Origin of the sequence: Kitasatospora sp. NPDC087314, from assembly GCF_044744365.1 — a bacterium.
Lineage (GTDB): Bacteria > Actinomycetota > Actinomycetes > Streptomycetales > Streptomycetaceae > Kitasatospora.
This window is the reverse complement of record NZ_JBIUYE010000001.1, coordinates 454,271-566,414: the sequence shown is the minus strand read 5'-3', so window position 1 is coordinate 566,414 and position 112,144 is coordinate 454,271. Positions and strand designations below refer to the sequence as shown.

At 72.9% G+C, this 112,144-nt stretch carries 106 protein-coding genes and 1 riboswitch (2 of these 107 cut by a window edge); of the genes, 33 read left to right on the top strand and 73 right to left on the bottom strand.

From position 1 onward, the window contains the following. The 5 genes in view from ACIO5E_RS02590 to ACIO5E_RS02570 are tightly spaced (at most 53 nt apart) and all read right to left on the bottom strand, a layout consistent with a single transcriptional unit that may run on beyond the window. Window positions 1-122: the beginning of a TIGR02234 family membrane protein gene (locus ACIO5E_RS02590; protein WP_400662696.1), read on the bottom strand. The gene continues 481 nt to the left of window position 1, outside the view; 122 of the gene's 603 nt are visible here — the first part of the coding sequence; the start codon lies at window positions 120-122; its stop codon lies beyond the left edge, outside the window. After that, window positions 119-643, bottom strand: coding sequence for a Uma2 family endonuclease (locus tag ACIO5E_RS02585; RefSeq protein WP_400662693.1), 525 nt, complete (start codon window positions 641-643; stop codon window positions 119-121). Before ACIO5E_RS02585 ends, ACIO5E_RS02590 begins: the two co-directional genes overlap by 4 nt. A 37-nt stretch (window positions 644-680) precedes the next feature. After that, window positions 681-2,204, bottom strand: a complete 1,524-nt coding sequence (locus ACIO5E_RS02580) for an anthranilate synthase component I (RefSeq protein ID WP_400662690.1) — start codon at window positions 2,202-2,204, stop codon at window positions 681-683. Between the two features lie 35 nt (window positions 2,205-2,239). Then, a complete protein-coding gene (gene hisI / locus ACIO5E_RS02575) occupies window positions 2,240-2,611 on the bottom strand; it encodes a phosphoribosyl-AMP cyclohydrolase (protein ID WP_063347172.1) in 372 nt (123 codons plus the stop codon). A 53-nt stretch (window positions 2,612-2,664) separates the two neighbouring features. Continuing rightward, on the bottom strand, window positions 2,665-3,120 hold the full coding sequence (locus ACIO5E_RS02570) for a hypothetical protein (RefSeq protein WP_400662687.1): 456 nt from the start codon (window positions 3,118-3,120) through the stop codon (window positions 2,665-2,667). 181 nt (window positions 3,121-3,301) lie between these two features. Here ACIO5E_RS02570 and ACIO5E_RS02565 point away from each other — a divergent pair, with 181 nt between their 5' ends. From ACIO5E_RS02565 to ACIO5E_RS02555, 3 genes are all read left to right on the top strand, one after another. Next, window positions 3,302-3,877, top strand: coding sequence for a hypothetical protein (locus ACIO5E_RS02565; protein ID WP_400662684.1), 576 nt, complete (start codon window positions 3,302-3,304; stop codon window positions 3,875-3,877). Between the two features lie 30 nt (window positions 3,878-3,907). Continuing rightward, window positions 3,908-4,555 (top strand): TIGR03085 family metal-binding protein, encoded by a 648-nt coding sequence (locus ACIO5E_RS02560; RefSeq protein ID WP_400662681.1) that lies wholly within the window; start codon window positions 3,908-3,910, stop codon window positions 4,553-4,555. A 146-nt stretch (window positions 4,556-4,701) separates the two neighbouring features. Beyond that, complete coding sequence (locus ACIO5E_RS02555) at window positions 4,702-5,484, top strand: VOC family protein (protein ID WP_400662678.1); 783 nt, start codon at window positions 4,702-4,704, stop codon at window positions 5,482-5,484. Between the two features lie 57 nt (window positions 5,485-5,541). Here the strand turns inward: ACIO5E_RS02555 and hisF are convergent, their stop codons facing one another. The 8 genes from hisF to hisD are packed head-to-tail and all read right to left on the bottom strand — an operon-like array spanning window position 5,542 to window position 11,330. After that, window positions 5,542-6,312, bottom strand: a complete 771-nt coding sequence (gene hisF / locus ACIO5E_RS02550; RefSeq protein WP_400662675.1) for an imidazole glycerol phosphate synthase subunit HisF — start codon at window positions 6,310-6,312, stop codon at window positions 5,542-5,544. Next, window positions 6,309-6,740 carry a RidA family protein gene (locus ACIO5E_RS02545; RefSeq protein ID WP_400662672.1) on the bottom strand — a complete coding sequence of 144 codons (432 nt, stop codon included), beginning with the start codon at window positions 6,738-6,740 and terminating at the stop codon, window positions 6,309-6,311. The genes hisF and ACIO5E_RS02545 overlap by 4 nt, the downstream gene beginning before the upstream one ends. After that, on the bottom strand, window positions 6,737-7,459 hold the full coding sequence (gene priA, locus ACIO5E_RS02540; RefSeq protein ID WP_400662669.1) for a bifunctional 1-(5-phosphoribosyl)-5-((5-phosphoribosylamino)methylideneamino)imidazole-4-carboxamide isomerase/phosphoribosylanthranilate isomerase PriA: 723 nt from the start codon (window positions 7,457-7,459) through the stop codon (window positions 6,737-6,739). The genes ACIO5E_RS02545 and priA overlap by 4 nt, the downstream gene beginning before the upstream one ends. Window positions 7,460-7,489: 30 nt before the next feature. Continuing rightward, window positions 7,490-8,125, bottom strand: a complete 636-nt coding sequence (hisH, locus tag ACIO5E_RS02535) for an imidazole glycerol phosphate synthase subunit HisH (protein WP_400662665.1) — start codon at window positions 8,123-8,125, stop codon at window positions 7,490-7,492. A gap of 42 nt (window positions 8,126-8,167) precedes the next feature. Further along, window positions 8,168-8,320, bottom strand: a complete 153-nt coding sequence (locus ACIO5E_RS02530; RefSeq protein WP_350885740.1) for a hypothetical protein — start codon at window positions 8,318-8,320, stop codon at window positions 8,168-8,170. Beyond that, window positions 8,317-8,910, bottom strand: coding sequence for an imidazoleglycerol-phosphate dehydratase HisB (hisB, locus tag ACIO5E_RS02525; RefSeq protein ID WP_218198172.1), 594 nt, complete (start codon window positions 8,908-8,910; stop codon window positions 8,317-8,319). Before hisB ends, ACIO5E_RS02530 begins: the two co-directional genes overlap by 4 nt. Before the next feature lie 6 nt (window positions 8,911-8,916). After that, window positions 8,917-10,017 (bottom strand): histidinol-phosphate transaminase, encoded by a 1,101-nt coding sequence (locus tag ACIO5E_RS02520; RefSeq protein WP_400663422.1) that lies wholly within the window; start codon window positions 10,015-10,017, stop codon window positions 8,917-8,919. Window positions 10,018-10,022: 5 nt separating this feature from the next. Beyond that, complete coding sequence (hisD, locus tag ACIO5E_RS02515; RefSeq protein WP_280674390.1) at window positions 10,023-11,330, bottom strand: histidinol dehydrogenase; 1,308 nt, start codon at window positions 11,328-11,330, stop codon at window positions 10,023-10,025. Window positions 11,331-11,420: 90 nt separating this feature from the next. Between hisD and ACIO5E_RS02510 the strand changes: the two genes are divergently transcribed. The 3 genes from ACIO5E_RS02510 (at window position 11,421) to ybaK (ending at window position 14,298) form a co-directional block, all read left to right on the top strand. Then, a complete protein-coding gene (locus ACIO5E_RS02510; protein ID WP_400662660.1) occupies window positions 11,421-12,998 on the top strand; it encodes an oxidoreductase in 1,578 nt (525 codons plus the stop codon). Window positions 12,999-13,060: 62 nt separating this feature from the next. Continuing rightward, window positions 13,061-13,789: an LON peptidase substrate-binding domain-containing protein gene (locus ACIO5E_RS02505; protein ID WP_400662657.1), complete on the top strand. Its 729-nt coding sequence runs from the start codon at window positions 13,061-13,063 to the stop codon at window positions 13,787-13,789. A gap of 14 nt (window positions 13,790-13,803) precedes the next feature. Further along, entirely contained in the window at window positions 13,804-14,298 is a 495-nt protein-coding gene (gene ybaK, locus ACIO5E_RS02500; protein ID WP_400662654.1) for a Cys-tRNA(Pro) deacylase, read from the top strand. Window positions 14,299-14,372: 74 nt separating this feature from the next. Here ybaK and ACIO5E_RS02495 read toward each other — a convergent pair whose 3' ends face one another. The 6 genes from ACIO5E_RS02495 to ACIO5E_RS02470 form a co-directional block, all read right to left on the bottom strand. Further along, entirely contained in the window at window positions 14,373-15,197 is an 825-nt protein-coding gene (locus tag ACIO5E_RS02495; RefSeq protein WP_400662651.1) for a hypothetical protein, read from the bottom strand. A gap of 81 nt (window positions 15,198-15,278) precedes the next feature. Next, window positions 15,279-16,094, bottom strand: a complete 816-nt coding sequence (locus ACIO5E_RS02490; RefSeq protein WP_280674395.1) for an ABC transporter permease — start codon at window positions 16,092-16,094, stop codon at window positions 15,279-15,281. Further along, the gene (locus ACIO5E_RS02485; protein ID WP_400662648.1) at window positions 16,091-17,089 is read right to left on the bottom strand and encodes an ABC transporter ATP-binding protein; all 999 of its coding nucleotides are present in this window, start codon (window positions 17,087-17,089) and stop codon (window positions 16,091-16,093) included. Before ACIO5E_RS02485 ends, ACIO5E_RS02490 begins: the two co-directional genes overlap by 4 nt. A 151-nt stretch (window positions 17,090-17,240) precedes the next feature. Then, window positions 17,241-18,533: an NYN domain-containing protein gene (locus ACIO5E_RS02480; RefSeq protein WP_400662646.1), complete on the bottom strand. Its 1,293-nt coding sequence runs from the start codon at window positions 18,531-18,533 to the stop codon at window positions 17,241-17,243. Window positions 18,534-18,781: 248 nt separating this feature from the next. Then, window positions 18,782-19,810 carry an aspartate-semialdehyde dehydrogenase gene (locus tag ACIO5E_RS02475; RefSeq protein ID WP_400662643.1) on the bottom strand — a complete coding sequence of 343 codons (1,029 nt, stop codon included), beginning with the start codon at window positions 19,808-19,810 and terminating at the stop codon, window positions 18,782-18,784. A gap of 102 nt (window positions 19,811-19,912) precedes the next feature. Continuing rightward, window positions 19,913-20,803, bottom strand: a complete 891-nt coding sequence (locus tag ACIO5E_RS02470; protein ID WP_400662640.1) for a dihydrodipicolinate synthase family protein — start codon at window positions 20,801-20,803, stop codon at window positions 19,913-19,915. A gap of 72 nt (window positions 20,804-20,875) precedes the next feature. Here ACIO5E_RS02470 and ACIO5E_RS02465 point away from each other — a divergent pair, with 72 nt between their 5' ends. Next, window positions 20,876-21,763 carry a LysR family transcriptional regulator gene (locus ACIO5E_RS02465; protein ID WP_400662638.1) on the top strand — a complete coding sequence of 296 codons (888 nt, stop codon included), beginning with the start codon at window positions 20,876-20,878 and terminating at the stop codon, window positions 21,761-21,763. Between the two features lie 45 nt (window positions 21,764-21,808). On the opposite strand, the gene dnaE is transcribed toward ACIO5E_RS02465, so the two are convergent. From dnaE to ACIO5E_RS02445, 4 genes are all read right to left on the bottom strand, one after another. Continuing rightward, window positions 21,809-25,342, bottom strand: coding sequence for a DNA polymerase III subunit alpha (dnaE, locus tag ACIO5E_RS02460; RefSeq protein ID WP_400662636.1), 3,534 nt, complete (start codon window positions 25,340-25,342; stop codon window positions 21,809-21,811). A gap of 122 nt (window positions 25,343-25,464) precedes the next feature. Beyond that, window positions 25,465-26,430: a hypothetical protein gene (locus ACIO5E_RS02455; RefSeq protein WP_400662634.1), complete on the bottom strand. Its 966-nt coding sequence runs from the start codon at window positions 26,428-26,430 to the stop codon at window positions 25,465-25,467. Window positions 26,431-26,581: 151 nt separating this feature from the next. After that, entirely contained in the window at window positions 26,582-26,848 is a 267-nt protein-coding gene (locus ACIO5E_RS02450) for a hypothetical protein (protein ID WP_400662631.1), read from the bottom strand. Then, window positions 26,848-27,207 (bottom strand): ATP-binding protein, encoded by a 360-nt coding sequence (locus ACIO5E_RS02445; protein ID WP_400662628.1) that lies wholly within the window; start codon window positions 27,205-27,207, stop codon window positions 26,848-26,850. Before ACIO5E_RS02445 ends, ACIO5E_RS02450 begins: the two co-directional genes overlap by 1 nt. 17 nt (window positions 27,208-27,224) lie before the next feature. On the opposite strand from ACIO5E_RS02445, the gene ACIO5E_RS02440 reads away from it, so the two are divergent. Further along, window positions 27,225-28,274 carry a helix-turn-helix domain-containing protein gene (locus ACIO5E_RS02440; protein WP_400662625.1) on the top strand — a complete coding sequence of 350 codons (1,050 nt, stop codon included), beginning with the start codon at window positions 27,225-27,227 and terminating at the stop codon, window positions 28,272-28,274. Window positions 28,275-28,284: 10 nt separating this feature from the next. Continuing rightward, on the top strand, window positions 28,285-28,476 hold the full coding sequence (locus tag ACIO5E_RS02435) for a DUF397 domain-containing protein (RefSeq protein ID WP_400662622.1): 192 nt from the start codon (window positions 28,285-28,287) through the stop codon (window positions 28,474-28,476). 35 nt (window positions 28,477-28,511) lie between these two features. Here ACIO5E_RS02435 and ACIO5E_RS02430 read toward each other — a convergent pair whose 3' ends face one another. Then, window positions 28,512-29,720, bottom strand: a complete 1,209-nt coding sequence (locus tag ACIO5E_RS02430) for a serine hydrolase domain-containing protein (protein WP_400662620.1) — start codon at window positions 29,718-29,720, stop codon at window positions 28,512-28,514. 223 nt (window positions 29,721-29,943) lie between these two features. On the opposite strand from ACIO5E_RS02430, the gene ACIO5E_RS02425 reads away from it, so the two are divergent. Beyond that, window positions 29,944-30,714, top strand: a complete 771-nt coding sequence (locus tag ACIO5E_RS02425; RefSeq protein ID WP_400662617.1) for a MarR family transcriptional regulator — start codon at window positions 29,944-29,946, stop codon at window positions 30,712-30,714. 31 nt (window positions 30,715-30,745) lie between these two features. Here the strand turns inward: ACIO5E_RS02425 and ACIO5E_RS02420 are convergent, their stop codons facing one another. After that, entirely contained in the window at window positions 30,746-30,946 is a 201-nt protein-coding gene (locus ACIO5E_RS02420) for a hypothetical protein (RefSeq protein ID WP_400662615.1), read from the bottom strand. 486 nt (window positions 30,947-31,432) lie between these two features. Beyond that, window positions 31,433-32,182: an SDR family oxidoreductase gene (locus ACIO5E_RS02415; protein WP_400662612.1), complete on the bottom strand. Its 750-nt coding sequence runs from the start codon at window positions 32,180-32,182 to the stop codon at window positions 31,433-31,435. A 93-nt stretch (window positions 32,183-32,275) separates the two neighbouring features. Between ACIO5E_RS02415 and ACIO5E_RS02410 the strand changes: the two genes are divergently transcribed. Together ACIO5E_RS02410 and ACIO5E_RS02405 are read left to right on the top strand one after the other, a co-directional pair. Next, the gene (locus ACIO5E_RS02410; protein WP_400663420.1) at window positions 32,276-32,683 is read left to right on the top strand and encodes a winged helix-turn-helix transcriptional regulator; all 408 of its coding nucleotides are present in this window, start codon (window positions 32,276-32,278) and stop codon (window positions 32,681-32,683) included. A 214-nt stretch (window positions 32,684-32,897) separates the two neighbouring features. Beyond that, window positions 32,898-34,892 (top strand): ricin-type beta-trefoil lectin domain protein, encoded by a 1,995-nt coding sequence (locus tag ACIO5E_RS02405; RefSeq protein ID WP_400662610.1) that lies wholly within the window; start codon window positions 32,898-32,900, stop codon window positions 34,890-34,892. A gap of 62 nt (window positions 34,893-34,954) precedes the next feature. Here ACIO5E_RS02405 and ACIO5E_RS02400 read toward each other — a convergent pair whose 3' ends face one another. Then, complete coding sequence (locus tag ACIO5E_RS02400; protein ID WP_400662607.1) at window positions 34,955-35,548, bottom strand: TetR/AcrR family transcriptional regulator; 594 nt, start codon at window positions 35,546-35,548, stop codon at window positions 34,955-34,957. A 138-nt stretch (window positions 35,549-35,686) separates the two neighbouring features. Between ACIO5E_RS02400 and ACIO5E_RS02395 the strand changes: the two genes are divergently transcribed. Next, window positions 35,687-36,643 carry an SDR family NAD(P)-dependent oxidoreductase gene (locus tag ACIO5E_RS02395; protein ID WP_400662604.1) on the top strand — a complete coding sequence of 319 codons (957 nt, stop codon included), beginning with the start codon at window positions 35,687-35,689 and terminating at the stop codon, window positions 36,641-36,643. A 109-nt stretch (window positions 36,644-36,752) separates the two neighbouring features. On the opposite strand, the gene ACIO5E_RS02390 is transcribed toward ACIO5E_RS02395, so the two are convergent. From ACIO5E_RS02390 to ACIO5E_RS02380, 3 genes are all read right to left on the bottom strand, one after another. Further along, window positions 36,753-37,211 (bottom strand): MarR family winged helix-turn-helix transcriptional regulator, encoded by a 459-nt coding sequence (locus tag ACIO5E_RS02390; RefSeq protein WP_400663418.1) that lies wholly within the window; start codon window positions 37,209-37,211, stop codon window positions 36,753-36,755. 102 nt (window positions 37,212-37,313) lie between these two features. Continuing rightward, window positions 37,314-38,084, bottom strand: coding sequence for an HAD hydrolase family protein (locus ACIO5E_RS02385; RefSeq protein WP_400662601.1), 771 nt, complete (start codon window positions 38,082-38,084; stop codon window positions 37,314-37,316). 121 nt (window positions 38,085-38,205) lie between these two features. Beyond that, on the bottom strand, window positions 38,206-38,835 hold the full coding sequence (locus ACIO5E_RS02380) for a dienelactone hydrolase family protein (protein WP_400662598.1): 630 nt from the start codon (window positions 38,833-38,835) through the stop codon (window positions 38,206-38,208). Between the two features lie 139 nt (window positions 38,836-38,974). On the opposite strand from ACIO5E_RS02380, the gene ACIO5E_RS02375 reads away from it, so the two are divergent. After that, the gene (locus ACIO5E_RS02375; protein ID WP_400663415.1) at window positions 38,975-40,633 is read left to right on the top strand and encodes an alkaline phosphatase D family protein; all 1,659 of its coding nucleotides are present in this window, start codon (window positions 38,975-38,977) and stop codon (window positions 40,631-40,633) included. Between the two features lie 14 nt (window positions 40,634-40,647). On the opposite strand, the gene ACIO5E_RS02370 is transcribed toward ACIO5E_RS02375, so the two are convergent. Both ACIO5E_RS02370 and ACIO5E_RS02365 read right to left on the bottom strand, forming a co-directional pair. Beyond that, window positions 40,648-41,514, bottom strand: coding sequence for an ABC transporter permease (locus tag ACIO5E_RS02370; RefSeq protein WP_400662596.1), 867 nt, complete (start codon window positions 41,512-41,514; stop codon window positions 40,648-40,650). Continuing rightward, on the bottom strand, window positions 41,511-44,300 hold the full coding sequence (locus ACIO5E_RS02365; protein ID WP_400662594.1) for an alpha/beta fold hydrolase: 2,790 nt from the start codon (window positions 44,298-44,300) through the stop codon (window positions 41,511-41,513). The genes ACIO5E_RS02370 and ACIO5E_RS02365 overlap by 4 nt, the downstream gene beginning before the upstream one ends. Before the next feature lie 130 nt (window positions 44,301-44,430). On the opposite strand from ACIO5E_RS02365, the gene ACIO5E_RS02360 reads away from it, so the two are divergent. Next, window positions 44,431-45,447: a mechanosensitive ion channel family protein gene (locus tag ACIO5E_RS02360; RefSeq protein ID WP_400662591.1), complete on the top strand. Its 1,017-nt coding sequence runs from the start codon at window positions 44,431-44,433 to the stop codon at window positions 45,445-45,447. 102 nt (window positions 45,448-45,549) lie between these two features. On the opposite strand, the gene ACIO5E_RS02355 is transcribed toward ACIO5E_RS02360, so the two are convergent. The 4 genes from ACIO5E_RS02355 to ACIO5E_RS02340 form a co-directional block, all read right to left on the bottom strand. Next, window positions 45,550-46,011, bottom strand: a complete 462-nt coding sequence (locus ACIO5E_RS02355) for a GNAT family N-acetyltransferase (protein ID WP_400662588.1) — start codon at window positions 46,009-46,011, stop codon at window positions 45,550-45,552. A gap of 1 nt (window position 46,012) precedes the next feature. Further along, a complete protein-coding gene (locus ACIO5E_RS02350) occupies window positions 46,013-46,951 on the bottom strand; it encodes an RluA family pseudouridine synthase (RefSeq protein ID WP_280674431.1) in 939 nt (312 codons plus the stop codon). Window positions 46,952-47,009: 58 nt separating this feature from the next. Then, window positions 47,010-47,654: a signal peptidase II gene (gene lspA, locus ACIO5E_RS02345; RefSeq protein ID WP_400663412.1), complete on the bottom strand. Its 645-nt coding sequence runs from the start codon at window positions 47,652-47,654 to the stop codon at window positions 47,010-47,012. 163 nt (window positions 47,655-47,817) lie between these two features. Continuing rightward, the gene (locus ACIO5E_RS02340; protein ID WP_400662585.1) at window positions 47,818-48,285 is read right to left on the bottom strand and encodes a TraR/DksA family transcriptional regulator; all 468 of its coding nucleotides are present in this window, start codon (window positions 48,283-48,285) and stop codon (window positions 47,818-47,820) included. Window positions 48,286-48,927: 642 nt separating this feature from the next. Between ACIO5E_RS02340 and ileS the strand changes: the two genes are divergently transcribed. Continuing rightward, window positions 48,928-52,056 (top strand): isoleucine--tRNA ligase, encoded by a 3,129-nt coding sequence (gene ileS, locus ACIO5E_RS02335; RefSeq protein ID WP_400662582.1) that lies wholly within the window; start codon window positions 48,928-48,930, stop codon window positions 52,054-52,056. Between the two features lie 145 nt (window positions 52,057-52,201). Here ileS and ACIO5E_RS02330 read toward each other — a convergent pair whose 3' ends face one another. The 16 genes from ACIO5E_RS02330 to rsmH all read right to left on the bottom strand — a co-directional run bounded on the left by ACIO5E_RS02330 (window position 52,202) and on the right by rsmH (window position 70,704). After that, entirely contained in the window at window positions 52,202-53,539 is a 1,338-nt protein-coding gene (locus tag ACIO5E_RS02330; RefSeq protein WP_400662580.1) for a DivIVA domain-containing protein, read from the bottom strand. Between the two features lie 59 nt (window positions 53,540-53,598). Then, window positions 53,599-53,880 carry a YggT family protein gene (locus ACIO5E_RS02325; RefSeq protein WP_063347232.1) on the bottom strand — a complete coding sequence of 94 codons (282 nt, stop codon included), beginning with the start codon at window positions 53,878-53,880 and terminating at the stop codon, window positions 53,599-53,601. A 99-nt stretch (window positions 53,881-53,979) separates the two neighbouring features. Further along, a complete protein-coding gene (locus tag ACIO5E_RS02320) occupies window positions 53,980-54,582 on the bottom strand; it encodes a cell division protein SepF (protein WP_280674448.1) in 603 nt (200 codons plus the stop codon). A 303-nt stretch (window positions 54,583-54,885) separates the two neighbouring features. Continuing rightward, window positions 54,886-55,689 (bottom strand): YggS family pyridoxal phosphate-dependent enzyme, encoded by an 804-nt coding sequence (locus ACIO5E_RS02315; protein ID WP_400662576.1) that lies wholly within the window; start codon window positions 55,687-55,689, stop codon window positions 54,886-54,888. After that, window positions 55,689-56,420: a peptidoglycan editing factor PgeF gene (pgeF, locus tag ACIO5E_RS02310; protein ID WP_400662573.1), complete on the bottom strand. Its 732-nt coding sequence runs from the start codon at window positions 56,418-56,420 to the stop codon at window positions 55,689-55,691. The genes ACIO5E_RS02315 and pgeF overlap by 1 nt, the downstream gene beginning before the upstream one ends. Continuing rightward, window positions 56,417-57,643, bottom strand: coding sequence for a cell division protein FtsZ (gene ftsZ / locus ACIO5E_RS02305; protein ID WP_400662571.1), 1,227 nt, complete (start codon window positions 57,641-57,643; stop codon window positions 56,417-56,419). Before ftsZ ends, pgeF begins: the two co-directional genes overlap by 4 nt. Before the next feature lie 363 nt (window positions 57,644-58,006). After that, a complete protein-coding gene (locus ACIO5E_RS02300) occupies window positions 58,007-58,783 on the bottom strand; it encodes a cell division protein FtsQ/DivIB (protein WP_400662568.1) in 777 nt (258 codons plus the stop codon). After that, window positions 58,776-59,882: an undecaprenyldiphospho-muramoylpentapeptide beta-N-acetylglucosaminyltransferase gene (gene murG, locus ACIO5E_RS02295; RefSeq protein ID WP_400662565.1), complete on the bottom strand. Its 1,107-nt coding sequence runs from the start codon at window positions 59,880-59,882 to the stop codon at window positions 58,776-58,778. Before murG ends, ACIO5E_RS02300 begins: the two co-directional genes overlap by 8 nt. A gap of 6 nt (window positions 59,883-59,888) precedes the next feature. After that, the gene (gene ftsW / locus ACIO5E_RS02290; protein ID WP_400662562.1) at window positions 59,889-61,196 is read right to left on the bottom strand and encodes a putative lipid II flippase FtsW; all 1,308 of its coding nucleotides are present in this window, start codon (window positions 61,194-61,196) and stop codon (window positions 59,889-59,891) included. Between the two features lie 106 nt (window positions 61,197-61,302). Continuing rightward, window positions 61,303-62,775, bottom strand: coding sequence for a UDP-N-acetylmuramoyl-L-alanine--D-glutamate ligase (gene murD, locus ACIO5E_RS02285; protein ID WP_400662559.1), 1,473 nt, complete (start codon window positions 62,773-62,775; stop codon window positions 61,303-61,305). After that, on the bottom strand, window positions 62,772-63,833 hold the full coding sequence (gene mraY / locus ACIO5E_RS02280; RefSeq protein ID WP_280674462.1) for a phospho-N-acetylmuramoyl-pentapeptide-transferase: 1,062 nt from the start codon (window positions 63,831-63,833) through the stop codon (window positions 62,772-62,774). The genes murD and mraY overlap by 4 nt, the downstream gene beginning before the upstream one ends. After that, on the bottom strand, window positions 63,833-65,236 hold the full coding sequence (gene murF / locus ACIO5E_RS02275; RefSeq protein WP_400662556.1) for a UDP-N-acetylmuramoyl-tripeptide--D-alanyl-D-alanine ligase: 1,404 nt from the start codon (window positions 65,234-65,236) through the stop codon (window positions 63,833-63,835). The genes mraY and murF overlap by 1 nt, the downstream gene beginning before the upstream one ends. After that, complete coding sequence (locus tag ACIO5E_RS02270) at window positions 65,233-66,798, bottom strand: UDP-N-acetylmuramoyl-L-alanyl-D-glutamate--2,6-diaminopimelate ligase (RefSeq protein ID WP_400662553.1); 1,566 nt, start codon at window positions 66,796-66,798, stop codon at window positions 65,233-65,235. The genes murF and ACIO5E_RS02270 overlap by 4 nt, the downstream gene beginning before the upstream one ends. Before the next feature lie 93 nt (window positions 66,799-66,891). Next, the gene (locus ACIO5E_RS02265; RefSeq protein WP_400662550.1) at window positions 66,892-69,078 is read right to left on the bottom strand and encodes a penicillin-binding transpeptidase domain-containing protein; all 2,187 of its coding nucleotides are present in this window, start codon (window positions 69,076-69,078) and stop codon (window positions 66,892-66,894) included. Then, window positions 69,075-69,596 (bottom strand): cell division protein FtsL, encoded by a 522-nt coding sequence (locus tag ACIO5E_RS02260; protein ID WP_400662547.1) that lies wholly within the window; start codon window positions 69,594-69,596, stop codon window positions 69,075-69,077. Before ACIO5E_RS02260 ends, ACIO5E_RS02265 begins: the two co-directional genes overlap by 4 nt. Before the next feature lie 133 nt (window positions 69,597-69,729). Next, the gene (gene rsmH / locus ACIO5E_RS02255; protein ID WP_400662544.1) at window positions 69,730-70,704 is read right to left on the bottom strand and encodes a 16S rRNA (cytosine(1402)-N(4))-methyltransferase RsmH; all 975 of its coding nucleotides are present in this window, start codon (window positions 70,702-70,704) and stop codon (window positions 69,730-69,732) included. Window positions 70,705-71,265: 561 nt separating this feature from the next. On the opposite strand from rsmH, the gene ACIO5E_RS02250 reads away from it, so the two are divergent. The 4 genes from ACIO5E_RS02250 (at window position 71,266) to ACIO5E_RS02235 (ending at window position 76,855) form a co-directional block, all read left to right on the top strand. Further along, window positions 71,266-71,808: a beta-class carbonic anhydrase gene (locus tag ACIO5E_RS02250; RefSeq protein ID WP_400662542.1), complete on the top strand. Its 543-nt coding sequence runs from the start codon at window positions 71,266-71,268 to the stop codon at window positions 71,806-71,808. A gap of 346 nt (window positions 71,809-72,154) precedes the next feature. After that, complete coding sequence (locus ACIO5E_RS02245) at window positions 72,155-73,099, top strand: MoxR family ATPase (RefSeq protein WP_280674820.1); 945 nt, start codon at window positions 72,155-72,157, stop codon at window positions 73,097-73,099. 1 nt (window position 73,100) lies between these two features. Beyond that, window positions 73,101-74,420, top strand: coding sequence for a DUF58 domain-containing protein (locus tag ACIO5E_RS02240; RefSeq protein ID WP_400662539.1), 1,320 nt, complete (start codon window positions 73,101-73,103; stop codon window positions 74,418-74,420). Then, window positions 74,417-76,855 (top strand): transglutaminaseTgpA domain-containing protein, encoded by a 2,439-nt coding sequence (locus tag ACIO5E_RS02235; protein ID WP_400662536.1) that lies wholly within the window; start codon window positions 74,417-74,419, stop codon window positions 76,853-76,855. Before ACIO5E_RS02240 ends, ACIO5E_RS02235 begins: the two co-directional genes overlap by 4 nt. A 138-nt stretch (window positions 76,856-76,993) precedes the next feature. On the opposite strand, the gene ACIO5E_RS02230 is transcribed toward ACIO5E_RS02235, so the two are convergent. The 3 genes from ACIO5E_RS02230 to ACIO5E_RS02220 all read right to left on the bottom strand — a co-directional run bounded on the left by ACIO5E_RS02230 (window position 76,994) and on the right by ACIO5E_RS02220 (window position 79,159). Further along, window positions 76,994-77,383, bottom strand: coding sequence for a DUF3040 domain-containing protein (locus ACIO5E_RS02230; protein WP_280674480.1), 390 nt, complete (start codon window positions 77,381-77,383; stop codon window positions 76,994-76,996). 411 nt (window positions 77,384-77,794) lie between these two features. Further along, a complete protein-coding gene (locus ACIO5E_RS02225; RefSeq protein ID WP_400663408.1) occupies window positions 77,795-78,550 on the bottom strand; it encodes a methyltransferase domain-containing protein in 756 nt (251 codons plus the stop codon). 42 nt (window positions 78,551-78,592) lie between these two features. Then, complete coding sequence (locus ACIO5E_RS02220; RefSeq protein WP_400663405.1) at window positions 78,593-79,159, bottom strand: SAV_6107 family HEPN domain-containing protein; 567 nt, start codon at window positions 79,157-79,159, stop codon at window positions 78,593-78,595. 578 nt (window positions 79,160-79,737) lie between these two features. On the opposite strand from ACIO5E_RS02220, the gene ACIO5E_RS02215 reads away from it, so the two are divergent. Both ACIO5E_RS02215 and ACIO5E_RS02210 read left to right on the top strand, forming a co-directional pair. Next, entirely contained in the window at window positions 79,738-80,367 is a 630-nt protein-coding gene (locus ACIO5E_RS02215) for a DUF4126 domain-containing protein (protein WP_400662533.1), read from the top strand. 23 nt (window positions 80,368-80,390) lie between these two features. After that, on the top strand, window positions 80,391-81,887 hold the full coding sequence (locus tag ACIO5E_RS02210) for a phytoene desaturase family protein (protein ID WP_400662530.1): 1,497 nt from the start codon (window positions 80,391-80,393) through the stop codon (window positions 81,885-81,887). 34 nt (window positions 81,888-81,921) lie between these two features. Here the strand turns inward: ACIO5E_RS02210 and ACIO5E_RS02205 are convergent, their stop codons facing one another. Further along, the gene (locus tag ACIO5E_RS02205; protein ID WP_400662527.1) at window positions 81,922-82,773 is read right to left on the bottom strand and encodes a hypothetical protein; all 852 of its coding nucleotides are present in this window, start codon (window positions 82,771-82,773) and stop codon (window positions 81,922-81,924) included. A gap of 178 nt (window positions 82,774-82,951) precedes the next feature. Then, window positions 82,952-83,872: a methylenetetrahydrofolate reductase [NAD(P)H] gene (metF, locus tag ACIO5E_RS02200; protein ID WP_400662524.1), complete on the bottom strand. Its 921-nt coding sequence runs from the start codon at window positions 83,870-83,872 to the stop codon at window positions 82,952-82,954. Between the two features lie 240 nt (window positions 83,873-84,112). On the opposite strand from metF, the gene ACIO5E_RS02195 reads away from it, so the two are divergent. Beyond that, window positions 84,113-85,219, top strand: a complete 1,107-nt coding sequence (locus tag ACIO5E_RS02195; protein ID WP_400662522.1) for a polyprenyl synthetase family protein — start codon at window positions 84,113-84,115, stop codon at window positions 85,217-85,219. A gap of 43 nt (window positions 85,220-85,262) precedes the next feature. On the opposite strand, the gene thiE is transcribed toward ACIO5E_RS02195, so the two are convergent. From thiE to ACIO5E_RS02180, 3 genes are all read right to left on the bottom strand, one after another. After that, entirely contained in the window at window positions 85,263-85,913 is a 651-nt protein-coding gene (gene thiE / locus ACIO5E_RS02190) for a thiamine phosphate synthase (RefSeq protein WP_400662519.1), read from the bottom strand. Next, window positions 85,913-86,278 (bottom strand): Rv2175c family DNA-binding protein, encoded by a 366-nt coding sequence (locus tag ACIO5E_RS02185; protein ID WP_030239967.1) that lies wholly within the window; start codon window positions 86,276-86,278, stop codon window positions 85,913-85,915. The genes thiE and ACIO5E_RS02185 overlap by 1 nt, the downstream gene beginning before the upstream one ends. Window positions 86,279-86,347: 69 nt before the next feature. After that, complete coding sequence (locus ACIO5E_RS02180) at window positions 86,348-87,553, bottom strand: NAD(P)/FAD-dependent oxidoreductase (RefSeq protein WP_400662515.1); 1,206 nt, start codon at window positions 87,551-87,553, stop codon at window positions 86,348-86,350. Window positions 87,554-87,637: 84 nt separating this feature from the next. Beyond that, a riboswitch (TPP riboswitch) is annotated at window positions 87,638-87,750 on the top strand. A gap of 3 nt (window positions 87,751-87,753) precedes the next feature. On the opposite strand from ACIO5E_RS02180, the gene thiO reads away from it, so the two are divergent. The 4 genes from thiO to pknB all read left to right on the top strand — a co-directional run bounded on the left by thiO (window position 87,754) and on the right by pknB (window position 91,823). Next, on the top strand, window positions 87,754-88,929 hold the full coding sequence (gene thiO, locus ACIO5E_RS02175; protein ID WP_400662512.1) for a glycine oxidase ThiO: 1,176 nt from the start codon (window positions 87,754-87,756) through the stop codon (window positions 88,927-88,929). Continuing rightward, complete coding sequence (gene thiS / locus ACIO5E_RS02170; RefSeq protein WP_400662509.1) at window positions 88,926-89,135, top strand: sulfur carrier protein ThiS; 210 nt, start codon at window positions 88,926-88,928, stop codon at window positions 89,133-89,135. The genes thiO and thiS overlap by 4 nt, the downstream gene beginning before the upstream one ends. Window positions 89,136-89,137: 2 nt before the next feature. Continuing rightward, the gene (locus ACIO5E_RS02165) at window positions 89,138-89,935 is read left to right on the top strand and encodes a thiazole synthase (protein ID WP_400662506.1); all 798 of its coding nucleotides are present in this window, start codon (window positions 89,138-89,140) and stop codon (window positions 89,933-89,935) included. Window positions 89,936-90,044: 109 nt separating this feature from the next. Next, complete coding sequence (gene pknB / locus ACIO5E_RS02160; protein ID WP_400663403.1) at window positions 90,045-91,823, top strand: Stk1 family PASTA domain-containing Ser/Thr kinase; 1,779 nt, start codon at window positions 90,045-90,047, stop codon at window positions 91,821-91,823. Window positions 91,824-91,871: 48 nt separating this feature from the next. Here pknB and ACIO5E_RS02155 read toward each other — a convergent pair whose 3' ends face one another. Continuing rightward, the gene (locus ACIO5E_RS02155; protein ID WP_400662503.1) at window positions 91,872-92,501 is read right to left on the bottom strand and encodes a sulfite oxidase-like oxidoreductase; all 630 of its coding nucleotides are present in this window, start codon (window positions 92,499-92,501) and stop codon (window positions 91,872-91,874) included. Window positions 92,502-92,721: 220 nt separating this feature from the next. Here ACIO5E_RS02155 and bfr point away from each other — a divergent pair, with 220 nt between their 5' ends. Then, on the top strand, window positions 92,722-93,201 hold the full coding sequence (bfr, locus tag ACIO5E_RS02150; RefSeq protein ID WP_280674520.1) for a bacterioferritin: 480 nt from the start codon (window positions 92,722-92,724) through the stop codon (window positions 93,199-93,201). A 4-nt stretch (window positions 93,202-93,205) separates the two neighbouring features. Here the strand turns inward: bfr and ACIO5E_RS02145 are convergent, their stop codons facing one another. Further along, the gene (locus tag ACIO5E_RS02145; protein WP_400662501.1) at window positions 93,206-93,499 is read right to left on the bottom strand and encodes a bacterioferritin-associated ferredoxin; all 294 of its coding nucleotides are present in this window, start codon (window positions 93,497-93,499) and stop codon (window positions 93,206-93,208) included. Window positions 93,500-93,681: 182 nt separating this feature from the next. After that, entirely contained in the window at window positions 93,682-95,016 is a 1,335-nt protein-coding gene (locus ACIO5E_RS02140) for a class II 3-deoxy-7-phosphoheptulonate synthase (protein WP_400662499.1), read from the bottom strand. 303 nt (window positions 95,017-95,319) lie between these two features. On the opposite strand from ACIO5E_RS02140, the gene ACIO5E_RS02135 reads away from it, so the two are divergent. Further along, window positions 95,320-97,254: an anthranilate synthase family protein gene (locus tag ACIO5E_RS02135; protein WP_400662497.1), complete on the top strand. Its 1,935-nt coding sequence runs from the start codon at window positions 95,320-95,322 to the stop codon at window positions 97,252-97,254. A 72-nt stretch (window positions 97,255-97,326) separates the two neighbouring features. On the opposite strand, the gene ACIO5E_RS02130 is transcribed toward ACIO5E_RS02135, so the two are convergent. From ACIO5E_RS02130 to ACIO5E_RS02120, 3 genes are read right to left on the bottom strand one after another with little or no spacing between them, the layout of a single operon-like run. Beyond that, window positions 97,327-98,007: a response regulator gene (locus ACIO5E_RS02130; protein WP_400662494.1), complete on the bottom strand. Its 681-nt coding sequence runs from the start codon at window positions 98,005-98,007 to the stop codon at window positions 97,327-97,329. Beyond that, window positions 97,985-99,190, bottom strand: coding sequence for a MacS family sensor histidine kinase (gene macS / locus ACIO5E_RS02125; protein ID WP_400662491.1), 1,206 nt, complete (start codon window positions 99,188-99,190; stop codon window positions 97,985-97,987). Before macS ends, ACIO5E_RS02130 begins: the two co-directional genes overlap by 23 nt. A 35-nt stretch (window positions 99,191-99,225) precedes the next feature. Continuing rightward, window positions 99,226-100,029, bottom strand: a complete 804-nt coding sequence (locus tag ACIO5E_RS02120; RefSeq protein WP_400663401.1) for a lysophospholipid acyltransferase family protein — start codon at window positions 100,027-100,029, stop codon at window positions 99,226-99,228. Between the two features lie 222 nt (window positions 100,030-100,251). Here ACIO5E_RS02120 and ACIO5E_RS02115 point away from each other — a divergent pair, with 222 nt between their 5' ends. Together ACIO5E_RS02115 and ACIO5E_RS02110 are read left to right on the top strand one after the other, a co-directional pair. After that, window positions 100,252-101,046, top strand: a complete 795-nt coding sequence (locus ACIO5E_RS02115) for an alpha/beta hydrolase (RefSeq protein WP_400662488.1) — start codon at window positions 100,252-100,254, stop codon at window positions 101,044-101,046. 10 nt (window positions 101,047-101,056) lie between these two features. Continuing rightward, complete coding sequence (locus ACIO5E_RS02110) at window positions 101,057-101,800, top strand: hypothetical protein (protein WP_400662485.1); 744 nt, start codon at window positions 101,057-101,059, stop codon at window positions 101,798-101,800. Here ACIO5E_RS02110 and ACIO5E_RS02105 read toward each other — a convergent pair. From ACIO5E_RS02105 to ACIO5E_RS02085, 5 genes are all read right to left on the bottom strand, one after another. Further along, the gene (locus ACIO5E_RS02105; RefSeq protein ID WP_400662482.1) at window positions 101,797-102,543 is read right to left on the bottom strand and encodes an endonuclease/exonuclease/phosphatase family protein; all 747 of its coding nucleotides are present in this window, start codon (window positions 102,541-102,543) and stop codon (window positions 101,797-101,799) included. The genes ACIO5E_RS02110 and ACIO5E_RS02105 overlap by 4 nt on opposite strands. Before the next feature lie 132 nt (window positions 102,544-102,675). Continuing rightward, complete coding sequence (locus tag ACIO5E_RS02100) at window positions 102,676-103,620, bottom strand: ROK family glucokinase (RefSeq protein ID WP_280674538.1); 945 nt, start codon at window positions 103,618-103,620, stop codon at window positions 102,676-102,678. 192 nt (window positions 103,621-103,812) lie between these two features. Further along, complete coding sequence (locus ACIO5E_RS02095) at window positions 103,813-104,190, bottom strand: DUF5304 family protein (protein ID WP_400662478.1); 378 nt, start codon at window positions 104,188-104,190, stop codon at window positions 103,813-103,815. A 99-nt stretch (window positions 104,191-104,289) separates the two neighbouring features. Beyond that, window positions 104,290-105,462, bottom strand: a complete 1,173-nt coding sequence (locus tag ACIO5E_RS02090; protein WP_400662475.1) for an ArsA family ATPase — start codon at window positions 105,460-105,462, stop codon at window positions 104,290-104,292. A gap of 248 nt (window positions 105,463-105,710) precedes the next feature. Next, entirely contained in the window at window positions 105,711-106,175 is a 465-nt protein-coding gene (locus ACIO5E_RS02085; RefSeq protein WP_280674544.1) for an SRPBCC family protein, read from the bottom strand. Window positions 106,176-106,508: 333 nt separating this feature from the next. Between ACIO5E_RS02085 and ACIO5E_RS02080 the strand changes: the two genes are divergently transcribed. Further along, window positions 106,509-108,302 (top strand): AMP-dependent synthetase/ligase, encoded by a 1,794-nt coding sequence (locus tag ACIO5E_RS02080; RefSeq protein ID WP_400662473.1) that lies wholly within the window; start codon window positions 106,509-106,511, stop codon window positions 108,300-108,302. A gap of 48 nt (window positions 108,303-108,350) precedes the next feature. Here the strand turns inward: ACIO5E_RS02080 and ACIO5E_RS02075 are convergent, their stop codons facing one another. After that, on the bottom strand, window positions 108,351-109,487 hold the full coding sequence (locus ACIO5E_RS02075; RefSeq protein ID WP_400662470.1) for a glycosyltransferase family 4 protein: 1,137 nt from the start codon (window positions 109,485-109,487) through the stop codon (window positions 108,351-108,353). Between the two features lie 209 nt (window positions 109,488-109,696). Between ACIO5E_RS02075 and ACIO5E_RS02070 the strand changes: the two genes are divergently transcribed. Beyond that, window positions 109,697-111,061 (top strand): glycosyltransferase 87 family protein, encoded by a 1,365-nt coding sequence (locus ACIO5E_RS02070; protein WP_400662467.1) that lies wholly within the window; start codon window positions 109,697-109,699, stop codon window positions 111,059-111,061. A gap of 45 nt (window positions 111,062-111,106) precedes the next feature. On the opposite strand, the gene ACIO5E_RS02065 is transcribed toward ACIO5E_RS02070, so the two are convergent. Continuing rightward, window positions 111,107-112,144: the 3' portion of a hypothetical protein gene (locus ACIO5E_RS02065; RefSeq protein WP_400662465.1), read on the bottom strand. It continues 108 nt past the right edge of the window; 1,038 of the gene's 1,146 nt are visible here — the last part of the coding sequence; its start codon lies beyond the right edge, outside the window; the stop codon is at window positions 111,107-111,109.

The following is a 112,144-nucleotide window of genomic DNA, read 5'->3' as shown; positions in this document are numbered from 1 at the left end:
CCCACGGCGGTCAGCACCAGGACGGCGCTCAGCACGGTCAGCAGGAGCATCACGCCGAGCGTCCGGCGGCCCGCCGCGGGGGCCGACGGGGCGGGTACGGGGGTCTGGTCAGGTGCGCTCACCCGTCCACTATCCCCCGACCGGCGTCCGGCCCCGCACCCGGGGTGGGCGGCCCGGCCGGGAACTCGTCCGTCCGCAGCACCAGCGTCCGCTCGCCGAGCGGCAGGAACAGGTCGTTGCCGAACGGCACCCGTTCCGCCTCCCGGTACGCCCCGTCGGCGGACGGCGCGGTGTGCACGAGGCAGACCGCCGCCGCCGGGTCGACCACCACGTACAGCGGGATCCCGCTGAGCGCGTACGCCCGCGCCGTCTCGGCGAGGTGCGGCCGGGCCACCTCCAGGACCGCCTCGACACCACTCCCCGCGTACCGGCCCCGGCCGTCGGGCTCCACCCCCGGCGCGGTCACCGCCAGGTCGGGGGCGAGGCCGCCGGGCGCGGCCGGGGTGACGACCACGACGCCGGACAGCACCCGGCCGTGGCCCGCCAGTTGGTCCCTGATCTGGGCGGCGGCGTCCAGCACGGTCTCCCGCCGCGGCCCGTCCTGCGGCATCCCCGGCATCCCGGCCGCCTTCCGTTCCGACACGTACCGGCATGTACCGGCACGTTCCGGCATGTTCCGGTTACGACAGTTCCGGCGTCCGCAGCGTATTGGCGGTGGCGACGGCGCGCAGCACGGCGGCCGCCTTGTTACGGCACTCGGTGTCCTCCCCGTGCGGGTCGGAGTCGGCGACCACGCCCGCGCCGGCCTGTACGTAGGCGGTGCCGTCGCGCAGCACGGCGGTGCGGATCGCGATCGCGGTGTCGGAGTCCCCGGCGAAGTCCAGGTAGCCCACGCAGCCGCCGTACAGGCCGCGGCGGGTGGGCTCCAGCTCCTCGATGATCCGCATCGCGCGGGGCTTGGGCGCGCCGGACAGCGTGCCGGCCGGGAAGCAGGCGGTCAGCACGTCGAAGGCGGTCCGCCCGGGCGCCACCCGGCCGGTGACGGTGGAGACGATGTGCATCACGTGGCTGTAGCGCTCGATGTGCATGAAGTCGACCACCTCCACGCTGCCCGGCTCGCAGACCCGGCCGAGGTCGTTGCGGCCGAGGTCGACCAGCATCAGGTGCTCGGCCCGCTCCTTGGGGTCGGCGAGCAGCTCGGCCGCCAGCGCCGCGTCCTCGTGCGGGGTGGCGCCGCGGTGCCGGGTGCCGGCGATCGGGTGCAGCATCGCCTCGCCGCCGGTGACCTTGACCAGCGCCTCCGGGCTGGAACCGACCACGTCGAAGCCGCCCTCGGCGGTGCCGTCCGGCCCGGGGAAGCGGAACAGGTACATGTACGGGCTGGGGTTGGTGGTGCGCAGGACGCGGTAGACGTCCAGCGCGGAGGCCGGGCAGGGGGCCTCGAAGCGCTGCGAGGGAACGACCTGGAAGGCCTCGCCGGCCCGGATCCGCTCCTTGATGTCCTCCACCGCGGCCCGGTACGGCGCGCCGCCGAACGGGGAGCGGACCTCGCCCGGGCCGGCCGGGGTGAAGGTGGCCAGGCCCGGGTCGACCGGCTTGAGCAGGCCGGCCTCCATGGCGTCCAGCCGGGCCACCGCGTCCGCGTAGGCCTCGTCCGCGCCGCTGGCCAGGTCGTTGTGGTTGACGGCGTTGGCGATCAGCAGCACGGTGCCGTCGACGTGGTCGAGCACGGCGAGGTCGGTGGCGAGCAGCATGGTGAGCTCGGGGAGCCGGAGGTCGTCCGGGTTGAGGTCGGGCAGCTTCTCCAGTCGGCGGACGACGTCGTAGCCCAGGTAGCCGACCAGACCGCCGGTCAGCGGCGGCAGTCCGTCGTCGGTGCGGCGCGGGGTGTGCAGCGCCTCCAGCGCGGCGCGCAGCACCTGCAGCGGGTCCCCGGTGGTGGGGATGCCGACCGGCGGGGTGCCGAGCCAGCGGGCGGCGCCGTCCGGGCCGGCGGTGAGGACGGCGGCGCTGCGGACGCCGACGAAGGAGTAGCGCGACCAGCTGCGGCCCTGCTCGGCGGACTCCAGCAGGAAGGTGCCGGGCCGCTCCTCGGCGAGGCTGCGGTAGAGGCCGATCGGGGTGAGACCGTCCGCGAGGAGCCTGCGGGTGACCGGGATGACCCGGGTGTCGACGGCGAGCTTGCGGAAGGTTTCGAGATCCATGGCGAGCGGCACCTTCTGGAGTTCGGGTGGGAGGGTCAGGCGAGCGGGAGCACGTCGGCGTCGAAGCAGGTGCGGTCGCCGGTGTGGCAGGCGGCACCGGTCTGGTCGACCTTCACCAGCAGGGTGTCGCCGTCGCAGTCCAGCGCCACCGACTTGACCGCCTGGGCGTGGCCGGAGGTGTCGCCCTTCACCCAGTACTCGCGGCGGCTGCGGCTCCAGTAGGTGCAGCGGCCGGTGGTGAGCGTGCGGTGCAGCGCCTCGTCGTCCATCCAGCCGAGCATCAGCACCTCGCCGGTGTCGTACTGCTGCGCGATGGCCGGGAGCAGGCCGTCCTCGGTGCGCTTGAGGCGGGCGGCGATCTCGGGGGCCAGGGCGGTGGTGCCGGGGGTGGCGGGTGTGGTGGACATGGGGCCATTGTTGCAGTCCGGTCCGCAGCCCCTCGCGACCTGGCCGGGGGTGGTCAGTCGGTGCGCGCGCAGCCGGGCGGCCAGATCCGGTGGACGAACAGCCCGGCCGCCAGGGCCAGTGCGGCGACCCGGGCGGGCTCGCTGCCCGGCTCGCCGTCCCAGACCGCGATCAGCTCGTCGACCATGCCGACCAGGGCCCGTCCGGTGTCGTCGCCGAGGCCGCCGCGCTCGACGGCGGCCAGCCGGTGGACGGCGCGGGCCTCGCCCAGCAACCGCAGCCGGGCCGCGCTCACGCTCCCGATGCCGCTCGCGGGGACGACGATCTCCAGTTTGCCGCCGTGCTCCAGGACGGACCGGGCGAACCAGCTCTCCGGCCCCTCCCCGGCGCAGCCGACGCCGACCAGCTCGTACGGTCCGAAGGTGGTGACCAGCCGCCAGATCTCCCCGCGGACCAGCATCTCGGTGATGCCGCCCGACAGGCCCTGGTGACCGGTGATTCCGACGCGCATTCCCAACTCCCGGGATTCGTGCCGTGCCGCCGGGGAGCCTAGCGCTTGTCCGACAATTCCCGTCGCGCGCGGCGCGAATTGTCGGACAAGCGCTGGCCGACCCGTCCCGGACAGCGCGGCAACGGGACGATTTCGGCCAACCGCCTGCCGGGCGGGCCCCGCGTGGGCCATCCTCGTGGCCATGACCTCCGCGCAGCAGCCGCCCGCAGCCGCCGACTCCCGCCCGTCCCGGGGCCTGGTCCTCACCGTCGCGGCGGTACTCGCCGTGCTGCTCGCCGTGGTGGCCACGGTCCTGCTCTGGCCGGAGGACCGGAAGCCCACGGCCGCACCGCCCCCGCCCACCCCCACGGCCACCCCGACCCCGACGCCCACCCCCACACCGACGCCCACCCCGACCAAGGCCCCGCCGTACGCCTTCTTCCCGGTCGGCGCCTGCTTCGACCACCCGCAGCTCAGCCCGACGATCACCAAGGCCGAGGAGCGCCCCTGCACCGGCGGGCACGACGGCCAGGTGATCGCCGACCTGAAACTGGCCGACGGCCTGACCGGCGAGATCCCCATCTCGCTCGCGATGCGTGAGGGCTGCAAGGAGGCCGAGGCCACCGCCAAGGCCCGCCAGAACGACGGGAAGACGTACTACGGACGCCAGTTCGGCCCCGCGCTGGCCAACTACCAGCAGGGCTGGCGGGACTACACCTGCACCCTGACGGCGAGCAACAAGCAGGGCGGCCCCAAGCTCACGGGCGACCTGCGCTGACCGAGGTTCGCCACGTCCTAAGGTGGCGTCATGTCGAACCACGCCCTCGCCGAGCGCCACCGTCTCGCCGAACTCCTGGCCGCCGCCGGGCCGGACGCCCCCACTCTCTGCGCCGGGTGGACCACCCGGGACCTCGCCGCCCACCTGGTGATCCGCGAGCGCCGCGCCGACGCGGCGGCCGGCATCCGGGTCGGTGCCCTCGCCGACTGGACCCACCGGGTGCAGTCGGCGTACGCCGAGCGCCCGTACGAGGAACTGCTGAAGCTCTTCCGGTCCGGCCCGCCGCTGTTCTCGCTGTTCGCCCTGCCCGGCGCGGACGAGGCCGCGAACACCGTCGAGTACTACGTGCACGCCGAGGACGTCCTGCGGGCCGCCGACGGCTGGACGCCCTCCCCGGTGCCCGCCGGCCGCGCCGAAGCCCTGTGGCGCCGACTGCCGCTGCTGGCCCGCCTGGAAGCCGGCCGCCGCTCCCCCGTCCGCCTGGTCCTGCGCCGCCCCGACGGCCAGTCCCTGACCATCGGCCCCGCCGGCTCCCCCACCGTCCAGCTCACCGGCGAACCAGGCGAGCTGCTCCTCTTCACCTACGGCCGCGGCACCCGCACCACCCTCACCGTCGACGGCCCCCCGGACGCCCTCGAGGCCCTGCGCCACGTCCTGCCCCTGCCACCGCAGCAGTAGGGCGGCCGGCCCCCACGCGTCTCCCCACCCCTGCCCCGGCTGCGGATGTCAGTGGTCGGGTGCAGACTCGCAGAGGGTCGGGGAGGGTGCGCGTGCGCGCCCGACGGAACCGTCCCGGTCACTCTCCGTCGAAGGGGCACCACCTCATGCTCACCACCGACTTTCCCGCCGGCGCGCCCTGCTGGATCGACCTCGGCAGCCCGGACATCCCCGCCACCGCCGACTTCTACGGCAAGGTGTTCGGCTGGACGTTCCAGTCCGCCGGCCCGGAGGCGGGCGGCTACGGCTTCTTCCAGCTGAACGGCAGGACGGTCGGCGCCGTCGGCCCCCTCGACGAGGGCGACCAGCCCACCTGGACGACGTACTTCCGCACGGCCGACGTGACCGCCACCGCGGAGGCCGCCGAGCAGGCCGGCGGCTCGGTCCTGGTCCCGCCGATGGACGTCATGGGCGAGGGGTGGTTCGCCCAGTTCGCCGACCCGCAGGGCGCCCGGTTCGCGGTCTGGCAGGCCGGTAGGACCACCGGCCTGGACGTGGTGTCGGAGGACGGTGCCCTGGTCTGGGCCGAGCTGCACACCGCGGACCCGGCCGCCGGGTTCGGCTTCTACCAGGCGCTGTTCGGCTGGCGGGTGGAGAACTTCGAGCCGGCCCCGGGCATGGCCTACCGGGTGGTCTCGACCTCCGAGGGCGACCAGCAGGCCACCAGCTTCGGCGGCATCGCCCCGACGATGCAGGCGGGCCAGCCCTCCGCCTGGACGCCGTACTTCGCCGCCGACGACGTGGACGCGGTGATCGCGAAGGCGACGGCGGCCGGCGGCTCGGTGCTGATGCCCGCCGAGAGCGTGCCCAACGTCGGCCGGCTGGCCTGGCTGGCGGACCCGCACGGCACGCCGTTCGCGCTGATCAAGGGCGAGCCGCGCGAGGCCTGAGGATGCGGAAGGGCCCGCCGCGCACCGGCGCAGCGGGCCCTCAAGCCGTACGGACGGTCACCGCACCGGGTGCCCGGCCTCCCGCAGCGCGTTCTTGACCTCGCCGATCCGCAGGTCCCCGAAGTGGAAGACGCTCGCGGCGAGCACCGCGTCCGCGCCCGCCTCGACGGCCGGAGCGAAGTCGGCGAGCTTGCCGGCGCCACCGGAGGCGATCACCGGCACGGAGACGGCCTTGCGCACGGCCCGGATCATCTCCAGGTCGTAGCCGTCCTTGGTGCCGTCTGCGTCCATCGAGTTGAGCAGGATCTCGCCCGCGCCCAACTCGGCCGCGCGGCCCGCCCATTCGACGGCGTCGAGGCCGGTGCCGCGGCGCCCGCCGTGGGTGGTGACCTCGTAGCCCGACTCGGTCTCCGTACCGGGAGGGCAGCGCCGGGCGTCGACCGAGAGCACCAGCACCTGCCGGCCGAAGCGCTGGGCGATCTCGCGGACCAGCTCGGGGCGGGCGATGGCCGCGGTGTTGACGCCGACCTTGTCGGCGCCGGCCCGCAGCAGCTTGTCGACGTCCTCGACGGCACGGATGCCGCCGCCGACGGTGAGCGGGATGAAGACCTGCTCGGCGGTGCGGCGGACCACGTCGTAGGTGGTCTCCCGATCCCCGGAGGAGGCGGTGATGTCGAGGAAGGTCAACTCGTCGGCGCCCTCGGCGTCGTAGAGCTTGGCCATCTCGACCGGGTCGCCGGCGTCGCGCAGGTTCTGGAAGTTGACGCCCTTCACCACCCGCCCGGCGTCGACGTCCAGGCAGGGGATGACACGTACTGCGAGGGTCACGGCTGTTTGCCTTCCAGGGTCTTTGCCAGCCCGGCACGATAGGCGTCGAGCTCGACCTCGACCATCATCCGGGAGTCGATCAGCCCCTCGACCACCACCATGGTGGTCACCGGGCGGGCGGCGTCGAAGAGTTGGCGGTGGGCGCGGCCCACCTCGTCGGCGTCGCGGACGTGGGTGATGTACATCCGGGTGCGGATCACGTCCTCCGCCGTCAGACCGTACGCGGCGAGGGCGCTGAGCCCGACGCCGAACGCGGCGAGGGTCTGCCGGTAGGGGTCGCCCTCGTGCTCGATCCGGCCGTCCACCCATGCGGTGGAGCCGCCCACGTGCACGTGGTCGCCCACGGCGACCGCCCGCGAGAAGCCGAACTGGTCCTCCCAGGGGGAGAATCCGCCGACCCTGCCGCGTACGATCCGACGTTCCGTCATCCTGAAACCGCCTCCAGGGCCTCTTCGAGGGTGAACTTCTGCTCGTAGAGTGCCTTGCCCACGATGGCGCCCTCGACACCCTCGCCGACCAGACCGGCGATGGCGCGCAGGTCGTCGAGCGAGGAGACGCCGCCGGAGGCGACGACCGGGCGGTCGGTGGCGGCGCAGACGTCGCGCAGCAGCTGGAGGTTGGGGCCGGTCAGGGTGCCGTCCCGGTTGACGTCGGTGACGACGTAGCGGGCGCAGCCCTCCCGGTTGAGCCGCTCCAGCACGTCGAAGAGCTGGCCCCCGTCGCGGGTCCAGCCGCGGCCGCGCAGGGTGGTGCCGACGACGTCCAGGCCGACGGCGATCTTGTCGCCGTGCTCGGCGATGGCCTTGGCGACCCACTCGGGGGCCTCCAGCGCGGCGGTGCCGAGGTTGACCCGGGTGCAGCCGGTGGCGAGCGCGTTGGCGAGCGACTCGTCGTCGCGGATGCCGCCGGACAGCTCGACCTTGATGTCGAGGCGGCCGGTGACCTCGCGCAGCAGCTCGTAGTTGGTGCCGGTGCCGAAGGCGGCGTCGAGGTCCACCAGGTGCAGCCACTCGGCGCCGGCGTTCTGCCAGGCGAGGGCGGCGGCCAGCGGCTCGCCGAAGGAGGTCTCGGTGCCGGAGGCGCCCTTGACCAGGCGGACGGCCTGGCCGTCCCGGACGTCGACGGCGGGAAGCAGTTCGAGGCTCATAGTCTTAACTCTTCTGTCGTCAGAGGGTCGTCAGAGGGTGTCGACCCAGTTGGTCAGGAGGGCGGCGCCGGCGTCGCCGGACTTCTCGGGGTGGAACTGGGTGGCCCAGAGCGGGCCGTTCTCGACGGCCGCGACGAACGGCTGCCCGTGCGTGGCCCAGGTGACGAGCGGGGGGTGGATCCGCGCACTGTGGGTCTCCAGCTCCCAGCGCCGCACGCCGTAGGAGTGCACGAAGTAGAAGCGGCTCTGCGGGTCGAGGCCGGCGAACATCCGGCTGCCCTCGGGCACGTCCACGGTGTTCCAGCCCATGTGCGGGATGACCGGGGCCTCCAGCGGTTCGACGGTGCCCGGCCACTCGTCGCAGCCGGCCGTCTCCACGCCGTGCTCGACCCCCTTCTCGAAGAGGATCTGCATGCCGACGCAGATGCCCATGACGGGGCGGCCCCCGGCGAGCCGGCGGTCGATGATCCAGTCGCCGCGGACGGCCTTCAGGCCGCGCATGCAGGCCTCGAAGGCACCGACGCCGGGGACGAGCAGGCCGTCCGCGTTCATCGCGGTGTCGTAGTCGGAGGTGACGGTGACGTCCGCCCCGGTCCGTTCGAGCGCGCGCTGCGCCGAGCGGAGGTTGCCCGACCCGTAGTCGAGGACGACGACGTTCTTGCCCATGTTCAGGTGTCCAGTCTCTCTACGTGTCCAGAGCCCACGTGGCTAGAGGCGCATGATGCCGGAGGCCAGGCACATCACCGAGCCGAACGCGAGCACCAGGATGACGCCCTTGGGCAGCTTCTGCTTCCAGAACGAGATCACGCCGCCGGCCAGGAAGAGGCCGACGAAGATGAGGGCGAGGGCAGCCTTGCTCACAGTGCACCCTTGGTCGAGGGGAGGATGCCGGCCGCGCGCGGGTCGCGCTCGGAGGCGTAGCGCAGGGCCCGGGCCAGCGCCTTGAACTGGCATTCCACGATGTGGTGGGCGTTGCGCCCGTACGGCACGTGGACGTGCAGCGCGATCTGCGCCTGGGCCACGAAGGACTCCAGGATGTGCCGGGTCATCGTGGTGTCGTAGCTGCCGATCATCGGCGCCATGTTCTCGGGCTCGGTGTGCACCAGGTAGGGCCGGCCGGAGAGGTCCACGGTGACCTGGGCGAGCGACTCGTCCAGCGGCACCGTGCAGTTGCCGAAGCGGTAGATGCCGACCTTGTCGCCGAGCGCCTGCTTGAAGGCGGCGCCCAGCGCGAGGGCGGTGTCCTCGATGGTGTGGTGGGTGTCGATGTGCAGGTCGCCGTCGGTCTTGACGGTGAGGTCGAACAGACCGTGGCGGCCGAGCTGGTCGAGCATGTGGTCGTAGAACCCGACGCCCGTGGAGATGTCGGTCCTTCCGGTGCCGTCGAGATCGATCTCGACCAGGACCGAGGTCTCCTTGGTGGTGCGCTCAACGCGTCCGATGCGGGACATGCGGGGTTACAGCTCCTTGATCACGGTGCGAACGGCGTCCAGGAAGGCGTCGTTCTCGGCGGGCGTGCCGGCGGTGACGCGCAGCCACCCGGGGACGCCGTTGTCACGGACCAGGACGCCCTGGTCGAGGATGGCCTGCCAGACGGCGTGGGTGTCGGTGAAGCGGCCGAACTGGACGAAGTTGGCGTCCGAGTCGGTGACCTCCAGGCCGAGCCCGCGCAGCGCGTCCACCAGCCGGTCGCGCTCCGCCTTGAGCCGGCCGACGTAGCCGAGCAGGGTGTCGGTGTGCTCCAGGCAGGCCAGCGCGGTGGCCTGGGTGACGGCCGACAGGTGGTAGGGCAGGCGGACCAGCTGCACCGCGTCCACCACCGCCGGGTCGCCGGCCAGGTAGCCCAGCCGCAGCCCGGCCGCGCCGAAGGCCTTGGACATGGTGCGGCTGACCACCAGGTTGGGGCGGCCCTCGATGAGCGGCAGCAGCGAGGCGCGGTGCGAGAACTCGACGTACGCCTCGTCGACGACCACCAGGCTGGGCCCGGCGGCCTGCGCGGCCTCGTACAGCCGGAGCACGGTGTCGGCGGCGACGGCGGTGCCGGTCGGGTTGTTCGGCGAGCAGACGAAGACCACGTTCGGCCGGTGCTCGGCGATCGCGGTGACGGCGGCGTCCAGGTCGATGGTGAAGTCGTCGCTCCGCGGGCCGGAGATCCATTCGGTGCCGGTGCCCCGGGAGATCAGCGCGTGCATCGAGTAGGAGGGCTCGAAGCCGAGCGCGCTGCGGCCGGGGCCGCCGAAGGTCTGCAGCAGCTGCTGGAGTACCTCGTTGGAGCCGTTGGCGGCCCAGACCTGCGCGCGCGCGACCGGGAAGCCGGTGGTGCGGGTCAGGTACGCCGCGAGGCCCTCGCGCAGCTCGACCGCGTCCCGGTCGGGGTAGCGGTTGAGGTGCCGGGCCGCCTCGGCGACGCGCTCGGCGATCCGGGCCACCAGCTCCTCGGGGAGCGGGTACGGGTTCTCGTTGGTGTTCAGTTGGACGGGCACGTCCAACTGCGGCGCGCCGTACGGGGACTGGCCGCGCAGCTCGTCACGGATGGGGAGGTCGTCGATGCGGGTCACAGCGGTCACGAGCCGGGCACCGTCCAATCGAATCGGGCCTTGATCGCGTCGCCGTGCCCCGGCAGGTCCTCCGCGTTGGCCAGGTTGACGACGTGCGCGGCGACGTCCGCGAGCGCGTCCCGGTCGTACTCGACGACCTGGACGCCGCGCAGGAAGGTCTGCACGGACAGGCCCGCGGAGTGGCAGGCGCAGCCGCCGGTGGGCAGCACGTGGTTGGAGCCGGCCGCGTAGTCGCCGAGCGAGACCGGGGTCCAGCGGCCGATGAAGATCGCGCCCGCGTTGACGACCCTGGCGGCGACCGCGTGCGGGTCGCGGGTCTGGATCTCCAGGTGCTCGGCCGCGTAGGCGTTGACCACGGCGAGGCCCTGGTCCAGGTCGTCGACCAGGATGATCCCGGACTGCCGGCCGCCCAGCGCCTCGGCCACCCGCTCGCTGTGCTTGGTCCGCGCGACCTGCACGGCCAGCTCGGCCTCGACCGCCTCGGCCAGCTCCGGCGAGTCGGTGACCAGCACCGAGCCGGACGTCGGGCCGTGCTCGGCCTGGCTGATCAGGTCGGCGGCCACGTCGGACGCCAGCGCGCTGTCGTCGGCGAGGACGGCGATCTCGGTCGGGCCGGCCTCCGAGTCGATGCCGATCCGGCCGGCGAACAGGCGCTTGGCGGCGGCCACGTAGATGTTGCCGGGGCCGGTGACCATGGTGACCGGCGCGCACTCCTCGGTGCCCAGCGCGAACATCGCCACCGCCTGGGCGCCGCCGACGGAGTAGACCTCGTCCACGCCGAGCAGCGCGCAGGCCGCCAGGATGGTCGGGTGCACGCGGCCCCCGAACTCCTTCTGCGGCGGGGAGGTCACCGCGATGCCCCGCACGCCCGCCTCCTGGGCCGGCACCACGTTCATCACTACGGAGGACGGGTAGACCGCCAGCCCGCCCGGCACGTACAGGCCGACCCGCTCCACCGGCACCCAGCGCTGGGTGACCGTGCCGCCCGGCACCACCCGGGTGGTGTGCCCGGTGCGGCGCTGGTCGGCGTGCACGGCGCGGGCCCGGCGGATCGACTCCTCCAGGGCGGCCCGCACCTTCGGGTCCAGCGTCTCCAGGGCCTCGGTCAGCTGCTCGGCCGGGACGCGGGTCGACTCCAGCCGGACGCCGTCGAAGCGCTCGGTGATCTCGATCACGGCCGCGACCCCGCGATGGCGTACGTCCTCGGCGATCGGCCGCACCTTCTCCAGGGCGGCCGCCACGTCGAACTCGGCACGGGGCAGCAGGTCACGCGGGTCGTCCAGCGAGCCGCGGAGGTCGATTCGAGAGATCACGCCACCCAGTGTAAGGAGTGGCCGGAACCACTGGTCCCGTATTTCACTCCGTGATACGAAAGGCGAGACGACCGGGGGACGGGGGAAACCATGGTGGAGCACGCTCCGGAGGACTGGACCGACACCGAGCGTGAGCTCTGGGAGGCCTTCCGTCGCGGCAACGTGTTCGACCGGCGCAGCGGCGACGCCGACACCGACGACCCCTTCGGTGACGCCGTCTGGGGCCCCGGGCGCACCGTCCGGGCCAGGGTCCTCGCCCACCTGCTGCTGGCCGGCCCGGCCGCCGCCACCGGACGGGTCGCCTCGCTGCGGCTCAACGGCGTGTCGGTCACCGGCGCGCTCAACCTGGCCGGCGGCGACATCGGCCACTACGTCGAACTCCGCGACTGCCGGTTCGAGCAGAAGATCCTGATCTCCGAGGCCGGGGCCAGCACCCTGCGCTTCGTCCGCTGTCTGATCCCCCGCATGGAGGCCTCCCGGCTCGCCACCACCGGCGACCTCCACCTGGCCCGCTGCCGGATACCCGAGGGCATACGGCTCACCGACGCCAAGATCGGCACCGACCTGCTGCTCAACCAGACCGTCCTCGGCTGCGACCGCTTCGGCCGCGCGGTCTCCGCCGACGGGATGGCGGTCCACCAGGACTTCGAGGCCGACCGGATCGAGGTCCACGGCGAGCTGAGCCTGCGCACCACCCGGATCGGCGGCCGGTTCTCGCTGCGCGGGGCCCAGCTGCACGCCGTCCCGCAGAACCGCATCTGCCTCAACGCCGTCCGCATCACCGTCGGCCACACCTGCTACCTGACCAGCTCGGCCGACGCCGGGTGGAGCGGCTCCCGCAGCTACTACGGCTCCGGCTACGGCCAGGTGGCCCCGCCCGGCGCGCCCAGCACCCCGTTCCGCGCCTACGGCCAGGTGCGGCTCTCCGACGCCCGGTTCGACGGGGCCTGCCTGATCTCCGGCGAATTCCACCTGGAGGGTGACGACGAGCTCTCGCTGCGCCGCATCCACACCCCCGAACTGCGCTTCGCCTGCCGGGTGCGCCCCACCGGCCCGGTCTCGCTCACCCGCGCCCGGGTCGGCAACCTGGTCGACACCCCGGAGGCCTGGCCGCGCGGCAAGCACCTCGGACTGACCGGCTTCGTCTACGAGAACCTGCGCCCCGCCGCGCCGTTCACCGTCCAGCAGCGGATCGCCTGGCTGGAGGGCGCCTCCGCCGACTTCCAGCCCGAGTCCTACGAGCAGCTCGCCGCCGCCCTGCGCCGCGACGGCGCCGACGACGACGCCCGCGAGGTGCTGTACGCCAAGCAGCGCCGCCGCCGCCAGACCCTCCCGCTGCCCGCCCGGATCTGGGGCCGGGTCCAGGACGCCACCGTCGGCTACGGCTACCGCCCCGGCCGGGCCGGCCTGTGGCTGCTGCTCGCCTGGGCCCTGGGCAGCGCCTGGTTCGCCACCCACCGGCCGGAGCCGCTGAAGCTCGACGAGCGCCCGCACTGGAACCCGGTGCTGTACACGCTCAGCCAGCTGATCCCGGTCGTCGACCTCGGCCAGCAGGGCTGGAACCCCGGCGGCCTCAGCCAGTACGTCTCCGCCGGGCTGGTGATCGTCGGCTGGCTGCTCGCGACCACCGTCGTCGCGGGCGCCTCCCGGATGCTCCAGCGGGGATGACCGCCTCCCCGCGGGGATAACCGCGACGCACCACTCCCGCCCGGGGAACTACGCTGTCCGCCGTGACAGAACGGCTGCCGCTCTTCCCGCTGAACAACGTGCTCTACCCGGGCCTCGTGCTGCCCCTGAACGTCTTCGAGGAGCGCTACCGCCGTCTCGTCGCCGACCTGCTCGCACTCCCGGCCGACACCCCCCGCCGCTTCGGCGTGCTCGCCATCAAGGACGGCCGCGAGGTCGCCCCGGTCCGCCCGGAGGAGGGTCCGGCCGGGCCGCTCGACGGCCTCGGCACCGCCACCGGGGACCCGCTGGAGGCGATCTTCCACATCGGCTGCGTCGCCGACGTCGCGTCCGTCCAGGAGCAGCCCGACGGCCGCTACGAGCTCCTGGTCACCGGCACCACCCGGTTCCTGCTCCGCTCGGTGGACGTCTCCGGCCCGTACCTGACCGGCGAGGCCGAACTCGTCGAGGAGCGCCCCGGGGAGGGCTCCGGCGCCCTCGCCTCCGAGGTCGAGCGGGCCTTCCGGGTCTACCAGAAGCGCCTGGCCGGCGCCCGCGAGGCCAGCACCGTCGGACGCCAGGAACTCCCCGACGACCCGCAGGTGCTCTCCTACCTGGTCGCCGCCGCGTCCGTGTTCGAGACCCCGGTCAAGCAGCAGCTGCTGGCCTGCCCGGACACCGCCCAGCGGCTGCGCACCGAACTCGACCTGCTGCGCCGCGAGAGCGCCGTGCTCAGCTGGCTGCCGTCGCTGCCCGCGGTCGACCTCACCCGCCAGTCGTTCAGCCCCAACTAGCCCAGGACCCGCGCATGGCGAAGAAAGCGAAGAAGGGCGGGCAGGGCACCCCTGCCACCGTCGCCCTGGAGACCGCCGCCGTCCCGTTCAGCGTGCACGCCTACGAGCACGACCCGGCCGCCGCCTCCTACGGCGGCGAGGCCACCGAGGCCCTGGGCGTCGCCGCCGAGCGGGTCTTCAAGACGCTGGTCGCGGACGTGGACGGCGTCCTCGTCGTCGGCGTGGTCCCGGTCGCCGGCCAGCTCGACCTCAAGGCCCTCGCGGCGGCCGTGGGCGGCAAGCGCGCCGCGATGGCCGACCCGGCCGCCGCCGAGCGCAGCAGCGGCTACGTCCGCGGCGGGATCTCCCCGCTGGGCCAGCGCCGGGCGCTGCGCACCGTCGTCGACGCCAGCGCCCTCACGCACTCCACCGTCTACGTCTCCGCCGGCCGCCGCGGCCTGGAGGTCGAACTCGCCCCCGGCGACCTGGTGGCCCTCACCGGGGCCCACACCGCGCCCATCGCGCGCTGAGCCGACCGGGCCCGCCCGGTCGGCTCTCGCGCCCCCTCGCGCAGGCCGGGGGCGCCCCGCTCAGTCCTGCCCGCTCAGCCCGGTCCCCGGTCCCCCGGCCGCGCGGCGCCGTCCGAAACCGGCTGCTCCCCGCCCACCGCGGGAGCGGTCGGAGCCTCGGGAACGGCTGGCGACTCAGGGGCGGCCGGAGCCTCGGGGGTCTGTGGCAGCTGTCCGTACGGCCCCGCCCAGTACGGCGGCGGGTCCTGCTCCCGCTTCCCGAACGCCGCCGACAGCGCCAGCAGCACCACCATCGCCACCATCGGCCACACCACCAGTGCGCCCATCGCGCCCAGGTCGATGCTCGCGTCGAAGTGCCCGCCGTTGCCGACCCGCCGGGCCTCGGCGATCAGGTTGTCGCTGGGCCCGAGCCACCGCCCGAGGCGCCAGGCGCCGACCGACCCGAGCAGTCCGCCGACCACCAGCCCGAGCGCGACCGCGATGCCGCCGCCACGTCGCCGGGTGATCAGGAAGGCCCCGAGCGCGGTCAGGATGCCCGCGCCGAGCCCGATCAGGACGAAGACCGCGTCGGCCCCGGCCCGCTGCTCGCCTTCCGGGTCGGCGTAGAGGATCCGGTCGCCGTCCACGACCAGCGGCACCTTGGGCGCCAGCCAGACCCACAGCCCCGCCATCACCAGCCCGACCACGATGCAGGCCAGTACCGTGCCCGCGCCGATCCGCAGCTCCGGCAGCAGCCGCTCCAGGAGCTTGGGCCCCGGCGACGGTGCCACCGCGAGGCCGGTCGGCGGCGTCCCGGCGTCCGGGGCCGGCGGCGGCGGCGCGAACGGGTTGGGGGTGGCGTCCGGCACCGCGTCCGCGTCGGCGCGGGTGGGATCCGGAGGTGTGTTCGGTACGGTCACAGGCCCCATCGTTTCACGATCGCGGCCCGGACGAGCCTTCGCCCGTGCCTCTCGGCGGCGGACTCAGGTGTCAGACACGCCCTACCGCGAGACGGCCCGCCGGTACGCCCAGGTGGCGATCGCCAGCGACACCACGCCGACGCCCGCGCAGACCGCCAGGTCCCCCGCGACCAGCACCCAGTCCGGGTCGGGCGTGAAGGTCTCGGCGAAGGCCTCCACGCCGTACGTGGACGGCAGCAGGTCCCGCAGCCACAGCACCGGCTGCGGCAGGTGGTCGACCGGCAGCACGCCGAGCAGCAGCGCCGCCGACATGCCGAGCTGCCCGAGCATGGTGGCGATCTCCTGGCGGGGTGCGAGCAGCCCGCAGGCGGCGCCGAGCCCGGACAGGGCGGCCCCGGCGAGCGGGACGACCGCCAGCAGCACCCACAGCTGCCCGAGCGGCAGCCCGAACATCACCGCGCCGAAGGCCGCCGTGGCGACCGTGCCCGGCAGCGTGAACGAGGCGTACGCGGCGGCCGCGCCGAGCACCACCGAGGCGGCGGGCACGGGCAGCGTGGCGTAGTGGTCGAGCCCGCCGGTGGCCCGCAGCCGGCCGAAGTACTGGGCGAGCAGGTTGAGCGCGACGAACGCCACCACCAGCACGCTGGAGCCCGCCACCACCGACCGCGCGGCCGAGGTCTGCCCGGCGTCCACCACCCCCCGCATCATCACCAGGATGCCGACGGACTGGAAGGTGGCGACGAACAGCAGCGGGATCCGCGCGACCTTGGCCCGGGCCAGCTGGGCCCGGTAGACGGCGGCGAGCGCGGGCAGCAGCCGGGCCGCCGGGGCGAGCGGGGCGGGTGCGCCGCCGGTCGCGGGGGCGGTGGCCTGCGGCGGCACCGAGAGCAGCGTCACTTGGCCAGTCCTCCGTGGCGGCCCCCGAGCTTGAGGTAGGCGTCCTCAAGGCTCGGGGTGGCGAGGGTGAAGTCGTCGAGGGCGGCGAAGGCCGGGCCGGTGGTGACGGCGGCGACCAGTTCGCGGGCCTGTTCGGGGGTGGTGCGGACGGTCCAGCGACGGCCGGTGCGCTCGGCCCGTTCGGCGAGTGCGGCGACGGCCGGGACGGCGAGCGGCGCCTCGTCCCGCCAGACCAGGTCGAGCCGGACGTTGCCGTCGACGAGGGCCTTGAGCCCGCCGGGGGTGTCGCAGGCGATCACCCGCCCGTCGTCGACCACGGCGACCCGGTCGAGCACGGTCTCCGCCTCGATGACGTTGTGGGTGACCAGCAGCACGGTCGCGCCGCGCTCGGTGCGCCGCCGGTCGACGGCGCTCCAGACGGCCCGCCGGGCGACCGGGTCCATGCCGGTGGTGGGCTCGTCCAGGACGAGCAGCGGCCGCTCCCCGACCAGGGCGGCGGCGACGCACGCGAGCCGGCGCTGGCCGCCGGAGAGCTTGGCGAGCGGCCGCTGGGCGATGGGCTCCAGCCCGAGTTCGGCGAGGACGTCGGCGGCCTCGGCGCGGGCCTGGGCCCGGGTGAGCCCGCGCAACCGTCCGGTGGTCTCGGCGGCGAGCGCGACGGTCAGCTCGTCGAGGGCGCTGGACTCCTGGCCGAGGTAGCCGAGCAGCCGGGCGGCCCGTTCGGGGTGGCGGACGACGTCGTGGCCGAGGAGCTCGATCGAGCCGGCGTCGGGGCGCAGCAGGCCGGTGAGTTGGCGGACCAGGGTGGACTTGCCGGCCCCGTTGGGTCCGAGCAGCCCGAAGATCTCGCCCTGACGGACGGTGAGGCTGATCCCGTCGTTGGCCCGGATCACGGTGGCGGCGGCTCCGCGCCCGGTGCGGTAGGTCCGTACGAGGTCGCGTACGGCGACGCACGGCGGGGTGTCCTGGGATGCTCGCCCTGCCGTCTCGCTCACGACCGAAGACTTTACGCGCTCGCGCGGGCGAACCGGACAAGGGGGCCTGATCGCCGAAAACCGGCTCCGGGCCGACCCCGAGCCGGCCGGCTTCCGCCAGGCCGAGCCGGGCCCGTCGGACCGAGCCCGGCTGGCCGGGCCCGGCCGGCCGTCAGTCGTCCACGACCATCGATCCGCCGGGCACCCGGGCGGCGAGTTCCTTCCAGAATCCGGCCCGGATGGCGTAGCGGTCGTGCTCGTCGATCTGGTCGTCCTTGTGCGCGAGCAGCCCGAAGCGGGCGGCGTAGCGGAGCAGTTCGCCGTCGACCCGGTGCGGGATGCGCGGGTAGTCGGGCCAGAGCACGGTGAGCCGTTCGACGTCGCCGAGGCGTTCGCTCCAGCGGCGGGCGAAGACCTGGCCGACCTCGTGGGCGTCACCGCCGATGGAGGTGATGTCCTCCTCGCGGTCGACCCAGCGCTGTTCGGCGGTGGTGAGCTGGGCGAGGGTTGGCAGGCTGTCGCCGGCGGTGACGGCTGGTTCGGGGGTGGGTCGGTCGACCCAGCCGCGGTCGGAGGACCAGCGCAGCACCGGGCCGGCCTGCCCGGCGGCGCCCGTCCCGCCGATGGCGTGCCCGTTGGAGCCGGTCCCGCCCGCACCGTGTCCGTTGACGTGCCCGTTGGAGCCGTGCCCGTTGACGGCCGGGGTGACGGCGGAGGCGCGCCCGGCCAGGTCCTTGGGGGTGGGGACGACCTTGAGCGCGGCGGCCGGCTGGGGCCGCCCGTGGACGGCCGGGGCCCCGGCGGCCGCGGGGACGACGGCGGCCGGCTGGACGACCGGCGGCGCCACGGCGGGCGGGGCGGCGAGGATCTTGGCGATCTCCTGGCGGGGGCCGGGCGCCGGGAAGACGCTGGCGTTCTCGCGGAGGCTGAAGGAGCCCTCGATCCACTCGCGGTCGAGCACCCGCCGCTCGTCCGCCTCGCCGACCAGGTCCTCGGACTGGTTGAAGTCGCCGTCGGCGGCCTGCAGCGCCCACAGGTGGACGGCCACGCCGTGCTCCTTGGCGGTCATCATGCCGGGCAGCAGGTCGCCGTCGCCGGTGATCAGCACGACGTCGGCGCAGGCCCGGTTGCGGGCGAGTTCGGAGAGTTCGGCGTGCATGGCGGCGTCCACGCCCTTCTGCACCCAGCGCCCCTCGGCGCGGGTGAGGGCGCCGAGCCGCACGGTGACCCGGGGCAGCACGCGCAGCCGGCGGTGTTCGGGCATCGGGCGCCGGTCGGGCGCGGCGTCGAACCAGTAGATGCGCAGCAGCGGCAGCCCGGTCTCGGCCTCGGCGCGTTCGCGCAGCGCGGCGATCAGCGCGGTGTGGTCGACGGTGACCCGGGAACGGGAAGGGTCCCCGGCGAGCAGGCTGGCGGCGGCGCCCAGCAGGTATCCGGCGTCCACCAGGACGACACAGCGGTCCATCGCGCACCTCTTTCCACTCGCCCTCGGGGGTCGGGCCGGGTGGGCGCGGATCCGCCCGCCGTCCGGGCGTGGTGGGGTGAGGGGCCCCCGTGGCCGCCCGATCGTTGGGTCACCTTTTACCCCTGGTTCGCGTGCCGAACCTCGGCGGATGTCCCGGTACCGCAACAGCCGCCCCAACGGAACGCAAAGGCGGGCCCCGTTCAACGACGGGGCCCGCCCGAGGTCACGCCGGGGGGTGGCGGGCGGGTTCAGCCCTTGAGTTCGGCGGCGACCAACTCGGCCAGCTGCACGGCGTTGAGCGCGGCCCCCTTGCGCAGGTTGTCGTTGGACACGAACAGCGACAGGCCGTTCTCGACCGTCTCGTCCGCCCGGATGCGGCCGACGTAGCTCGGGTCCCGGCCGGCGGCCTGGAGCGGGGTGGGGATGTCGGACAGCTCGACGCCGGGGGCGCCGGCGAGCAGCTCGGCGGCGCGCTCGGGGCTGATCGGACGCTCGAAGCGGGCGTTGATCTGCAGCGAGTGGCCGGAGAAGACCGGGACGCGCACGCAGGTGCCGGCGACCTTGAGGTCCGGGATGCCGAGGATCTTGCGGCTCTCGTGGCGGAGCTTCTGCTCCTCGTCGGTCTCGTTGGAGCCGTCCTCGACGATGGAGCCGGCCAGCGGCACCACGTTGAAGGCGATCGGGCGCTGGTAGACCTTGGGCTCGGGGAACTCGACGGCGGAACCGTCGTGGGCGAGCGCGGCGGCGCCGTCGACGACCTTGGCGGCCTGGTCCTGCAGCTCGGCCACGCCGGCCACGCCGCTGCCGGAGACGGCCTGGTAGGTGGAGACGACGAGCGCGGCGAGGCCGGCCTCCTCGTGCAGCGGGCGCAGCACGGGCATGGCGGCCATGGTGGTGCAGTTCGGGTTGGCGATGATGCCCTTGGGCCGGTCGGCGACGGCGCCGGGGTTGACCTCGGAGACGACCAGCGGGACCTCGGGGTCGCGGCGCCAGGCGGAGGAGTTGTCGATGACGACGGCGCCGGCCGCGGCGGCCTTGGGGGCGAGGGCCTTGGAGGTGGAACCGCCGGCCGAGAAGATCACGATGTCGAGGCCGGCGTAGTCGGCCGTGGCCGCGTCCTCGACGGTGACCTCGGTGCCCTGCCAGGGCAGGGTGCGTCCGGCCGAGCGGGCCGAGGCGAACAGCCGCAGCTGCTCAACCGGGAAGCCACGCTCCGCCAGGATCTCGCGGACCACGCCGCCGACCTGGCCGGTGGCGCCGACAATGCCGATCTTCATTCCGACTACTCCTCTGAATGGTGCTGTTCACAGCCGCACTCTGCCCATCATGCCTTGTCACGCGGGCGGGACGACCTGCTGTTCCACGGTGTGAGAGGCCTCTTAGTGGTCCAGACCACTCGCCAGCTTCAGAGCGGCTTCGACCTCCGCCGCCCCGGCCGGCAGCAGCGGCAGCCGGACGTCCGGGGTGGGGATCCGGCCCTGGGCGTGCAGCACGCCCTTGACCACCGTCGGGTTCGGCGCGGCGAAGGCGGCCAGCGCCAGCCCGGTGAGCCGGTGCCCGAGCGCCCGGGCCCGGTCGGCGTCCCCGGCCTGCCAGGCGGCCGCCAGCTCGACGAACCGGGCGGTGGCCAGATGGGCGGAGGCGAGGATGCCGCCGGCCGCGCCGAGCGCCAGCATCGGGGCGAGGAAGGCGTCCTCGCCGGCCAGCACCGCGAAGTCGGCGGGGGCGGCGGCGAGCAGTTCCACCGCCGCCTGGTCCAGCCCGCCGGTCGCGTACTTGACGCCCACCACGCCCGGGACGGCGGCGAGTTCGGCCAGCGCGGCGGCGGACAGCTGCTGCCCGGTGCGGTACGGGATGTGGTAGACGAGCAGCGGCAGCGGGCTGCGCTCGGCCAGCGCCCGGAAGTGCGCGACCGTCCCGGCCTCGCCCGGCCGCAGGAAGGCCGGGACGGTGACCAGCGCGGCCGCGGCCTGCGGCACCCGCGCACCGAGCGCGGCCAGCAACTCGGCGGTGGAGCGGGTGTCGCCGCCGTGCGCGCCGACGGTCAGCCGGGCCCCGCGCGCGGCACAGGCGGCCGCGGCCACCTCGATCACCGCCCACCGCTCGTCCTCGCTCAGCGCGGCGGGCTCGCCGGTGGTGCCGAGGGCGACCAGTCCGGCCGCGCCGGCCGCCAGCAGTTCGTCGGCCAGGACGGCCAGCGCGTCCAGCGCGACCGAGCCGTCCGTGGCGAAGGGCGTGATCAGGGGCACGTGGATACCGGTGAGTTCCATGACCACGATCCTGCGGCCCGCCGATCACCCAGGTCCAGTTCACTTTTCCGACGCTTCTCGTAAGCTGAGCCGATGCTCGACGTCCGACGCCTGCGCCTGCTGCGCGAACTCGCCCACCTCGGCACCATCGCCGCCGTCGCCGAGGCGCTCTCCTTCAGCCCTTCGGCGGTGTCCCAGCAGCTGTCCGTCCTGGAGAAGGAGGCCGGCGTCCCGCTCCTGGAGCGCACCGGGCGCCGGGTCGCGCTCACCCCGGCCGGGCGGAACCTGGTCCGGCACGCCGAGGCGGTGCTCGCCCTGCTGGAACAGGCCGGCGCCGAACTCGCCCACGCCCGAAGGGGGTTGGCCGGCCCACTGCGGATCGGCACCTACCCGTCGGCGGCCCGCGCGATCATCCCCGCGGTGCTGGCCGAGCTGGCCGGCTGGCACCCGGGCCTGGAGCCGATGGTCACCGAGGTGGATCCGGCGGGCGTCGGGGCGGCGCTGCGCGCGGGCGAGCTGGACGTCGCCCTGGTCCACGAGTACGACCTGGTCCCGGCCGATCCGGAACCGGGCCTGGCGATGACCCGCCCGGTGTTCACCGAGCCGATGTACCTGGCGGCCCGCGCCCCCGGCACGGTCGCCGAGCAGCGCGGCGCGCCCTGGATCATGGCCCCGCCCGGCACGCTCTGCCACAGCATGGCCGTCCGGGCCTGCGAGTCGGCCGGGTTCGCGCCCCGGATCCGGCACCAGATCGACGACTTCGCGACCGTTCTGGCCCTGGTGGCGGCCGGCCAGGGCGTCGCGCTCGTCCCGCACCTGGGCACCGCGCAGCCCCCGCCCGGCGTGGTCCTCACCCGGCTGCCGATGTACCGCCGCACCCGGGCCGCCTTCCGCGCGGGCGCCGGCTCCCACCCGGCCATCTCGGCCTTCGTCTCGGCCCTGCACACGGCCGTCCCGCCGGGCCTGGGCGGACACGGCTGATCCCCCTGAGCCCGTCGACCGGGCACAGGGGGATCGGTCACCGGCTCAGCCCGCCAGGCAGCTCGGCCCCAGCAGCTGCTTCAGGTCCCCGAACAGCGCCGGGTCCGACTTCACCCGGTGCCGGTCCAGCCGCAGCACGGTCGTCTTGTTCCGGCCCTCCAGCCGCACCCGCACCTCCGTGGTGCCCTTGTGGCTGACCAGCACCTCGCCGAGCCGGGCGATCAGCGGCGGGGTGACCTTCACGCTCGGGATGTTGATGACGATCGGCGCCTCGGCGTGCGCGTTCGACAGGTCCGGGACGGACAGCTCCATCCCCATCAGCCGCGGCACGTCCTCCCGCTTGTCCAGCTTGCCGCGCACGAACACCACGGCGTCCTCGACGAGCTGGGACGACACCAGCTGGTAGCTGGCCGGGAAGAACATGCAGTCGATCGAGCCCGCCAGGTCCTCGACCGTCGCGATCGCCCAGGCGTTGCCCTGCTTGGTCATCTTGCGCTGCAGGCCCGAGATGATGCCGCCGATGGTGACGATGGTGCCGTCCGGCCGCTCGGCGAGGTCGGCCACCGCGCAGTCCGCCTTGTCGGCGAGCACGTGCTCGATGCCGTGCAGCGGGTGCGAGGAGACGTACAGGCCCAGCATCTCCCGCTCCTGGGTGAGCAGGAAGGCCTTCTCCCACTCCTCCTCGGAGAAGACCACGTCCAGCCCGAAGCTCGGCTCGTCGCTCACCGCGTCGCCGCCGAAGAGGTCGAACTGCCCCTCGGCCTCCTTGCGCTTGACGCCGACGACGTTGTCGATCATCGGCTCGAACTGCGCGGTCAGCCCCTTGCGGGTGTGCCCGAGCGAGTCGAAGGAGCCCGCCTTGATCAGCGATTCGACGGTCCGCTTGTTGCAGACCACCGACTCGACCTTGTCCAGGAAGTCCGGGAAGGAGCTGAACCTCCCCTTCGACTTCCGGGTGCGGATCATCGACTCGACCACCGGCCCACCGACGTTGCGGATGGCCGTCAGGCCGAACCGCACGAGGGTGTCACCGTGCGGGGTGAAGTCCGAGTCCGACTCGTTGACGTCCGGCGGCAGCACCTGGATGCCCATCTTCCGGCACTCGTTGAGGTAGATCGCCGACTTGTCCTTGTCGTCCTTGACGGACGTCAGCAGGCCGGACATGTACTCGGCCGGGTAGTTCGCCTTGAGGTAGGCCGTCCAGTACGAGACCAGCCCGTACCCGGCGGTGTGCGCCTTGTTGAACGCGTAGCCGGAGAAGGGGACCAGGACGTCCCACACCGCCTGGATGGCCGCGTCGGAGTAGCCGTGCTCGCGGCAGCCCTTCTGGAAGGGCACGAACTCGGCCTCCAGGATCTCCTTCTTCTTCTTGCCCATCGCACGGCGCAGCAGGTCGGCCTGGCCGAGCGAGTACCCGGCGAGGATCTGCGCGGCCTTCTGCACCTGCTCCTGGTAGACGATCAGGCCGTAGGTCGGCTTGAGGATCTCCTCCAGGGGCTTCTCCAGCTCCGGGTGGATCGGGGTGATCTCCTGCTGCCCGTTCTTGCGCAGCGCGTAGTTGGTGTGCGAGTTGACGCCCATCGGGCCCGGTCGGTACAGCGCCAGCACGGCGGAGATGTCTTCGAAGTTGTCGGGCTTCATCAGCCGCAGCAGCGAGCGCATGGGGCCGCCGTCGAGCTGGAAGACGCCGAGCGTGTCGCCGCGCGCGAGCAGTTCGTAGGTCGGCTTGTCGTCCAGGGGCAGATCAAGCAGGTTGATCTTGATGCCCTTGTTCTTCTCGATCGCCTTGACGGCGTCGTCCATGATCGTCAGGTTGCGCAGGCCGAGGAAGTCCATCTTGAGAAGGCCGAGGCCCTCACAGGTGGGGTAGTCGAACTGCGTGATGGTGACGCCGTCGGTGTGCCGGGTCCAGACCGGGATGTGGTCGGTCAGCGGCTCGGCGGACATGATGACGCCGGCGGCGTGCACACCGGGCTGGCGGATCAGGCCCTCGATGCCGCGGGCGGTGTCGATGACCTTCTTCACGTCCGGGTCGGTCTCGTACAGCCCGCGGATCTCGCCGGCCTCGCTGTAGCGCGGGTGCGAGGAGTCGGTGATGCCGGACAGCGGGATGCCCTTGCCCATCACGTCCGGCGGCATCGCCTTGGTGATCCGGTCGCCCATCGCGTACGGGTAGCCGAGGACCCGCGAGGAGTCCTTGATGGCGGCCTTCGCCTTGATGGTGCCGTACGTGACGATCATGGCGACCTTGTCGGATCCCCACTTCTCGGTCACGTACCGGATCACGTCACCGCGCCGGCGCTCGTCGAAGTCGATGTCGACATCGGGCATGGAGATGCGCTCGGGGTTGAGGAAGCGCTCGAAGATCAGGCCGTGCGGGATGGGGTCGAGGTCGGTGATGCCCATCGCGTAGGCGACCAGCGAACCGGCTGCGGAGCCACGGCCCGGGCCCACCGCGATGCCCTGGCTCTTGGCCCACATGATGAAGTCCGCGACCACGAGGAAGTACGCCGGGAACCCCATCTGGATGATGGTGTCCATCTCGTACTCGGCGAGCTTCTTGTGCTCCTCGTCGTACCCGTTCGGGAAGCGCCAGTCCATGCCCTCCCAGACCTTGGCCTTGAAGAAGTCCGCCTCGGACTCGAAGCCCTCCGGGATCGGGAAGCGCGGCATCAGGTTGCGGAACTCGAACATGCCGGCGGTGTCGACCCGCTGGGCGACCAGCAGCTGGCTGTTGCGGCAGCCCTCCTGCCAGGCGTCCGAGGAGTCCAGCGCGTACATCTCGGCGGCGGACTTGATGTAGTAGCCGGTGCCGTCGAAGCGGAAGCGGTCCGGGTCCGAGAGGTTCTTGCCGGTCTGCACGCAGAGCAGCAGGTCGTGCGCCCCGGCGTCGGCCTCGGTGGTGTAGTGCGAGTCGTTGGTGACCACCGGGGGGATGTTCAGCTTCTTGCTGATCTCCAGCAGCCCGTCGCGGACCCGCTTCTCGATGTCGAGGCCGTGGTCCATCAGCTCCAGGAAGTAGTTCTCCTTGCCGAAGATCTCCTGGTAGTCGGCGGCGGACTTCAGCGCCTCGTCGAACTGACCCAGCCGCAGCCGGGTCTGCACCTCGCCGGAGGGGCAGCCGGTGGTGGCCATCAGGCCGCCGGACAGGTCGGAGATCAGCTCCTTGTCCATCCGGGGCCACTTCACCAGCCAGCCCTCGGAGTAGGAGCGCGAGGTCAGCTTGAAGAGGTTGTGCAGGCCCTCCTTGTTCCGGGCCCAGATGGTCTTGTGGGTGTAGGCACCGGACGCGGAGACGTCGTCCCGCTTCTGGTGCGGCTGGCCCCACAGGATGCGCTTGGTGTTGGACCGGGACTCCGGCGCGACGTACGCCTCGATGCCGATCACCGGGGTGATCCCGGCGGCGGTGGCCTGCTTGTGGAACTCGGCGGCGCCGTACATGTTCCCGTGGTCGGTCATCGCGACATGGGTCTGCCCCAGCCGCTCGACCTCCTTGAACATCTGCTTCAGCCGGGCGGCACCGTCCAGCATCGAGTACTCGGTGTGGACATGCAGATGCGCGAACGGCTGGTCGCTCAAGGCGGGGCCTCCGGAGGCTCGTGCGGGTCTGGTGGGCCGGCGAACGCGCAGGTCACAGGGGGGATCCCTGGAAACAGATGTGGCCCGGACCACTCCTGGGGTCCGGACCATCGCTCACACGTTCACCCTTCTACTCTAGCCCCCGCGATTCCCTCCAGCCGCACCCGCGCGGCCTGCCGGACCTCCGGTTCCTCCATCGGATCGTCGCGCAGACAGGCGAGGCGCTCGCGCACGTGGGGGCGGTCGGGGGCGTGCGTGACGGCCAGCAGGCGGGCGTCCGCCTCGCAGTCCCAGAGGCACTCGGTGTACGCCTCGCCCATCCCCGCCGACCCGATCGCCGCCAGCGCCTCCAGGTACGCGGGGCGCTCGTACGAGTGCGGCGTCCAGAGCCAGAAGCGGCGCAGCAGCGAGGCGGCCCCGGCGGCTCGGGGGCCGAACCGGGCCAGGCCCCGGGCGGTGTGCATCGGGCCGCACCAGGTGCGGGCCGCCCACTGCCGCTCCAGTTCGGCGAACAGCGCCGGGACGTCCTGCTCCTCGCCGTGCCGGGCCAGCGCCTCGTGGCCGAGCTGGGCCGGGCGCTCTGCCGCCGGCTTGGTCAGGCTCCGAGCGGCCCACGGAATTGTCCACGGGCGTGGGTCCCCCGCCCCTTCCTGTAGCCGCGGCCGGGCGGCGTCCGCCAGGTCGTCCCACCATGCGGCAGGCCAGGCGTCGGCCAGCGACTCCAGGACGGCCACCCGGTGCTCGCCCTCGCGGACGTGGGTACGGAGTGCCTCCCGGGCCTCGGCGGAGCCGCCGAGCGCCAGCCGCTCCAGGACACCGGTGGCCCGCAGGCAGGTGTCCTCGTCCCCGGCCAGCAGTTCCGTCACCGGGCCGAGCGGCAGTTCCAGGCCCCGGAGCAGTCGGGCCAGGTAGAGCGCCCGGCCGTCCACCTGCCGGTCCCAGCGCCAGTCCCAGCGGATGCACCCGTAGACCAGCTCGGCGCACGCCGTCGGGTCCTCCGCCGCCATCAGCGCGCCCAGGCCCCGGCCGCGCTGCAACAGCCCGGGCAAGGTGTTCGCCGGGGCGTACTCGTATCTCCGCTCTGCCACATCCCACATCGTCCCTTAGCCCCCGACGGCTGAGCGGCGGGGGCTGGGGGTCAGGAGTCCTCGTCGGGCGGGGTCGCCTTGAGAGCCGTGATGACACCGAGGACGACCGTGGCGATCGCCAGGGCGAGGAGGACCGCGAAGGCGGCTCCGATCAGGAATCGCACCGGTCGGCGTCCCGTTCGGCGACGAGGAGGAGGGAGAGGAGGTTGAGGAGAGTGGACGCGGGGGCCGTGTTGAAGCGGACGAGGACGCGGCCGTCGATGGTGCGGCCGGTGGTGGCCGAGGGCCAGATGAGGCCGAACTTGCGGCCGCGCTCGTCGACTTCGGCGAGGAGGGTGTGGATGTGGTCGTCGGTGTAGTACCGGATCCGGGGGTCGGTCGGCAGCATGGGGCGGCGGCGCGGAAGGGGGAAGGACATCAGGCGGCGTCCAGCTCGAACCAGACCATCTTGCCGCGCTCCTGGGGGTCCACGCCCCAGCGGTGGGTGAGGCCTTCGATGAGTTGGAGACCCCGACCGGACTGGGCGAGGGGCGCCGGATCCCGCTTCTCGGGGAGGTCCGGACTCTCGTCGCTGACGGCCACCCGGAGAGTGGGACCGACGACGAGGATGAGGACGACCGGCGCAGGGGTGTCGCCGTGCCGCCAGGCATTCACGAGGAGTTCCGCGAGCGCGAGTTCGGCGTCGGCAGTGACCGAGGGCGGGTACCCGCAACGACCCATCGCGTCCCGGAGGGACTGGCGGGCGATGGCGAGGGAGGGCGTGTTGAGGTGACGCATGGGAGCTCTCCCGAGGCGTGGTTGTGAAGGAAGAACCGGCGGGCATGCCGCCGAACGCCCAGCAAGAGGGCGTTATTGACGAGCCGTCGGATCGCCATGACACCGAACATACAGCAGCGGAATCACATGTGATCCCAAATCCGGATAGGTTCATCCTCAAGTGGACCCCGCGCCCAGCAGCGCGGCAGACTTGGGACACATCGGCAAGGAAGGAACCAATGCCGCCACGACTCAACCCGACGCTCCGCCAACGCCGCATCGGCACCGAGCTTCGGAAGATGCGCGAGGCCGCCGGACTGTCGACCGCCACCTTGAGCAGAGACCTCGGCATCGACAGAACACAGGTCAGCCAGATCGAGTCGGCCAAGGTGGGCGTGAGCCCGGAACGACTCCGTTCCTTCGCCGCCGCCTGCAAGTGCATGAACCTGCCCTTGATCGAAGCCCTGGAGTCCGTGATCCAGGACCGTTCCAAGGGCTGGTGGGAGGAATATCGCGGCACCATCCCGGACGGCTTCCTTGAGGTCGCCGAGTTGGAGAAGAGCGCGGACAGCCTCATGCTGTGGGTTGTCACCCACATGCCAGGCCCCTGCCAGACCATCAGCTATGCCTCGTCAGTATTCGGACGCCTGATCCCTCCGATTCCTCGGCACGAGTTGGAGGCACGCACCACGTTCAGGATGCAGCGCAAGGCCGACCTGCGCCGCGACCAGAAGCCAATCACCTGCTTCATCTACGAATCCGTGCTGTGGACTCGGTTTGGCGGCACCTCGATCCTGCAAGAACAGCTCGCTTCCCTACTCGAAGACTCCGAGCAGCCCTGGGTGACCCTCCGAGTCGTGCCGTTCGACATCGACACCTTCCCCGGGGCGGTTGAGAACCTCACCTACGCGTTCGGCGCAGTGCCGGAGCTTGACACCGTTGAGGTTGAATCGTCCCGAGGTCCCATATACCTGGATGCCGCCAGCGAGCTGTCCAGCTATCGATCCATCTTCAATCGCACCGAATCGACAGCGCTGAGCGAGAACGCTTCCCGCGACCTGATTCGCAAGATCGCACGAAACCTATGAGAGGCCCAGCATGACCAACACCGAGTGGCAGAAGTCGTCCTTCAGCGGATCCGGTGGCGACTGCGTCGAGGTCCGAACGGTCAACGGGACGGTCGAACTCCGCGAGTCCGACGAGGGCCACGTCATCATCCACACCACCCCCACCAACTTCGCGGCCTTCGTCCAAGGCATCAAGGCCGGCGAATTCGACCACCACGCCTAGACACCCCACAGCGCAGGAAGTCGGCCGGCCCGACTTTACGAGTCCGCCGATGCTCGGGCAGTGGTGGGGACGGCCTGACAGAACTCCGCCTCCAGCTCGGCGGTGAAGACCCCGATCGGCGAGCCCCAGCTGCCCTTGGCCCAGTCGCCGTTCACCTCGGTGGAGAGCAGGTGGCGGCCGTCGCGCGTCCCGAAGGTGTAGGACCAGGATCCGTTGATCGCGCCGCCCATGCCCCACACCGTGCCGCAGGACAGCTTCAGCGAGGCGACGCCCAGGCCGTACCGGGTGTCCGGGATCCAGTGGCCCTGCGGGTCCAGCACGGTGAACATCTCGCGCTGCTGGGCGGGCGGCAGCATCCGCCCTTCGAGCAGCGCGCGGAAGAAGGTGTTGAGGTCGCCGGTGGTGGAGATCATGTCGCCGGAGCCGTACCCCCAGGAGGGGTTGAGTTCGGTCACGTCGTAGACGGGAGCGTCGTCGCCGCTCAGCATCAACGTGGAGTAGTGGCGACCGTGCGGGCCGTGGATGCGCATGTCACCGGCGGCCGGTTCGTAGGTGCTCTTGAGGTGGAGCGGCTTGGCGATCCGCTCGGCGATCTCCTGTGCCAGGCTGCGGCCGGCGGCCTTCTCGACGATCATCCCGGCGAGCGCGTAGTTGGTGTCGGAGTAGGCCCAGCCGGCCCCCGGCGCGAACTTCGGCCCGTTGACGACGGCGGCCTCGACGAGTTGGCGCGGCGTGAGGTCGTCGAACCGGTGCCGCAGGAACGGCGGACCGACGAACTCGGCCGCCAGCTGCGGGGCTTCGGCGTAGTTGAAGACGCCGCTGGTGTGGTTCAGCAACTGGCGGACGGTGATCCGGGAGCCGTCGTAACCATTTCCGTCCACCAGGCCGGGGAGCCAGTGCTCGACGCTGTCGTCCAGGCTGAGCCGCTGCTCGGCCGCCAGTTGGAGGACGACGGTGGCGACGAAGGTCTTGGTGGTGCTGCCGATCCGGAAGCGGTCCTTCGGCGCGATCTCGCGGCCGGTGTCCAGGTCGGCGGTGCCGGCCGTCCCGAACCAGGTCGAGTCGCCGTCCCGGACCTCGGCCCGCGCCCCCGGCAGACCGGCCTCGGACACCGCGCGGTCGAGCACGGACTGGACGCCGTTCCGCGGGCGTCCGTCGGCGGAGGCGGCCGAAGCGGCCGGAGCGGCCGACAGCAGGGAGCCGACGAGCGCGGCGGTGACAGCGGTGCGGGCGGTGGTCTTCATGGCGGTTTCCCCCTGATCGCGACTGGTTTCGCTTTCGAGGAAAAAGCTAGGCCTTCGTTCACCGATCCATCAATGCCCTGAACGCCCGTCAGAGACAAACAACCAGGTAGGAGCCGGTATTTCCTTGCAATGACTGTGCCAACTAATGCAAGGAGAACGGCACTCGACTGTTGCAATGGGACCGGGAGCAACCGCATACTCGGCAGCGACGAGAGGAGCGCCCGTGCCAGGCGCCAGGCTTACCCAGGAAGAGCGCCGCCGGATCGCCGCCGGGCTCACCGCGCGATTGGGCTACGGGGAGATCGCCCGACAGCTCGCACGCCCCACCTCCACGGTCACCCGCGAGGTCGCCCGCAACGGCGGCCCGTCCGGCTACCGGGCGGACAACGCGCAACGCGCCACCGCACGGCGTTCCCGGCGGAGCAGGACCGCGCCGCTCCGCACGCCGGAGGGCAGCGCGAACGCGGGCGACGGGCGCGATCCGGCCGCGGTGGAGGAGTACGCGACGCGACTCGCCGCCCTGCTGGCGCAGCTCGGCATGCCGCGCATGGTGGGCCGGGTCCTCGCCTGCCTCTACGTCACTGACCGCGGCAGCCTGACCGCCGCCGAGCTGGTGCAGCGGCTCGGGGTGAGCCCGGCGTCGGTCTCCAAGGCGATCGGCTACCTCGAAGGCCAGGAGCTGGTACGGCGCGAGCGGGACGACAGCGCTCACCGCGAGCGGTACGTCATCGACTCCGACATCTGGTACCGAGCCCTGCTCGCCAGTGCCCAACGCAACACGCTGCTGGCCGAGTTCGCCCGCAGCGGGGCGGACCTGCTCGGCACGGCCACACCGGCCGGAGCGAGGATGGCCGAGGCCTCGGTCTTCCTGGAGCACATGGGAACGGACATCGTCCGCGCCGCGCAACGGCGGCGACGGCAGCGGGCCGGGGGAGCGGCACCGCCCGGGCCGGACCTCTGGAAGCAGGCCGCGCGTGAGCCCGGTACCGGCTGATCGAATCTCCGGGTCTTTCCGCGCACCCAGCTCAAGCGCCGCTGCCGCGCAGGAGCTCCGCGATGCGCGCGTCGACCTGCTCGCGGTCGTAGCCCCGCCGCACGATCTCGAACACCGGCTGGGGTGGCGGCGAACCGGCTTCGGCCAGGGCCCTGAGATAGAGGTCGACCTGCTGGCGCTCGTAGCCACGCCGCACCAGATCGAAGCCACGGAACTCCGGCGTTGTTGACACTTCGCGGGTCCTCCAACCTTCTGTGTCCACGTTCGTCGTCCTGACACGGGCTACAGCAACCCCGGTGCGGCCGCCGGTGATTACCGGCGTGGCCGCGACTCCCACCCTAGGGCACGTTTCGAAAGTGCTGGTCGCAGCCATTCGTTGATGGCTGCGACCAGCACCGTTGCTTCGTAGCGGACGGCGAGTTTGTCGTGTCTCGCGGCTACCGCGCGGTGGCGCTTGAGGCGGTGGATCACCATCACGGTGCCGCCGAGGCCGATGCGGCACCTGGCACTCACCCTTCGAGAACGGATCCGTCGCGACGGGCGACACATCACGCCCGTCCTGGACCGGGTACCGCGAGGGCAACACAGGGCCACCCGTCAGCTGCGCGAGCCACGCCGAGGCGGCCGCACGCACCTCCTGCGGACGTTCACCGATCAGGCCGCGGGGCTTGCCGACTGCAGGCATGCGACGGAGCCCCGTAGCCGAACGGACGGGGCGTCAGCGCATGCCACCGGAAGCGAGGATGACATCCCCGGTGATCCAGCGCGCGTCGTCGGAAGCCAGGAAGGCCACCAGCGGGCCGTAGTCGTCCGGGGTGCCCGTACGGCCCAGCGGGGTACCGGCGATCGCCTGTGCTTCCTGAGCCGAGCCGGGGAATCCCATGGCCCTGGTGCCCTCGGTGTCCGACGGCCCGGGCATGATCGCGTTGACCCGGATGCCGCGCGGGCCCAGCTCCTTGGCCGCCACGATGGTGAACGCGTTGACGGCGCTCTTGGACGCGACATAGAGCGAGGCGTGCGGCGGGTGGGTAAGCGTGCCGGCCGTCGAGACGTTGATGATCGACGCGGCGCCGATGTCGTCCTGCGCGGCCAGGGCCTGCGCAGTGAGGATCGTACCCAGGAGGTTCGTGGTCATCTCGCGCTGGAACTCCTCTTCGGTGATGCCCGACAGCGGCGCGAAGGCGGCGACGGCCGCGTTGTTCACGAGCACGTCGACCGGTCCGTACTCCTCGCGCGCACGATCGAACAGATGGCGCACGTCACCGCCGTTGGCAACGTCCGCCCGGACCGCGATCGCCCGGCCGCCCTTGGCGGTGATGCCCGCGACGACCCGCTCGGCGCCCTCCGCGTCCCCCCGGTAGTTCACCACGACGGCCGCGCCGGTCCCGGCCAAGGCCTTGGCGATCCCCGCGCCCAGGCCCTTTGACGCGCCCGTGACGATCGCCGTACGTGCGTTGTTGCTGCTCACAGTGACTCCTCGAACGTTGGTGCTTGCGGAAGTCACCGTAGGAAAGCCAATTACTATTGGGAAGTACCTACTTTTTTGTAAGCTCGTGACGTGATGGAAACTCAGCACGTCGCGACGGCCGCCCGACTCCTGGCCCACGACACCTTCGACAACAAGTGCGCGCTCAGGCCGATCATGGACCAGACGACGAGCCGCTGGGCGACACTGATCATCTCGGCCCTCATCGCCGGCCCGCACCGCTTCGCGCAGCTGCACCAACGAGTCGGTGGCATCAGCCAGAAGATGTTGTCGCAGAACCTCAAGGCACTGGCCCGGGCCGGGCTCGTCGACCGCCATGTCGCGCCCACCAACCCGCCCCAGGTCACCTACAACCTGACGGAACTCGGTGTCAGCCTGGCCGGGCCGCTGACCGAACTCATCCAGTGGTTCGGCCGACACGGAGACGAGCTCCTCGCCGCCCAGGAGCACTACGACAGCCGGCAGGAGTCACCGCGCGCGTAACCGATGTCCTGACGGCCCGCACTCCACCTCCACCACCGGAATTCATTTAACGGATCATCCGGCATTGAGGTTCATCCGAAAACCCATCGGGCTGGGGAGACGTGAAAAGGCGTCAGGACTCCCGATCTTGTCATATGGATTCCGTATGGAGTCCCGAGGCAGAGGATTCCGGGGCCTACGATCCATCTTTGCCGAGCAGAAAGATGGATCTGACATGAAACCCCTGTCCCGCCTCAAACGCACCCTGGCCTGCGGGATCGCCGCGGTCGCCGCGCTCTCCGGCCTGACCGTGCAGGCCCAGGCCGCGCCTGCGGCAGCCCCCGTGGACACGACCTGCGGAACCCCGTCCACGCCGGGCGGCGGCAACTGCATGACCGCGCTGATCAGCTCCGCCTTCGACACGATCAGGCTCATGCGCAACGCCGCCAACCTCAACAAGGTGGACAACGCGGAGTTCACCCAGAGCACCGCGTCGAAGCTGAGCGCGAAGTTTCCCGGGTTCAACGTCATGGTGTTCAAGACCGTGGGCACCGACCTGTATGACACCGAGTGGTTCAAGAACGAGTACAAGTCCGACATGAAGGGGGTGTTGATCGACACCACCTACAAGCTCAACCATTTCCTGGACAAGGAGAAGAAGGAGCCCTCCGGCTACGACATATTCCGGATCTGGGTCTTCCAGGGGGACTCGACCATCCGCAACCGTGGCGACGGCGGCTACATGAACTGGGCGTTCATCGGCAATGACGGCGACACCGTCAAGAAGGAGCCGTGGACCTGCCGGGCGGGCACCGCGCGGCCCTACAAGTGCGACGGCGACGTACGCACCATCCACTTCCCCGCCCGGTCCGGCTACGGCACCAGGACCGGCAGCCTGACCCCCGACTCCAGCCCCGGCTACCACGCCTGCCTGGACGTCAGCGGCAACGGCACCGCGAACGGCACCCCCGTGCAGATGTGGGAGTGCAACGGCGGCGACGCCCAGAAGTGGACCTACAACGGGTACAAGCTCCAGGCGGCCAACGGCAAGTGCCTCGACCTGGAGGCCAACAAGACCGCGAACGGGACCAAGCTCCAGGTCTGGGACTGCCTGGAAATCCCCGGTCAGCGCTGGAACATGTCGCCCAGCGGCGGTTTCCGGCACATGACGGACATGGACGACCGGTCCAAGGACGTCTGCATCGACGACTTCAGCGGCCGGACCGCCAACGGCAGCACGGTGGCGGCCTGGGCCTGCGGCTCCGAGGACAAGCGGGACGCGCCCAACCAGAACTGGGCCTGGGGCGGCACCCCGCCGACCACCAACCCGCCCACGCCCGGCGGAGGCGGCGGCAACAACGGCGCCGACGTGTACCTGAAGCTCGACAACGGCCTGGGCGCCGTCCCGGTCAACGGCTCCGCCGGCGCGTCGGTCGTCCCCGGGATCCGGGGTGGCAACGAGTCCAAGTGGAAGCTCACCTCGGTCGGTGGCGGTCGCTACCGGATCACCAGCTCCTACGGGCTGGAACTCACCGAGAACAGCAACTACATGGCCGAACTCCAGCCGTGGAGCAACTCCTCCCAGCAGAAGTGGGAGCTCGCCGGGGTCGGCAACGGCAAGTACCGGATCCGGATCTCCGACGACGACTGCCTCGCCCACGACGCCGACTTCAAGCAGCTCGGCGTGTGGACGTGCAAGTCGGGCTGGCAGCAGGAGTGGATCCTTGAGTCCACCTCCGGCGGCGTGATCACGCCGACCGACCCGACCACCCCGACGAAGCCGGACCCCAAGCCCAAGCCGGATCCGAAGCCCAAGCCGGACCCGAAGCCGACCATCCCGACCGAGCGGCCGCTGTTCCTGAAGCTCGCCAACGGGCTGGGCGCGTCCGCACCCACCGAGACCTCGACCTGGGGCGCCCCGATCGTGGGTGGGATCCTGGGGTACAAGGGGTCCACCTGGACGATCAAGCCGCTGGGCGGGGACCGCTACCGGATCGTCAACGACCTCGGGTACAACCTCACCGAGAACCCTGACACCTACGTCGCCGAGCAGCAGGCGTGGGGCAACACCTCCAACCAGAAGTGGGAGTTCGTCAGCCTCGGCAGCGGCAAGTACCGGATCCAGATCGGCGACGACGACTGCCTCACCCACGACGCCGACTTCAAGCAGCTCGGCGTGTGGACGTGCAAGTCGGGCTGGCAGCAGGAGTGGTCCTTCCAACTCCTCTGACCGGCCAGGCCGGAGTCACGCCGAAGGGCGCCAGCCGTACGACTGGCGCCCTTCGGCCGTTCTCAGCGGTCGTCCCGCTCGGCGGCGGCCTGGTAGCGGAGGCCGTCCATCAGGAGGTCGAGGAGGCGTTCCATCCGGGCGTGGTGCTCGGGGGTCGTCGCGGCCAGCGACAGTCCGCTGAGGCTGAACAGCACGTCCTCCGGCTCGACGTCGGCACGCAGCACGCCCGCCTCGGCCCCGGCCCGCAGGAGTCGGGTGATGGCGGCGGTCAGCATCGCGCGGCTGTGCGAGAAGGGGTCGCCCCCGGAGGCGATGAGCGCGCGCAGCGCGTCGGACATCCCGCGCTTGGTGGTCATGTAGCGGACGAATCCGTCCATCCAGGCGCGCAGCGCGGCGTCGGGTCCCCTGCCGTCCAGGAGCTCCGTGGCGGAGTCGCACAGCTTGGCGAGTTCGCTGCGGTAGACCGCCTCGACGAGTTCCTCACGGGTGGCGAAGTGGCGGTAGAGGGTGCCGATGCCCACACCGGCCTCCTTGGCGATCGCCCCGAGCGTCGCGTCCGGCCCGTCCTGGGCGAAGGCCCGCGCGGCCACTTCGATCAGGCGGTCGCGGTTGCGGCGCGCGTCGGCGCGCAGCGGCCGGGGGTCGGCGGTGGTCACGGCTGGTCCTCCTCGGGTTGCAAGCGGAGGCACCTCCGTTTAGCCTGGAGACATGCGGAGGACCCTCCGGTTTCCACTCTACCGGCCGCGCCCTCCCGCGCACCCCAGCTCCGGTCACCCAGCCAGACGGGAATGATCATGAACGCCAACACCCCGCGCCTCACCACCCCCTTCGGCGCCGAGTCCACCGCCGCCGAGGTCGTCTCCGGCGTCGACCTGACCGGCCGCCGCGCCGTCGTCACCGGTGGCGCCTCCGGCATCGGCGTCGAGACCGCGCGCGCCCTCGCCTCGGCGGGCGCCCAGGTCACCCTCGCGGTCCGGAACCTCGACGCCGGAGCCCGCACCGCCGAGGACATCACCGCGACCACCGGCAACAAGGACGTCCGGGTCGCGCCGCTGGACCTGGCCGACCAGGCCTCCGTCGCCGCGTTCGTCGCCGGGTGGGACGGGCCCCTGCACATCCTGGTCAACAACGCCGGCGTGATGGCCTCGCCCGAGCTCCGCACGCCGGAGGGCTGGGAGCTCCAGTTCGCCACCAACCACCTCGGGCACTTCGCGCTGGCCACCGGCCTGCACGCGGCCCTGGCCCGGGACGGCGGCGCCCGCGTGGTGGCCGTCAGCTCCAGCGCCCACCACCGCTCCCCGGTCGTCTTCGAGGACATCCACTTCCGCGAGCGCGCCTACGAGCCCTGGTCCGCCTACGGCCAGTCCAAGACCGCGAACGTCCTGTTCGCGGTCGAGGCCGCCAAGCGCTGGGCGACGGACGGCATCACCGTCAACGCCCTGATGCCCGGCGGCATCCGGACCGCCCTCCAGCGCTACGTCTCCGAGGAGGAGCTCGACCGGCTGCGGGCCCAGGCCGCCGACGGCGCGGAACTGCTGTGGAAGAGCACCGAGCAGGGCGCGGCGACCTCCGTCCTGCTCGCGGCCTCACCGCTGCTGGAGGGCGTCAGCGGCCGCTACTTCGAGGACTGCAACGAAGCCGTCCGCGGCGTGCTCAGCGCACGCACCGGCGTCGCCGAATACGCCCTCGACCCCGAGGCGGCCGCCCTGCTCTGGCAGGTCTCGCACGACACCCTGGGCAGCCGCGACTGACGGTCCTCGGCGGAACGCCCCGCACTCCGGCCCCCTCAGTGCGTCGCATAGCCGCAGCGCAGGAAGTCGGCCGACCCGACTTCCTGCGCTGCGGCGACCTCGGCACCCCTCAGTCGGGCAGGTTCCCGTCGCCCCCCAGGTTGGCGACCATCCGGCGTAGGACGTCGATCGTGGTCGCGAACTCGGCCGCGCCGATGCCCTCGTGCGTCTGGCGGTGCACCCGCAGGTTGCGCTCCCGCGCCCGGAGGCGGCCGGCCTCCCCCGCCTCGGTCAGCGTCATGGCCCCCGCCTCCTCCGTCAGCCACCCCCGGGCGACGAGGCCGTCGAAGACGTCGCCGAAATCGATCCCGAGGTCCTCGTACTTCGCCAGCCGCTCGACCAACGTCGCGCGGGTCCATCGGCCCGGCGCCCCGGCCACGTGGTTGAGCGTCCACCAGTGCGGCTGAGTGAGGCCCTCCACCGCCAACTGCGCACGCAGGGCCCCGACCACCCGCCGGTACGCCTCACCACTCCACGCACCGATGGGCTGCGCGGCCAACTGCTCCTGCGAGTACTCCCCGACTGCCACGTCCACGCATCCCCTTCTGTCGATCACCGGAACACGGCCACCGTAGAACCTCAACCTCCCTTGAGGTCAAGGCCGGTGCCGCCCACCGCGCCGCCAGTCGCCCTACCGGGCCTGGGCCGTCCGCGCCAGCAGGGAGATCTCGGCCGCCACCGCCGCCGGTTCGGCCGGGACGGTGATGTGGGCGACGTCGTCCAGCCCGGGATGCGTGCCGACGCGCACCGCCCGCTCCGCGTTCCGCAGCAGGTCGAAGTCGTTGATGTCGTTGCCGAACGCCGCGTACGCGCCGATGCCCATCGATGTCAGGGCTTCCCACTTCGTCGTCGAACCGGGCGCGAAATCGATGATCGCCTCGTCGAGGTGGTGGTTGACCATCAGCCCGAGCCCCCGGCCGGCCTCGGCGAGTTCCGCCATGTCCGACGCCTCGACGACCAGGAACTTCACCACCTCGGGCAGTTCGACCAGCTCCACCCGGCTCGCCAGGCCGCCCTGGTCGACGCGGCTCCGGATCGGGTGGTCGACCGGCCCGGTGTACGCGTAGTCCCAGGGCCCGTCCGCGAGGTAGCCCGCCTCGTACCGCGCGACCGCCGCCATCAGCCCGCCCAGCGTCGCCGGTTCGAACACGGCCCGGGCCCGCACCTGTCCGTCGACCGACACCAGGCTCCCGTTCCCGCCGATCAGCATCGCGGACGGGAAGGCGCCGTCGAGCACCGGCAGCATGTCCCGAACCGGCCTGGCCGACGCGAAGACCACCTGGTAACCGGCCCGCTCGCACTCCCCGATCGCCGCCAGGATCCGGCCGTCGATCGTCCGCCCGTCGAAGCAGAGCGTGCCGTCGAGATCGAAAACCACCGTGCGGGCGCGAAGGTTGACCATTCCCGGATGATATCCGCCCACCCGGAACCGACGACGCGCTCCCCCTGGTCGTGCCGGGGCTCGCCGGCCGACCCGGCCCGGCCCGAGCCCCGACCCCCCGGCCGCCGACCGCCGCCCTCGGTCAGGAATCCAGCTCGGCCAGGAAGTCCAGCGCGACGGCCCAGGCCCGCTCGGCGGCCTCGGCGTCGTAGTCGGGCAGCTCGGCGTCGGTGAACAGGTGCCCGGCGCCCCGGTAGCGGTGCACCTCGACGTCGGCGCCGGCCCGCCGCATCTGCAGGTACCAGGCGTTCAGCCAGTCCTCGGTCTCGAACGGGTCCGGCTCGGCGACGTGCAGCTGGACCGGGATCTCGGTGGCCGCGTCCTCCCGCAGGTCGGAGGTGCCGTGCAGGAGCAGCAGCCCGCGCGCCTTCTCGTCGGCCAGCGCGAGGTTCTGCGCGAGCGAGCCGCCGAGCGAGAACCCCGCGTACACCAGCCCGCCGTCGGACAGCGGAGCCGCGGCGGTCACCGCCCGGCGCAGCAGCTCCTCGCTGCCGCCGACCTCCTCCTGGTACGCCAGCCCGGCCTCGATGTCGTCGAAGGTCCGCCCGTCGTACAGGTCGGGGGTGTGCACGGTGTGCCCGGCGGCGCGCAGCCGGTCGGCGGCGGCGTGCACGGCGGGGCGCAGCCCGAGGGCGGAGTGGAAGAGGACGATCTGGGCCACGGTCGGGGTCCTTCGGCAGCTGAGGGCGGGTACTCCCCCATGATCCCCCATGGCTTCGCGCCCCGGCCGCTGCGGCCCGCCCGCCGCGGAGGCGGGGCGCGACGGACGGGCGACGGAACGTCAGTTCACGGGATTTGCCTATGCTTTACCAGCCGGTAGCCTTCCGGACGTGAACGATCTTGTCCATGACATGACCTCCGCCCGCCCGCACCGCCGCCAGGTGCTGAAGGCCGGCGCACTGGCCGCCGGCGCGTCCGCCCTCCCGCTGGCCCTCTCCACCCCCGCCGAAGCGGCCGCAGCCGCCGACGCCGCCCCGCGCTTCCTCCACGGCATCGCCTCCGGCGACCCCCTCCCCGACGGCGTCCTGCTCTGGACCAGGGTGACGCCCCGCCCCGAGGCCGTCCCCGGCTCGGGCCTCGGCCCCGACACCGAGGTCCGCTGGGAGCTGGCCGCCGACCAGGCCTTCACCCGCATCGTCGCGAGCGGCACGGTGACCGCCACCGCCGCCGCCGACCACACCGTCAAGGCCGACGTCCGCGGCCTGACCCCGGACACCCCGTACTGGTACCGCTTCACCGCCGACGCCGCCCCGGCCGCCACCGTCTCCGCGGTCGGCCGCACCCGCACCACCCCGGCCACCGACGCCGCCCTCGCCCGGCTGCGGTTCGGCGTCGCCTCCTGCGCCAACTGGGAGGGCGGCTACTTCTCCGCCTACCGCCACCTCGCCGCCCGCGGCGACCTGGACGCCTTCCTCTTCCTCGGCGACTACATCTACGAGTACAAGACCGGCGAGTTCTGCGCCCGTGGCACGGTCGTGCGCCCGCACGCCCCCACCCACGAGATCCTCACCCTGGCCGACTATCGCACCAGGCACGGCCAGTACAAGACCGACGAGGACCTCCAGGCCCTGCACGCGAAGCTCCCGACCATCGCGATCTGGGACGACCACGAGTTCGCCAACGACGCCTGGTCCGGCGGCGCCGAGAACCACACCCCGGGCACCGAGGGCGACTGGACCGACCGGATGGCCGCCGCCAAGCAGGCCTACTTCGAGTGGATGCCCGTACGGCCGTCCATCGCCGGCACCACCTACCGCCGCCTGCGCTACGGCAGGCTCGCCGACCTGCACCTGATGGACCAGCGCTCGTTCCGCTCCCAGCAGGCCAGGACCGGCAGCGGCGCCGTCGACTCGGCCGACCGCACGATCACCGGCCGCGCCCAGATGGACTGGCTGAAGGCCGGGCTGTCCGCCTCCGACACCACCTGGCGGCTGATCGGCAACGAGGTGATGATCTCCCCGGTCGCCTTCCTCTCCCTGCCCGACTACCTGCTGCGCCCGCTGGCCAAGCTGCTCGGCCTGCCCGGTGAGGGCGTGGCGGTCAACCTCGACCAGTGGGACGGCTACACCCACGATCGCCGTGAACTGCTCGGCCACCTCAAGGCGAACGGCATCACCAACACCGTCTTCCTGACCGGCGACATCCACTCCGCCTGGGCCGGCGACGTCCCGAACGAGGCCGCCACCTACCCGCTGTCCGGCAGCGTCGCCACCGAGTTCGTGGTCACCTCGGTGACCTCGGACAACGTCGACGACCTGCTGAAGGTCGCGCCGCAGACCGTCTCACTGGCGGCCGCCACCGCGATCAGGACCGCCAACCCGCACGTCAAATGGGTCGACCTGGACTCGCACGGCTACGGAGTCCTGGACATCACGCCCGAGCGGACCCAGATGGACTACTACGTCCTCTCCGACCGCACCCGCAAGGACGCGACCAGCAGCTGGACCCGCTCCTACCGCACCCGCACCGGCACCCAGCGAATAGAGCGCGCGGACGCCCCGGTCACCTGACGCCCACCCGGGGCCTAGGACACCACGTCCTTGCGCGCGAACCCCCGGAAGGCCAGCGCGAGCAGCACCGCCGCGTACGAGAGCGACAGCGAGACGCCCTGCACCATGCCGCCCCACTCCAGCTGTGGCTGCAGGGCGTCCGCCCACGCGTACTGCCAGTGCGCCGGCAGCCACTCCCGCAGGTCCCCCAGCGCCGTGACGGCGTCCAGGACGCCGGTGATGATCGACGCGAACACCGCCCCGCCGACGGCACCCAGCGGCGCGTCCGTCGCCGTCGAGAGCCAGAACGCCAGCGCGGCGATCACGATCTCGCTCAGGAACACGAACGCCGCCGCGACGGCCAGCCGGGGCAGCGCCTCCCCGGCCGAGAGGGTGGCCCCGGCGGGCAGCTTCAGGTCCCCCCAGCCGTACGCGGCGGTGCCGACGACCAGCCCGATCGCGGGCAGCATGACCACCGCCACGGCGGAGAACGCCAACCCGACCGCGAACTTGCGGGCCAGCAGCCGGGCCCGGGGCACCGGCGCCGCCAGCAGGTAGCGCAGCGAGGACCAGCTGGCCTCGGAGGCGACCGTGTCCCCGCAGAACAGCGCGACCGGGATGACCAGCATGAAGCCGGTGCCCACGAACAGCATGGTGGCCGCGAAGTTGGGCCCGGAGGCGGTGGCCAGGTCGATGAAGGTGGTCCGGTCGGCCCGGCTCGGGGGGCCGCCGATCTGGAACGCGGCCAGCAGGACGAACGGCATGGCGGCCAGCACCGCGCCGATCACCAGCGTGCGGCGCCGCCGCAACTGCCGCATCGCCTCCACCCGCAGCGGCAGCGTCCGGCTCGCCCGGTAACCCTCGGCGTGGTCCGCCGAAACGGGCGAAACATTCGTGCTCACGCCGTACCTCCGATCAACGACAAGAACGCGTCCTCCAGCCGCCGCTGCGGCCCGGCGCTCTCCACCGGCACGCCGAGGCGCACCAGCTCGGCCACCAGTTCGCTGGCCGCCAGCCCGTCCAGGCGCACCAGCAGCCCGCCCTCGACGGCCTCCACCGAGCCGACCCCGGCCAGCGCGCCCACCTTCTCGACGACCGACTCCGACGGCGCGTACCCGGCCGGCACGCCGACGAGCAGCAGCCCGCCCGCGCCGACGATCTCGCCGACGGCGCCGGTGGTGATCAGCTGCCCGCGGTCCATCACGACCAGGTCGGTGCAGCTCTGCTCGACCTCGGCGAGCAGGTGGCTGGAGACGATGACGGTCCGCCCGGCCGCCGCGTACCGGATCATCACCTCGCGCATCTCGCGGATCTGCGGCGGGTCGAGCCCGTTGGTCGGCTCGTCGAGGATGAGCAGGTCGGGCAGCCCGAGCATGGCCTGGGCGATCGCGAGCCGCTGCCGCATGCCCTGCGAGTAGGTGCGCACGGCGCGGTCGAGCGCCTCGCCGAGGCCGGCGATGGCCAGCGCCTCGTCGAAGCGGGCGTCCGCCTCCGGCCGACCGGTGGCCTGCCAGTACAGCCGCAGGTTGGCCCGTCCGCTGAGGTGCGGCAGGAAGCCCGCGCCCTCCACGAAGGCGCCGACCCGGGAGAGCACCGGGGCGCCGGGGCGCACCAGGTGGCCGAAGATCCGGATCTCGCCCGCGTCGGGCCGGATCAGGCCCATCAGCATCCGCAGCGTGGTGGTCTTGCCGGCGCCGTTGGGCCCGAGCAGGCCGAGCACCTGCCCCTGCTCGACCCGGAAGCCCAACTCCTTGACCGCGTACCGGTCCTGGGCGCCCTTGTAGCGCTTGCTCAGGCCGGTGATCTGCAGCGGCACACCGGCCAGCGCCGGGTCGTACGCCGGCCCGCCGACCGCCCGCCGGCGGCGCCGCAGCCGGGGGACGAGGACCAGACCGGCGGCCACCGCCACGGCGACCAGCGGCAGCAGCCAGGTGCGGGCGGGCAACGGCGCGGCCTCGGTGACGAGCTGCTCGACGGTCGGCGCGGTGAGTGCCCCGGCCGGCGCGACCCGGTAGGTGGCGGGCTCGGCGGGCGAGGCGTACGCGAGGTCGGTGGCGGCCAGGACGAGCCGCAGCCGGTGCCCGGCCGGGAAGGTGTGGTCGACGGCGGGCAGCGCGACCGTGACGGTGCGGCCCGCGTCGGCGCCGGTCACCCGCAGCGGGGCGGCCAGCTGCTGCGGCAGCACGGCCTTGCCGTCCGGGCCGACGTCGTACAGCTTGGCGAAGAGCACCGCGTCCGGCCGGTCGGCGCGCACCTGGACGGGCACGGTGGGCTGCCCGGTCAGGTGCAGCGGCCGGTCCAGCGGCGCGGAGTCGAAGGCGGCGTGCTGGCCGGGGAAGTCCAGTGACAGCCCGGCGCCGAGCGAGGCGGCCTGGCTGAGCGCGCCGATGCCGGGGAGGGTGGAGATCCCGGGCGGGGCGCCGCCGGGCGGGTTGGCGAAGGTCTTCTCGCCGCCGGCGAGTTCGACGCTGCGCGAGCCGGTTCCGCCGAGGCCGGGGTAGCTGTCGGCGGTGGCGCCGCGCAGGACGGCCTGGAAGCCGGTGGAGTCGACGCCGCCGGTGCGGGTGACCCGGAAGGCGGGGCCGGTGTCGGTGCCCCGGCCGCGCAGGCCGCGATTCTTCAAGAAATGGTCGAACCAGGCGGTCACCCGGTCGTCCACCCGGGCGCTGGTGTCGGTGCCGCCGTCGTGCCCGCCGGCGAACCAGTCCACCGAGACGGGCGCGCCGTTGGCGGCGACCGCCCGGGCGATCCGGTCGCCCTGGTCGAGCGGGAACAGCGAGTCCTGCTGGCCCTGGACGACCAGGGTGGGCGCCTTGAGCTGCGCGGCCACCGAGGACGGGCTGGAGCGATCCAGCAGCGCGACGGCCTCCGGGTCGGCGTGCCCGGCGGTGGCGACCCGGTCGTACATCTGGCAGAGCGACTCCAGGAACCGCCCGCAGCCGACCGGCCCGTCCTGCTCCGGCGTCGGCCCGCCGCCGCGCGGCGCGCCACCGGAGGGGCCGAGGTCGCCCGCCGCGCCGGTGGTGAAGAAGATCCCGGCCCAGAGCTTCTTGAACACGCCGTCCACCGCGCCGGAGCCCTGGACGCCCTGCGGGAACAGCGCGTCGGCCAGGTTCCACCAGGTGATCTGGGTGGCCACCGCGTCGATCCGGTGGTCGTACGCGGAGGCGAGCAGCGAGACCGCCCCGCCGTAGGAGGCGCCGGTGATGCCGACCCGGGGATCGCCGGGCCCGTCGAGCTGGACCTCGGGGCGCCCGGCCAGCCAGTCCACCAGGTGCTTGACGTCCTCGACCTCGCGGTCGGGCGCGTTGAGGCCGATCTTCCCGCCCGAGTGCCCGAACCCCCGCGCCGACCAGGTCAGCACGGCGTAGCCCTGCCGGGCCAGCTGCTGGGCGCGCTCGCGCTCGCCGTCCTTGGAGCCGCCGAAGCCGTGCGCGAGCAGGACCGCCGGGCGCGGGGTGGTGCCGGTGGTGAAGAAGGAGGTGTCCAGCTGGACCTGCTGGTCGCTGCCGGGAGTCTCCGGCATGGCGAGGAAACGGTCCTCCTGACGGACCGCCTGCTCACCGCCGGACGCCGCCGCCGTACCGAACCCGGCCACCGCCACCAGGGCCACCGCCCCGGCCAGCACCTTGCGCCGCACCGACGTACCCCGGCCGCGCCACCGGCGCCACGCCCCACCGAACTCCATGGGGGCTGATCGTATCGGCCGCCCGGGTAGGCGTCCGATAAGGGCCCGGGCTCCTTCGTCCGGTTCACCCCGGTTCGCCCGGGTATGGTACGGCGTACCCTCCTGCCGCCTCCCGCCCGAGAAGGTGCCCGTGCTCTGGCCGCTGATCGCCCTGTTCGCCACCGTCTCCGCGACCCTGGTGATCGGCTGGGTCGTCGACCAGACGCTTCAGCGGGTCGCCGTCCGGCACCCCGAGGCACCGGTCTGGGCGCTGCTGCGCCGCTGCCGCATCCCGCTCCAACTCACCGTCGTGTCGGCCCTGTTGCTCGCCGCCGACCCGCTCGGGCGGATCTTCCACCAGCGCGGCGGCGGCATCCACCACCTGCTGCTGCTGTTCCTGCTCGCCTCACTCGGCTGGCTCACCGTCCGGGTGGTGGCGGCCGTCCTGGAGGCCGTGCTCAGCCGGTATGAGGCGGTCATCGACGACCCCTCCCGGGTACAGCGGATGAGGACCCAGATCGGCATGCTGCGCCGGGTGGCGGGCGCGGTCGTCGTCGTGGTGACCATCGCCGTGATGCTGCTGACCTTCTCCGCGATGCGCACCATCGGCGCCAGCCTGCTGGCCTCCGCCGGCATCATCGGCATCGTGGCCGGCATCGCCGCGCAGAGCACCCTGGGCAACTTCTTCGCCGGCCTGCAGATCGCCTTCGGCGACACCGTCCGGATCGGCGACACCGTGGTGGTGGACGGCCAGCAGGGCACGGTCGAGGAGATCACCCTGTCCTACCTGGTGGTCCGGCTCTGGGACTACCGGCGACTGATCGTCCCGGTCTCCTACTTCGTCAACAAGCCCTTCGAGAACTGGACCCGCCGCGACCCGGGCCTGCTCGCCGCCGTCCTGCTCCACCTCGACCACAGCACCCGGGTCGACGACCTGCGCGCGGCCCTGCGCACCCGGCTCGCCGAAAACCCCCTCTGGGACGGCGTCGAGTGGGCCCTCCAGGTCACCGACACCACCCCCAGCACCATCGTGGTCCGCGCCACCATGACCGCCCGCACGCCCGAGGACGCCGCCCAGCTCCGCTTCGACATCCGCGAACAGCTCATCGCCCACCTGCGCGACGAGCACCCCCACGCCCTCCCCCGCCTGCGCACCACCGAGGGCTGAGGCCGCCGACAGCGGGAACCGGCCCCCGGAAGGACGGGAATCCCCGCACCCCCACCGGGGGCACGGGGATTCCCGCAACCAGGCGCCTTAGACCGGTCGGTCTTACAGCACCCGCGTCATCGTCCGATGCGGGATCCCCGCGTCGTCGTACTCCGGGCCCTCCGCCAGGTAGCCCAGCCGCTCGTAGAACCCCAGCGCCTGCACCTGCGCGTGCAGCTCCAGCTCGACGGCCCCGCGCTCCCGCCCGGCGGCCTCGATCGCCCGCACCAGTTCGGCCCCGAGCCCGGTCCCCCGGGCCGCGGACACCACCGCCAGGCGCCCGAGCAGCACCCGCCCCGCGACACCCCCGGTGAGCTTCAGCGCCTGCTCCCCGAAGATCAGCCGCCCGGTGCCGAGCGCGGCCCCGTCCGCTCCGACGGCCAGCAGGTGCACCGAGGTCGCGTCGTACTCGTCGTACTCCAGCTCCTCCGGCACGTTCTGCTCGACCACGAACACCTCGCGCCGCACCCAGCGCACCAGCGCCAGGTCCGCCGCGTCCTGCGCGACCCGGATGGCGGCCGTCATCTCAGCTCTCCGCCGAGATGACGTCGAGCGCCTTCTGCAGGTCGGCCGGGTACTCGCTGGTGAACTCGACCCACTGCCCGTCCGCCGGGTGCTCGAAGCCGAGCGACACGGCGTGCAGCCACTGCCGGGTCAGCCCGAGCCGCTTGGCCAGCGTCGGGTCGGCGCCGTACGTCAGGTCGCCCACACAGGGGTGGCGCAGCGCCGACATGTGCACCCGGATCTGGTGGGTGCGGCCGGTCTCCAGCTTGACGTCGAGCAGCGACGCGGCCCGGTAGGCCTCGATCAGGTCGTAGTGCGTGATGGACGGCTTGCCGTCCTTCGTCACGGCCCACTTCCAGTCCGAGCTGGGGTGTCGCCCGATCGGCGCGTCCACGGTGCCGCTCAGCGGGTCCGGGTGGCCCTGGACGAGGGTGTGGTAGCGCTTCTCGGTGATCCGGTCGTGGAACTGCCGCTTGAGGTCGGTGTACGCGCGCTCGGACTTGGCGACGACCATCAGTCCGGAGGTGCCGACGTCGAGCCGGTGCACGACGCCCTGGCGCTCGGCGGCGCCGGAGGTGGAGATCCGGTAGCCGGCCGCGGCGAGCCCGCCGATGACGGTGGGGCCGGTCCAACCGGGGCTGGGGTGCGCGGCGACGCCGATCGGCTTGTCGACGAGCACGATGTCCTCGTCGTCGTGGACGATCCGCATGCCCTCGACCGCCTCGGCGACGATCTGCACCGGTGCGGCGGGAGCGGGGATCTCGACCTCCAGCCAGGAGCCGGCGGTCACCCGGTCCGACTTGCCGGCCACGGCGCCGTCGAGCGTCACCTTGCCGTCGGCGGCCAACTCGGCGGCCTTCGTCCGGGAGAAGCCGAACATCCGGGCGAGGGCGGCGTCGAGGCGTTCGCCCTCCAGGCCGTCGGGTACGGGGAGGCTTCGGATCTGCGCAGCGGTACTCACCCGTACGAGTATGCCGGAAAGGCGGCCCTCCCCCGCCCGCCGACCGCTCGGGCCTCCGTTACTCGGCCTTGCCGCCCTGCTGGTGGACGGTGCCGTCCGGGTTGCTGCCCCGGAAGGAGAGCAGCACCACGAGGATGCCGCCGCAGACGATCGCCGAGTCGGCGAGGTTGAAGACCGCGAAGTGCTGGACGGAGATGAAGTCGACGACGTGCCCGCGGAAGACGCCCGGCCAGCGGAACAGCCGGTCGGTGAGGTTGCCCAGTGCCCCGCCGAGCAGCAGCCCGAGCGCGATCGCCCAGGGCAGGCTGTACAGCCGTCGGGCGATCCGCCAGATCACCACGATGACGGCCGAGGCGATCATCGTGAAGACGACGGTCAGCGCCTGGCCCATGCCGAAGGCGGCACCGGAATTGCGGATGACCTGGAAGGTGACGACGTCGCCGATCACCTTGATCGCCGCGTGGTTCTCCAGCCGGGCCACGACCAGCAGCTTGCCGCCGAGGTCGATCAGGAACGCGAGCAGCGCGACGACCAGCAGCACGCCGATGCGCCGCGGGCCCTTCGGCGCCTCCGCCGCGACCGGGGCGGTCGCCTCGGTGGGCTCCGCAGGCTCGGTGGGCTCGGCCACGGCCACCTCCACGGCTTCGGCGGGGGTCGGGACGGCGTCGTCCCGCGTCTGGGGGGAACCTTGCGTACTGATGATCCGCTCCGCTGCCGATGGAGCTCCCCCGGCCGGAGGTGGGGGAGGATGGGCCCGTGGTCGCCGTACCGGACACCTCCGAACGGACGTGTCCCAAGGATCAGGCGACGTTACGGGGTCGAGCGTACGGCAAGCCCGACCCCCTGCGCCGCCCCGGTCGGCCGCTTCAGCGGCGTTCCTGCTTGGCCTTGCACTGCACGCAGAGCGTGGCCCGGGGGAAGGCCTGCATCCGAGCCTTTCCGATGGCCTGCCCGCAGGACTCGCAGGTGCCGAAGCCGACGCCCTCCAGCCTGACCAGGGCCCGCTCGGTCTGGGCGAGGCTGTCCCGGGCGTTGTTGGCCAGCGCGAGTTCGCTCTCCCGCGAGATGTTCTTCGTACCGGCGTCCACCTGGTCGTCGCCGGCTCCGTCGTTGGAGTCGCGCATCAGGCCGGAGATGGCCGCCTCGGCCGCGTCGATCTCGTTCTGCAGCCGCTCCAGCTCGCTGATGAGCTCGGTGTGCAGTTCGTGGACCTCGTCGGTGGTCCACGGGTCCTCGCCGTGCCGGACCGGCAGCGTGGCCGGGTCCACCGACTCGGCGCCGCGCGGCACGGTGACGGTGTCGGTGCTGCTCTTCTGCCGTGCGGTAGTGGTCACGGTCCCCTCCCCTGGATCGGCCGCCACGGCCTTGCGTGCCCGCTTGGTGGCGGTACCCGCGCCGGTTGCCTTCTCAGCCATGGCTTCGACCCCATCTACGAACGAATCGAGCCGCCGGTTCCCGGCGGCCTCCAGTGCCGGAACGATAATCCTGATCAAAATCGGTCACAACATGACATACCGACGCCCCATGATGATCCCACCCAGGCAGCCGCCCCAGCCGCCACGCCCCGCGCGCTGACCAGACTTGTGCCCAGATCACCCCCGCCTAACCACCGCCGCGGCCCACCCCCGAAGCCTCCCGGCCGAAAGGTGCGGGCGAAACGATTTGGACAAACCGACTTGCCCGGCCGATACACTGGCCCTGCAAGGCGCAGATGGGACGAGTACCGACGTACGCAGCCACCAGCGACCCGGGGACGGTGCGAGCCCGGGGGCGTGCACAGCGGGAAGATCACCCCGGAGCCGCCGGAAGAACGGCCCCCCGCCACCGCGCGGGCCGGCCCACTAGACCCGGCAGCAAGCCCAAACAAGAGGGCCGCACGCAGCATCGCGGCCAAGGAGGGTGGTACCGCGGGGCGGCTTGCCGTCTCGTCCCTCCGTCGGATCCCGTCCACATCCGCCGGAGGTATGACACCCGCGATGAGCACCTACAATCCCGTCCCCGCGCAGGTGGACCTGCCCGCCCTCGAACACCAGATCCTGTCCTTCTGGCAGGACGGCAAGATCTTCCAGCGCAGCCTGGAGCAGTCCGAGGGCCGTCCCGAGTGGGTCTTCTACGAGGGCCCGCCGACCGCCAACGGCATGCCCGGCGCCCACCACATCGAGGCCCGCGTCTTCAAGGACGTCTTCCCGCGCTACCGGACGATGAAGGGCTACCACGTCGCCCGCAAGGCCGGCTGGGACTGCCACGGCCTCCCGGTCGAGCTCGCCGTCGAGAAGGAACTGGGCTTCTCCGGCAAGCAGGACATCGAGGCCTACGGCATCGCCGAGTTCAACGCCAAGTGCCGCGCGTCGGTGACCCGCCACACCGACGCCTTCACCGAGCTGACCACCCGCATGGGGTACTGGGTCGACCTCGACGACGCCTACCGGACGATGGACCCGTCGTACGTCCAGTCCGTCTGGTGGTCGCTCAAGCAGATCTTCGACAAGGGCCTGCTGGTCCAGGACCACCGGGTCGCCCCCTGGTGCCCGCGCTGCGGCACCGGCCTGTCCGACCACGAGCTGGCCCAGGGCTACGAGACCGTCGTCGACCCCTCGGTCTTCGTCCGCTTCCCGCTGACCAGCGGCCCGCTGGCCGACCAGGCCGCACTGCTGGTCTGGACCACCACCCCGTGGACCCTGGTCTCCAACACCGCCGCCGCCGTCCACCCCGACGTCACCTACGTGGTGGCCACCGACGGCAACGAGAAGCTGGTCGTCGCCGAGCCGCTGCTCGCCAAGTCCCTCGGCGAGGGCTGGGAGGCCACCGGCGAGTCCTTCACCGGCGCCGAGATGGAGCGCTGGGCCTACCGCCGCCCCTTCGACCTGGTCGAGATCGAGGACGCGCACTACGTCCTCAACGCCGACTACGTCACCACCGAGGACGGCACCGGCATCGTCCACCAGTCCCCCGCCTTCGGCGCGGACGACCTCGCGACCTGCCGCCGGTACGGCCTGCCGGTGGTCAACCCGGTGCTCGCCGACGGCACCTTCGCCCCCGAGGTCCCGCTGGTCGGCGGCCAGTTCTTCAAGAAGGCCGACGAGGCCCTGGTCGCGGACCTCAAGGAACGCGGCCTGCTCTTCCGCCACCTCCCGTACGAGCACAGCTACCCGCACTGCTGGCGCTGCCACACCGCGCTGCTCTACTACGCGCAGCCGTCCTGGTACATCCGCACCACCGCGGTCAAGGACGCGCTGATCCGGGAGAACGAGGCCACCAACTGGTACCCGGAGAACGTGAAGCACGGCCGCTTCGGCGACTGGCTGAACAACAACATCGACTGGGCGCTGAGCCGTAACCGCTACTGGGGCACCCCGCTGCCGATCTGGCGCTGCGAGGAGGGCCACCTCACCTGCGTCGGCTCGCTGGCCGAGCTATCCGAGCTCACCGGCACCGACCAGAGCGGCCTCGACCCGCACCGCCCGTACATCGACGGCGTCACCTTCGCCTGCCGCGAGTGCGGCGGCACCTCGACCCGCGTCCCCGAGGTCATCGACGCCTGGTACGACTCGGGCTCGATGCCCTTCGCCCAGTACGGCTACCCGTACCGGAACAAGGAGCTGTTCGAGAAGCGCTACCCGGCGCAGTTCATCTCCGAGGCGATCGACCAGACCCGCGGCTGGTTCTACACGCTGATGGCGATCGGCACCCTGGTGTTCGACAAGAGCAGCTACGAGAACGTCGTCTGCCTGGGCCACATCCTGGCCGAGGACGGCCGCAAGATGTCCAAGCACCTGGGCAACATCCTGCAGCCGATCCCGCTGATGGACCAGCACGGCGCCGACGCCGTCCGCTGGTTCATGGCGGCCGGCGGCTCGCCCTGGTCGGCCCGCCGGGTCGGCCACGGCACCATCCAGGAGGTGGTCCGCAAGACCCTCCTCACCTACTGGAACACCGTCGCCTTCCAGGCCCTGTACGCCCGCACCGCCGGCTGGTCCCCCTCGGCGGCCGACCCGGCCCCGGCCGACCGCCCGCAGCTGGACCGCTGGGTGCTCTCCGAGCTGAACACCCTGGTCCGCGAGGTCGACTCGGCCTTCGAGGCGTACGACACCCAGCGCGCCGGCAAGCTGCTGTCCGGCTTCGTCGATGACCTGTCCAACTGGTACGTCCGCCGCGGCCGCCGCCGCTTCTGGCAGGGCGACGCCGCCGCGCTGGCCACCCTGCACGAGGCGCTGGAGACGGTCACCCGGCTGATGGCCCCGATGACCCCGTTCATCACCGAGCAGGTCTGGCAGGACCTGGTCGTCCCGGTCGTCCCGGACGCCCCGGCCTCGGTCCACCTGGCCACCTGGCCGGAGGTCGACGAGTCGCTGGTCGACGCCGACCTCTCCCGGCACATGGCGCTGGTCCGCCGTCTGGTCGAGCTCGGCCGGGCCACCCGCGCCGAGTCGGGCGTGAAGACCCGCCAGCCGCTGTCCCGCGCGCTGATCGCCGCCCAGGGCTGGGACGAGCTGCCCGCCGACCTGCGCGCGCAGATCGCCGAGGAGCTCAACGTCTCCACCCTGGAGTCGCTGGCCGAGGTCGGCGGCTCGCTGGTCGACACCAGTGCCAAGGCCAACTTCCGCGCCCTGGGCAAGCGGTTCGGCAAGGGCGTGCAGGACGTCGCCAAGGCGGTCGCCGCCACCGACGCCGCCCGCCTCGCCGCCGAACTGCGCGCGAACGGCGAGACCTCGGTCGAGCTGAACGGCGAGACGGTCGCCCTCTCCCCGGACGAGGTGATCATCACCGAGACCCCGCGCGAGGGCTGGGCCGTCGCCAACGAGTCCGGCGCCACCGTCGCCCTCGACCTGGCCATCACCCCGGAGCTCAAGCGGCTCGGCGTCGCCCGCGACGCCATCCGCCAGATCCAGGAGGCCCGCAAGAACTCCGGCCTCGACGTCGCCGACCGCATCGTCCTGCGCTGGCGGGCCACCTCCGAGGAGACCGCGGAGGCCATCGCCGAGCACGGTCCGCTCGTCGCCGAGGAGGTGCTCGCCACCGACTTCGCCGCCGGCGCGGCCGACTGGGAGTCCGAGACCTTCACCGACGAATCCCTCGGCCTCGCCTTCCAGCTCCGCAAGGCCTGACCGACCCCGAAGCCGCCGGAACCACCCGGTTCCGGCGGCTTCGCCGTACCCGCTCCCGGCCCCACCGCCCCGGCCAACGCAAGAGCGCCCCCGGTCCGACCCGGAGGTCGGACAGGGGGCGCTCTCAAAAGGCCGTGCTACGACCTCAGTTGTCGCCGTCCTCGTCGATCAGGAAGCCCCGCATCGGCGCCGGCGCCTGCTGCATCGGCTGCGGAGGCTGCGGCCGGACGGCCGCCATCGGCTGGGTCATCCCGGCCGGCTGCATCTGCGGCGCGCCGGTGTTGCCACCGGACGGCTGGCCGCCGAAGCTCGGCGCCGGCGGGTTCCCGCCGAAGGAGCTCTGACCGCCGAACGACGGCGAGTTGCCGCCGAAGGACGGCTGGTTGCCACCGAAGGACGGGGCACCGCCGCTCATCGCACCGGCACCGGCCGGCGCCATCGACGAGGCCGCCGGCGGCAGCGACGCGGTGGCGGGGATCCGCGGCGGGGCGAGCGAGTCGTCGGCCTGCGACTCCAGCTGGCGCAGCTGGGTCTCCAGGTACGACTTGAGGCGCGTACGGTACTCACGCTCGAACGCCCGCAGGTCCTCGACCTTGCGCTCCAGCGTGGCACGCGCGGACTCCAGCGAGCCCATCGCGACGCGGTGCTTCTCCTGCGCGTCCCGCTCCAGGGCGTCCGCCTTGGCTCGGGCGTCGCGCTCCAGGCCCTCGGCCCGGCTGCGGGCCTCGCCGACGATCTTGTTGGCCTCGGAACGGGCCTCGGAGATCGCCTGGTCGGCGGTCTGCTGAGCGAGCGCCAGGACGCGGGCGGCACTGTCGCCACCGGGGCCCTGCTGCTGCTGCATCGGACCGCCGAGCGGGCCGCCCATCTGCTGCTGCGGGCCGCCCATGGGGCCGCCCATCGGCTGCATCTGCTGCTGGCCCATGCCCTGGCCCATCGGGTTGCCCATCTGCTGCTGCGGGCCACCGGGGCCGCCCATGGGCTGGAGCATCTGACCGCCCATCGGCTGGACCAGCTGCTGCTGGCCGCCCATGGTCTGGCCCATCTGCTGCTGCGGGCCGCCCATCTGCTGCGGGCCGGCGGGGAGCTGCGGGGCGCCGGAGGGCAGGCCGAGCGGCTGGTTGCCCATCTGCTGCTGCGGACCACCCATCTGCTGCTGCTGCGGGCCGCCCGGGCCCATCTGCTGCTGCGGACCACCGGGGCCCTGCTGGCCGGGGATCGGCGGGCCGGATATGGCGGCCGGGACGGGCGCGCCGGGACGGGAGTCCTGCGGCGGTTCCTTCCGCATGTTGGCCTGGTTCTGCGCGGCGGCGCGAGTCGCGGCGGCCAGCTTGGCGCGCAGGTCCTCGTTCTCGCGAAGCAGACGGGTCAGCTCCGCCTCGACCTCGTCGAGGAAGGCATCGACCTCGTCCTCGTCATAGCCTTCGCGCAGACGGACGGTCGTGAACTGCTTGTTCCGAACGTCCTCGGGGGTCAATGGCATCTCTTCACCTCAACGTGATCGTCGGCACACCGGCATCCTGTCGCATCGCTCACCTACGACTAGGGCCGCACAAGCGAGATCAGGACATACACAATGATCATCAGTACGAAGAAGGACAGGTCGAGCGCCACGCCCCCGAAACGCAACGGCGGGATGAACCGCCGAAGAAGCTTGAGCGGCGGATCCGTGACAGTGTACGTGGCCTCCAGGACCAGGACCATGGCCTTACCCGGCCGCCACGAACGCGCGAACTGGAAGACCCAGTCCATGACCAGTCGCACAAGCAGGAACACCAGGAAGACGGTCAGGGCGTAGTAGAGCACCGCCCACACGATGTCCATCGCGTTTCCCTCTCCCCGGTCCCGGGCCCTTGGGCCTGCCGCTCGTCGCCTGTCGGTAATCCACTGTTGATCAGATCCACACGTAAAGTCGTGGCCGGGTCAGCTCTGGTTGAAGAACCCACCCTCGGCGATCCGAGCCTTGTCCTCCGCCGTGACATCGACGTTAGCAGGCGACAGCAGGAACACCTTCTGTGTCACGCGCTCGATACTGCCGTGCAGACCGAAGACGAGTCCAGCGGCGAAGTCTACGAGCCGCTTCGCGTCGGTGTCGTCCATCTCGGTCAGATTCATGATCACGGGGGTCCCGCCACGGAACTGTTCCCCGATGGTACGGGCCTCGTTGTAGGTCCGGGGGTGCAGCGTGGTGATGCGGTAGGGCTCTCGTTCGTTCACTACCTTGGGCATGATCACCGGGGCGCTCTTCTCCAGGTTGTGGCGGCGTTCGGGTGTGATGGACGACACTGGGGCCATCCTCGGGGTCTCCTGCCGGATCGGCACCGCGGCCGCGACCGGCTGCGGGGTGATCGAGGAGACCGGGGCGGGTGCGGCGGCCGGCCGGGGAATGTCCTCGGTCCGCTGTCCCGTTCGAATCGGCTCGGGGTCCGCGTCGTAGTCGTCGTCAGGGTCGTACCCCTGGCCGTCGTACGTCTCGTCCTCCACGAGGCCGAGGTAGACCGCCATCTTGCGCATTGCGCCGGCCATGCTCCTGTCTCCTCCGCTCATAGCCACCTCGCTGGCGCTCGGTGGCGGCTTCGCGAAACGCGCACCTTCCGATGGTCGCCCGCTCCGCTCGCTCCGTGCGGACCGGCTCCGTCCCGGCGGCCAGGCCGTGCGGCCCTGCCTGCGGATTCCGCGGTCCACCCACGACGGCCCGTCAGGCCGACGGCCGGTCAGAGTTCGTGGAGTGGGGGCCGCGGAGCTGCGATCCACGGTTCGCTAGCGCTCCGAGGAGCTGCTAGATTCTGTCCTATTTTGTCCTGCAGTCTGATCTACTACCCGGTGACGTTACCTGAGGGGTGACCTCACTCCGAGTACCGCCGTTCCGACGCGCACATGTGTCGCCCCGGCGGCAATCGCCTGCTCAAGGTCACCGCTCATCCCTGCGGAGACCATGGTGGCAGCAGGATGGGCCGTCCGTACGGCGGTTGCGATTTCCGTCAGCCGCTCGAAGGCCCGAGCCGGGTCTCCGGCGAGCGGACCGGCCAGCGGAGCGACGGTCATCACACCGTCCAGCCGGAGCCCGGGCGTGTCGGCGATCGCGTCGGTGATTTCCGCGACGTCCTCCGGGGCGACTCCGGCCCGGTGGGCGCCCTCGCCGTGCTCCTTGTCCAGGGCCACCTGCACCAGGCAACCCAGCTCCGGGCGCTCGGACTTGAGCACCGCGGCGGAGAGCGACTCGACCAGCCGCAGCCGGTCCACCGAGTGCACGTGGTTCGCGTACCGGACGACCGAGCGGACCTTGTTGGTCTGCAGCTGTCCGACGAAGTGCCAGTCAAGAGGAAGGTTTCTGCACTGCTCCGCCTTGGGTGCGGCGTCCTGGTCGCGGTTCTCCGCGACGTCCGTCACACCCAGCCCGGCCAGCAGCGCGGTGTCCTCGGCGGGGTAGGTCTTGGTGACGACGATCAGGGTGACCTCGTCGCGCGCCCGTCCGACGGCCGCACAGGCGTCGGCGATCCGCTGCTCGACCACGTCGAGGTTGGTCCCCAGCTCCTCGTAGCGGGCCCGCTGGCCCTGCGTCAGCGCCGCCGACCAGCTTGGATCGGGGAAGGCGGCGCCGCCCGGGAACGGTCCGTAGATGTCGTTCGTCATCAGTGATCAGTGCCCAACCAGACGTAGCTCGCGAGCCGGCCGGTGCGCTGCTCGCGGCGATAGGAGTAGTGATCGGCGGATTCGAGGGTGCAGACCGGTGATCGCACCAGCTCGGTGACCCCCGCGGCGGCCAACTGGGCCGCGGCTCCCTCCGGCACGTCCAGGGCCGGCGTTCCCCAGGAGGTCTCGGCGAACGCGGCGGGCACCACCGCGGCGACCTCGGCCCGCAGGTCGGCCGGCACCTCGTAGCACCGGCCGCAGACCGCGGGGCCGGTGGCCGCGACGATCCGACCCGGCTCGGCCCCCAGTTCGATCATCGCCCGCACGACCGCGGGAACCACCCCGGCCGCCAGCCCGGGCCGGCCCGCGTGGGCCGCGCCCGCCACGCCCGCCACCGGGTCGGCCAGCAGCACCGGGGTGCAGTCGGCGGTCAGGACGGCGAGCGCGAGCGGCCGGTCGGTGACCACCGCGTCCACCGTCGGGGCCTCCCCCGGCGGCTGGCGCTCCGTCACCACCGCGACCTCCGCGCCGTGCACCTGGTTCATCCAGACCACGTCGACCGGGTTCAGTCCGAGCTCCCGGGCGACGATCGCCCGGTTCTCCCGGACGGCCTCCGGGTCGTCCCCCACCGCCCCGCCGAGGTTGAGCTCCCCGTACGGCGAAGTGCTCACCCCGCCCCACCGATCGGTGAAGGCGAAGTGAGCACCCGCGTGTACTGCGTGATCGATCACTTAAGGAAATCCGGGACGTCGAGCTCCTCCGCCGCGCTCTCCACGAACGGCTGTCGGGCCGGCTGCACCTGCGGCGGCACCGGGGCGGCGGTCGTGGTGGCCGAGGTCTCGGCGGCGCGCGGCGTGGAGGTGTGGGTGTCACCCTCCGAACGGGACGTCACCGAGCCGATGCTCCCGTAGGACGGCCGGGTGGCCGGGCGCTCCGGGGTGGTCGGCGTCGTGGTCGCGGCGGCGGGGGTGGCCTTGACCACCGGGTCGCGGACGATCGCCGGCGGCTGCCCGCCGTCGAAGCCGGCCGCGATGACGGTGACCCGGACCTCGTCGCCGAGCGCGTCGTCGATGACCGCGCCGAAGATGATGTTGGCCTCGGGGTGCGCGGCCTCGCTGACCAGCTGGGCCGACTCGTTGATCTCGAACAGACCGAGGTCGGAGCCGCCCGAGATCGACAGCAGCACACCGCGGGCGCCGTCGATCGAGGCCTCCAGCAGCGGCGAGGAGATCGCCATCACGGCGGCCGCCTTGGCACGGTCCTCGCCGCGGGCCGAACCGATGCCCATGAGCGCCGAACCGGCTTCCGACATGACGGACTTGACGTCGGCGAAGTCGAGGTTGATCAGGCCGGGGGTGGTGATCAGGTCGGTGATGCCCTGGACACCGGAGAGCAGGACCTGGTCGGCCGAGCGGAATGCGTCGAGCACGCTGACCTGGCGGTCGGAGATGGACAGCAGCCGGTCGTTGGGGATCACGATGAGGGTGTCGACCTCCTCGCGCAGGCTCGCGATGCCGTCCTCGGCCTGGTTGGCGCGGCGCCGGCCCTCGAAGGTGAAGGGGCGGGTGACCACGCCGATGGTCAGGGCGCCGAGCGAGCGGGCGATGTTGGCGACCACGGGCGCGCCGCCCGTGCCCGTGCCACCACCCTCGCCGGCGGTGACGAAGACCATGTCGGCCCCCTTGAGGACCTCCTCGATCTCCTCGCGGTGGTCCTCGGCGGCCTTGCGGCCGACCTCGGGGTTGGCGCCGGCGCCGAGGCCCCGGGTGAGTTCACGGCCCACATCGAGCTTGACGTCGGCGTCGCTCATCAGGAGGGCCTGCGCATCGGTGTTGATCGCGATGAACTCGACGCCCTTGAGACCGACCTCGATCATCCGGTTGATGGCGTTGACACCACCGCCGCCGATTCCGACGACCTTGATGACTGCGAGGTAGTTCTGCGGTGCTGCCACGTCGAAGGCCTCTCGCCTCGAATTTCCGGGTCGACCCGACCCGACGGGGGGTCGTGCCGACGGATGTCGATGGGTAGGGAGCCTGGTTTCCGACTGAATGTCCGAAATGCCGACCGCCGACCCCAACCCTAAACTTGACCTTTAGGGTTAGTCCTGTGCCTCCGTCACATCACCAGGGGGCACAGTCTGGTGACACAGGACACTAGGTGGCTCCAGGCACGTGTTTCAACGAACACGCCGAGCTTCCCTTTTTCTTTTGAGCCTATGTGATCATCGGCCGGCGAATGAAACCGGGGTGACCACCAAGGGTCGGGCTGACACTTCACAGCGTCAACCCCTCCCTCAGGCACAGAACCTACCGGATCATCCCGACACCGCCGGCGCCTCCGGCGCACTCACGTCGAAGTTCGTGCCCTTCTGCGTCATCAACGCGACCAGCGTCCGGGCCTTGCGATCGGTCTGCTCCGGGCTCCCCCAGTGCACCGTCGCACCCCCGCTGAGCTGCAGCTGAATATCGTCGTACGAGTGCACCAGCACCGCCCCGGCCCGCTTCGCCACCTCGGGCGGCAGCCCGGCGGCCACCGACACCGCACCCTGCACCAGCTGCGAACGGGAGATCACCCCGTCCCCGTCCTTCGCCTGCTGACTGAGCCGCAGTTCCACCACCGGCACCCCCTCCGGCGGGGCCGCCTCGGTGGCGAAGCTCACGCCGCCGGCGTCCACCTGGGTGAACTGGCCGTCCTCCCCCTTGACGGCGGCCACCGCGGCACGCTGGACGACCTTCACCTGCAGGGTGTGCGGCCAGCCCCGCCACACCTCGGCCTTGGCCACCCGGGGGATCGCCTCCACCCGGTGCTGGACGGCGTCCAGGTCCACCCGCGCCAGCGGGCCGTCGCCGACCCGTCCGATCGCCTCGCGGACCTGGTCCGCCGTCAGCTTGTCGTCCTTCGGTCCCTGGACCGCGACCTCGCGCACGTCCAGCAGCGAGGAGAAGAACACCACCCAGGCCAGCACGCCCAGCACCGCGGCGCCGAGCACGCTCAGCACCACGATGCCCCGCCGGGAGAGCCGGAGCCGAGGAGCGGACTCCTCGTCCTCCAGCTCGTCCTCCAGCGGGTCGGCGAGCCGGCCGTCAGCCACGGCGGCGACCGCCGCGGGAGGCCTGGATCGCCTCGTAGACCATGCCGACCAGCAGGTCGTCGGCGTCCCGGCGGCCGAACTCGGCGGCGGCCCGGCTCATGTCCCACAGCCGCTGCGGGTCGGTGAGCACCGGCAGCACGTTCTGCAGCACCCAGTCCGGGGTCAGCTCGGCGTCGTCCACCAGCAGGCCGCCGCCGGCCTTGACCATCGGCTGGGCGTTCAGCCGCTGCTCGCCGTTGCCGATCGGCAGCGGGACGAACGCGGCGGGCAGCCCGACGGCGGCCAGCTCGGCGACGGTCATGGCGCCGGCCCGGCAGAGCATCAGGTCCGCGGCCGCGTAGGCGAGGTCCATCCGGTCGACGTACGGCACCGCCCGGTACGGCGGCATCCCGGGGATGTCCTCGACCTGCGGCAGCTCGTTCTTCGGGCCGACCGCGTGCAGGATCTGCACGCCGTACTGCTGGAGCCGCGGGGCGATCGCGGTGACCGTCTCGTTGAGCCGGCGCGCGCCCTGGGATCCGCCGGAGACCAGCAGGGTGGGCAGGCGCTGGTCGAGGCCGAAGTAGTGCCGGGCCTCCGGTCGGGCGGCGCCGCGGTCCAGGGTGGCGATGGTCCGGCGCAGCGGGATGCCGATGTACCGGGAGTCGCGCAGCTTGCTGTCCGGCGTGGAGACCGCCACGAAGTCGGTGTAGCGGGCGCCGATCTTGTTGGCCAGGCCCGGACGGGCGTTCGCCTCGTGCACCACGATCGGCACGCCGGCCCGCTTGGCGGCCAGGTAGGCGGGCATCGCGACGTAGCCGCCGAAGCCGACCACGGCGTCCGCGTTGACCCGTTCGATGATCTCCTGGGCGGCTCGTACGGTACCGCGCAGCCGGCCGGGGACGGTGATCAGCTCGGGGGTGGGCTTGCGGGGCAGCGGGACGGCCGGGATGAGCTCCAGCTGGTAGCCGCGCTCGGGCACCAGTCGGGTCTCCAGACCGCGTTCGGTTCCCAGGGCGGTGATCCCGACGGACGGGTCATGCCTGCGGAGGGCGTCCGCGAGGGCCATGGCCGGCTCGATGTGACCGGCGGTCCCCCCGCCGGCGAGTACGACATGCACCGAAATTCACCGCTCCCTGCGTGCCGGCCCCGGGGCCGGGCGCGCTGTGGTTCGTCGTCGTGGCAGCACCCGGGCCAGTCGTCTCCTGATCCGGGAGTTCTTGCTCCGGGCGGCCAGGGCCGCCTTCGCGCCCGAGGTGCTGCGTGCCAGGCACAGCAGCACACCGATCGCGGACATGGCCGACAGCATGGCGGAACCGCCGTAGGAGAACAGCGGGAGCGGGACGCCCGCGATGGGCAGCAGTCCCAGCGCCGACCCCAGGTTGATCATGGCCTGCGCCATGATCCAGGTGGTGGCGGCTCCCGCGGCGTACCTGACGAAGGGATCCTTCGTACCGATGGCCACACGGATACCCGCGTAGCCTAGTGCCGCGAAGAGACCGATCACCGACAGCGTCCCCACCAGGCCCAGTTCCTCGCCGGTCGCGGCGAAGATGAAGTCGGTGTGCGCCTCGGGCAGCTGGCCCCATTTCTCCACGCCGGCGCCGAGGCCGGTGCCGAAGCCGCCGCCGAGCGCGAACGAGTAGACACCGTGCAGGGCCTGGAAGCAGGCCCCGTCGGGGTCGAGCTTGGTGACGCCGATGCAGCCCAGGCGCTCCGCCCGGTGCGGGACCGTGATGACCAGCGCGGTGCAGACGACCACGGCCACCCCGAGGGTGGCCACGAACAACCGCAGCGGCGCACCGACCATCCAGAGCAGCGCGAACAGCATCGCCACCAGGATCATCGAGGTGCCCATGTCGCCGCCGAGCATGATCAGCGCGAGCAGCAGCAGGGCGCCCGGCACCAGCGGGACGAGCAGGTGCTTCCAGGAGGTGAGGGTGCCGGCCTTCTGCTTGCGGGCGAGCAGGTCGGCACCCCAGAGCACCAGCGCGAGCTTGGCGAACTCCGAGGGCTGGAACTGGAAGAACCCGAAGTCCAGCCAGTTCTGGTTGCCGTTGATCCGCACCCCGATGCCGGGTACGGCGACCAGCGCGAGCGCGCCGATCACCCCGAACATCACCGGGTAGACGATCACCCGCAGCACCGCCAGCGGTACGGAGGCGAAGCCGATCAGCAGGACCAGGCCGAGGATGGCCGCGATCAGCTGCTTGAGGAAGTAGTACTGCGCCGAGTGGTGCTGGCCCAGGGCGAGGATCTGCGAGGCCGAGAAGACCATCATCAGGCCGAGCACCACCAGCAGCAGCGTCGTGCCGACGACGAGCAGGTAGGGCGTGAGCGGCCGGTCCAGCCAGTACCGCACCCGGTCCCGGAAGGCCCGCACCCGGGCCAGCGGTCCGGCCGACTTGTACTTGGTCGTGGTGGCCGAGATCACGCGCCACGGCTCGGCGGCGTCCTGCTTCGTACCGCCGGAATCCGCTCTGCCCTGCCCCGCCACCGCTCCCCGCTCACTCTCTCCGTACGACGCCCTCGCCCGCCTGCTACGCGCCCGCCAGCTCCCGGACGGCCGCCGCGAACAGGTCGCCGCGCTCGCCGTAGTTGGTGAACATGTCCATCGAGGCGCAGGCCGGGGCCAGCAGCACCGTGTCACCCGACCGGGCGAGCGACGCGGCCGTCCGGACGACCTCGGCCATCGCCACCGCGCCAGTCTGGCCCTCGGCCGCCTCGATCACCGGGACATCCGGAGCGTGTCGCTCCAGCGCCGCCCGGATCAGGGCCCGGTCCTCGCCGATCAGCACGACCGCGCGCAGCCGCTCGGCCGCGCCCTGGACGAGGTCGTCGAAGGTCGCGCCCTTGGCCAGGCCGCCGGCGATCCAGACGATCGGCCGGTAGGCGGCCAGCGAGGCGGCGGCGGCGTGGGTGTTGGTGGCCTTGGAGTCGTCGATGTAGGTGACCTCGCCGACCACGCCAACCTCGGCGATCCGGTGCGCGTCCGGGCGGAAGGCCCGCAGGCCCTCCCGGACGGCCTTCGGCTCGACCCCGTACGCCCGGGCCAACGCCGCCGCGGCGAGCGCGTTGGCGATGTTGTGCGGGGCAGCAGGGCGGCGGCGCGCGGTGCCGTCCTCCGAGGCGACGGGTGGGCTGATGTCCTCGACGGAGCCCAGCTCGGCCGCGTTCTTGGCCCGGTCGGCCACGAACGCGCGGTCGACCAGCAGCCCGTCCACCACGCCGAAGTTCGACGGGCCGGGCGCGCCGAGGCCGAAGCCGATCGCCCGGCAGCCCTCCTCGACGTCGGCCTCGCGGACCAGCGCCTCGGTGGCCGGATCGGCCAGGTTGTACACGCAGGCGACGGTGTTGCCCTCGTAGATCCGGCCCTTGTCGGCGGCGTACGCCTCCATCGAGCCGTGCCAGTCGAGGTGGTCGGGAGCCAGGTTGAGCACGGCCGCCGAGTGCGGGCGCAGCGAGGGCGCCCAGTGCAGCTGGTAGCTGGAGAGCTCGACGGCGAGCACGTCGTACGGCTCCTCCGCGAGCACCGCGTCCAGCACCGAGACCCCGACGTTGCCGACGGCGGCGGTGCGCCGGCCGGCGGCGCTGAGGATCGAGGCGAGCATCTGGACGGTGGTGGTCTTGCCGTTGGTGCCGGTGACGGCCAGCCAGGGGGCGGGCTCGCCGGTGGCGGCCAGCGGCCTGCGCAGCCGCCAGGCCAGCTCGACGTCGCCCCACACCGGGACGCCGGCCGCCTCGGCGGCGGCGAACAGCGCGCTCCCGGGCGCCCAGCCGGGCGAGGTGACGATCAGCCGGGTGCCCTCGGGCAGGCTGTCGCCGTCGCCGAGGCGCACCGCGACGCCCAGCGCCTCCAGCTCGGCGGCCCGGGCGGTCAGGCCCGCGCCGCTGCCGCCGTCCACCACGGTGACCCGGGCGCCGAGGCCGTGCAGGACGCGCGCGGCGCTGATGCCGGAGACGCCGAGCCCGGCGACGACGACGGGCAGGTTCGCAAAGTCAGGGTTCGTCATCCGGTCCGGTATCCCGCGTAGAAGAGGCCGAGGCCGACGGCCACGCAGAGGCCCTGGATGATCCAGAAGCGGACCACGACCAGGACTTCGCTCCAGCCCTTGAGTTCGAAGTGGTGCTGTAGGGGTGCCATCTTGAAGACGCGCTTGCCGGTCATCCGGAAGGAGCCGACCTGGATGATCACCGACAGGGTGATGATCATGAAGAGGCCGCCGAGCAGGATGAGCAGCAGCTCGGTGCGGGAGCAGATCGCCAGACCGGCCAGGGCGCCGCCGAGGGCGAGCGAGCCGGTGTCGCCCATGAAGATCTTGGCGGGCGAGGTGTTCCACCACAGGAAGCCGAAGCAGGAGCCCATCAGGGCGGCCGCGACCACCGCGAGGTCCAGCGGATCGCGGACGTCGTAGCAGCTGTTGGTGGCGGAGAAGAAGTACGCGCAGCTCTGGCCGTACTCCCAGACGCCGATGAAGGTGTAGGCGCCGAAGGCCATCACCGAGGCGCCGGTGGCGAGGCCGTCCAGACCGTCCGTCAGGTTCACGCCGTTGGACGTCGCCGCGATCATGAAGTACGCGAAGATGACGAACAGCACCGGGCCGATCGACCAGCCGTAGTCCCGGACGAAGGACAGGTGCTGGGAGGCCGGGGAGAGCCCGCGGTCGTCCTGGAACTGCAGCGCCAGCACGGCGAAGGCCAGGCCGACGATGGACTGGCCGGCCAGCTTCGCCTTGGCCCGCAGACCGAGCGAGCGGCGCTTGACCACCTTGATGTAGTCGTCCAGGAAGCCGACCAGGCCCAGACCGGTCGTCAGGAAGAGCACCAGCAGGCCGGAGGCCGTCGGGCTCTCGCCCGTTATCGCCTTGGTCGCGAAGTAGGCGATCAGGGTCGCCAGGATGAAGGCGATGCCGCCCATGGTGGGCGTGCCCTTCTTGCTGTGGTGCGCCTTCGGCCCGTCGTCGCGGATGTACTGGCCGTAGCCCTGCCGGGCGAGCAGCTTGATCAGGGCGGGGGTGCCGACCAGCGACAGGATCAGCCCGATCATGCCGGAGAAGAGGATCTGCTTCATTACTCGGCCACACCGTCCGCGAGGAGGGCTTCCGCCACCTTCTCCAGCCCCACCGAACGGGACGCCTTCACCAGGACCACATCCCCCGGCCGCAGCTGACTGCGCAGCAGCTCGACCGCCGCGTCCGCGTCGGACACCAGCACCGACTCCTCACCCCACGAACCTTCGTTCCTCGCGCCGAGTTCCATGCAGGCCGCCTCGCGTCCGCCGACCGCCACCAGCTTGGTGACGTCCAGCCGGACGGCGAGCCGTCCGATGGCGTCGTGCTCGGCCAGGCTCTCCTCGCCGAGCTCCCGCATCTCGCCGAGCACCGCCCAGGTGCGGCGGCGCTCCGGGCCGCGTCCCCCCATCGAGACCAGCGCCCGCAGCGCGGCCCGCATCGAGTCGGGGTTCGCGTTGTAGGCGTCGTTGACGACGGTGACACCATCGGCCCGGTCGACGACCTCCATGCGCCAGCGGGACAGCGCACCCGCTTCGCCCAGGGCGGTCGCGGTGTCGTCGACGGACATCCCGAGCTCCACCGCCACCGCGGCGGCGGCGAGGGCGTTCGAGACGTGGTGCTCACCGTACAGGCGCAGCTGCACGGGCGCGGAACCGGCCGGGGTGGTGAGCGTGAAGGACGGCCGTCCGGTGGCGTCCAGACGAACGTCCGTCGCCCGGACGTGGGCGTCCGGGGATTCCCCGAACAGGACCACCTTGGCCTTGGTACGGGCGGCCATCGCGCGCACCAGCCGGTCGTCCGCGTTGAGGATCGCGGCGCCGTCGGCGGGCAGCGCCTCGACGAGTTCGCCCTTGGCCTCGGCGATCGCCTCCTGCGAGCCGAACTCGCCGACGTGCGCGGTGCCGACGTTCAGCACCAGGCCGATCCGGGGCGGGGTGATCGAGGTGAGGTACTCGATGTCGCCCTTGTGCCGGGCGCCCATCTCCATGACCAGGTGCCGGGTGCCGGGCTCGACCCGCAGCGCCGTCATCGGGTGGCCGATCTCGTTGTTGAGCGAGCCGGGCGGGTAGACCGTCGCACCGAGGCGCTGCAGCAGCTGGGCGATCAGGTCCTTGGTGCTGGTCTTGCCGGCCGAGCCGGTCAGCGCGACGACGGCGGTGCCCTCGGCGCGGGAGACCACGGTCCGGGCCAGCTTGCCGAGCGCGTCCACCACACTGTCGACCAGGACGGCGGGCACGCCGACCGGGCGGGAGGCCAGCACCGCGACGGCGCCGGCCCCGACCGCGGTCGTCGCGTAGTCGTGGCCGTCCACGTGCTCGCCGACGAAGGCCGCGAACAGGCCGCCGGGGCACACCTTCCGCGAGTCGACCTCGACCGGGCCGGTCACCTTGGTGTCGGGGTCGGCGCCGTCCAGGGTGCCCCCGACTGCGGCGGCCACCTCGGCGAGGGTCAGTGCGATCACTGCTGCTCTACTCCTCGGTCGCCCCGGGCGGCCGTGGTCTGCACGATGGATTCGCGCAGCACCTCCCGGTCGTCGAAGGGGCGGATCTCGTCTCGTACGTACTGGCCAAGTTCGTGGCCCTTGCCGGCCACCAGCACGGTGTCCCCGGCGTGGGCGCGGGCGACCGCGAGCCGGATCGCCTCGGCCCGGTCGGGGACGACCAGGACGGCCCCCCGCTCGGCCTCGGGCACCGCGGCGGCGCCGGTCAGCATGCTGGCCAGGATCGCCAGCGGATCCTCGCTGCGCGGGTTGTCGCTGGTCAGCAGGGCGGTGTCGGCGAGCCGGGCGGCGATGGCGCCCATCGGGCCGCGCTTGTGCGGGTCGCGGTCGCCGCCGCAGCCGACGACGACGTGCAGCCGGCCCTTGGTGACCTCGCGCAGCGAGCCGAGGACGGCCTGCAGGGCGTCCGGCTTGTGCGCGTAGTCGACCACGGCGACGAACGGCTGTCCGGCGTCCACCCGCTCCAGCCGGCCCGGCACGCCGGGCACCGCGGCGACGCCGGCGACGGCCTGCTCCAGCGGCAGCCCGGCGGCGACCAGCAGGGTGATCGCGGCCAGCGCGTTGGACACGTTGAACGGGCCGGGCAGCGGCACGGCCGCGTCGGCCTCGGCGCCGTCCGGGCCGACCACCCGGAAGGTGGAGCCGACCGGGCCGAGCTGGACGTCCACGGCCCGCCAGTCGGCCTCGACGGCGCCGGCGGCGGAGAAGGTGGTCACCGGGATCTTGGCCTCGGCGGCCAGTCGGCGACCGTACTCGTCGTCCACGTTGACCACGCCGTGGCGGGACTTGCCGGGCTGGAAGAGCCGGGCCTTCGCCTGGAAGTAGTCCTCCATGTCCGGGTGGAAGTCGAGGTGCTCGGGGGTGAGGTTGTTGAACAGGGAGACGTCGTACGTCACGCCGTCGGTGCGGCCGTAGACCAGGGCGTGGCTGGAGACCTCCATGGTCACCGCGTCCGCGCCGCGCTCGGCCATCACGCCGAGGATCGCGTGCAGGTCGGTGGCCTCGGGGGTGGTGCGCTCGCTCTTGATCCGCTCGCTGCCGACCCGCATCTCGACGGTGCCGATCACCCCGGGGGCGCGCCCGGCGCCGAGCAGGCCGCCCTCGACCAGGTAGGAGGTGGTGGTCTTGCCGTTGGTGCCGGTCAGCCCGAACATCAGCAGCCGCTCGGAGGGGCGGCCGTAGACGGCGGCCGCGAGCTCGCCCATCCGGGCCCGCGGCCGGTCGACGACCAGCAGCGGCAGGCCGGTGCCGGCCGCCAGTTCGGCGCCAGCCGGGTCGGTGAGCAGTGCCACCGCTCCCGCCGCCGCGGCCTGGGCCGCGAAGGCGGCGCCGTGGTGGTTGGCGCCGGGGAAGGCCACGTACACGTCGCCGGGGCGCACCGCGCGGGAGTCGTGGGTGACGCCGGTGACCGGGCCCCCCTCGACGGGCGCCAGGCCCAGCTGGCGGGCCAGCTCGGCGAGCGGCAGGGCGGCGGTCCCGGCCGGGCGTGGCGGACTCACGGTGGTTTGATCGGGTTTCGGCACGGCGGGAAGGCTATCCGCCGAAGGGTGCCCAGGGCCAAACCGGGCCCTCGCCGCGCCGTCGTCCCGCCCGGTCCGCTCGTTGCTCATCCTCGCTCACGGCTTCCACTCGACGGGCAGGTTGGGCGCCTGGCTGCCGCTCGGCGGGACCTGCATGGTCTTCAGGGTGAACTCCATCACCTGCTTGAACACGGGGCCGCACAGCTGGCCGCCGAAGTGGCCGTTGACCGGGCCCTGGAGGGTACAGGAGACGGTGTACCGGGGGGCGTCGGCGGGGGCGAAGCCGATGAAGGAGGCGGTGTAGCCGTCGTAGCCGACACCGTTGGCGGCCCCCCGGTTGGCCGTGCCGGTCTTGCCGGCGACCCGGTAGCCGGGGATGGCGGCCTTGCCGCCGGTGCCCTGCTCGTCGTCGACGACCGACTCCAGCATCGAGGTGAGGGTCTTGGCGGTCTCCGGGCTGACCACCCGGGTCTGCTCGCCCGGCGGGGTCGGGGTGTACTTGCCACCCGGGCTGGTGATGCCCTGGACGATGCTGGGCGCGACCCGGACGCCGCCGTTGGCGATGGTCGAGTAGACCGAGGTGGCCTGCAGCGCGTTCATCTGCAGCGGGCCCTGGCCGAAGGAGGTGTTGTACTTCTCCGAGGCGACCAGGTCCTCCGGCTTCTTGAGCATCCCGGAGGCCTCCCCGGGGAAGTTCAGGCCGGTGGGCTGGGCGACGCCGAACTTGCGCATGTAACTGTCCAGGACCTTGTTGGCCTCCAACTGGTTGGCGCCGAGGGTCTCCATCGCCTCGATGGTGCCGATGTTGGAGGACTTGGCCAGCACCCCGGCCAGGGTCAGGTACCAGGTGCCGTGGAAGACGTCGTCCTTGAACTCCTGGCCGGCCCGGACCAGCGGGTAGGGCACGGTGACCTTGGTGTCCCAGGTGGCCTTGCCGGTGTCCAGGACGGCGCCCAAGGTCATCAGCTTGGCGGTGCTGCCCGGCTCGTACGCGTCCTGCAGGGCGGGGTTGCCCAGCTGGGACTGCTTGGCGGTGCTCAGGTCGTTCGGGTTGAAGCCGGGCGCGGTGGCCATCGCGAGGACCTGACCGGTCTTCACGTCCTGGACGACGACGTAGCCCTTCTCCGCGCCGGAGTTGGCCACCTGGTCGGTGATCGCCCGCTGGGCGGCCCACTGGATGTCCCGGTTGATGGTCAGCTTGACGTCGTTGCCGGGCACCGCGGGGTCCATCGAGCCCCCGGCGGTGGGCACCAGCCGGCCGCCCGCCTGGGCGTAGCTGCTGTGCCCGTCCTTGCCGGCCAGCTGCTTCTGGTACTGCAGCTCCAGGCCGCCGGCACCCTCGCCCTCGCCGTTGACGAAGCCGACCAGGTTGGCGGCCAGCCCGTCCGCGGGGTAGATCCGCTTCTGGGTCTCCCGGTTGAACACGCCGGCCAGCGGGTTGGCGCACTCGTTGTCGACCCGGGTGCGCCCGCCCTGCTCGACGGACTTGGTCAGCAGCCGCTTCTGGGCCTGGCAGGTCCGCGAGCCGGCCTGCTTCTCCAGGCCCGCCTTGAGGTCGCTGATCTGGGACTTGGTGGCCGGGCTCTGCTGGGCGGCGAGCCGCTTGTAGCGGGTCTTGGGGGTGTGCAGGTCGGCGGCGATCTTCTCCTTGGGCACGCCGAGGATCGGCGCCAGCAGGGCGGCCGCCTGCTCCGGGGCGTCCGGGATGCCGGTCGCCGCCGGGGTGAACATCGCCGGGTCGGCGGTGATGTCGTACGCGTCGACGGTGGCGGCCAGCGCCACCCCGTCGGAAGACGTTATCGAGCCGCGCTCGGCGGTGATCGGGATGTTCTGGTAGCGGTTGGTGTTGGCGTCGGCGGCCAGCGCGTCGGAGTCCAGCAGCTGGAGCTGCACCAAGCGGCCGGCGAACACCGAGAACACCAGCGACATCACCACGGTGATCACCCGCAGGCGGCGCTTGGGCTCGGCCAGCCGGAGCGCCTTGGGGCGCTGCGGGCGGCGCGGCCGGACGGCGGCCTGGCTCCGGACCGGCGGACGGCCCTCGGGACGGCGCTGCTGCGGCGCGCGGGGCGTACGGGCGGCGGCCTTGGCGGGCTGGCCCTTGCCGGGCTGCGGCGACCGGGCCGGCTGGCCCTTGGCGGGTTGCCCCTTCGTGGGTTGACCCTTGCCGGACTGGGCCTTGCCGGACTGGCCGCGCGGCGCGGCCGGGCGCGGCGCGGCGCCCCTGGGCGGCTGGCGGCGGCCGTTGCCGGATCCGCCGGACGGCTGGCGTGGCGTGGTCATCGGCCCGCACCCCCGTTCGGATGCGGCGCGGGCGCGGCCGGGGAGGCCGGGTTGATCTGGACCACGGAGTCACCGGCCGTCGCCGCCGGGCTCGGCGCGCCCGGAGCCGGGCTCGACGGCGCGCTCGGCTGGGGAGCCGGCGCGGCACCCGGCTGGGCACCCGGCGACGACTTCATCGGCCACGGCTCCACCGTCGAACGCTTGACCGGCGGGCTGTCCTGCGCCGGTCCGGGAGTGCCGATCACCTTGCCGCCGTTCGGGACGTCGAGGAAGGCCATCCCGCCGGCCGGGACCATGCCCATCTCGGCGGCCCTCCGGGCCAGCGCGTCCGGCGCCGAGCTCTGGTCGATCTGGTGCTGGAGGCCCTGCTGTTCGTCGGTCGCCACGGTGGTCTGCTTCTGGAGCCGGGACAGTTCGAACGAGCCCTCGTTGAGCGCCGTGTTCAGCGCCAGCAGCCCGAGCAGCCCCGCCGCCAGCAGCACCACCACGAGCACCGCGAACGGCGTACGCCCCCGCACCGAACGCCGCCCCGGCCGGACCGTGATCCGTGCCCTGCCCTGTCCGGGGACTGCTCCCCGCCCCGCCCGGACCTCACCGGCCACCGGCCCCACCGCTCTCCTCCGCCCTTCGGACCCCGCCGGGGCCGACGTTTCAGCCCCGCTTGCTTCGGTCCCTGATCCTCTCCGCCACCCGCAGCCGTACGGGCGCGGCGCGCCGGTTCTCCTCGATCTCCTCCTCCGTGGCCAACTCGGCACCACGGGTGATCAGCTTGAGCCAGGGCTGGTGCTCCTCCGGGATGAACGGCAGCCCCGGCGGCGCGGTGTCGGTCGCCCCGGCGGCGAAGTACTGCTTCACCAGCCGGTCCTCCAGTGACTGGTAGGACATCACGACCATCCGACCGCCGATCGCCAGGGTCTCCAGGGCACCCGGGATCGCCCGGTCCAGGACCTCCAGCTCGCCGTTGACCTCGATCCGCAGCGCCTGGAACGTCCGCTTGGCGGGGTTCCCGCCGGTCCGGCGGGTCGCCGCCGGAATGGCGTTGCGCACCAACTCGACCAGACGCGCGCTGTTGGTGAACGGTTCCTTCTCCCGCTCCCGCAGGATCACCGAGGCGATCTTCCCGGCGAACCGCTCCTCGCCGTAGACCTTGAGGATCCGGGCCAGGTCACCGTGGCTGTAGGTGTTCAGCACCTCCGCCGCGCTGATCCCCCGGGTCTGGTCCATCCGCATGTCCAGCGGCGCGTCCTGGGCGTACGCGAAACCGCGGTCCGCCTCGTCCAGTTGCATCGAGGAGACGCCGAGGTCGAACAGGATGCCGTCCACCCGGTCGATGTCCAGGCGCTCCAGCACCTCGGGGATCTCGTCGTAGACGGCGTGCACCAGGGTGGCCCGGTCGCCGAAGGGCGCCAGCCGCTCGCCGGACAGCTTCAGCGCCTGCGGGTCGCGGTCCACCGCGACCAGCCGCACCTGCGGGAACTGGGTGAGCAGCGCCTCGCTGTGCCCGCCGAGGCCGAGGGTGGCGTCCACCACCACGGCCCCGGGGCGCGAGATGGCCGGAGCCAGCGCGTCCATGCACCGCTGCAGCATCACCGGAACGTGCTTGGGGCCCGGATCGTTGGTGGTCATGCGCGGGGGCGCCCTTCCTCAGGTGCGGAGCAGCCCGACGTCCGGGAGCTCCGACCATTCTCGCCCACCGCTCCACGGCACGACGACGCGGCCCGTGGTCCCCGCCCGCTCAGGGGGAAGATCGTGACCGCCCGGCGCCGGGGAAGGTGCGCCAGGTGAGCACGGAGCGGGTGGAGGCCACGGGCCGCATCGAACGGGCCACCCGGTCCGGAGAGGCCCGGTTGACGGGCCCCGGCGGGTGTGCTCCACTACGCCGCAACTCTATCGCGCGGACCCCGCCAGTCAACGGTCCGCTCCGGCGCACCACCCGGGCGGCCGTACGGATCACCGCAGGTCGCGGCCATGGGAGTGGCTCCGCGAAGGCCTCGACCGGGGGCCCGCGGGAGCGGCCGCGCGCCCCGTCCGCGCACCCGCTCCGCGGCCACCTCGGGACCAGGTCGGACAAACCCGCCCGAACGCGCGCAGCGGCCGGTCCGTTGTGGCTATGCACTCGATCACAGCGGCCCGATCTGTAGCTCTCCACCCCACCGCGGACGCCCGAATCGCACTAACGTCGCCACCATGACAGTGACCCCCGACCGGCCCACGCCGAACGCCGCTGCCGACTCCCCGAGCCCCGCCATCATCGACCGCTTCGTCACGGCCAACCGCGAGTACGCCGTGACCTTCCGGGACGGCGGCATGGACGCCCGCCCGGTGCAGAAGATCGCCGTGGTGGCCTGCATGGACGCCCGCCTCGACCTGTTCGCGGCGCTCGGCCTCGAACTGGGCGACGCACACGTCATCCGCAACGCGGGCGGCGTCGTCACCGACGACACCATCCGTTCCCTGACCATCAGCCAGCGTGCCCTCGGCACCCGCTCGATCGCGCTGATCCACCACACCGGCTGCGGCCTGCTCGGGCTGACCGAGGACTTCCGCCGCGAGCTGGAACTGGAGGTCGGCCAGCGCCCGCAGTGGGCGGTGGAGGCCTTCGTCGACCTCGACGGCGACGTCCGCCAGTCCATGCAGCGGGTCCGCACCTCGCCGTTCCTGCTGCACACCGACGACGTCCGCGGCTTCGTCTTCGACGTCCACACCGGACTGCTCCGCGAGATCCACTGACCCGGCACCACCCGGCCGACGGCGTCCGGGCATCCGGGGCTCTCCCGAGGGTGACTTCTGGCCACCTGGCAGGGGAGAATGCGCCTGCCGGTCTGACCCCGAACCACCTGGGGCGGCCAGGCCGCAGGCCGCTACCCCGGCGCCGGATCCGCGACGGAACCGCCCCAGGAGCGGCCGCGTCCAGCATGGGGTGGGGTCCGGCCTCGGGGTGAGGCGGGCACAGGGTGCCAGGGAGCGTATACGGGTGACGAGCTACAGCGATCAGGCCGGTCTCGGCGGTCCCGCGGTGGGAGAGCAGGGGTCCGACGGGCACCACCGGGTCGGACTTCCCGAGCTCGCCGCGGTCGTGGACCGGATCCGCGCCAACGTCGAGAGCGTGATCGAGGGCAAGCCGGAGGCCGTCCGGATCGCGCTGACCGTCCTGCTCGCCGAGGGCCACCTGCTGCTGGAGGACGTGCCCGGCGTCGGCAAGACCATGCTGGCCAAGGCACTCGCCCGCTCGGTCGACTGCACCGTCCGCCGCATCCAGTTCACGCCCGACCTGCTGCCCTCGGACGTCACCGGCACCAACATCTACGACCAGCACCAGCGCGACTTCGAGTTCCGCCCGGGCGCGATCTTCGCGCAGATCGTGGTCGGCGACGAGATCAACCGCGCCTCGCCCAAGACCCAGTCCGCGCTGCTGGAGTCGATGGAGGAGCGCCAGGTCACCATCGACGGCACCAGCTACGAGCTGCCCTCGCCGTTCATGGTCGTGGCCACCCAGAACCCGGTCGAGATGGAGGGCACCTACCCCCTGCCGGAGGCCCAGCGCGACCGCTTCATGGCCCGGATCTCGATCGGCTACCCCAGCCCCGAGGCCGAGTTCGCGATGCTCGACGTGCACTCCGGCGCCAGCCCGCTGGAGGACCTCCAGCCGGTCGCGCACGCCGCCGACATCCTCAAGCTGATCGACCTGGTGCGCACCGTGCACGTCGCCGACCCGGTCCGCCGCTACGCCGTCGACCTGGTCGGCGCCACCCGCACCAGCCACGAGCTGCGCCTGGGCGCCTCGCCGCGCGCCACCCTGCACCTGGTCCGGGCCGCCCGCGCCGCCGCCGCGCTCGACGGGCGCGACTACGTCACCCCGGACGACATCCAGCGCCTGGCCGTACCCGTGCTCGCGCACCGCCTGATGCCGACCGCCGAGACCCAGCTCAGCCGCCGCACCTCCGAGCAGATCGTGGCCGACCTGGTCGCCCGCCTGCCGCTGCCGCGCCCGCAGGGTGGCCCGGCCGTCCGGAGGGGCTGAGGTGGCTTCGTCCGACCCGACGTCAGGACTGCGGGCCGGGCTGCGCGGCCTCACCACGCGGGGACGCTCCTTCCTCGCCGCCGGCGTCACCGCGGTGATCTGCGCCTACGTGCTCGACCAGGACGCGCTGCTGCGCGTCGGCGTGCTGCTCGCCGCGCTGCCGCTGGCCGCCGCGATGGTGGTCGCCAACACCCGCTACCGGGTGGCCAGCGGCCGCCGGCTGAGCCCGCGTCGAGCGGTGGCCGGCCAGGAGGCCCGGGTCCACCTGCGGGTCGACAACGTCTCCCGGGTGCCCACCGGGCTGCTGCTCCTGGAGGACAAGGTCCCCTACGTGCTCGGGCCGCGCCCGCGCTTCGTGCTGGACCGGGTCGAGCCGCGCGGCCACCGCGAGGTCTCCTACCGGGTCCGCTCCGACCTGCGCGGCCGCTACCCGCTCGGGCCGCTCCAGCTGCGGCTGTCCGACCCGTTCGGGATGTGCGAGGTGAACCGCTCCTTCTCCGCCTCCGACGTCCTCACCGTCGTCCCCCAGGTCCAGGCCCTGCCGTACGTGCGGCTGAACGGCGAGTGGGTCGGCCAGGGCGAGAGCCGTTCCCGCACCCTGGCGCTGGCCGGCGACGACGACGTGATCCTGCGCGAGTACCGCCCCGGCGACGACCTGCGCCGGGTGCACTGGAAGTCCACCGCCCGGTACGGCGAGCTGATGGTGCGCCGCGAGGAGCAGCCGCAGCGGGCCCGGGCGACCGTCCTGCTGGACACCCGGGAGATCGGCCACCGGGGCACCGGCCCCGCCTCCTCCTTCGAGTGGGCGGTGAGCTGCGCCGCCTCGGTCGCCGTGCACCTGCTGGAGCGCGGCTACCAGACCCAGCTGCTCACCGACACCGGCCAGTGGGTGCCCGGGCCCGGCACCGGCGGCAACTCCGGGGCCGACGCCTCCGGCCTGATCCTGGACGCGCTCGCGGTGGCCGACCTGTCCGACGGCGGCGGGCTCTCCCGTGCCGAGGAGCCGCTGCGCGCCGGCGGCGAGGGGTTGCTGGTCGCCGTCCTCGGTGAGCTCGACGAGGCGCAGACCGCCCGGCTCGCCCGGCTGCGCAGCCGTACCGGCGGGGCCATCGCCTTCCTGATCGACACCGGCACCTGGGCGGGCCTGCGGATGCTCGCCCCCAACACCGGCGGCGACGAGTTCCGCGCCCGGGTCCGGCAGCTGCGCGAGGCCGGCTGGACGGTCCTGCCGGTCGGCTCCGGGGACTCCGTCCCGGACCTCTGGCGGGCCGCCGACGGCGCCAAGACGACCTCCCCCTACCGAGAAGAGGCCGGCGCGTGACGACCCGGGCCAAACTGACCGTGTACTCGGCGCTGGCCACCGCCCTGGCGTCGCTCTGCCTGACCCCGCTGCTCACCACCAGGAGCTGGATCACCCACGCCTTCCTGGTGATCGCGGTGATCGCGGCGGTCGGCGCGGGCCTGCGCCGGTCCCCGCTGTACCGCTGGACGGTGCCGGTCGGCCAGCTGCTGGTGCTGTTCCTGCTGATCCTGATCGGCTTCGCCGGCTCCGGGTCGCTGCTGGGCGGCCTGGTGCCCGGGCCGTCCTCGCTGCGCGCCCTCGACCGGGTCTTCGGCTCCGGTCTGGACGACATCCAGCAGTACGCCATCCCGGCGCCGCCCAACGCCGGCCTGCGGCTGATCCTGGTCACCTCGGTCGGCCTGGTCGCCGTCGTGGTGGACACCGTCGCGGTGACGTACCGGCGCTCGGCGCTGGCCGGGCTGCCGCTGCTGGCGCTGTACTCCGTCGGCAACGGCTTGGCCGGGGACCGCGGCAGCTGGGTCTGGTTCGGCCTGGCGTCGGCCGGCTACCTGGTGCTGCTGTTCGCCGAGGGGCAGGACCGGGTCTCCCGCTGGGGCCGGGTCTTCCGCGGCAACTCGAACTCCTCGCTCGGCACCGACAGCACCCGCGCGGTCGGCCTGGGCGGCCAGCAGGTCGGCATCCTCGCGCTGGTCGTGGCCCTGCTGCTGCCGGTCCTCCTGCCGCACTGGGACTCCGGTCTGCTGCACCCCGGCTCCGCGGCCGCGGGCAAGAACGCCATCGGGGCGGCGACCAGCCTCGACCCGCTGGTCAGCCTGGAGTCCGAGGTCACCAAGCCGACCGACAACGAGCTGCTCACCTACACGCTCGACAGCGAGCTGGCCGACCAGATCTACCTGCGCACCGGGGCGCTGGACCAGTTCGACGGGACCAACTGGAGGCTCGGCAGCACCACGGTCAACGACCTCCAGACCACCCTGCCCACCCCCGAGGGCCTGCGGGACGTCAACATCCCCCGGATCGAGGGCGACTTCCAGATCAGCGACCGGCTGGAGAAGAGCTGGCTGCCGATGCCCTACCCGGCCGCGTCCGTCCAGCTCCCCAACCGGGCCGACTGGAAGCTCGACCCGCTCACCCGCACCGTCGTCCCGACCAACGACCGGGCGATCCGCGGCCTGCGCTACCACGTCAGCTCGCTGGACGTGCGGCCCACCGCCAATGACCTGCGCACCGCGGCGGCCGCGCCGCAGGACATCCGGGACCACTACACCGGCCTCCCCTCGGACCTCCCCCCGGTCGTCGCGCAGCAGGCCCGGGAGGTCACCGCCAAGGCGCAGAACGACTACGACCGGGCGATGGCGCTGGTGAACTGGTTCACCGGCCCGCAGTTCCAGTACGACACCGCGGTCGCCGGCGGCACCGGCAGCAACGCGATCGCGGTCTTCCTGCGCGACCGCAAGGGCTTCTGCGTGCACTTCGCCTCCACCATGGCGGCGATGGCCCGCACCCTGAAGATCCCGTCCCGGGTGGCCGTCGGCTTCACCCCCGGCGACGCCAAGGGCGGCAACGTCTACTCGGTGACCGGCCGGATGTACCACGCCTGGCCCGAGCTGTACTTCGCGGGCTACGGCTGGCTGCGCTTCGAGCCCACCCCGAGCCGCGGCGTCCAGCCCCGCTACACCGAGCAGTCCACCACCCCGACCGCCGCGCCGACCCAGCACCCGACCGCCGGCGCGCAGAGCTCGGCGCCGGTCCCGGCCCCGACCACCAGCAAGGACTGCGACGCGAAGCAGCGCCAACTGGGCGAGTGCGGTGGCAGGAGCAAGGCCGTCAGCACCGCCTCCGACGACTCCTGGCTGCTGTCCGGCCAGGTGCTGGGCACCGCCGCCACGGTGGCGCTGGTGATCGCGCTGCTGCTGGTCCCGATGCTCTGGCGGGCGGCGCTGCGCCGGCGCCGACTCGGCGGCGGCGGGCGGCGCGGGCCCGGCGGCGGCCCGGCCGAGCTGACCGACGCCCAGGTGCTGGCCGCCTGGGACGAGTTGATCGACTCCGCCTGGGACCTCGGAATTCCCCCGGACGAGTCATGCACCCCGCGTTCGACCGCCCGGCGGATCACCGAGAAGGCGGAGCTGGACGCGGACTCGGCGGCGGCCACCGGGCGGCTGGCACTGGCCACCGAACGGGTGCTCTACGCCCCGTCCGGCCAGGTCACCACCGCCCCGCTGGCGGCCGACGTCCGCACCGCCCGGCAGGGCCTGCGGGCCACCGCCGGCCGGGTCGAGCGGGCCAGGGCGGTGCTGCTGCCGCCGTCCTCGGCCCAGCTGTGGTGGCGGATCTCCGACGCCCTGCGGACGGCCCGGACGGCGATCGGCACCCGGGCCGGCCGGGTGTCCGCGGCGGTCTCCGGACCGGTGCGGCGGGTGCTCTCCCGGCGGAGGCGCGGCCCGGAGTCCTGAGCGGGCTCCGGGGGATCCCCGAGGGGGACCGAGCCGTTCCTGAGCAACGCGAACGCCGGGGGCGGGCAGTCGATCCGACTGCCCGCCCCCGGCGTTCGTCCAGCGTGTGCGCGCCCCGGCGGGCGTGCCGCGTGCGGCTCAGAAGCCGCCGGTCTGCTCGTCCCGACGGCGCTGCCAGCGCTGTTCCACCCGGTCCATCATCCCGGCCTTGCGGCGCGGTGCGGCGGCCGGCCGGGGGCCGGAGCCCTGGCCGGCGGGCCCGCGGCGCCAGCCGGTCACGGCGAACACCGCGCACCCGAGCATCACCAGGAAACCCACGACGCTGACCCAGATCTGATCGGGGACGACCATCCCGCCCATCAGCAGGCCGATGCCCACCACGAAGCCGGCGATGGCCAGGTACACCCGCCGGCGGGTGTAGGTGCGCAGCCCGGTTCCCTCAAGCGCCGTCGCGAATTTGGGATCTTCGGCATACAGCGCTCGCTCCATCTGGTCGAGCAGTCGCTGCTCGTGCTCCGAGAGCGGCACGGAGTCCTCCTACTCGTCGGTCGCGGGTGCGACCGGTCCGCCACCCCGGTCGGGGAGGCAAAGTCCAATCAGCCATCGGGGCACACGGTCGGACGCCTGTGCGGGGGGACCCGGCCCGTGTCGTCCATATGCCCCACGTATCCGGCTGTCATGCTTTCCGGCTTTACCCAGATCATACGGTCCGTGGGCCCGTTACGGGGTGGTCTGCGCCGCGTGGGACGGGCCACTTCGACCGGGCACGGCCGCACCCGTCCCAACGCGACAAGCTCCGGACAAGTGCCCGAACGGGTGGAATCGGTTCGGACCTGGGCAGGTTCCGGACCACACGGACGAGGCCTACAGGCATCCGGGAAGCGAACCGCCGCCGGACGGTGTGCGAACCGTACGGCGGCGGGGAGGTCTCGCGACGGCTCAGGCCAGGGTGGCCAGCAGGTGCAGCTGGGTCGCCACGGCGTGGAAGGCGAGCTGCGCGGCGGCGGCCTCCTCCAGCTTCAGCAGCGCCTCCAGCGCACCCGGCTCGGCGTCCACCAGCACACCGGGGACCAGGTCGGCGAAGACCCGGACGCCGTGCACCGACTCCACCCGCAGGCCCGCGCCCTCGGCCAGGCGGCCCAGCTCCTCGCCGGTGAAGCGGCGCGGCATCGGGTCCTGCTCGCCCCAGCGGCCGTCCGTCCCGGACAGCACCGTCCGGGCCTCGGTGAAGTGCCCGGCCAGCGCGCGGGCCAGCACGGCGCCGTTGCGGTTGGCGGCCAGCAGGCTCACCAGGCCGCCCGGGCGCAGGGTGCCGGCCAGGCTGCCGAGCGACTCCGCCGGGTCGTCCACGACCTCCAGCACGCCGTGGCAGAGCACCGCGTCCACGGTGCCGGGGGCGATCAGCTCGGGCAGCGTCTGGGTGTCGCCCTGGACGGCCCGGACCAGGTCCGTCACCCCGGCCTCGGCGGCCCGGCGCTCCAGCGCGAACAGCGCGTCCGGGCTCGGGTCGACCACGGTGACCCGGTGGCCGAGCTTGGCCACCGGCACGGCGAAGTTGCCGGTGCCGCCGCCGGTGTCGACCACGTCGAGCACCGGCTGGTCCAGCTCGGCCACCCGCTTCTCCAGGGCTGCCCGCACCACCTCCCACACCACGGCGGTACGCAGGGCACTGCGGGGACGCGTCGGGTACAAGATGGGGCTCCTCGGCACGTGCAGATCGGTCAGGATGCCTCCACCTTAGACCGGGCGGGTGGCGGGGCCCGTCACCCCCGGCGGCTCGTCGCCGTCCAGCGGCAGCCGTGGCGCCGGCGGGGCCGGACGCAGGGCGAGCAGGCGCTCGACCAGGCGCAGGAACAGGGCGGAGTTGCGGACCAGATCGTCGGCGTCGCGGGCCGTGGCGGCGCCCCGGATCCCGGCCTCGGCGGCGGCCCGGCGGCGGGCGCCGGCGCCGTAGTAGAGCGCCCACTCGGCCAGCTCGGGGGCCACCTCGGGCAGCACCTCCCACGCACTGCGGATGGCCTTGCGCCGACGCGGGCTCTTCTCCGGCCGGCCGCGCACCGCGAGCACGGCCGCCACCGTGCGCAGCGCGGCCAGATGGGCGGTGGCGTACCGCTCCAGCGGGTCCTCCAGGACGCGGGCCCGGGCGAGCGTGCGGTGGGCGTCGGCGAGCAGGTCGAGGGCGGCCGGCGGCGCGGCGATCCGGCGCAGTACGGGATGGACGTCCCCGCCACCCGGGCGCCCGCCCGGGGAGAACGGCAGGGCGGCGGAGTGGAGGCGGGCGGTGACGGGCTCAGGATGGCTGATGGTCATGGTCTCCCCCGTTCCGAGGCAGCGCGCGGACCGGATGGTCCGTGCCCCTCCATCGTGAACGGGACCACTGACAACGGGACCCGACCGGGTGACCGGCGGCGGGCGCGGGCCTCCCCCCGGCCCCCGCACCGCCGCCGTACGCCGCCGCGCCGCCGTTCCCCCACGGACAGCGGTGGCGAGCTCCCCGCTCCGGTGGCCGGTCTCCCCCGGCCCGCTCCGCCGCCCCGTGTCGGCGGTGCAGGGCCCGTGACCGGCACCCGTGGCGGACCTCCGCCGCCGTCCCCCGGCCCCTCATGGACCGGTGGACGGACGGATCCGCCTCCCGGGGCGTGGCGCCCGACGCGCCGCCGTCCCGAGTGGCACCACTCTCCCGTTCCGGGCACCCAGCGGGCCATCCGCTGACGTACTCAACCCGGATATGAGTACGCGTACTCAGATCCGCCGGGCGCCCGGGCCCGGCCGTGGCCGGAACCGGCGGGCCGACCCGGTACGTCCAGGTACGGTACGGCGTGGCCGGGGCGGCCCGGCGACGGTTGCCACAAGGAGGGGGAAGCGATGAGGAGGGGGAAGCCATGACGATCGTGCCGCTGATCTTCACCAGCGGACTCGCCAGCGGCATCAACGCCTACGCGGTGGTGCTGCTGCTCGGGCTGATGGGCCGGTTCGCCGGCGCGGATTCGGTACCGCCCGCGCTGGAGCGCACCGACGTGCTGATCGCGGCCGCCGTGCTGTTCCTGCTGGAGGCGGTGGCCGACAAGATCCCGTTCGTCGACAGCCTCTGGGACTCCGTGCACACCGTGATCCGGCCGATCGCGGGCGCCACCGTCGGAGCGCTGATCGCCAGCGCCGACCCGGGCTCGCTCGGCGAGGTCGCGGCGGGCGCGATGGGCGGCACGACGGCGCTGGTCAGCCACCTGGTCAAGGCCTCGCTGCGGATGGCGGTCAACACCTCGCCGGAGCCGGCCAGCAACATCGCGGTCAGCCTGGCGGAGGACGTCTCGGTGGCCGGCGTGGTCTCCCTGGCGATCTTCCACCCCTGGCTGGCCGCCTCGATCGCCGCCGTCCTGCTCGCCGTCGGCCTGCTGCTGGTCTGGTTCGCGATCAGCCGGATCCGCGCCTTCCGGGCCCGCCGCCGGGAACGCCGCGCGGCCCGCGCCGCCCGCGAGGAGGGGGCGGAGCGGACGTACGTCCAACGGCCCTAGGACACGCCCTAGGATCAGATGCCATGGCACGGATCGTCATCATCGGCGCAGGAATGAGCGGGCTCGCGGCGGCCTCCCGGCTGGCGACCCTCGGACACCGGGTGACGGTCTGCGAGGCCGGCGGCACGTACGGGGGCATGGTCGGCCGGTACGAGCGCGACGGCTTCGCCTTCGACACCGGCCCCGGCCTGCTGACCCTCCCGGCCGTCTACCGCGACCTCGCGCTGAAGACCGGCAAGGAGCCGCTGGAGCAGCTCGTCGGCCTCGCCCCGGTGGACCCGGAGAGCCGGCACCTGTTCCCGGACGGCACTGCCGTCACCCTGCCCAACGCCTCCCGCGGCGGCGTCAGCCAGGCCCTGGACGCCGCCTTCGGCGCCGGCTCCGGCGCCCGCTGGAGCGAGGTCATGAACCACGGCCGGACGGTCTGGGAGGCCACCCGCCGCCCACTCCTGGAGGAGCCGCTCCCGGCCGACCGGACGCCGCTGCACACCGACCCCTACCCCGTCCCGCCCCGGCGCGGCCTGCTCGCCCGGCTCGGCCGGCCCCGCCCGTGGACCCTCGCCGACGTCGCCGCCCGCGAACTCGGCGGTCACCCCGGCCTCACCGCTCTGCTGTCCGAGCACGCCCTGCGCTTCGGCCTGCCCCCGGGGACGGCCCCCGCCGGGGCCACCGTGCTGCCCTACATGGAGCAGTCCTTCGGCGTCTGGTACGTCCGCGGCGGCCTGCGGGCCCTGGCGGACGCGGTCCACCGGCGCTGCGAGCTGCGCCGGGTGGAGTTCCGCTTCGGCACCCCGGTCACCGAGGTGGTCCTCAAGGACGGCCGGGCCTGCGGCGTCGACACCCCGGACGGCCGGATCGACGCGGACCTGGTGGTCTCCTCGATGGACACCAGGGCCCTGTTCGGCCACGGTGTCGCCCGGTGGCCCGGGCTCGACGCCGAGGAGTGGGAGCCGTCCGAGGTGCCCGGCCGGTTCAGCGTGCTGCTCGCCCTGCGCGGCCCCCGGCCGGACGGCACCGCGCACCGGACGGTGGTGCACGCCGCCGACCCGGCCGCCGAGCAGAACGCCCTGACGCTCTCGGCCCCGCCCTGCGGACGCCCCACCCTCCAGGTGCTGCGCCCGGACGATCCCTCCCTGCGCCCCGACGACGCGCACGAGAGCGTGGTGCTGACCGCGACCGTCCCGGCCCAGGGCGACGTCGACTGGACGGCCCCCGGTCTCGCCGAGCACTACGCGGACCAGCTGCTGGCCCACGCCGACACCGCCGGGCTGGGCCTGCGCGAGCGGGTGCTGTGGCGGGTCGTCCGCACCCCGGACGACACCCGCCGGGAGACCGGTGCGCTCGGCGGCTCGGTACCCCGGCCCGCGTTCGCCGGCTCGGACGGGCGGTGGCTCCAGCCCGCCAACGAGTCGCCCGTCCCCGGCCTCTACCTGATCGGCGGAGCGGCCCACCCGGGCGGCGGACTGGCCCGGTCCGGTATGTCCGCCTGCATCGCCGCCAACCTCATCGGCCCGGCCTAGGGTCGCCTGGAGACCGCCGGGCCCGGACCGGGGCTCAGCCCTGCGGCCAGGTGTTCTGCTGCTGGTAGCCGTAGGCGTGGTCGTACGACTGCTGCGGGCCCTGCGGGTGCTGCTCCGGGTGCTGTCCCGGGTGCTGCTGGGGCGTCTGCCACTGCTGCTGCGGGTGCTGTTCCCAGCCGGGCTGCTGCTGGGGGTAGGCCTGGTACTGGTCCTGCTGGGGGTAGCCGCCGTACGGGTCCGGCTGCTGCGGGTAGCCGCCGTAGCCCTGGTCGTAGGCGAAGGCGGGCTGCTGCTGGCCCTGCCACTGCTGCTGCTCGTAGGTCGGCTGCGGCTGGGCGGTGTCGTAGCCGGCCTGGTAGGCCTCGGCGTAAGGGTCGTGCGGCTGCTGCTCGTAGTAGGCGGGCGCGTAGACGCCGTCCTGGGCGAGTTCCTGCATCTCGAAGGCGGCGGTCTGCTCGGCCTCGGGGACGTCCTCGGTGGCCGGGGCGGTGATCCGGGTCTCCTCGACGGCGCTGACCTCGCCGACCCGCTCCTCGCCGGCCTCGACGGCGGCCGCGGCGACCGCGCCGCCGGTGAGGGCCCCGAGCAGCGGCACCTTGGCGAGCGGGCCGGGCAGGGCGCCGTCGGCCTTGCGCAGCGACCAACCGGCCCGGTATCCGCGCTTCACGGAGAGGGTGACGAAGGTCTGGCCGAGCGCGAACAGCACGGCGCCGGCGCCGATCACCGGGACCGAGCCGAGGGTCATACCGGCGGCCACCGCGAGGAAGCCGACCAGGGCGAGGGCCCGCCAGTGCAGCGGGGCCCGGTTCTGCAGCAGGACCTCGGCTACCAGCCAGAGCGCCACCACCGCCAACGCGACGTACAGCAGCAGGTATCCGATGCCCATCCGCCCGCTACCTCCAGTCGCGTGCCCGCGCTCGCCGCGCGTGTGCGGCGACTGTACCGGTTCAACGGCCGGGGTACCGCATCGCGTTCCCGCCGGTCGCGGCCCGGGCGCACACGACCGAGCCCGCCACCGTCGGGGCGGTGACGGGCCGGTGAACGTCCGGTCTCGCGGGGTCCGGTCAGGCGTGGCGCTGGTGCAGGCCGAGGTTCTGGTAGATCTCCAGCGTCGCCGTGGAGTGGTTGAGCGTGATGAAGTGCAGGCCCGGCGCGCCTTCGGCGAGCAGGCGTTCGGCCATCGCGGTGGCGTGCTCCATGCCGATGGCGCGCAGCGCCGCCGGGTCGTCGATGGCGGCCCGCAGGCGGGCCTCCAGGTCGGCGGGGAAGGCGGAGCCGCTCAGCTGGGGGAAGCGCTCCAGCTGCTTGGCGTTGGTGACCGGCATGATCTCCGGGATGATCGGCGTCTCGCAGCCGGCGGCGGTGACCCGGTCGCGCAGCCGCAGGTAGTCGTCGACCTCGAAGAACATCTGGGTGATCGCGTAGTCGGCGCCCGCCCGGATCTTCCCGACGAAGTGCCGGATGTCGTCGTCCCAGTCGGTCGAGCGCGGGTGCATGTTCGGCGAGGCGGCGACGCCGACGCAGAAGTCGCCGATGCCCTTGATCAGCTCCACCAGCTCGTACGCGTAGGTGACGCCGTCCGGGTGCCGGACCCACTCGCCCATCGGGTCACCGGGCGGGTCGCCCCGGACCGCGAGGACGTTGCGGACGCCCTGGTCGGCGTACTGGCCGATGATGTTGCGCAGCTCGGCGATCGAGTGGTCGACGGCGGTCAGGTGGGCGACCGGGATCAGCGTGGTCTCGGTGGCGATCCGGCCGACCATGTTGACGGTGCGCTCGCGCGAGGAGCCGCCGGCGCCGTACGTCATGCAGACGAAGTTGGGGTCGAGCGGTTCGAGCCGGCGGATGGCGTCCCAGAGCCTCTGCTCGCCGACCTCGGTGCGCGGGGGCATGAACTCGAAGGAGAAGGACCGCTTACCGGCCGCCAGGAGCTCGCGGACCGTCAGTGCGCGATCCGGTCTGGTGGAAGCGATGCCGAGTGCCATGCTGGCAGGTTATCGGGCGTTCGAAGGAGCCGGACAACTCGGTACCACGGATTGAGACAAGTGGTGGACGCCGTTCCACTCGACATTCCACCCGAGGTTTCGACCACCCGGGGCCGCTTCCGACCGGCGCCCGGGCCGGCGAGGGCCGGCGCCCGCCCTGGTCCGCACGCCGGCTCGCACATCCGTTCCCGGCCGCCCCGCTACGCTTGCTGCACCCCAGCGAACCAGCGGAGCCTCATCGTGACCTCGTCCAGCAACCGGCCGGCCAACCCCATTGACGTGGAGGACGTCCGCGCGCGCGTGAACGCCGCCCTCGCCGCGTTCATGACCGGCCAGTCCGCCCTGCTGGGCACGATCTCCCCGCAGCTCGCCCCCGCCGCCGACGCCCTGCGCGACTTCCTGCTGGACGGCGGCAAGCGGCTGCGCCCGGCCTTCTGCTACTGGGGCTGGCGCGGCGCCGGCGGCCCGGCCGACGGCGAGGGGATCGCGAACGCGGCGGCCGCGCTGGAGCTGCTCCAGGCGAGCGCCCTGGTGCACGACGATCTGATGGACCGCAGCGACACCCGCCGCGGCCTGCCCTCGATCCACCGCCGCTTCGAGGCGCTGCACCGGGACAGCGGCTGGCGCGGCGACCGCGAGCAGTACGGCGCCTCGGCGGCGGTGCTGCTCGGCGACCTGCTGCTGATCTGGTGCGACGAGCTGTTCCTGCGCTCGGGCCTGGAGCCGACCGCGGTGCTGGCCGCCAAGCCGGTGTTCGACCTGATGCGCACCGAGGTCATGGTCGGCCAGTACCTGGACGTGCTGGAGCCGGTGGCCGGCGACTCGGCGGACGAGGGCGCGCTGGAGCGGGCGCAGACGGTGCTGCACTACAAGTCGGCGAAGTACACGATCGAGCGACCGCTGCAGGTCGGCGCGCTGCTGGCCGGGGCCGGCCCGGAGCTGGTGGCGGCGTTCGGGGCGTTCGGGCTGCCGCTGGGCGAGGCCTTCCAGCTGCGGGACGACCTGCTCGGTGTCTTCGGGGATCCGGCGGTCACCGGCAAGCCGGCCGGGGACGACCTGCGCGAGGGCAAGCGCACCCTGCTGGTGGCGCACGCGATGCGGGGGCTGTCGGCCGCCGACGCCCGGTACCTGGACGAGCGGCTCGGCGCCCCGGACCTGGCGCCCGAGGAGGTCGCCGGGCTGCGCGCCCTGGTGGCCCGCAGCGGGGCGCCCGAGCGGGTGGAGCACCGGATCGACGAGCTGATGCGGCAGTCACTGGCCGCACTGGAGGCGGCGCCGCTCGTCGACGGGCGCGCCCGCGCGGTGCTGCTGGCGCTGGCCGAGGCCGCCACCGTCCGCAAGTACTGAGAAATCCGCCAGTACCGGGGACGGCGGCGGCCCGCGCGACGGGTCAGGTCGAACGCACCCGCCGGGACAGCTCGGCGGCGGCGGCCTGCGGGTCGTCGGCGGCGGTGATGGCGCGGACCACGACGATCCGGCGGGCTCCCGCGGCCAGCACCTCGTCGAGGTTGCCGAGGTCGATGCCGCCGATGGCGAACCACGGCCGGTCGGTGCTCTGCTTCGCCGCGTACGAGACCAGGCCGAGGCCCGGCGCCGGGCGGCCCGGCTTGGTCGGGGTCGGCCAGACCGGGCCGGTGCAGAAGTAGTCCACGCCGGGCTCGGCGACCGCCGCGTCCACCTCGGACTCGGCGTGGCAGGACCGCCCGATCAGCACCTCGTCGCCCAGGATCGCCCGGGCGGCCGGCACCGGCAGGTCGTCCTGCCCGAGGTGCAGCACGTCCGGCCGGGCCGCGTGCGCGACGTCGGCGCGGTCGTTGACGGCCAGCAGCTTGCCGTGGCGGCGGCAGGCGTCCGCGAAGACCTCCAGGGCCGCCAGCTCCTGCTTGGCCTCCAGACCCTTGTCACGGAGCTGGACGATGTCCACCCCGCCGGCCAGCGCCGCGTCCAGGAACTCGGCGAGGTCGCCCTGCGCGCGGCGGGCGTCGGTGCACAGGTACAGCCGGGCGTCGGCCAGCCGGGCGCGCGGAGAGTCCACCGCCATCAGATCAGCATCGCCTGGGCGCGGCGCTTGACCTCGGTGCCGCGGTTCTCGCGCAGCGCCTGGATCGGGCTGCCGGGCAGCGACGGGTCCTCGGTGAACAGCCACTCCAGGATCTCGACGTCGCTGTACCCGCAGTCCCGCAGGACGGTCAGGGTGCCGGACAGGTGCTTGACCAGCCCGGGACCGTCGATGAACGCCGCGGGCACCTGCAGCGACTTGTTCGGGCCCCGCCGGACGGCGATCAGGCCGCCGTTGCGCACCAGGTCGCGGACCTCGGTGACGCGGACGCCCCACTGCTCCGAGATGTCGGGCAGGTACATCCACTCGGGGACCAGGGCTTCAATCTTGCTTTCGATCTCACTCACGCCACCAGACTGCCACCTCGGGGGGCCGCCGCGCACCAGAGGCCCCGCCAGGGCGCCGTCAGGGCCCCGTCAAGCGGTGGCCGACTTCAGCGGCACCGCCGGGTCGGCCGCCCGGGCCGGGTCCAGCGCGGTGCCGCGCTCGATCAGCCGGCGGCCCTGGGTGAGGTCGCGCGGCCGGTCGACGGCCAGCAGCGCGCTCGGCACCCCGTCGCGCAGCCAGAGCACCGTCCAGGAGGCGTCCTGCGGGCTGCCGCGCCACAGCAGTTCGTCGCCCTCGGCGTGCCGCCCGGCGTACTGGACCATTCGCCCGAACTGCTCCGACCAGAAGTACGGCACCGGGTCGTACGGCGGCGCGTCCGCGCCGAGCACGGCGGCGGCCGCGGCCTCGCCGGACTGCAGCGCGTGGTCCCAGTGCTGGACGGCCAGCCGGGCGCCGGCGCGGGCGGACGGGTAGCTGACGCAGTCGCCGGCCGCGAAGACGCCGGGCAGGCCCGTCCGCAGCCGCTCGTCCACCAGGACCGCGCCGGTCTCGTCCAGTTCGACGCCGGAGCCGGCCAGCCAACCCGTCGCGGGCCGGGCGCCGACGCCGACCACCACCTCGTCGGCGGGCAGGTGCGAGCCGTCCGCCAGCAGCACCGCGCCGGGCTCGACGGCGGCCACGCCGACCCCGCAGCGCAGGTCGACGCCGGCCTCGGCGTACCAGGCGGCCATCGCCGAGCCGACCTCGGTCGGCAGCGCGCCGGGGACGGGCGCCGGGCCCGCCTCGACCACGGTCACCTCACAGCCCGCGGCGCGCGCCGCGGTGGACACCTCGGCGCCGATCCAGCCCGCGCCGACCAGTACCAGCCGCAGGCCGGGCCGCAGCAGGGCGCGCAGCGCCAGCGCGTCGTCCAGGGTGTGCAGCAGGTGCGCGCGCTCGGCGCCGGGCAGGGCGCGCGGGGTGGCGCCGGTGGCGATCACCAGCGCGCCGTACGGGAGGTCGCCGTCGTCGGTGTGCAGCACGCCGGGGGTGAGGCCGGTGGCGCGGCGGCCGGTGAGCACCTCGATGCCGAGGTGCGGGTAGTCGATGTCCAGGGTGGTGGCGTCGGCCTTGCCGAGCAGCACGTCCTTGGACAGCGGCGGCCGGTCGTACGGCGCGTGCGGCTCCTCGCCGACCAGCGTGATCCGCCCCGGCCAGCCGCCCTGCCGCAGCTTCAGGGCGCACTGTGCCCCGGCCAGCCCGGCCCCGACGACGACCACCCGATCCGTTCCGCTCAGCTCTGCCACGCCCGTCACTGTACTCAGCGGTCCCGGGCGCCCCACCGGCCCGTCCACCCTTCGTACGGGCCTTCGGCCGGGCCGACCCCGGCGTTATGGTGGGGACACCATCACGGGAGCCCGGCGTACCGGGCTGAGAGGCGGGCTGGCACGGCCCGCGACCGTCCGAACCTGATCCGGGTCATACCGGCGAAGGGAGAAGAGCAGCTTTGTCACGCTTGCCCGAAAGCACCCGCGCCGACGTGCTGGTGATCGGCGGGGGCGTCATCGGCCTCGCCGTCGCCTGGCGCGCCGCGCAGCGCGGGCTGAAGAGGATCCTGGTGGTCGACCCCTCCCCCGGCGGCGGGGCGGCCGGGGTCGCGGCCGGGATGCTCGCCCCGGTCACCGAGCTGCAGTACGGCGAGGAGCCGCTGCTGCGCCTCGGCATGGCCTCCAACCAGCGCTACGGGGACTTCGCCGCCGAGCTCACCGAGGCGAGCGGCGGCCTGGACACCGGGTACCGCCGGTGCGGCACGATCGCGGTCGCGCTGGACTCCGACGACCGCGAGGAACTGCGCGAACTGCACGCCTTCCACCAGCGGCTCGGCCTGGACTCGGCCTGGCTGACCGGCCGGGAGGCCCGCAAGCTGGAGCCGATGCTCGCCCCCGGCGTGCGTGGCGGCCTGTACGCCGCGGACGACCACCAGGTGGATCCCCGCCGCTTGCTGACCGCCCTGCTGGCCGCCGGCGAACGCGCCGGGGTCGTGATCCACCGCGCCGAGGCCGTCGGGCTGCTGGTCGAGAACGGCCGCGCGGTCGGCGCCCGCCTCGGCACGCAGGAGACCCTGACCGCCGAGCAGGTGGTGCTCGCGGCCGGCCCGCACAGCCACCGGTTGCCCGGGCTGCCCGAGGGCGTGCTGCCGGCGATCCGCCCGGTGAAGGGGCAGATCCTGCGGCTGCGGATCCCCGGGGCGTACCGGCCGTTCCTGTCCCGCAACGTCCGCGCGGTGGTGCGCGGCCAACACCTGTACCTGGTGCCCCGGGAGAACGGCGAGCTGGTGATCGGCGCGACCACCGAGGAACAGGGCTACGACACCACGGTCACCGCCGGCGGGGTGTACGAACTGCTGCGCGACGCCCACGAGTTGGTCCCGGGCATCACCGAACTCCCGCTGGTGGAGACCTCGGCGGGGCTGCGGCCCGGCTCGCCGAACAACGCCCCGCTGCTGGGCCCGACCGCACTGCCCGGGCTGGTCGCCGCCACCGGCCACTACCGCAACGGCGTGCTGCTCACCCCGGTGACCGCCGACCTGCTCGCCGAGTACCTGGCGACCGGCGAACTTCCCGACCTGGCAACGCCGTTCACGCCCACCAGGTTCTCCCCCGACCGCTCCACCACGAAGGCCTCCGCATGACCGAGATCGCACTGACCGTCAACGGCGAGCCCCGCCGGGTGTCCGCCACGACCACCCTCGCGGAGGTGGTGGCCAGCCTCAGCGCCGCCCACAGCGGTGTCGCCGCCGCACTCAACGAGACCGTGGTGCCCCGCGGTTCGTGGCCCGACACGGAACTCTCGGCGGGCGACCGGATCGAGATCCTCACCGCCGTCCAGGGAGGCTGACCATGGCCGACGACCAACTCACCATCGCCGGAACGTCGTTCGGATCCCGACTGATCATGGGCACCGGCGGCGCGCCCAGCCTGGAGATCCTGGAACGGGCGCTGCTGGCCTCCGGCACCGAGCTGACCACCGTGGCGATGCGCCGGGTCGACACCGGCACCCAGGGCTCCGTCCTGGACGTGCTGACCCGCAACGGCATCCGGGTACTGCCCAACACGGCCGGCTGCTTCACCGCCGGCGAGGCCGTGCTGACCGCCCGGCTGGCCCGCGAGGCGCTCGGCACCGACTGGGTGAAGCTGGAGGTGATCGCCGACGAGCGGACCCTCCTGCCGGACCCGATCGAGCTGCTGGACGCCGCCGAGACCCTGGTCGACGACGGCTTCACGGTGCTGCCCTACACCAACGACGACCCGGTGCTGGCCCGCAAGCTGGAGGACGTCGGCTGCGCGGCGATCATGCCGCTGGGCTCGCCGATCGGCTCCGGCCTGGGCATCCGCAACCCGCACAACTTCCAGCTGATCGTGGAGGGCGCGAGCGTCCCGGTGATCCTGGACGCGGGCGCCGGCACCGCCTCGGACGTCGCCCTGGCGATGGAGCTGGGCTGCGCGGCGGTGATGCTCGCCTCCGCGGTGACCCGGGCCCAGGACCCGGTGCTGATGGCCGAGGCGATGCGGCACGCCGCCGAGGCGGGCCGGCTCGCGCACCGGGCCGGCCGCATCCCGCGCCGCTTCCATGCCGAGGCCTCCTCGGCGATGGCCGGCCGGGCGAGCCTGGACACCCGCGAGCACCCGGCGTTCTGACGCCGCGGGAGCCGCGTGTCCCGTGTCACAAGCCGGGCACGGCCGGGCCCGGGGACGGTGTCCTCCGGGTCCGGCGGGTGAGCGCGGCACTAGACTCCCCCGGGTGGACATGGCATTGCACGACCCGCTGATCGGTACCCTGCTCGACGGCCGGTACCGGGTCGAGCAGCGCATCGCGACCGGCGGGATGTCCACCGTCTACAAGGGCACCGACACCCGGCTGGACCGGGTCGTCGCGCTCAAGGTGATGCACCCCGCGCTGGCCGGGGACGACGGTTTCACCGCCCGGTTCATCCGCGAGGCCAAGGCGGTCGCCCGGCTCACCCACCCGAACGTGGTGAACGTCTTCGACCAGGGCGCGGACGGCGGAAACGTTTTCCTCGCCATGGAGTACGTGCCCGGCCGCACCCTGCGGGACCTGCTGCGCGACCGCGGCGCGCTGTCCGTCCGGGCCGCGCTGGACGTGCTGGAGCCGGTGCTCGCCGCCCTCGGCGCCGCCCACCGGGCCGGACTGGTGCACCGCGACGTCAAGCCGGAGAACGTGCTGATCACCGAGGGCGGGCTGGTCAAGGTCGCCGACTTCGGCCTGGTCCGGGTCCTGGGCACCGCCGACGGCGCGCCCACCTCGACCAGCACCGCGACCGGCGGCACCGTCCTGGGCACGGTCTCCTACCTGGCCCCCGAGCAGATCCTCCCGGACGCCCCCACCGACCAGCGGGTCGACGTCTACGCGGCCGGCATCCTGCTCTACGAGATGCTCACCGGCCGCCGCCCGCACACCGGCGACAACCCCGTCCAGGTCATGTACAAGCACCTGCACGAGGACGTCCCCGCCCCCTCGCTGATCGCCCCCGCCGTCGGCCCCGCGCTGGACGCCATAGTGGCCGGCGCCTGCGCCCGGACGGCCGAGGCCCGCCCGTACGACGCGGTCGAGCTGCTCGCCGCCCTCCAGCGGCTGCGCCGCACGCTCACCCCGGCCGAGCTGGACGCCGAGCCGCCCGCCTCCACCCGGCCCAGCCCGCGCTACCCGACCAGCGAGCCGACCTCGGTGATCCAGCCGCTGCCGCGGCCCGCCGACGCCCCGGCGCCGGAGCACACCAGCGTGCTGGACGTGCCGGCGGAGCTGATGGACCAGCTGTTGGTCGAGCCGCGCCCGTACGACGAGCCGACCCCGGTGCGCCGGCGCCGGCCCGGCCTGCTGCGCCGCCTCCCCCGCAGGCCACTGATCTGGGTCGCCGCACTGGCCGCCCTGGTGCTCGCGGTCGGCGGCGCGACGTACGGGCTGTCCGAGGCGCTGTACGGGCCGATGCCCGGCGTGCTCGGCAAGGACCGGGCCGAGGCGCAGCGGATCCTGGACAAGGAGGGCATGCACGGCCGGTTCGTCGAGGCGTTCAGCGAGAGCGTCCCGGCCGGGCAGGTGATCGCCACCGACCCTGGGGTGGGCGCGCGGACCCGCAAGAGCGACACCGTGACGGTCACCGTCTCCAAGGGCCCCAAGCGGATCGCGGTGCCGGACCTGACCGGGAAGACCTCCGACCAGGCCGCCGACGCGCTGACCGCGCTCCAGCTGACCAGGGGCGGCGTGACCGGGACGTACAGCGACACCGTGCCGGAGGGCGTGGTGATCAGCAGTTCGCCGGCGGCCGGGCAGCTGCTGCAGGAGAACACCGCGGTCGCGCTGGTGGTCAGCAAGGGCATGGTGCCGATCCCGGACGTCACCGGGATGAGCAAGGACGACGCGGCGAAGGCGCTGCAGGCGGCCGGCTTCACGATGCAGACCAGCGGGGTCAACCTGTTCGGCACCGGCAAGGTGTCCAGCCAGTCCCCGGCGGCCGGCGAGCGACGCCCGCAGCACACCACGGTGACGGTCAACTTCCCGTTCTTCTAGGAGAGTTCGCCGGTAGGTGAGTTCGCCGGGCAAAGGACTTCGCCAGGCTCAGCGGAGCGGGCCGTCCCCCGGCTCCTCCTGGTAGGAGTAGCGCTGCTCGCGCCACGGGTCGGCGAGGTTGTGGTAGCCGCGCTCCTCCCAGAAGCCGCGGCGGTCGGCCCGCATGTACTCCACCGCGCGGACCCACTTGGGACCCTTCCAGGCGTACAGCCCCGGGACGATCAGCCGGACCGGGAAGCCGTGTTCGGCGGTCAGCGGCTCGCCGTTGCGGTGGGTGGCGAAGATCGTCCGCGGGTCGGCGAAGTCGGCCAGCCGCAGGTTGGCGCTGTAGCCGTACTCGGCCCAGACCATGACGTGGGTGACGCCGGGCGCGGGGGGCACCAGGTCGAGGAGGGCGGCGGCCGACACGCCCGTCCACTCGTTGCCGAGCACCGTGAACTTGGTGACGCAGTGCAGGTCGGCGACGACGGTGGTGCGCGGCAGGGCGTGGAAGGCCTCGAAGTCCCAGCTGTGCTTCTCCGCCGAGGCGGTGGCGCCGAACACCTGGAGGTCCCAGGTCAGCGGCTTGAAGCGGGGCACGGGCCCGTAGTGCAGGGCAGGCCAGCCGCGCTGCGCGCGCTGCCCCGGAGGGAGCCTCGGGTCAGACTGCGGAAACGGTTCTTGTTCGGACTGACCCATGGCTCCATGGTGACAGACGGCGGACGAGGCCCCGCGCGCGCCCCTTCGCGAGGTCGCACGCCCTGCTCATACGGACCAGCGGTCGACCCATTTCCTCTCAAATCGGATATTCCGACACATGTCCTAGTGAGTGTGAACTTACTGGAATTTCCTCCCATTTCGGTGCCAGGATGCGCAGCGCAGGAGTCACAGCCAGGACGTAGCGCAGGGAGGCACCGCCATGCAAGGCGATCCAGAGGTCATCGAGTTCCTCAACGAGCAGCTCACCGCGGAGCTCACCGCGATCAACCAGTACTTCCTGCACGCCAAGATGCAGGAGAACTTCGGCTGGACGAAGCTCGCCAAGTACACCCGGCACGAGTCCTTCGACGAGATGAAGCACGCCGAGACCCTCACCGACCGGATCCTGTTCCTGGAGGGGCTGCCGAACTACCAGCGGCTGTTCCACGTCCGGATCGGCCAGACGGTCCAGGAGATGTTCGAGGCGGACCGCCAGATCGAGGTCGAGGCGATCGACCGGCTGAAGCGCGGGATCGTGGTGATGCGGGCCAAGAACGACGTCACCTCGGCGAACATCTTCGAGGACATCCTGGCCGACGAGGAGCACCACATCGACTACCTCGACACCCAGCTGGAACTCCTGGAGAAGCTCGGCGAGGCGCTCTACATCGCCCAGGTGATCGAGCAGCCGGAGTCCTGAGCCCTCAGGCCGCGCGCAGCGGGACGACCGGGGCCGGGGCGGCGGGAGCCGCGGCGGCCACCGGAGCCACCGCGGCCTGGGCCTGCGGTTCGGCCAGGCCGAGCTTCGCGGCCAGGCGGGCGGTCGGGCAGGGCCTGGCGCCGTGCTCGCCGAGCAGTGCCTGGATCCGCCGGACGCAGGACCCGCAGTCGGTGCCGGCCTTGCAGCCCCGGGCGATCTGGCGCGGGGAGTCGGCACCCGCGTCGATCGCCTTCCTCACCTGGTCCTCGGTGACCGCATGGCACATGCACACGTACATCGCGGATTCTCCCGGGTGGTGCGGCGCCCTCTGGCGGAACGATCTTGACTAAGGCTTGCCTTAGTTCACTAAGCCTCACCTTACCCGGCGATCCGGGCACGAAAAAGCCCCTCCGGCTTCGGGAGTCCCGAATCCGGAGGGGCCTTCGTCACATCCGGCACCGTTCGGCGCCGGAGACCCGGTCACTGGCCGCGGTACATCTCCGCCACCAGGAACGCCAGGTCCAGCGACTGGCTGCGGTTGAGCCGCGGGTCGCAGGCCGTCTCGTAGCGCTGGTGCAGGTCGTCGACCAGCACCTCGTCGCCGCCGCCGACGCACTCGGTCACGTCGTCGCCGGTCAGCTCCACGTGGATGCCGCCCGGGTGGGTGCCGAGCGCTCGGTGCACCTCGAAGAAGCCCTTGACCTCGTCGAGCACGTCGTCGAAGCGGCGGGTCTTGTGACCGCTGGAGGCCTCGAAGGTGTTGCCGTGCATCGGGTCGCAAATCCACACCGGCTGGGCGCCGGACGCGGTGACCTTCTCCACCAGGGTGGGCAGGTGCTCGCGGACCTTGCCCGCGCCCATCCGGGTGATGAAGGTGAGGCGGCCCGGCTCGCGCTCCGGGTCCAGCTTCTCGATCAGGGTCAGCGCCTCGTCGACCGAGGTGGTCGGGCCGAGCTTGACGCCGATCGGGTTGCGGACCTTCGAGGCGAACTCGATGTGCGCGTGGTCCAGCTGGCGGGTGCGCTCGCCGATCCACACCATGTGGCCGGAGACGTCGTACAGCTCGCCGGTGCGCGAGTCCACGCGGGTCAGCGCGGTCTCGTAGTCGAGGATCAGCGCCTCGTGCGAGGAGAAGAACTCGACGGTCTTGAACTCCTCCGGTGCCACGCCGCAGGCGTTCATGAACGCCAGGGCGTTGTCGATCTCCCGGGCGAGCTGCTCGTAGCGCTGGCCGGCCGGCGAGTTGCGCACGAAGTCCTGGTTCCAGGCGTGCACCTGGCGCAGGTCCGCGTAACCACCGGTGGTGAACGCGCGCACCAGGTTCAGCGTCGCGGCCGACGCGTTGTACATCCGCTTCAGGCGCTCCGGGTCCGGGATGCGGGACTCGGGGGTGAAGTCGAAGCCGTTCACCGAGTCGCCGCGGTAGACCGGCAGGGTCACGCCGTCGCGGGTCTCGGTCGACTTGGAGCGCGGCTTGGAGTACTGGCCGGCGATCCGGCCGACCTTCACGACCGGCACCGAGGCCGCGTACGTCAGCACGGCGGCCATCTGCAGCAGGGTCTTCAGCTTGTTGCGGATGTGCTCCGCCGACACGCCGTCGAAGGCCTCGGCACAGTCGCCGCCCTGCAGCAGGAACGCCTCCCCACGCGCCACGGCTCCGAGCCGGGCGCGCAGCTGGTCGCACTCGCCGGCGAACACGAGCGGCGGATAGGAGGCGAGCTCGGCAAGGGTCTTGCGCAGAGCCTCTTGGTCCGGCCATTCAGGCTGCTGCGCCGCGGGCAGGGACTGCCAGGAGTGGAGATTCGTCACGGTCACACCGTCAAGGCTACGGGGTGACGCGAGCGATTCGTGACCATTGCCCGAGGGGTGAGACACGACTCGGACAATCACGTGACCAGGCTCACCCTCCCCGCACGATCGGCTAGGCTCGACCCATGCACGCGCCCCACACCCACTCCTGGTGGTGGGCCTCCCCCAAGGGTGGCCCACCGATCGCGCGTTCCTAGACGAACACGACGGCCGCCCCTCGGGGCGGCCGTCGGCGTCTGAGCAGTCGGCCCTCCGGGAGCGGAACCCAGCACCGCACCTCGCCAGTCCCCCCGGAAGGAAGCCGCCCCCGTGACCGCCACCGCCGACCTGCTCACCCGCCTCACCACCCCCGACGCCCCCGCGTTCGCCCTGCTGCACCGCCGCACCCCCCGACTCGCCCCGAACACCGTCGAGGTGCTGCTGGGCACGGTCGACAGCTACCGGAACCTCGCCGACCTGCCGGTCCGCACCGGCGTCCCGGTCGGCGGACCGGTCCACGACCTGCTCGCGCTCGTCCCGTACCGGCAGATCCGCGAGCGCGGCTTCGAGGCGCACGACGACGGGACCCCGCTGCAGGCCCTCGTGGTGGCCGAACAGCACACCCTGCCACTGGCCGAACTCACCTCCGGACTACCGCAGTTGCCGGTCTCACTCACCGGCGGCTCGTTCGACGTGGACGACGAGGCGTACGCCGCGATCGTGCGCCGGGTGATCGAGGACGAGATCGGCAACGGCGAGGGCGCCAACTTCGTGATCCGGCGCGACTTCAGCGCCACCCTGGAAAACTTCACGCCCGCGCTGGCCCTCACCCTGTTCCGGCGGCTGCTGGAGCAGGAGCGCGGCGCGTACTGGACCTACCTGGTGCACACCGGCGAGCGCGTCCTGGTCGGCGCCTCCCCCGAGGTGCACGTCCGGCAGAGCGGCGGCACCGTCGTGATGAACCCGATCTCCGGCACGTACCGCTATCCGACCGGCGGTTCGGACATCGACTCGCTGCTCCAATTCCTCCACGACCCCAAGGAGTTGGAGGAGCTGACGATGGTCGTCGACGAAGAGCTCAAGATGATGTGCACGGTCGGCGACCTCGGCGGCCAGGTGCTCGGGCCGCGGCTCAAGGAGATGTCCCACCTCGCCCACACCGAGTACGAGCTGCGCGGGCGCACCTCGCTGGACGTCCGCGAGGTGCTCCGCGAGACGATGTTCGCCGCCACCGTCACCGGCAGCCCGGTGCAGAACGCCACCCGGGTCATCAGGCGCTACGAGCCCGGCGGGCGCGGCTACTACTCCGGCGCGCTCGCCCTGATCGGCCGCTCCGCCAGCGGCGGGCAGCTGCTGGACTCGCCGATCTGCATCCGCACCGCCGACATCGACCCCGCCACCGGCCGCCTGGTCGTCCGGGTCGGCGCCACGCTGGTGCGCCACTCCGTCCCCGAGTCCGAGGTCGCCGAGACCCACGCCAAGGCCGCCGGAGTGCTCACCGCGATCGGCGCCCGGCCCGCGCCGGCCCGGCTGCCCGGACCCACCGGACCCCGGCTGGCCGACGACCACCGCGTCCAGGCCGCCCTCGACGCCCGGCGGGCCGACCTCGCGCCGTTCTGGCTGCGGATGCAGACGCCGACGCCGGTCACCGAGTCCGCGCCGACCCTGGTGGTCGACGGCGAGGACACCTTCACCTCGATGCTCGCCCACCTGCTCACCTCGATCGGCCACCAGGTCACCGTCGTCCGCTACGACGAGCCGGGGCTGCGCGAGCTGGTGGCGGCACACCGCGGCCCGCTGGTGCTCGGCCCCGGCCCCGGCGACCCGGCGCTCACCGACGACCCCAAGATGGCCGTGCTGCGGCCGATCGTCGCGGACGCCCTGGCCGCCGTCCGGTCCGGTGACCGCACCGCGCCGCTGCTCGCGGTCTGCCTCAGCCACCAGCTGCTCTCGGCGGAACTCGGGCTGGCGCTGGGCCGCAAGGCCGTCCCGTACCAGGGCGCGCAGGAGACCGTCGACCTGTTCGGCGCCAAGCACACGGTCGGCTTCTACAACACGTTCACCGCGCGCTGCTCGGACGCCGACGCGGCCCGGCTGGCCGCGCAGGGCGTCGAGGTCGCCCGGGACGCCGTGACCGGTGACGTGCACGCCCTGCGCGGGCCCGGCTTCGCCGGCCTCCAGTTCCACCCCGAGTCGGTGCTGACCCGCGACGGTGTGGAGATCGTGGCGGGCCTGCTGCGCGAGGCGACGGCCGTCCGCGGCTGAGGAGTCGGCGGGAGCCGGTCCCGGGCGGGGCGCAGCCCGGGACCGGCTCCCCCGCGCAGGCCGCCGGAGCCGTCAGATCTCGTCGTCCAGGCCCTGCTCGATCGCGTACCGCACCAGTTCCACCCGGTTGTGCAGCTGCAGCTTGCCGAGCGTGTTCTGCACGTGGTTCTGCACCGTCCGGTGCGACAGCACCAGCCGGTCGGCGATCTGCCGGTACGACAGGCCCTTGGCCACCAGCCGCAGCACCTCGGTCTCCCGGGTGGTCAACTGCGGGACGGCCGGTGCGGAGGCCGGGGCCGGTTCGGCGGCCAGCCGGCGGAACTCGCCCAGCACCAGGCCGGCCAGGCCCGGGGTGAACACCGCGTCGCCGACGGCCGTACGGCGCACCGCGTCCAGCAGTTCCTCGCGCCCGGCCGACTTGACCAGGTACCCGGTCGCACCGGACTTCACCGCCTCCAGCACGTCCTGGTGTTCGCCGCTGGCCGAGAGCACCAGCACCCGCACCGCCGGGTCCTGCGCGACCACCTGGCGGCACACCTCGGCGCCGGGCAGGCCGGGCAGGTTGAGGTCCAGCACGACGACCTGCGGCGAGCAGGCGCGGGCCCGGCGCACGGCCTCCTCGCCGTCGCCCGCGGTGGCCACCACGTCCAGCCCGGCCTCGGCGAGGTCCCGCGAGACGGCGTCGCGCCACATCGGGTGGTCGTCCACGACCATCACCCGGACCGGCCGGTCAGTCGTCGGCTGATCGGTCATCAGAGCCCTTCCTCGGGACGCGGAGTTCGACCTCGACGCCCTCCCCGGGCGCCGAGTACAGCTCGGCCGTGCCGCCGAGGTCCAGCAACCGGCCGCGGATGGACTGGGAGACGCCCAGCCGCCCGGCCCGCTCCGCCTCGCCGAGCCGACCGGGGGCGAAGCCGGGGCCGTCGTCGCGGATGCTGACCGTGACGGTCTGCGGCTCCTCCTCGACCAGGATCCAGGCGCGGGCCCGCTCCCCGGCGTGCCGGCGGACGTTGTCCACGGCGGCGCCGACCGCCGCGGCCAGCTCGCCGGCCGCCCGGGCGGGCAGCAGCACCGGGCTGCCGGGGGCGGACAGCGTGATCCGCTCGTCGGCGTACCCGCCCAGCAGCGCGGTGAGGTCCTGCGGCTCCTCGGCGCCGCACCGCGGCGGGCGCTGCCCCGGGATCGGGCCGCCGGCCATCAGCGCCCGCAGGGCGCGCTCCTGCTCGCCGGCCAGCCGGCCGAGTTCGGCGAAGTCCGCGTCGCCGCCCTCGCGCCCAGCACCCGGATGCCCGTCGGCGGGCCGCGCGGCGAGCTCGGCGCCGCGGCGCTGGACGAGGGCGAGCACCTGGAGCACGCCGTCGTGGAGGGCCCGGGTGAGGGTGGCCTCACTGGCGCGGGCCAGTTCGATGACGTAGCCGATGGCGCAGCCGGCCACCATCAGCAGCATGATGTTGTGGATGTTGTCGCCGGTCAGACCGCCGTGGCCGAGGATGTTGGCGACACCGATCACCGAACCGGCGGCGGCCGCCCAGCGCCAGCCGCCCTTGCCAGCGAAGCCGAGCACCGTTCCGGCGGCCCAGATGGTCGGCAGGGTGGGCGCGCCGTGGCTTATCCGCACCGGGTCGTCGGTCAGACCGCTCATCACGATGCCGGTGACGGCGAGGGTGAGGTCGGTGCCGAGCACGTACCAGGTGCAGCGCTGCGGGCCGGCGAAGGCCCGGGTGCTGGCGAGCGTCCAGAGGGTGAGCGTGCCGAGGAAGATCCAGCCGGCGACGGGGTGCAGGAAGTACAGGTACGCGTCGAGGTAGCGCAGCAGGGCGTAGCTGAGGGCCAGCACCCGGAAGTAGGAGATGGCCTTCCACAGCGGCAGTTCGACGGACATGCCCCCGGCCGCGACCGCGCCGCCGACCGCCCCGGTTCTCTCGCCGTCCGTCATCCGTCCGCCCCTCCCCTGGGCCGCCCGCGCGGTCGTCAGGCCGACCCGGTGTCCTTCTCGGCCTGCTCGGTCTCGGCCTGCTCCGCCTTCTCGGCCGCGGCGGCCTTCTCCGCCTCCGCCTTCTCCGCCTTGGCGGCCGCCTTGCGCTCGGCGTCGGCCTTCTTCTTGTCGTCGGCGATCTGCCGCTTGGCGGCGGTCGCGTAGATGTCCACGTACTCCTGGCCGGAGAGCCGCATGATCTCGTACATCACCTCGTCCGTCACCGAACGGAGGATGAAGCGGTCGTTCTCCATGCCGTGGTAGCGGGAGAAGTCCAGCGGGCGGCCGATCCGGATGCCGGGGCGGATGCCGAAGTTGGGGACCACCTGGCCGGGCGGCTGGACCTTCTCGGTGTCGATCATGGCGACCGGGATGACCGGCGCGCCGGTGGCCAGCGCGACGCGGGCCAGGCCGCCGACCTTGCCGCGGTACAGCTTGCCGTCGGGCGAGCGGGTGCCCTCGGGGTACACGCCGAACAGCTCGCCGCGGTCCAGCACCGCGATGGCGCTGCGGATCGCGGCCTCGCCCGCACCGCGCACGCCCGAGCGGTCCACCGGCAGCTGGCCGACGCCCTTGAAGAAGGCGGCGGTCAGCCGGCCCTTGAGGCCCGGGGTGTTGAAGTACTCGGCCTTCGCGATGAAGGTCACCCGGCGCTTGATCAGCGCGGGGAAGAAGAAGGAGTCCGAGAAGGACAGGTGGTTGCTCGCGATGATCGCCGCACCCTCGGTGGGGATGTTCTCCTCACCTTCGATCCACGGCCGGAAGAAGATCCGAAGCAGTGGCGCGACGATCATCTTCATCAGTCGGTAGAACAACCCGGGCCTCCTGTTATGCGGACCGGTCGATCCTAATGCCCCGTGGGCGCCGCCCGCGCCCCGCCCCGCCCTGGCGGGCCGTCGCCGCACTCCTGCGCGGGCTCCTGCGGTGCCCGCCATGAGGGGTGTACGTCCCGGCCGGGGCCGTGGGACGATGCGGATTCCCGCAGCCTCCCCCAGCGCCACCCGCCCGCGAAGGAGTCCGCCATGCCGTTGCTGCCCGGTGCCGAACCGTACCGCCACCGTGGTGGACCGGTGGGGGTGCTGCTGTGCCACGGCTTCACCGGTTCGCCGCAGTCGCTGCGGCCGTGGGCGGAGGAACTGGCGGCGGCCGGGTTCACCGTCTCGCTGCCGCTGCTGCCCGGTCACGGCACCCGGTGGCAGGACATGCAGGTCACCCGCTGGGAGGACTGGTACGCCGAGGTCGAGCACGAACTGCTGGCGCTCGCCGCCGAGTGCGAGCAGGTCTTCGTCTGCGCGCTGTCGATGGGCGGCGCGCTGGCGCTGCGGCTGGCCGCGCTGCACGGTCCGACGGTGTCCGGGCTGGTGCTGGTCAACCCGTCGGTGCGCTCGGACAACCCCGCGAGTGTGCTGCTGCCGGTGCTGCGGCACCTCGTCCCGAGCCTGCCCGGGATCGCCGACGACATCGCCCGGCCCGGCGCGGTCGAGCTGGGCTACGACCGGACGCCGCTGCACGCCGCCTGGTCGCTGAGCCGACTGTGGCGGGACGTCCAGCAGCGGCTGCCCCAGGTGACCCAGCCGGTGCTGCTCTTCCACAGTCCGCAGGACCACGTCGTCTCGCCGGCCAACTCGGAACTGGTACTGGCCCGGATATCCTCGACCGACGTGACGGAGCGGCTGTGCCAGCGCAGCTTCCACGTCGCGACGCTGGACCACGACGCGGCGGAAATATTCGCGGCCAGCCAGGACTTCATCCGACGGCTGGCTCCCGCACACGCGGCGGGCGTCACCCGGGTCGAATCCGACGATCACCATGGCTGAAGGGCCGGAAGTGCACGAGAGCAGCACGGCGGGCGGCGGGGACGAAGCACCCCGCGAGGACGGCGCGACGAAGGACGGCACCGCACAGAGCGGCGCACCGGCGGATCGTACGGGGGCGGACGGCGCCACCGCCCCGGCCGCGGAGGCCACCGGACAGCCGGCCGCCGACCGGCACCCGGCCGAACCGGAGACCGGCGCGCCCGCGGAGCCCCGCGTCCGGCGCGCGCCCGAGCGCAGCCAGGCCGAGCAGGACGAGATCTTCGCCGCCCTGGTGGCCCAGTTCGACGATCCCGTGGACCTCACCAACCCCAACTGGCCGGAGGTGGAGAACCTCCGGGCCCAGAACGAGCTGAAGGGCGGCTTCAAGGACGGCGCCGGTTCCCGGGCCGACCCGGACGGCCTCGCCGACCTCACCCCGCAGCCGCGCCCCCGCTCCGGCCGGCCGGTGATGCCGGCGGCGGGCTCGGGTCCGCGCGACTTCGAGCTGGCCGAGGACACCGACGAGGGCCACTACGTCCCGCCGGAGCCCCCGCCGCTGCCGCCCGCCGACGTCACCGCCAAGTTCGCCTGGCTCGCCGTCCTCGGCGGCCCCGCCCTGCTGCTGTTCGACGCGGTGGTGTGGCGGGAGATCTCCGGCTGGCCGGCCTGGGTCGGGGTCACCGCGTTCCTCGGCGGCTTCGTCACCCTGGTGACCCGGCTGAAGGACCGCGACGAGGACGAGCCCGAGGACCCGGACCACGGCGCGGTGGTCTAAGCCTCTGGGAGCTCCAGCACCGCGAGCACCGGCAGGTGGTCGGTCGCGGCGCGCAGGTCGGCCTCGGTGACGCCGGGCAGCCCGTTGGGCACGCCGCAGCCGAGGACGGTGATCCCGGGCGTGGCGAAGACGGCGTCGATCCGCTGGTAGGGGCGCTCGGGGACCGACGTGAACTCGCCGCCCCAGGGCGCGGTCGGGTACCCGTCCTGCAGCCGCGAGGCCAGCAGCCGCCAGCCCCTGCCGTCCGGGTGCTCGTTGAAGTCCCCTGCCACGATGCCGTGTTCGGCGATCCCAAGCTGGTCGAGCAGCAGCTCGAACTGGCGGTAGCGCTCGTCGGCGTCCAGGCTGAGGTGGCAGCTGGTGAGGGTGAACGGCGCCGTGCCGGGCAGGCGCAGCAGCGCGGTGGCGAAGCCGCGGGCGTGCAGGCCGCGGGCCTTGGGCAGCAGCCGGTCGTACACGCCCAGCAGCTGCGCCGCGCCGGGCCGGCCGAGCAGCAGCGGCCCGGCGGCGGTCCGGCCGCCGCCGGCCAGGACGACCGTCCCGGTGCTGCGGGCGAGCCGGCCGGCCTGCCCCTCGGGCCGCCAGTAGCGCGGTGACTCCTGGACGCAGACCAGGTCGGGCGCACAGGCCCGGATCACCCGGGCCAGCGCCCGCCGGTCGTCCCGCAGCGAGCGGATGTTGTAGCTGAGCAGGCGCAGCCGGCGCGGGCCGGGCGGCGGCGGTTCGGCGGGTGCCGTGGTCATGGTCCTCCCCGTACGTGGTCCGTGGGACGACCGTACGGCAGGGCCGGGACATGCGTCGGCGGCGGCGCGTCCGGGGTTGGTCGGGGTCCGGTCGCGCCGCCGCCGGCGGGCTTGTGGGGGTGTTGCCGCCCGTCAGGCGGTGCGGGCCAGGTCGGCGGCGCCGACGATGCCGGCGGCGGAGCCCATCGAGGCCAGGACGACCTCGGCGCGCGGCCGGTGGATGCCGCCGGTCAGGTAGTGCTCGAAGGCCTTGGCGACCGGGTCGAGCAGCAGGCGGCCGGAGTCGGAGACGCCGCCGCCGAGCACGAAGACGCCCGGGTCGAAGAGCGCGGCGAGGTCCGCCATGCCGCGGCCGAGCCAGTCGGCCAGTTCGGCATAGCACTCCAGGGCGAGCGGGTCGCCCTCCTCGGCCGCCTCGGTGATGTGGATGCCGCGGATGGTCTCGGCGACACCGTCGTTGAGCTCCAGCATCCGGCGACCGCGCACCGGGTCGGCGGCGGACTTCTCCCGGCCGTAGCGGCGCAGCGCCCGCCCGGAGCCGTACTGCTCCCAGCAGCCCTTGCCTCCGCAGCCGCAGGTCAGACCGTCGGGGACCATGTTGAGGTGGCCGATCTCGCCGGCCACGCCGAACCGGCCGCGGTGCAGCCGGCCGTCGAGGACGATGCCGCCGCCGATGCCGGTGCCGACGGTGATCAGCACCATGTCGTGGTGGTCGGCGGCGGCGCCGAAGCGGAACTCGGCCCAGGCGGCGCAGTTGGCGTCGTTCTCGACGACGGTGTCCAGGCCGGTGAGCTCCTCGATCCGGCCGCGCAGCGGCTCGTTCTCCCAGTCGATGTTGGGAGCGAAGATCACCGTGGAGCGGTTGCTGTCCACGAAGCCGGGGGCGCCGACACCGACGGCGTTGACGTCGGGGTGCTGCTCCTTGAGCTCGCGCACGGCCTGCGCGATGGCGTCGACCGCCCACTGCGGGTCGGCCGGGGTGGGCACCCTGGTCCGGGCCAGGATCGCGCCCGCCTCGTCGACCACGCCTGCCGCGATCTTGGTCCCGCCGACATCGACGCCGATGGTCAGAGCCATGTGTCCCTCAGCTATTCACTCGTTCCCGCTGGACGGAACGGTACCGCCCAACCATGCCCCCGTACACCACCTCGCATACATTAACCGAAGACAATCGTGGACCAACCCGGCCGCAATCCTTCAAAAGTCGTATCTATTCTCCCGCTTCGTCACGCATGAGAGCAGCGCGATCACGGTTCGAAGGTTACGGATTCACTGCTTGGCGGACGGCTCGTCAGGCGTGTCGAGGTCGATCCGCTCGGTGGTGGCGTTCTCGCCGGCGGTCCAGCGGTGCTCGTGGCCGGCCACCGCGGCCCGGTAGGCGGCCAGCAGTTCGACGCCCGCGGCGGCCAGTCCGGTACCGGCGGCGGCCAGGTGGGTGTAGACCTCGGGCTGCTGGGTGCGCAGCCGGTCGGCCAGTCCGGAGAGGGTGATCAGGGTGTCGGCGCTCGCCTCCTGCGCCTTCTGGCCGACGGCGGTGGCGAGCTTGCGCACCTCGTCCACCAGCGGGCCCAGCTCCGGCCCGAACGGGTGGGCCTGCGGGCCGCCCGGCTCGGCGGTGGGCTCGGTCCGGTCGTCGGTGCTGGTCATCGCGGGCGCCTCCTCAGCTGTGGCCGCACCCCGCGGCCCACGGGCCCGACGCTACCGGACGGCCCGCAGAGGGCCGGGCGGCCCGCAACCGCCGGAGGGTCAGCCCCGGGGCCAGAGTGCAGGGTCGGGCGCGAACCGCACCGAGAGCGCCCCGTCGTGCAGCCCCGCGCCCGCCACCGTGCAGCGGCGCAGCGCGGACGGCAGGGTGAGCACCCGGCGGTGGGCGCCGAGGCCGACCACCAGTTCGTCGCCGCGGCGGACGAGGTCCAGCTCGGTCCGGTCGGCGCCGGGCAGGGCGAGGTGCCAGACCAGCAGGCCCTCCTCGGCGAGGCGGTCCTCGACCGGCCAGGGCTCGGGGGCGAGCCGCTCCGGGCCGGGCCCGTCCCCGTACAGGCGGTCGGCGACGGCCTCCAGGGTGGCGTCGGCCAGTCCGGTGGCCAGGACCGGGGCGTCGGTCTCGGCGGCGAGCCCGGTCAGCTCCTCCTGGCGGCGGCGGGCCAGCGCGGCCAGCCACGGGTCCGGCGAGTCGGCCGCGCCCTCGGGCAGCGCGCCGTGCACCACGACGGCGTCCGGCCGGTGGCCGTGCAGGGCCAGCCCGGCCCGGATCCGGCGCAGTTCCTGGTACGGGTGACCGCCGGCGGGGACGACCAGGCGCACGCTGGTGCCGGGTGCGGTGATCGCGGCGCGGGACTCGGCGAGCACCGCGGCGGCCTTGGTCCGCCCCTCGTACAGCCACTCGGCCGGCATCGGGACGCCGGCCAGGCCGGCCAGCAGCGGGCGCAGCGCCCGGGCGGCCTGCCGCTGCTCGGGCACGAGCCGGTCCAGGTAGCGCTCCAGCTGCTCGGGCAGGGCGAGGGTGGCGATCAGTTCGGCGGGCGGCGGGGCGAGTACGACCAGGACGTCCTGGTCGGCGGCGGGCAGGGCGCGCAGCAGGGCGATCCGGGCGATGCCGGGGAGGGCGGTCAGCTCCTCGGGGTCGAGCTGCTCGGCGCCGAGCAGGTCGAGGGCGGGCTTGAGCCGGCTGGTGAGCTCGCCGGCGGCGTACCGGAAGGCGGCCTGCTCGTCGATCCGGGAGACGGTCAGGCCGGTTGCGTAGTGGGCCGGTTCGGGCTCCAGGCGGGTGCCGAGGACGCCGTCCAGCGCGCGGTGCGGGTCGTCGGCGGCCAGCAGCCAGGTGCGGTGGCCGCGCCGGGCGGCGTGCAGGGCGGTGGCGGCGGCCACCGTGGGCGCGCCCACCTCGCCGCTGACCAGGATGGTGCGTGTCGCCGTCATGCCGTCCGGCCCCCGTTTCGTGCTGTCAGTCCCGGTGCTTGCCTTGGAGCGAGGCCCTAGGGCGTGTCTGACAATTCGCGTCGGATCAGCGCGCGGCGTCTGGGTGCGTGCATCACAGGGCGGAGGAGGGAGTCCATGCGGTGGGGGCACCTCCCGGCCGCCAGACTGGGGGCCATCGGCGACCGACGACAACGTGGCGAGGTGCGTGCCCAGGCGTCGCACGCCCGGCGGGAATTGTCGGACACGCCCTAGACCGACTTCTTGCCGTCGGCGTCCTCGACGTCCTCGACGCGCTTCTTCAGGCCGGCCAGGGCGCGGTCGATGATGACCTTCTCGGCCTTGCGCTTGATCATGCCGAGCATCGGGATCTTGACGTCCACGGCGAGCTGGTAGGTCACCTCGGTACGGCCGCCGGAGAGCGGGGCGAGGGTGTAGGAGCCGTCGAGCGAGCGGAGCATCTGGCTGCGGACGAGGGTCCAGCCGACCTCGCGGTCGCCGTCCCAGGTGTAGGCGAGGACGTGCTCGTCGCGGATGGCGCCGGCGTCGAGCAGCAGACGGACCTGGGCGGCGCGGCCGTCCTCGGCGGTCTCCAGGACCTCGATCTCCTTGACCTCGCCGGTCCAGGCCGGGTAGGCGGCGAAGTCGGCGATCACGGCCATGACCGTGGCCGGGGTCGCGTCGATGGTGATGCTCGACCTGGTGTGCTCCGCCATGGAATGGCCCTCCGCGTCGTCCCTCTGCCTGCCGGTCCGGTCGAGCGTGCTCGGCCTTGTCCGCCCGGAGCAGGCTATCGCGACCGGCGATCGGCTCGGCCGTGCGGGCCGTGACCGGCGGCGCGAGTACCGGTCGGGGAGCGGGCAGCGGGGCATGCTACCGGCCGGTCACCACGGGGCTGCCGTAGGGTGCCATTCGAACGACCCGGTCACGGCCTGGTCGGACCCGGCCGGGTGTGACACTTCGAACACCGGGGCCGACCCCCCTGGTCGAAGCTGCCTACCGGGCAGTAACGTCCTGCCGTCCCGCAGCGTCGCGAACGAGGAGCAGTCTTGCTCGACTTCAGCCTTCCGGCCCTCTACCAGGTACCGAGCGGCGGTAACCTCTCCGACCTCGTGCACGAGAACGCCGAGCGACACCCGGACGTCGCGGTTCTCAGCCGCAAGGTGGACGGCCGGTGGCAGGAGTTGACCGCCGCCCAGTTCCTGGTCGAGGTGCACGCCGCCGCCAAGGGCCTGATCGCCGCCGGCATCCGGCCGGGCGACCGGGTGGGCGTCATGTCCCGGACCCGCTACGAGTGGACGCTGCTGGACTTCGCGATCTGGTCGGCCGGGGCGATCACCGTCCCGGTGTACGAGACCTCCTCCCCCGAACAGGTCGAGTGGATCCTCGGCGACTCCGGCGCCGCCGCCGTACTCACCGAGACCGACCAGCACCGCAAGGTGGTCGAGGAGGTCCGGGACCGGCTGCCGGAGTTGAAGCACACCTGGCAGATCGAGCAGGGCGCGATCGCCGCGCTGGCCGAGGCCGGCCGGGAGGTCGCCGACGCCACCGTCGCCGAGCGCCGCGCGACCGCCACCGCCGACTCGGTGGCGACCATCGTCTACACCTCGGGCACCACCGGCCGCCCGAAGGGCTGTCAGCTGACGCACGGCAACTTCCTCGCCGAGTGCGGCAACGTGGTGGAGCGTCTGGCCCCGCTGTTCCGCACCGGCGAGAGCTCCGTCCTGCTGTTCCTGCCGCTGGCCCACGTGCTCGGCCGGATCGCCGAGATCGCCCCCGCGATGGCGCCGATCAAGCTGGGCCACGTCTCCGACATCAAGGACGTCACCGCCGAGCTGGCCGCCTTCAAACCGACCCTGATCCTGGGCGTGCCGAGAGTCTTCGAGAAGGTCTACAACACCGCCCGCTCCAAGGCCCAGGCCGACGGCAAGGGCAAGATCTTCGACAAGGCCGCCGACACCGCGATCGCCTACAGCCGGGCGCTGGACGCCGGCGGCGCGGGCCTGGGCCTGCGGATCAAGCACGCGGTGTTCGACAAGCTGGTCTACAGCAAGCTGCGCGCCGCCCTCGGCGGCCGGGCCACCCACGCCATCTCCGGCGGCGCCCCGCTCGGCGAGCGGCTCGGCCACTTCTACCGGGGCATCGGCTTCACCGTCCTGGAGGGCTACGGCCTGACCGAGACCTGCGCGGCCACCTCCTTCAACCCGTGGGACAAGCCGAAGATCGGTACGGTCGGTCAGCCGCTGCCCGGCTCCGCCGTCCGAATCGCCGAGGACGGCGAGGTCTTCTTCAAGGGCCCGCAGGTCTTCACCGGCTACTGGAACAACCCGCAGGCCACCGCGGACGCCCTCAAGGACGGCTGGATCGCCACCGGCGACCTCGGCTCGCTGGACTCCGACGGCTACCTGACCATCACCGGCCGCAAGAAGGAGATCATCGTCACCGCGGGCGGCAAGAACGTCGCCCCGGCCGTGATCGAGGACCGCATCCGGGCGCACGCGCTGGTCGGCGAGGTCATGGTGGTCGGCGACCGCAAGCCCTTCGTGGCCTGTCTGATCACCGTCGACCCGGACTTCTTCCCCAAGTGGAAGGAGCTCAACGGCAAGCCCGCCACCGCCACGGTGGCCGAGCTGAGCCAGGACCCGGACCTGCTGGCCGCCCTGCAGGCCGCGGTGGACGACGGCAACGCGGCCGTCTCGCACGCCGAGGCGGTCAAGAAGTTCCGCCTGCTGGACACCGAGTTCTCCGAGGAGAGCGGCCACCTGACGCCCTCGCTCAAGCTCAAGCGCAACCTCGTGCTGAAGGACTTCGCCGCCGACATCGAGGCGATCTACCAGCGCTGACCGGCGAGCCGGGCCCGCTTCCCCGCGACCGGGAGGCGGGCCCGCCGTTCACCCCGCGAGCAGCGAGGTCAGCCGCCCGGCCAGCAGGTCCCAGCGCCAGGAACGCTCCACCCAGCGCCGCCCGGCCGCGCCCATCCGCCGCCGCAGTTCCTCGTCGCGCAGCAGCCGGACGATCCGCTCGGCGGCCGCGGCGGACGAGCCGCCCGGCACCACGTACCCGGTCTCGCCCTCCAGCACCGCGTCCGGCGCACCGCCGGAGTCGCCCGCGACCACCGGCAGGCCGGTCGCCGAGGCCTCCAGGTAGACGATGCCCAGGCCCTCGACGTCCAGCCCCCCGCGCCTGGTCCGGCAGGGCATCGCGAAGACGTCGCCGGCCCCGTAGTGGGCCGGCAGCTCCTCCCACGGCACCGAGCCGGTGAAGCGCACCGAGTCCCGGACGCCCCTGGCGTCGGCCAGCTTCTCCAGGTCCGCGCGGTACGGGCCGCCGCCGACGATCAGCAGCACGGCGTCCGGCACGTCGACCAGGATCTGCGGCATCGCCTCGATCAGGGTGTCCTGCCCCTTGCGCGGCACCAGCCGGGAGACGCAGACCACCACCGGGCGGTCCGCCAGCCCGAGCCGACGGCGCACCTCGGCGCCCCCCGAGTCCGGGTGGAAGGTCGTCTCGTCCACGCCCGGCGGCAGCTGCACCATCCGGGCCGCGGCCTGCGGCCCGACCGCGCCCGCGATCCGGGAGCGGGTGTACTCGCCCAGGTAGGTCAGCACGTCGGTGCCCGCGCCGATCCGCCGCAGCAGCTGCCGGGCGGCCGGCAGCTGGGCCCAGGCGGCCTCGTGCCCGTGGGTCATCCCGAGCAGCCGCCCGGCCCCGGCGCGGCGCAGCGTGGGCGCCATCAGCCCCAGCGGGGCGGCGGCGCCGAACCAGACCGCGTCGCACTTCTCCGCGCGCAGGATCTCGGCGGCCCGCCGGGTGACCCGCGGTGTGGGAACCATCACCTTCGTCCGGTCCCGGATCACCGGGAACGGCTGCTCGGCGTCGAAGCGCGCCACCTCGGTGCCGTCCCGCCAGGTCGAGGCGTACACCACGATGCTTCCGGCGGGCTGACGCACGGCCATGTTGTGCACGAAGGCCTGGATACCGCCGGGGCGGGGCGGGAAGTCGTTGGTGACGATCAAGGTCCTGTGCATCAGTCCACGGCTCGCTCGGTCGGGGGGTGCTCGGTTACCGCTGGGTGATCCGTACGATAGGTCAACACCATGCCCCGCCGGGAACGGATCCGCGCACGGCAACCGTTTCATCCCCGGGTCAGTCCTAGTACCCGGGCGGCCGGTGGCGGCCCGGGCGGCCGTCGCACGGCGCCGCCGGTGAGGACGTCCGAGACGAACGAGGGAGCGCAGTGGAATTGGCCCCGGCCACCGAGTCCGGCTCGTCGCGCGGCCGCCTCGGCCGCCCGTTGGGGGCACTCGCCACGCTCGTCGCGACCTGGGTGGCCACCCGTACGGTCCTGGTGCTGCTGGTGACCGGTGTGCTGAAGGCACCCGGCGGGGACGTCACCGCCGACGTCTGGATGATCTACCACGCCTGGTACGGGGTGCTGCAGACCGGTACCTTCCCGTTCGACGACGTGACCTGGCAGTACCCGCCCGGCGCGGCCCTGGTGATCCTCCTGCCGGGCCTGCTGCCCTGGTCGTACCTGGTCTCGTTCTGGGTGATCTGCGGGATCGCCGACGCGGCCGCCGCCGCCCTGCTGATCCGCACCGGCCTGCGCCGGGGCCGGGCGCTGACCGGCGCCTGGATGTGGGTGGTGGGCGTTCCCCTGCTCGGCCCGATGATCTACAACCGCTTCGACATCATCGTCACCGTGGTCGCGCTGGCCGGCCTGCTGGCGCTGATCCGCCGCCCGGCGATCGGCGGGATGCTGCTGGGCCTGGGCGGCATCGTCAAGGTCTGGCCCCTGCTCGGTCTGATCGGCACCCCCTCCGGCCGCCGCACCCGCCGCTCCTGGACGCTGGCCGCGGCCACCGCCGTCTCGGTGGGCTTCCTGCTCGCGGCCGGCATGAACGGCGCCTTCGACTTCCTGGCCTTCCAGAAGGACCGCGGCATCGAGGTGGAGTCGCTCGGCGCACTGCCGCTGCACTACGCCCGGATCGCGGAGGCGTGGGACGGCAGGGTCACCATGAACTACGGCTCCCCCGAGATGCTCGGGCCGTGGGTCGGCGTGATCAGCAAGGTGATGATGGCCGGCACCGTGCTGGGCTTCGCCTGGCTGCTGCTCTGGCGTTTCACGGCCAAGCGCCGCAACGCGGCCACCATGTACGACGCGGCGCTGTGCGCGCTGCTCATCTTCATCGTGACCAGCCGGGTGATCAGCCCGCAGTACCTGGTGTGGCTGGTCGGCGTCGCGGCGGTCTGCCTGACCGTGCGCGGCACCAGCCAACGGCCGGTGGCCGGACTGATCCTGCTCGCCTGCCCGCTGACGCTGGTCGAGTTCCCGACGATGTTCACCCAGGTCCTGGCCAGCGAGCCCTGGGCGATCACCGTGCTGAGCCTGCGCAACCTCCTGCTGCTGGCCGCCACCGTGCTCTCCTGCGTCCGGCTCTGGCGCTCCACCCGCGGCACGTCCCAGCTGCCGCCGACGGTGGTGCTGGCCGCGCCCGAGCCGGTGTCGCCCGCCTACCCGGTGCGCCCGGGCATCGCGTACGAGCAGGACCTGCTGGACGGCATCGACCGGCCCGCTCTCCCGGCCGAGCAGCGACGCTAGGGCGTGTCGGACCGGTCGCGCGCGGCGGGAACGGTCGGACGCTCCCTAACGCGCCAGCCCCGCGACCTCGTCCAGCCAGAGCCGGGTGAACTCGGCCAGGCCGAGCCCTAGTTCCGCCCGGAGCAGCCGGTCCAGCCGCTGCTCCCGGTCCTCCCTCGCCCCGTCGGCGGCGCCGACCGCCCGGTAGAGTCCGACCAGCCGCTCGGGCCCGTAGCGCCGGGCGACCAGCTCGCAGGCCAGCCAGGCCTGCTCGTAGGCCTGTGCGATGCCGTCGGCGCCCGCGGTGAAGGCCTGGTCCGCCGGCAGCGCGGCGGGCAGCCGGCCGGCCGCGACGTCCCGGGTCAGCTCGGGGGCGATCTGCTGCGGGCGGCGGCCGGAGCCCCGGTAGGCGGTCCAGTCGGCGACGCCCTCGGAGAGCCAGAGCGGCGTCCAGGCCCGGGTGTCGGCCCTGGTGGCGACATGGGTGGCCTCGTGGGTGACGACCACCTGCCGGCCGAAGTCGCTGAGCCGCCCGTACGCCTCGGGGTTGACCAGCACCCGGTCCGCGGGGGTGTGCCAGGGCGCGCCGGGGGCGGCCACGGTGACCGCCGCCATGCCCGTCCAGCCGGCCGGGTCGGCCTCCAGCAGTCGGGCGAACTGACCTTCGGTGGACGGGAGTTCGAGCAGCAGACGACCCGGCCAACCGGTGCCCCAGACCTCGCCCACGGCTGGCACCGCCCGGTCGGCCACCGTAGCCAGGGCCGTCGGATCCGCCCCGTCGGCCAGGCCGAGCACCAGGCAGTGCGCGCCGGCCGCGTACCGGGCGGGGCCGAGGTCCCAGAGCGCCGGAGGACCGCTCGCGCTCCCCTCCCGCTCGACCCGCCAGCCGCCGTCGGCCCGGACCAGCTCGATCCGGCGCGGATACACCACGGGGTACTCGTCGTACCCGGTGACCCGGACCGTCAGGTCGGCGGCGGCGGTCAGCCGGTCCGGCCCAGCGGCCGCGCCGAGCACGAGGTTGCGGTAGCCGGCCTCGACCACCGCGGGCCCGGGCCCGAACGGCAGCGCCCGGGCCCGCACGTCCAGCAGCGCGGCCACCTCGGC

Excerpts from the sequence above, each read along its gene's own strand:
- ACIO5E_RS02580 (WP_400662690.1), bottom strand. The coding sequence starts at position 2,204 with ATGGATCTCGAAACCTTCCGCAAGCTCGCCGTCGACACCCGGGTCATC.
- hisI (WP_063347172.1), bottom strand. The coding sequence starts at position 2,611 with ATGTCCACCACACCCGCCACCCCCGGCACCACCGCCCTGGCCCCCGAG.
- ACIO5E_RS02570 (WP_400662687.1), bottom strand. The coding sequence starts at position 3,120 with ATGCGCGTCGGAATCACCGGTCACCAGGGCCTGTCGGGCGGCATCACC.
- ACIO5E_RS02565 (WP_400662684.1), top strand. The coding sequence starts at position 3,302 with ATGACCTCCGCGCAGCAGCCGCCCGCAGCCGCCGACTCCCGCCCGTCC.
- ACIO5E_RS02560 (WP_400662681.1), top strand. The coding sequence starts at position 3,908 with ATGTCGAACCACGCCCTCGCCGAGCGCCACCGTCTCGCCGAACTCCTG.
- ACIO5E_RS02555 (WP_400662678.1), top strand. The coding sequence starts at position 4,702 with ATGCTCACCACCGACTTTCCCGCCGGCGCGCCCTGCTGGATCGACCTC.
- ACIO5E_RS02545 (WP_400662672.1), bottom strand. The coding sequence starts at position 6,740 with ATGACGGAACGTCGGATCGTACGCGGCAGGGTCGGCGGATTCTCCCCC.
- priA (WP_400662669.1), bottom strand. The coding sequence starts at position 7,459 with ATGAGCCTCGAACTGCTTCCCGCCGTCGACGTCCGGGACGGCCAGGCC.
- hisH (WP_400662665.1), bottom strand. The coding sequence starts at position 8,125 with ATGGGCAAGAACGTCGTCGTCCTCGACTACGGGTCGGGCAACCTCCGC.
- hisB (WP_218198172.1), bottom strand. The coding sequence starts at position 8,910 with ATGTCCCGCATCGGACGCGTTGAGCGCACCACCAAGGAGACCTCGGTC.
- ACIO5E_RS02510 (WP_400662660.1), top strand. The coding sequence starts at position 11,421 with ATGGTGGAGCACGCTCCGGAGGACTGGACCGACACCGAGCGTGAGCTC.
- ybaK (WP_400662654.1), top strand. The coding sequence starts at position 13,804 with ATGGCGAAGAAAGCGAAGAAGGGCGGGCAGGGCACCCCTGCCACCGTC.
- ACIO5E_RS02480 (WP_400662646.1), bottom strand. The coding sequence starts at position 18,533 with ATGGACCGCTGTGTCGTCCTGGTGGACGCCGGATACCTGCTGGGCGCC.
- ACIO5E_RS02475 (WP_400662643.1), bottom strand. The coding sequence starts at position 19,810 with ATGAAGATCGGCATTGTCGGCGCCACCGGCCAGGTCGGCGGCGTGGTC.
- ACIO5E_RS02470 (WP_400662640.1), bottom strand. The coding sequence starts at position 20,803 with ATGGAACTCACCGGTATCCACGTGCCCCTGATCACGCCCTTCGCCACG.
- ACIO5E_RS02465 (WP_400662638.1), top strand. The coding sequence starts at position 20,876 with ATGCTCGACGTCCGACGCCTGCGCCTGCTGCGCGAACTCGCCCACCTC.
- ACIO5E_RS02450 (WP_400662631.1), bottom strand. The coding sequence starts at position 26,848 with ATGTCCTTCCCCCTTCCGCGCCGCCGCCCCATGCTGCCGACCGACCCC.
- ACIO5E_RS02445 (WP_400662628.1), bottom strand. The coding sequence starts at position 27,207 with ATGCGTCACCTCAACACGCCCTCCCTCGCCATCGCCCGCCAGTCCCTC.
- ACIO5E_RS02435 (WP_400662622.1), top strand. The coding sequence starts at position 28,285 with ATGACCAACACCGAGTGGCAGAAGTCGTCCTTCAGCGGATCCGGTGGC.
- ACIO5E_RS02430 (WP_400662620.1), bottom strand. The coding sequence starts at position 29,720 with ATGAAGACCACCGCCCGCACCGCTGTCACCGCCGCGCTCGTCGGCTCC.
- ACIO5E_RS02410 (WP_400663420.1), top strand. The coding sequence starts at position 32,276 with ATGGAAACTCAGCACGTCGCGACGGCCGCCCGACTCCTGGCCCACGAC.
- ACIO5E_RS02405 (WP_400662610.1), top strand. The coding sequence starts at position 32,898 with ATGAAACCCCTGTCCCGCCTCAAACGCACCCTGGCCTGCGGGATCGCC.
- ACIO5E_RS02395 (WP_400662604.1), top strand. The coding sequence starts at position 35,687 with ATGAACGCCAACACCCCGCGCCTCACCACCCCCTTCGGCGCCGAGTCC.
- ACIO5E_RS02385 (WP_400662601.1), bottom strand. The coding sequence starts at position 38,084 with ATGGTCAACCTTCGCGCCCGCACGGTGGTTTTCGATCTCGACGGCACG.
- ACIO5E_RS02380 (WP_400662598.1), bottom strand. The coding sequence starts at position 38,835 with ATGGGGGATCATGGGGGAGTACCCGCCCTCAGCTGCCGAAGGACCCCG.
- ACIO5E_RS02375 (WP_400663415.1), top strand. The coding sequence starts at position 38,975 with ATGACCTCCGCCCGCCCGCACCGCCGCCAGGTGCTGAAGGCCGGCGCA.
- ACIO5E_RS02365 (WP_400662594.1), bottom strand. The coding sequence starts at position 44,300 with ATGGAGTTCGGTGGGGCGTGGCGCCGGTGGCGCGGCCGGGGTACGTCG.
- ACIO5E_RS02355 (WP_400662588.1), bottom strand. The coding sequence starts at position 46,011 with ATGACGGCCGCCATCCGGGTCGCGCAGGACGCGGCGGACCTGGCGCTG.
- ileS (WP_400662582.1), top strand. The coding sequence starts at position 48,928 with ATGAGCACCTACAATCCCGTCCCCGCGCAGGTGGACCTGCCCGCCCTC.
- ACIO5E_RS02330 (WP_400662580.1), bottom strand. The coding sequence starts at position 53,539 with ATGCCATTGACCCCCGAGGACGTTCGGAACAAGCAGTTCACGACCGTC.
- ACIO5E_RS02325 (WP_063347232.1), bottom strand. The coding sequence starts at position 53,880 with ATGGACATCGTGTGGGCGGTGCTCTACTACGCCCTGACCGTCTTCCTG.
- ACIO5E_RS02320 (WP_280674448.1), bottom strand. The coding sequence starts at position 54,582 with ATGGCCGGCGCAATGCGCAAGATGGCGGTCTACCTCGGCCTCGTGGAG.
- ACIO5E_RS02315 (WP_400662576.1), bottom strand. The coding sequence starts at position 55,689 with ATGACGAACGACATCTACGGACCGTTCCCGGGCGGCGCCGCCTTCCCC.
- murD (WP_400662559.1), bottom strand. The coding sequence starts at position 62,775 with ATGACGAACCCTGACTTTGCGAACCTGCCCGTCGTCGTCGCCGGGCTC.
- mraY (WP_280674462.1), bottom strand. The coding sequence starts at position 63,833 with ATGAAGCAGATCCTCTTCTCCGGCATGATCGGGCTGATCCTGTCGCTG.
- ACIO5E_RS02265 (WP_400662550.1), bottom strand. The coding sequence starts at position 69,078 with ATGACCACGCCACGCCAGCCGTCCGGCGGATCCGGCAACGGCCGCCGC.
- rsmH (WP_400662544.1), bottom strand. The coding sequence starts at position 70,704 with ATGACCACCAACGATCCGGGCCCCAAGCACGTTCCGGTGATGCTGCAG.
- ACIO5E_RS02250 (WP_400662542.1), top strand. The coding sequence starts at position 71,266 with ATGACAGTGACCCCCGACCGGCCCACGCCGAACGCCGCTGCCGACTCC.
- ACIO5E_RS02215 (WP_400662533.1), top strand. The coding sequence starts at position 79,738 with ATGACGATCGTGCCGCTGATCTTCACCAGCGGACTCGCCAGCGGCATC.
- ACIO5E_RS02210 (WP_400662530.1), top strand. The coding sequence starts at position 80,391 with ATGGCACGGATCGTCATCATCGGCGCAGGAATGAGCGGGCTCGCGGCG.
- ACIO5E_RS02205 (WP_400662527.1), bottom strand. The coding sequence starts at position 82,773 with ATGGGCATCGGATACCTGCTGCTGTACGTCGCGTTGGCGGTGGTGGCG.
- metF (WP_400662524.1), bottom strand. The coding sequence starts at position 83,872 with ATGGCACTCGGCATCGCTTCCACCAGACCGGATCGCGCACTGACGGTC.
- thiE (WP_400662519.1), bottom strand. The coding sequence starts at position 85,913 with ATGGCGGTGGACTCTCCGCGCGCCCGGCTGGCCGACGCCCGGCTGTAC.
- thiS (WP_400662509.1), top strand. The coding sequence starts at position 88,926 with ATGACCGAGATCGCACTGACCGTCAACGGCGAGCCCCGCCGGGTGTCC.
- ACIO5E_RS02165 (WP_400662506.1), top strand. The coding sequence starts at position 89,138 with ATGGCCGACGACCAACTCACCATCGCCGGAACGTCGTTCGGATCCCGA.
- pknB (WP_400663403.1), top strand. The coding sequence starts at position 90,045 with ATGGCATTGCACGACCCGCTGATCGGTACCCTGCTCGACGGCCGGTAC.
- ACIO5E_RS02155 (WP_400662503.1), bottom strand. The coding sequence starts at position 92,501 with ATGGGTCAGTCCGAACAAGAACCGTTTCCGCAGTCTGACCCGAGGCTC.
- bfr (WP_280674520.1), top strand. The coding sequence starts at position 92,722 with ATGCAAGGCGATCCAGAGGTCATCGAGTTCCTCAACGAGCAGCTCACC.
- ACIO5E_RS02145 (WP_400662501.1), bottom strand. The coding sequence starts at position 93,499 with ATGTACGTGTGCATGTGCCATGCGGTCACCGAGGACCAGGTGAGGAAG.
- ACIO5E_RS02130 (WP_400662494.1), bottom strand. The coding sequence starts at position 98,007 with ATGACCGATCAGCCGACGACTGACCGGCCGGTCCGGGTGATGGTCGTG.
- macS (WP_400662491.1), bottom strand. The coding sequence starts at position 99,190 with ATGACGGACGGCGAGAGAACCGGGGCGGTCGGCGGCGCGGTCGCGGCC.
- ACIO5E_RS02120 (WP_400663401.1), bottom strand. The coding sequence starts at position 100,029 with ATGAAGATGATCGTCGCGCCACTGCTTCGGATCTTCTTCCGGCCGTGG.
- ACIO5E_RS02115 (WP_400662488.1), top strand. The coding sequence starts at position 100,252 with ATGCCGTTGCTGCCCGGTGCCGAACCGTACCGCCACCGTGGTGGACCG.
- ACIO5E_RS02105 (WP_400662482.1), bottom strand. The coding sequence starts at position 102,543 with ATGACCACGGCACCCGCCGAACCGCCGCCGCCCGGCCCGCGCCGGCTG.
- ACIO5E_RS02100 (WP_280674538.1), bottom strand. The coding sequence starts at position 103,620 with ATGGCTCTGACCATCGGCGTCGATGTCGGCGGGACCAAGATCGCGGCA.
- ACIO5E_RS02095 (WP_400662478.1), bottom strand. The coding sequence starts at position 104,190 with ATGACCAGCACCGACGACCGGACCGAGCCCACCGCCGAGCCGGGCGGC.
- ACIO5E_RS02090 (WP_400662475.1), bottom strand. The coding sequence starts at position 105,462 with ATGACGGCGACACGCACCATCCTGGTCAGCGGCGAGGTGGGCGCGCCC.
- ACIO5E_RS02085 (WP_280674544.1), bottom strand. The coding sequence starts at position 106,175 with ATGGCGGAGCACACCAGGTCGAGCATCACCATCGACGCGACCCCGGCC.
- ACIO5E_RS02075 (WP_400662470.1), bottom strand. The coding sequence starts at position 109,487 with ATGCACAGGACCTTGATCGTCACCAACGACTTCCCGCCCCGCCCCGGC.